The following is a 114,110-nucleotide window of genomic DNA, read 5'->3' as shown; positions in this document are numbered from 1 at the left end:
TTGCTCGAGCGCATGGGCGTGCGTTGGGGGACCGACAAGCCCACGCTGGCGCAGCGACTGGGCCTGCGGGTGGCCGAGTCCGACGGCGCCCTGCTCATCAAGCAGGTGCTGCTTGAAGGCGCCGGTCTGGAGGCCGGCCTGAGCCCGGGCGACGAAATCGTGGCCTGCAATGGATGGCGGGTGCGCAAGCTTGATGACCTGGTGCTCACCCTTGACCATGTCGAGCCGCAGCGGCTGTCGCTGCTGGTGTCTCGCGATCAGCGCATGCTGAGCTTGTCGCTGCGCTTGCCGTTGCACGACAGTGCGGCCAAGCCGGTCACGCTGGGCCCGTTGGACAAGGCGCCGGCCCGCGCGCAGGGTCTGCGTCGCGCATGGCTGGGCAGCTGAAGCGCGTCGGCCCCGTCCCGCTGACGGCGCTCGCAGCGCTGACGCTGCTGGTACTGGTTCTGCACCTGTGGCTGCTGCGCGGCGCGCAGCAGCTGCATGACGCGCTCTTGCCCGAGTTGCCGGAGCCCGATCGGCTGAAGGCGGCATTCGTGCGGGAACTCAAGCCCGCCGCGCCGCCCACGCGTGCGGCGCCCACGCCCAAGCCGGGAACGCCCAAGCCGGGAACGCTCAAGCCGGGAACGCTCAAGCCGGGTACGCCCGAGGCTCCGCCCCGCCGCTTCAACCCGGTGCTTCCGCCGGCCGCCATCGGAGACGGCGCGCCCGCACCGCTGCCACGTGACGTCGCCGCAAGCGATCCGCCACCGGTCGTGGAGGCCTTGGCTGCGCCGCCGGCGCTGGCGGTGTCGGATGCGGTCGGTGACTGGGTGCCGGGGCTGGAATGGCCGCTGTCCACCGAGCTGCGCTATCAGCTCACCGGCTTCTATCGGGGCGCGGTCTACGGTCAGGCGCGGGTGCAATGGTTGCGCGAGGCGTCGCATTACCAGGTGCACCTGGATGCGGAGATCGGTCCTTCCTTTGCGCCGTTGATGTCGCGCCGGATGAGCAGCGATGGCGAAGTCACCCCGATCGGGCTGGTGCCGCGTCGCTACGACGAGCAGACCGGCGGCCTGGCCGGCAGCAAGCGCCGCAGCACGCTGGTGTTCGAGAACAGCGGGGTGCGTCTGGTCGACGGCCGTCGTGAGCCGGTGGCGGACGGCACCCAGGATGCGGCCAGCCAGTTCGTGCAGCTCACCTGGATGTTTCTCACCGGCCGCCATGCCGCACAGCCGGGCTGGCAGGTGCCGATGTCTCTGGCGCTGCCGCAGCATGTGCACCTGTGGCGCTATGAGGTGGTGGCCCAGGAAGACGTCCAGACGCCGATGGGGCCGATTCCGGCTTGGCACATTGATTCGCGGATGGACGACACCCGCGGCGACATGCAGGCCGAGATCTGGCTGGCGCCGTCGCTGCAGTACCTGCCGGTGCGCATCCGCATCTGGCAGAACCGCGAGGGCGGCGACCCGACCCACCTGGACCTCGTGCTCAAGCAGCCGCCGCTGCAGGCGATGGCCCCGGCGACGCTGCCGGCGGGTGCGGCTTCCGGTGTGTCGGCGCCTTCCGGTGGCGCGTCGCCTTGATGCGGGTGCTGGTCGGTTCCATCCCGATCATCCCGGAACCGTGACTGAACGAGCGACCCACTGCGTCGCTCTATAGTTGCCGCCACCGATTCGCGCTTGAACGCGAACACCATTCCACCCCGGACGGCCCGCATGGCCGCCGCACAGGAGACTTCCTCATGTCCGCAGCTTCCCTGGTCGACGTCGCTTTCGAGAACATCCTGGTCGAGATCGTCGGCACTGGCGATCGCAAGACCGGTGTGATCCGACTGAATCGCCCCAAGCAACTCAATGCGCTCAGCGATCCGCTGATGGATGAGCTGGGTCGTGCGCTGCTGGCCTTTGATGCGGACGACGGCATCGGCTGCATCGTGCTGACCGGCAACGAACGGGCGTTCGCTGCGGGTGCGGACATCCCGACCATGGCGCCGCACACCTTCATGTCGGCCTTCAAGAACGGGTTGATCTCGAAGAACTGGGAAACCATCCTGCAGGTGCGCAAGCCGGTGATCGGCGCGGTGGCGGGCTTTGCGCTGGGCGGAGGCTGCGAGCTGGCGATGATGTGCGACTTCATCATCGCAGCGGATTCGGCGCGCTTTGGTCAGCCGGAGATCAAGCTGGGCGTCATTCCCGGCGCGGGCGGCACCCAGCGCCTGCCGCGCGCGGTGAGCAAGAGCAAGGCCATGGACATGCTGCTCACGGCCCGCATGATGGATGCGGCCGAGGCGGAGCGCGCCGGGCTGGTGTCCCGCGTGGTGCCGGCGGATCAGATGATGACGGAGGCGCTGGCCGCAGCCGAAACGATCAACGGGTTCAGTGGTCCGTCGACGATGCTGATCAAGGAGCTGGTCAACCTGGCCTACCAAGGGCCGTTGACCGACGGTGTGGCGGTAGAGCGCCGCTACTTCCATGCGCTGTTCGGCAGTGACGACCAGCGCGAAGGCATGGCGGCGTTTCTGGCGAAGCGGCCGGCGGTGTTTCAGCACAAGTGATCGGTGCGCCCTGCCAGACGCCCGAAGCTGGCAGTTCAGCGTGGTCCGAACGGGGCGTGGATGGCTTGTGCCGCGGTGACGATGGGGATGTCGTTGAAGTGCTTCATCGACAACAAGTCGTCATCGCCTGTGACGATGAGATCTGCTCGTGCAGCCAACGCGCAAGCCAATACCGCATCGTCATCCGCGTCGCGACACATTGGATGCGCCAACCTTCGGGCAGTGACCAGCGTGCACAGCCGCCTGTAATGCGCCACCAGTTGCGCAGGGGTCATTCCGGTGGCGGAGACATACCGAGCCAGCTTTTTCTTACCCAGCGTGGCCTCAAGCTCGTCCAGCAGCACTCGGCTGGTGAAGAGCAGAACGGCCTCTTCAACGGCTGCTTCAATCACGCGCGCGGGCGTCCCCGAGCCGATGAAGGCCGACACCAGCACATTGGTGTCGACGACCCAACGCGCGCATGAAGCCATCAGATGCCAGCGCTTCGAGCCTTGCGTTCCTGGCGCACCGCTTTGACTTCGGTATCAATCTGCTTCATCGAAAGCGGTTTTGTGTCGAGTTTCGCTCTCGTCGCTCCGGTGAGAAGGGCTTGGCCGGCTCGGCGTCGCATCGCGTCCTTGAGCATCTCACGCAAGGCTTTCGGCGTCAGCAGCCCGGCGGCCAACGCTTCGCGCGCGAGTCGGTCAGGAAGATCCAGCTTGAATTCCAAGGTCGTCATGACGGTTGCTCCTTCTAAACCCTGCAATACACGCCCCAATTATGAGCGAGGGCATTGCGTCCGAATTGGCGTCGGCATTGGTCTTCACTGACAATTTCGGACATTGACGGCACGGCATCGTTGATCCTCCCTAAAGGGTGATGCCCACCGCCACCGGCGATTGTTGACGATCCATGAACGGACCTTTGCTCGTTCCCTGGTGTTTCCCCTAGGCGGTGATCCCTACAGTTCGATCCATGGACGACGCTTGGAGTGCGGAGTCCGGTGCAACGAACCGCATAGGAAACCGCCATGAACACCCTGAACCTCACCCTGAGCAAGATCACCCTGGTTGCCGCCGCTGTGCTGTCCGCCAGCGCCGCATTCGCTGCCGAGCCGGTCGAGAAGACCCGCGAGCAAGTGATTGCCGAGCTGCAGCAAGCCCGCGTCTCCGGCGAAGTCGCCTCGCTGAGCGCCGAGCAAGCGGGCGTCGGTGGACTGAACAACGGTCTGACCGCACCGACGTCGGCGCAGATCGCTGCGAAGAAGACGCCCGAGACGGTCGCCGTCAAGAAGGGCAATGCCAGCGAGCTGGCCAACGCCAACAAGTAAATTGCCGACGCGCAGGCCGCGTGGCCGCGACACACACCGCTCAGGTGGAGGTCGGGTCAGCGACAGCGAAAAAAAGGGAGACCGCACGGTCTCCCTTTTCTTTTGCCTGGTTGGATGACGTCGCTGATGACGCAGCCAGCCGGCTGGTCGCCGCCGCTGGGGCCGGCGCCGGCGCCGGCACCGGCACCGGCGCGGCGATGCTCACTCCACCCGACGCAGCGCCGGGAACAGGATGATGTCGCGGATCGACGGGCTGTCGGTGATGAGCATCATCAGCCGGTCGATGCCGATGCCGCAGCCGCCGGTCGGCGGCATGCCGTATTCGAGCGCGCGGATGAAGTCGGCGTCGAAATACATCGCCTCTTCGTCGCCGGCATCTTTGTTGGCGACCTGCGCCTGGAAACGGGCCGCCTGGTCTTCCGCATCGTTCAGCTCGGAGAAGCCGTTGGCGTACTCCCGGCCGGTGATGAACAGCTCGAAGCGCTCGGTGATCGCCGGATTCGCATCCGAGGCACGCGCCAGCGGCGAGACCTCGACCGGGTAGTCGATGATGAAGGTCGGCTCCCAGAGTTTTTCCTCCACCACCGCTTCGAACATGCCGAATTGCAGCTCCGACAGGCCCCAGTGCTTGGGCGCTTCCTCGCCGTGCTGCTTGAGCTTGTCGCGCAGCACCGCAGCGTCGTCGGCCTCGGCGGCTGTCAGGCCGCCGTGAACGATCAGCGATTCGCGCACCGACAGGCGGGTGAAGGGCTTCTCCAGATCGACCGGCTTGTCGGCATAGGTGACCACGGCGCTGCCGGTGGCGGCCCGGGCGGCGTGGCGGATGACTTCCTCGGTGAAGGTCATCACCTCGTGATGGGTCCAGTAGGCCGCATAGAACTCCATCATCGTGAACTCGGGGTTGTGCCGGACACTGATCCCCTCGTTGCGGAAGTTGCGGTTGATCTCGAACACCCGCTCGAAACCGCCCACCACCAGCCGCTTCAGATACAGCTCCGGCGCGATGCGCAGGAACATCTCCTGGTCCAGGGCGTTGTGATGGGTGATGAACGGCTTGGCATTGGCACCGCCCGGGATCGGGTGCAGCATCGGGGTTTCGACTTCCAGGAAGCCGTTGTCCACCATGTAGCCGCGGATCGACGACACCGCCTTGGACCGCGCCACGAAGCGGGTGCGGGCCTTGTCGTCGGTGATCAGGTCCACATAGCGCTGACGGTACTTCTGTTCCTGATCCGTCATGCCGTGGAACTTGTCCGGCAGCGGACGCAGGCTCTTGGTGAGCATGCGCAGCGTGGTCACCTTGACCGACAGCTCGCCGGTGCGGGTGCGGAACAGCGTGCCCTCGGCGCCGAGGATGTCGCCCAGGTCGAAGTGCTTGAAGTCGTTGTAGACCTCTTCGCCCAGCGCGTCCTTGGACAGGAACAGCTGGATCGCGCCGGTGGCGTCATGCAGCGTGGCGAAACTGGCCTTGCCCATGATGCGCTTGAGCATCATCCGGCCCGCGACAGTTACCGCCACGGCCTGCGGTTCCAGTTCCTCATTGGTCAGCTCGCCGTACTGCTGCTGCAGCGGCAGGGCGCGGTGCTGGGGTTTGAAGTCGTTCGGGAAGGCAGCGACGCCCTTGGCCTTGGCTTTTTCGCGGATCGCGGCGAGTTTCTCGCGGCGTTCGGCAATCAGCTTGTTTTCGTCTTGCGCAGGCGCCGCGGGCGCGGCGTCGGTATGGGGGGCTTGGGGCTGGCTCATCGTGGACTCGTTAAAGCTGGGCGCGATTTTAGGGGGTTGTGCCCCTCCTGCCGCTCGCCTGTCGGACGGGCGGGCATTTCCCGGCGCAGGAACCGGCATTTGCGCTCGTAAAATCCGGCCCTTCGCCCGCCATCGCGCGCGGGCCTTTGCGAATGCCGCACCCATGCCTCAGTTCCCCATCCTGGACCGCCCGGTCCGCATCGCCCTGGTCGGCTGCGGCCGAATCTCCAAGAACCACTTCGAGGCCCTGACCCGGCACCAGGGTCGCGCCGAGCTGGTGGCCGTCTGCGACACCCGGCCCGAGTCGCTCGCCGCCGCCGTGGCCCAGACCGGCGTGGCCGGCTTCGACTCGCTGGACGCCTTGCTCGCCGGCTCCGATGCCGACCTGATCGTGCTCGGCACGCCGAGCGGCCTGCATGCCCAGCAGGCCATCACCGCCGCGCGTGCCGGCCGCCATGTGCTCAGCGAGAAGCCGATGGCGACCAAGTTCGAGGAAGGCCAGGCGATGGTCCGCGCCTGCCGCGACGCGGGCGTCAAGCTGTTCGTCGTCAAGCAGAACCGGCTCAATGCCACGGTGCAGCTGGTGAAGAAGGCGCTGGACCAGGGACGGTTCGGGCGGATCTTCATGAGCACGGTCAATGTGTTCTGGACCCGCCCGCAAAGCTATTACGACGCCGCTCGCTGGCGCGGTCGCTGGGACATGGACGGCGGCGCCTTCATGAACCAGGCCAGCCATTACGTCGATCTGCTGGACTGGCTGGTCGGACCGGTGGACAACGTGCATGCCTACACCGCCACGCTGGACCGCGACATCGAAGCCGAAGACACCGGCGTGATGAGCCTGCGCCTGCGCCATGGCGGCCTGGCCAGCATCAACGTCACGATGCTGACCTATCCGCAGAACCTGGAAGGCTCGATCACCATCCTGGGTGAGAAGGGCACGGTGAAGATTGGCGGCACGGCGGTCAACAAGATCGAGCACTGGGCCTTTGATACGCCCCATCCCGACGATGAGCTGGTGAAGAACGCGAGCTACGAGACCACCAGCGTGTATGGCTTCGGTCATGCGGCGTATTACGACAATGTGATCCAGACCTTGCGCGGTGAGGCGCAGGCGCAGGTGGACGGCTATGAAGGCCTGCGCTCGCTGGAACTGCTGGTGGCCTGCTACCGCAGCGCCCGCGACGGCCAGCGGGTCGGGCTGCCGCTGGTGTTTTAGGCCCCCCCCTACCGCCTTACGGCGGCCCCCCCAGGGGGGCGAGCAGGAGCCCGGCAGAGCCGGATCTCCGTGCTCTGCTTGAACGGCGGCCGCTCTTTGAGCGGGCCTCTTTGGTGGGATGCTCGTGGCGGGGCGCTGGTAGTGGGGTTGCTGGGGCGAGCAGGAGCCCGGCAGAGCCGGATCTCCGTGCTCCGCTGGGTTTAGGCTCCCCCCTACCGCCTGACGGCGGCCCCCAGGGGGGCGAGCAGGAGCCCGGCAGAGCCGGATCTCCGTGCTCCGCTGGGTTTAGGCTCCCCCCTACCGCCTGACGGCGGCCCCCAGGGGGCGAGCAGGAGCCCGGCAGAGCCGGATCTCCGTGCTCCGCTGGAACGGCGGCCGCGCTTTGAGCGGGCCTTTGTTGAGCGGAGGCGGATGAGTGGTGGTGATGGTGGAACTGTCGATTCGTGGGCGATGGATGAGATCAAGGAGCGGTCGGTGAGCTTTTGGAAGCATGAATCAGCGGTGGTGGACGAGGGCGCTCAGATTGGTGAGAACACCAAGGTCTGGCACTTCACCCACGTCTGCGGCGGGGCACGCATCGGATCGGATTGCTCGCTGGGGCAGGGCGTGTTCGTCGGCAACGACGTGACAATCGGCCGGAATGTGAAGATCCAGAATCAGGTGTCGGTGTACGACGCCGTGACACTGGAAGACGACGTCTTCTGCGGCCCCTCGATGGTCTTCACCAATGTCTACAACCCCCGCTCCGCAGTCCCGCGCAAGAACGAATATCGCCGCACGCTGGTGCAGCGCGGCGCGACGCTCGGCGCCAACTGCACCATCGTCTGCGGCGCCACCATCGGCCACTTCGCCTTCATCGGCGCCGGCGCCGTGGTGAAAGGCGATGTCCCGCCCTTCGCAATGATGGTCGGCGTCCCCGCCCGTCAAATCGGCTGGATGAGCCGCCATGGCGAAAAATTGCCCCTGCCCCTCCACGGCCAGGGTCGCGCCGTCTGCCCGCAAAGCGGCGATGTCTACGAATTGAATGGCCAGGCGCTGCGCCTGGTCGAGCCGGAGCCCCTGGCATGAGCCTGCCCTTCATCGATCTGCGCGCCCAGTACGCCGCCCTCAAGCCCTCCATCGATGCCCGTATCCAGCGCGTGCTCGACCACGGCCAATACATCATGGGCCCCGAGGTTCAGGAGCTCGAACAGGCCTTGGCCGCCTATGTCGGCACCCAGCATTGCATCACCGTGGCCAGCGGCACCGAGGCCCTGTTGATCGCGCTGATGACGCTGGACCTTCAGCCCGGCGACGAAGTGATCACCACGCCCTTCACCTTCGCCGCCACCGCCGAAGTGATCGTGCTGCTCGGCGGCGTGCCGGTGTTCGTCGACATCGAACCCGATACCCTCAACATCGACCCCACCCAGATCGAAGCCGCGATCACACCCCGCACCCGCGCGATCATGCCGGTCAGCCTCTACGGCCAAGTGGCAGACATGGACGCGATCAACGCCATCGCCGCCCGCCACGGCGGCCTGCCCGTGATCGAGGACGCCGCCCAGAGCTTCGGCGCGTCTTATGGCGGCACCGCCGGCACGCCCCGCGAGTCCGGCTCGGCGCCGCGCGGCAAGTCCTGCGGCTTGAGCACCTGGGGCGCGACCAGCTTCTTCCCGAGCAAGCCGCTGGGCTGTTATGGCGACGGCGGTGCGCTCTTCACCAACGACGCCGCGCTGGCCCAGGCCGCGCGAGAGATTCGGGTGCATGGGCAGAGTCAGCGTTACACCCACACCCGGGTCGGCGTGGGCGGGCGCATGGACACGCTGCAGTGCGCCATCGTGCTGGGCAAGCTGGAGCGCTTCGATTGGGAGGTGGCGCAGCGTCTGGCCATCGGCGAGCGCTATCAGCGTCTGATCGGCGATCTGCCGCTGCAGCGCCTGGCCGTGCGCGAGGACCGCGATTGCGTCTGGGCCCAGTTCACCGTTCAGGTCGATCACCGCGAGGCGGTCATCGAGTCGCTGAAGCAGGCGGGCATTCCCACCGCCGTGCATTACCCGAAGCCGCTGCATCGCCAGCCGGCCTATGAGGCCCGCAGTCGCGCCGCGACGCCGCTGCCGAATGCCGAAGCCGCCGCCCGCCGGGTAATGAGCCTGCCGATGAGCGCCGACCTGAGCGAGGCGCAGCAGGATCAGGTCGTCGCCGCGCTGCGCGTCGCGCTGACCTGAGCCGCCGGAGCCGACGCTTGATGTCGCTGTGGGGTTACAGGCTGGATGCGGTGCGGGCCCGGGTCCGCGCGCGACTGGCCGGATGGCTGGGGCTGCGCTGTGGTCGCGGCGCTCAGATTCATCCCGGCGCGCGCGTGCGTAGCGGCGCCGGCAGCGCGTTGGGCGAAGCGTCCATCCTCTATCGCCATGTGCAGATGCTGGCGACCGGCTCGGGACGCTTCACCATCGGCGCCCGCAGCCACATTGCGCCCGGCGGTTATCTGCTGATTGCCGAGCAGCAACTGGCGATTGGAAACGACGTGGCCATCGGGCCCGGCCTGATGCTGTTCTGCGAATCCAATGCGCCGACGGCGCACGGCCTGTTCCGCGAGCAGTACGAGCGCGGTGACGTGCGCATCGGCAGCAACGTGTTCATCGGCGCCCGGGTGACGGTCTTGCCAGGCAGCGTGATTGAGGATGACGTGGTCGTGGCGGCGCATGCGCTGGTGCGCGGTCATCTGGCCTCGGGCTGGGTCTATGGCGGTGTGCCGGCACGGCCGCTTCACCGGATTGATCGGACCGAGCGGACCGACCTGACCGACCGGACCGACCGGACCCAACACACCCGCAGCACCGACCGGACCGATGGCGCCAGCGCGCCGTCGTCTCACCCATGAAGGGTCATGTCGCCGGCGCACTGCGCTGGCGCGACCTGCCTTCGGCCTGGCTGCACTGGCGTCGTCGCGGCGACGCGTCCGGCGAGGACTTCCGCGCCGCGTTTGCCCGCAGCCTGGGCTTGGAGGCCGACGCCGTTCAACTGTTCGGGTCCGGCCGTGCCGCGCTGCATGCATTCGTGGCGTCGCTGCAGCTGCCTGCGGGCAGCGAGGTCCTGCTGCCGGGCTACACCTGCGTCGTCGTCCCCAATGTGTTCATGCACCTGGGCTTGGCGGTCCGCTACGTCGATATTCGTCCGGATGATTTCAATCCGACCGCGGACGACTGGTCCGCTGCCATCGGCCCGGCCACCCGGCTGGTGGTTGTGCCCCACAACTTCGGACAGGTCACCGAGGGCCTGGATGCGCTGAAACGTCGTCATCCGCAAGTGGTGTTCGTCGAGGACGCGGCGCATGCCTGGGGTGGCATCGACCGCACGGGCCGGATTGCCGGCACGCTGGGCGATGCCGCGTTCTTCAGCTTCGAATTCTCCAAGCCGCTGACCACGGGCACCGGCGGCGCGCTGGTCATCGCCGACCCTGCGCAACGGCAACGCTTCGCTGCGCATCGGCCTGTGCTGCATCGGCCTGCGGGTGGGGTGGTGCGCAGGCAGTTGCTCACGCTGGGCTGGCATCGATTGACGATGAGCCTGCCCCGTGCGGCGTTGCACCTGCTGACCGGCCTGCTGCGCATACCGTCCCGCATGCTGGGCCTGGTGGCCAAGACGCCCGACAGCGAAATCAGCGGCGACAGCCAACCCGATTACCGCGCCGGCCTGCATCCGCTCAGCGCCGCAGTGGGGTTGATGCAGGCGCGTCGATTCGAGTCGCTGTATCAGTTGCGTCGTCAGCAGACCGCGGACTATGACGACCTGTTTGTCGATCTGCCCGGATGGCAGCGGCTGACCGGCGCGACCGGCACCGGGTCGAGGCATGAGACGGACGACCAGGATCGGACGGGGATGCCGTCTCCATCGCCATCGGCACCGACACCGACACCGACGCCAGCCTCGACCTCGACCTCGACATCATCCCGCGGGAAGGTGATGTCCCAGCCGGTGCTGCTCCGCTATCCCTTGCTGTTGCCAAGCGCCGCCCTGCGCGATGCGGTGATTCGCGAGTTGGAGGCGATCGGTCTGGTCGGGGGCACCTGGTTCGACGATGTGGTGCATCCCCGTGGCAGCCATCGCTACGGCTATGCGCAGGGGCAGTGCCCGAACGGCGAGCGGGCCGCCTGCACCGTGCTCAATCTCCCGATGGGGCTGCATGCGCGGCTGTCGGCCCGTCAGCGCGCGGCGCTGCGCGCCATCGCCGAGCGTCACGGCGGGCGGTGGTCCCGGCATGGTGGAGAGGGCAGCGCATGACGGTTCGTCGCCGCTTCGCGCAGCTCGCCAGCGCCTCGATGTTGACGCAGGCGATCCCGATGCTGGTCGCGCCACTGCTGACCCGCTGGTATGGGGCGGAGGCCCTCGGCCACTGGGCGCTGTTCGTGGCCTTGTCGGCCAACCTGGCGACGATTGCCAATGCGCGCTATGAATTCGCCATCGTCATTCCCCGACGCGACGGCGAGGCCGCGCTGGTGCTGCAACTGGCGCTCTGGATCGCCCTGGGCATGGGCTTGCTGACCGCTGCGGGTGCGGGGCTGTGGCATCTCGTCATGGCCCACCATGCGACGCTGGGTGGGCGCTGGATGTCGCTGGATGCGCTCGATCCGTGGCTGCTGATGCTGGCGCCGGTCGTGGCGCTGGCCGGCATGCAGCAGGCGCTCAGCCTCTGGAACAACCGGCAAGGCCAGATTGCGGTCATTGCCCAGGCGCGGGTGCTGCAGCAGGGCGTGATGGCGGCGGCCCAGGCGGCGTCGGCCTTGGGCGGCCTGGCCACGGTGGCGGCGTTGGTGCTGTCGCAAAGCCTGGCCGCGCTGCTGGCGCCGCTGTGGCTGCTCGCGCGTGGCAGTCGATGGCAGCGTGCGACGCGGCTGGACAGTGCCGGCCAATCCTGGCACTGGCGGCATCTGCGTCGTCTGGCGTGGCGGTATCGGCAGTTCCCGCTGCTCAACAGCCCGCATGCCTTCGTCAATGCCGCCCAGGAGACCTTGGTGCTGGCGCTGATCGCGGCTTGGGCGGATGCGGCGACGGCCGGCTATTACGCACTGATGGTGCGGTTGGTGAAGGCGCCCGCCACCTTGGTGGGCGGCGCCCTGTCCGAGGCGCTGTTGGGCGAGCTGGCGCGAGACTGGCAGCGTGGCGTGGACCTCCGCCCGCGGCTGCGACGCGGCATGGCGCTGCTGGCGGCCGTGGCGCTGCCCTGCATGGTGGTGCTGATGGTGGCCGGCCCGGCATTGTTCGGCTGGCTGCTGGGCAGCGACTGGGCACGCGCCGGCGAGTACGGCCGCTGGTTGGCGCCTTACGTGGCCGCGCATTTCATCGCGGCGCCGCTGACCGTCACGCCGATGGTCACCGGTCGGCAACGCGGGGCGCTGGTCTTCAGCCTGGTCGGCAATGCGTTGTATGTACTGCCGGTGGCGCTGGTGTTGAGTTCGGGCGGGTCGCTGACGTGGGCCCTGGGGGCGATCTCCGTGCTGCTGCCCGTTTATTTCGCGGTCTATCTGGGATGGCTGGTGCGGGGTGCCGCGCCACGACCATCCGTCTCGACGACTTCTGCCATGAGGCCTGCATGAGACTGGTATTGATCGGGGACGGCGAGAGTCCCCATCTCCTCAAATGGGCGCGCGCGCTGTCCGAGCAACGGGACATCTCGCTGTGGGCCGCGTCCACACGCGGCTTCGCGCCGGCGTTCAGCTTCCTCATTCCCGAGGACCAGCGACTGGCGCTGAACACCGATCCCCAGCACGGCGGCGGCAACCTGGCCGTGCTCAAGCAACTGCCCAAACTCGGCCAATGGCTGGCGCGGGTGGATGCGGACTGGCTGCATGCCCACTATCTGACGTCGCACGGGACCCTGGCCTGGGCGGCGAGGCGCGGCTGGCGGCTGCGGGCGAAGATTGCGGGCTCGGCCTGGGGCAGCGACATCCTGGTCACGCCGGGCCAAGGCTGGGCCTATCGCTGGCTGACCACGCAGGTGCTGAAGTCCTGCGCGATCACCACCTCCGATTCGCAGCACATGGCGGAGCGCATGCGCGAGCTGGGCGCGGGCGAGGTCATGACCTTTCCCTTCGGCCTGGAGTCGATGCCCAAGCAGAACGTGCGCAAGCAGCCGTGGCTCTTCTTCAGCAACCGGGGCCTGGAACCGATCTACCAGCCCCAGCGGGTGATCGACACCTTCGCGGTCATCGCCGCCCAGCAACCGTCCGCCCGGCTGGTGATCGCGAATGACGGATCGCTGCGCCCGGCGCTGGAAGACCAGGCCCGATCGCTCGGCCTGGCCGACCGCATCGACTTCGTCGGTCGGCTCGATGCCGTCGCCCAGGGCCGCCAATATGCCCATGCGCGCTGGTTCATGAGTCTGCCGGCCAGCGATTCGGTGTCGGTCTCGGTGATCGAGGCCATGGCCCATGAATGCCTGCCCCTTCTGTCCGACCTGCCCGCCAATCACGAACTGCTGGGGACGTCCGGCAAGTCGAGGGGTGGCGATCCGGATGGGAACGTTGACGGGACATCAGCGGTCGACCCCGAAGTCGCTGCGGCCCGAGCAGGCAGCGAAAGCGGCGAGGGCGCCGATGCCGCGCCTCGTCATGGCCTGATCCTGTCGGCCGACCAGGACCTGTCGTCGCTGCCCCAACGGCTGGCGGCACTGGTGGAAGATCCCGCTCGCGCCGATGTCCTCGGCGCGGCCAACCGGGCGTGGGTCGCGAATCACGCGATGTTCGCGCCCGCGGTCAAGCGCTTCGTCGCGCGTCTGAACTCTCTATGAAGCTGCTGCTGATCAATCATTACGCCGGCTCCCCGAAGCACGGCATGGAATTCCGCCCGTTCTACCTGGCGCGCGAATGGGTGCGCGCCGGTCATCAGGCCTTGATCCTGGGGGCGTCGTTTTCCCATGTGCGAACGACCCAGCCGGAGCCCGGCTTCGCGCAGTTCCAGGGCGTCAACTACCACTTCTACGACACGCCGACCTACCAGGGCAACGGCGTGGGCCGGGTGAAGAACATCTGGTCGTTCTGCCGCCAGGTCTGGAAGGATGCAGACATCCTCTCGCGCGAGTTCGAGCCCGACGTGGTGATTGCCTCCAGCACCTATCCGATGGACATCTGGGTGGCGCGCCGGATTGCGAAGCTGTCCAAGGCCAAGCTGGTCTATGAGGTGCATGACCTCTGGCCGCTGTCGCCGATCGAGCTGTCCGGCATGTCCCCGCGGCACCCGTTCGCGATGATCTGCCAGAAGGCCGAGAACGACGCCTACCGGCACGCCGACGTGGTGGTGTCGATGCTGCCGAAGGTGCATCAGCACATGGCTGACCACGGCCTGGACCTGAAGAGGCTGCACATCGTGCCGAATGGCATCACCCTGGATGAGTGGCAAGCGCAGGGCGAGCCGCTGGATCCTGCCCTGCAGGCGCATCTGGCCACGCAGCGGGCGGCGGGGCGGACGATCGTGGGTTATGCCGGCTCGATGGGCGAGCCCAATGCGCTGGATGTGCTGCTGGACGCCGCCAAGCGCTTGAAGAATGAGCCGCTGGCGTTTGTGCTGGTGGGCGGCGGCCATCTGCGTGAGCGGCTGGAGGCCCGGGTGCGCGACGAGGGCCTGGTCCATGTCGCGATGTTCCCGGCCATCCCGAAGGCGCAGATCCCGACGCTGCTCCATGGGTTCGACATCGCCTACATCGGTTGGCAGCGCACGCCGATCTATCGCTTCGGCATCGCGCCCAACAAGCTGATGGATTACCTGATGGCGCAGCGACCGGTGCTGCATTCGGTCGAGGCCGGCAACGATCCGGTCGCCGAGGCCGGCGCGGGCCTGACGGTGCCGCCACAGGATCCGCAAGCGGTGGCGGACGGGCTCTTGGCGCTCGCCGCGCTCGACCCGGCGGAGCGTGCGGCCATGGGTCGGCGCGGCCGCGAATTCGTCATGCAGCATCACACGTATCCTGTGCTGGCACAGCGTTTCATCGACGCGGTCGCAGGATGATCGCCGCGTTCGTCCTTCCTTCCTGATCGGAGCCCCGACGCCATGACCCAGGACCGCGAACTTCAGGCCATTGCCCAGCGTTATGCGCGCCGCGAGGAGCGACTCGGTGGCCTGGAGCGCTACAGCCTGCTGCGGCCGGAGGTCTGGCAGATGCTGCATGAGCGTCAGGCGGCGACGCTGCAACTGCTGGCGCCGCGGGCGGCGCAGATGGGGCCGGTCAGCGAATGGCGGCTGACCGAGGTCGGCTGCGGTGCGGGCGGCAATCTGATGGACATGCTGCGGCTGGGGCTGCTGCCCGAGCATCTGACCGGCATCGAGCTGCTGCCTGAGCGGCTCACCGCGGCCCGCGCCGCGTTGCCGGAACAGCTGCGCCTGCTGGCCGGCGATGCCTCGCAGGCGGAGGTGGCGCCCGGCAGTCAGGATCTGGTCATGCAGTCGACGGTGTTTTCCTCCATCCTGGACGATGGCTTGCAGCAGCAGGTGGCACAGGCGATGTGGCGCTGGCTCAAACCGGGCGGGGCGGTGCTCTGGTATGACTTCATCGTCGACAATCCGCGCAACCCGGATGTGCGCGGCGTGCCGCTGCGGCGCATGAGGGCCTTGTTTCCACAGGGGCAGGCGCAGGTCCGGCGCGTCACGCTGGCGCCGCCGTTGGCGCGGGCGGTCTGCCGGTGGCATCCGGGTGCTTATCGCGTCCTGAACAGCTTTCCATTCCTGCGCAGCCATGTGCTGGCGCTGATCATCAAACCCTGAGCGAGCGACGGCGCCCGAGCGGCGCGTCAACCTGAGTCAGAGCGAACCCATGAGCGAACCTTCCCCCTTGCCCTTCCTTCCCTTCGCCCTGCCGGAAATCGGCGAGGAGGAGATCGCCGAGGTCGTCGACACCCTGCGCAGCGGCTGGGTCACCACCGGCCCGAAGGCCAAACGCTTCGAACAGGCGTTCGCTAACTACCTGGGTGAGCCGCAGATCGAATGCATCGCGGTGAACTCGGCGACTGCCGGTCTGCATCTGGCGCTGGAAGCGCTGGGCATCGGCCCCGGCGACGAGGTCATCACCACCACCCACACCTTCACGGCCACGGCTGAAGTGGTGCGCTATCTGGGTGCCGACGTGGTGCTGGTGGACATCGACCCGCAGACCCTGAACATCGCCATCGACCAGATCGAGGCCGCGATCACGCCGCGCACCAAGGCCATCATCCCGGTGCATTACGCGGGCCTGGCGGTGGACATGCTGACCCTGCTGGACATCGCGCGCAAGCACGGGCTGAAGGTGGTGGAGGATGCCGCCCATGCGCTGCCCACCACGCTGGAGAAGGAACTGATCGGCACCATGGGCAGCAATGCCACGGTGTTCAGCTTCTATGCCAACAAGACCATGACCACCGGCGAGGGCGGCATGCTGGTGACCCGGGATCCGGAGCTGGCCAAGCGGGCCCGCGTGATGCGGCTGCACGGCATCAACCGCGATGCCTTCGACCGCTTCACCGCCAAGGTGCCGAGCTGGTATTACGAGATCGTCGCGCCCGGCTTCAAGTACAACCTGACCGACATCGCTGCCGCGCTGGGCTTGCACCAGCTCAAGCGCTTGCCGGCCTTCCAGCGTCGTCGCGAGCAGATCGCCCAACGCTATCTGCAGGCGCTGGTCGATCTGCCGCTGATCCTTCCACCGGAAGCGCCGGAAGGCGACACCCACAGCTGGCACCTGTTCGTGCTGCGCCTGTCGGATGAGGCGGAGGTCACGCGGGACGAATTCATCGAACGCATGTTTGCGCTGGGCATCGGCTGCAGCGTGCATTACGTGCCGCTGCATCAGCATCCGTACTGGCGGGAGCAGTACGGCCTGACCGCCGAGCGCTTCCCGCATTCCCAACGCGCTTATGAGCGCACGGTGAGCATTCCGCTCTACACGGCGATGACCGACGAGCAAGTCGAGCGCGTCATCGATGCCGTTCGGCGTAGCCTCGGCTTTGCTTGAACGTCGTCGGGTTCTGCTGCCCTTCAACGGTTTCCTTTCGTCCTGTCTCCGCGCGATTCGCATTCATGGCCAAACGACTGTTCGACCTGCTCTGTGCCGGCATCGGCCTGCTGTTGCTCAGCCCGCTGCTGTTGCTGGTGGCCGCATGGATCAAGCTCGACTCGCCGGGTCCGGTGATGTTTCGGCAGGAGCGGGTGGGGCGCGGTGGCCGGCCCTTCTTCATCCACAAGTTCCGGACGATGCGGGTGGACGCGCCGTCCCTCGGACCGCAGATCACGGTGGGTGCCGATGCCCGCATCACCCGCAGCGGTCGGCTGCTGCGGGCGAGCAAGATCGATGAGCTGCCTCAGCTGTGGGATGTGGTGCGTGGTGCGATGAGCCTGGTCGGGCCTCGGCCGGAGGTGCCGCGGTATGTGGCGCTGTATCCGGCGGAACTGCGCGAGATCGTGTTGTCGGTTCGCCCGGGCATCACTGATCCCGCATCGTTGAGCTTTCGGAATGAGAGCGAACTGCTGGCGCAGGCGGAGGATCCGGAGCGCGAGTATGTGGAGGTCGTCATGCCGATGAAACTGCGGCTGGCGGCGGACTATGTGCGCAACGCCAGCCTGGGTGGCGACATCCGACTGATCCTGGCGACATTGGGCGCGCTCAAGGCATGAGCCGAGCGAGTCCGACAGAACAAGCGATCACGAGATTGAGCGATGGAGCCGTCGAGCGATCGAGCGATCAAGAGAGATGAAGAGTACGCGATGAACTGGTTGTCCCTTGATGCGTCGCTGACGCGGATCCGCCCCTACCGCGAAGCTTTGGCGCTGGCGCTGGACATGGCGGCGGTGGCGCTCGCATGGCAGGCGACCTATCTGTTCCGACTGGGCTTCGAGCGCTGGTTCGAGGCCCGGCCTGATTACGACCACTGGGTGATGCTGGGCATCGTGGTGCTCTACGGCCTGTTCCTCAAGCTCTTCCATGTGCCCAAGGGCATGTGGCGCTTCAGCGGTTTTGGCGAGGTGAAGCGGCTGGCGGCGGTGTGCATCATCGCCGGCCTGATTGCGGCCGTGGCGGTGCTGATGGCGCAGCTGACCAAAGTGCCGCGCGCGGTGCTGGCGCTGCATCCGGTCTTCACCTTGATGGCGCTGTCGACGATGCGCATGGGCTACCGCATGTTGTATGAGCACATGCGCAGCCGGATCAGCGGCAGCGCGCTGGAGCAGCGACGTGCGTTGGTGATGGGCGCGGGCGATGCGGGGCGCCTGCTGGTGGCGGGCATCCAGCATCAGCAGGGCTGGGTGGTGGTGGGCTATCTGGATGATGTGCGCGAGAAGCGCGGCGCGCGGGTGGCGGGCGTTCCGGTGCTGGGGACGCTGGAGGAGGCGCCGCGGTTTGCGGAGCTGCATGGCATCACCCATGTGATCGTGGCCATGCCGGCGGCGACCACGCTGGAGCGCCGCCGCGCGCTGGACCTGGCGGGGAAGACCGGGCTGCCGGTGCTGACGGTGCCGAGCAGCCAGGAGCTGCTGGCGGGCCGCGCGGTGAACCAGGTGCGGGACATCGAGCCGGAGGACTTGCTGGGGCGGGAGCCGGTGCAGCTGGATGAAGGCGGCATCAGCGAGTGCATCGGTGGCAAGACGGTGTTGATCACCGGGGCGGGGGGGTCGATTGGGTCGGAGCTGTGTCGGCAGGTGGCGCGGTATGGGCCGTCACGCCTGGTGCTGTTGGAGCTGAGCGAGTTTGCGTTGTATTCGATCGAGCAGGAGCTGGGCGAGAAGTTTCCGCACATTCCGCTGGTGCGGCTGATTGGTGATGTGAAGGACCTGCCGCATCTGAAGTTCGTCTTCGGCAAATACCAGCCGCAGATCGTCTTCCATGCCGCGGCCTACAAGCATGTACCGCTGATGGAGGAGGAGAACGCCTGGGCGGCATTGCGCAACAACACCTTGGGCACGTATCACGCGTGCCTGGCGGCGGCGGAATGCGGGGCGGAGCGGTTTGTGTTGATTTCGACCGACAAGGCGGTGAATCCGACGAACGTGATGGGAGCGACCAAGCGTGCGGCTGAGCTGGTCATCAGCCACATGGCCGGGCAGGGGCATGCGACGCGGTTCATGGCGGTGCGGTTCGGGAATGTGCTCGGGTCGAGTGGGAGCGTGATTCCGAAGTTCAAGGAGCAGATTGCGAAGGGCGGGCCGGTGACGGTGACGCATCCGGAGATCACGCGCTACTTCATGACGATTCCGGAGGCGGCGCGGTTGGTGGTGCAGGCCGGGACGATGGGAGAGAGTGGCCAGGTATTCGTGCTGGACATGGGCGAGCCGGTGAAGATCGTGGATCTGGCGAGGACGATGATTCGGATGAGTGGGAAGGACTTGCGCGATATTCCGATCGAGTTCTCCGGCCTCCGCCCGGGTGAGAAGCTCTACGAAGAGCTTCTGGGCGATGAGGACACGACGCTGCCGACGCGCATTGCCAGGTTGCGTATTGCGCTTCTTGGCGACCAGATGGCGGGGGGGGGCGACGTGCTGCAGCTGCTGGCGGAACTCGCTGCCGGGCAGTCCCGGCGCGAGGGCGCCGAAACGCGCAACCTGCTTGCTCGGCTGCCCCTGAGCTACAGCGGGCGGTCCTGAGTCAGCCCTGAGGCTTCTTCCAGACCTTTCGGTTCACGAAGTCGGTGTAGCTGATGATGATGCGAAGCACCTTGTCAGAAACATTCGCCGGTGCGTAGTCCTTGACGAGTTGCAGGAGGCGTTCGTCGCCACGGGGTTGGTCCTCGAGCACGCGCAGGCCATCCATCACACGCCCCACGTCCAGGCCAACCATCATGACCGCCGCTTCCTCGACGCCCTCTGGCCGCTCGTGGACCTCGCGCAGATTCAGGGCAGGAAAGTTCAGGATCGACGATTCTTCAGTGATGGTGCCGCTGTCCGAAAGCACCGCACGGGCACGGGTTTGGAGGTGGACGTAGTCCAGGAAACCGAACGGCTTCATGAACTGCACACGGGAATGCACTCGCAGCGCGTCGCCCAGTTGCTCCAGGCGCTTACGTGTTCGGGGATGGGTGGAGACGATCACGGGCTCGTCATAGCGCTCAGCGAGTGTGTTCAGCAACGTCAGCAGGCGCTGAAGATTCTCCGCGGAGTCGACGTTCTCCTCTCGGTGAGCGCTCACCACGAAATACTTGCCGGCACTCAAGTCCTGCCGCACCAACACGTCCGATGCCTCAATGCCATCACGGTAGAACTCGATCACCTCGCGCATCGGGCTGCCGGTGCAGATGACCTGATCAGGTGGCAGGTTCTCGCGCAGCAGGTAGTCGCGCGCGATTTGACTGTAAGTCAGGTTGATATCGGCAGTGTGGTCGACGATGCGGCGGTTGATCTCTTCTGGAACCCGGAAATCGAAGCAACGGTTGCCGGCCTCCATGTGGAAGATAGGCACTTTACGGCGCTTTGCAGCGATCGCGGCCAAGCAACTGTTGGTGTCGCCCAGGATCAGTATCGCGTCGGGGCGCGTCAGCTCGATCACTTTGTCGACGTTCATGATGACCTGCGCAATGGTCTCGGCGGCCGTGGCGCCAGCGGCTTCCAGGAAGTGGTCGGGCTTTCGGATGCCGAGGTCGCTGAAGAAGACCTCGTTCAGTTCGTAATCGTAGTTCTGGCCCGTGTGGACCAGCACATGCTCGCAGTAGTGGTCCAGCTTGTCGATCGTGCGCGACAGCCGGATGATTTCCGGCCGAGTGCCGACGACTGTCATCACCTTAAGCACGGAGCGCCTCCTGCACGATGTCCAGCTTCAACAGGACTTCCTTGACCTGAGCCACGTCCAGTCGGTGGGTGTTGTGGGAGGTGTAATCCTCAATGCGGGAGATCTCGGTTTCGCCCTGCACGAAGTACTTGTCGTAGTTGAGGTCGCGCGAATCTGCCGGGATGCGGTAGTAGCCACCCAGGTCCTCGGCGCGTGCCATTTCTTCGCGAGAGACCAGCGACTCGTACAGCTTTTCGCCGTGCCGGGTGCCGATGACCTTGATGTCGCTTTGCGACTTGACCAGTTCTCGCAGCGCTTGTGCCAGGTCACCGACGGTCGAAGCCGGCGCCTTCTGCACGAAGATATCACCCGGCCGCGCATGCTCGAAGGCATAGAGCACCAGGTCGACCGACTCCTCTAGGGACATCAGGAAGCGTGTCATTGCTGGATCGGTCACGGTCAGCGCCTTGCCCGCGCGCAATTGGTCCAGGAACAGGGGTATCACCGAGCCACGGGAGGCCATCACGTTCCCGTAGCGGGTGGCGCTCAACACCGTCTTGCCCGGATCGCACAGGCGCGACTTCGCGATCATGACCTTCTCCATCATCGCTTTGGACATACCCATGGCATTGATCGGATAAACGGCCTTGTCGGTACTGAGAACGACACAGCGGCTCACCTCGTTGGCAATCGCCGCCCGGATGACGTTCTCGGCGCCGACGATGTTGGTGCGTACCGCCTCCATCGGATAGAACTCACAGGATGGGACCTGCTTGAGCGCTGCGGCGTGGAAGACGTAATCGACACCGCGCAGGGCGTCGTGTATCGCGTCGTAGTCACGCACATCACCGATGTAGAACTTCACCTTGTCGTTCTTCAACGCGATGCGCATGTCTTCCTGCTTTTTCTCGTCGCGCGAGAAAATGCGAATCTCCGAGAAGTCAGAGTGCAAGAAGCGCTGCAGCACGGCATTGCCGAAGCTGCCCGTGCCACCAGTGATGAGGAGTGTCTTGTCTTTGAACATGGTCGGAATCGGGTCGTCGGTGAAAGCGGGGTTCAGCCGAACGCGCGCATCCGCTGCACGAGTTCGGGCCAGGCCGGCGGCTGGTAGCCGGTTGCCTCGCGGAAGCGGGAGGAGTCGAGCGAACGATCGATCACGAGGCGATCGTCCGGCGTGATCACGGTATCGCGGCCGTAAGCCTGAGCAACCAGCGTCAATAGCGCGTGCTTGTCGATGGGGGCGGCCGACACGTGGTAAAGACCGCGCAGCTCGGGGTGCGGCAGTACGTGATCGCGGATCACCCGGGCCAGTTCTACCGTCGGCAAGCCGGAGAAGATGGCGCGATTGAAGCCCTTGATAGCGCCACTTTGCGACAGGAACCAGCCAACCAGGCCATTCGCGCTGTCGAGCTCGTGGCCAATGATGGAGGTGCGCAGCGTGACGGCGTTAGGGTAGTCCACCTCGCCCATCAGCTTGCTGCGGCCGTAGAGGTCGGTCGCGTCGGGCGTGTCGCCTTCGCGGTAGTTGCCGGTCTTGCCAGAGAAGACGCAGTCGGTGCTCATGTGGACGAGCCGCGCGCCGGCCACCTCGCAAAGGCGCGCCAGCCGGTGAGGCAGCAAGGCGTTGATCGGGATCGCGGCGAGTGGATCATCCGCTTCCGCCAACTGCTTGATCAGACCGACGCAGTTGATGACGACATCCGGCCGCGAGGTGGCGAACAGGCGCGCCAAGCTGTCGGGATTGTCGACGTCGATGCCGGTGATGATGTTCGGATGGACGGGGGCGGGCAGCTTGCGCAGCAGTGCACCCGAGCGCGCCGAGCCGAACGCCCGGTAGCCGTCGCTCTCGGCGAACACGCGCAGCACGGCGTTGCCAAGCATGCCGGAGGCCCCGATCACCAGGATGTGGAGTGGAGAAGTCATGTCGAATGTCTGTCTTTTGCGTCGTTGAACGACCTGTCGCCGCGCGAGCCGGCCGCCAACAGCTGGAAGCGGGCGGCCAACTTGGTGGCTAGCGCTTCCGGCGCGAAGTGTTGCTCGTAATACCGCCTGCCGGACTCTCCCATGGCGCTTCGCGCGGCCGGCGCAAGACCATGGATTCGAAGTATGCCTTCGGCCAGCGCGGTGGCATCCTCGGCTGGTACTGCGATGCCGGCGCCTGCCTCCTCGACAACGCGGGCCCCCTCTCCGTCAAGTGAGGCAATGATCGGCCGGCCGGCGGCGAGATACGCCTGGACCTTGCTCGGCACGGTCTGCGAAAGAATCTCGCCACAGTTCAAGCTGACCAACACTGCGGCGGCTTGGTCGAGCAGGCCTGGCATCGCCTGCGGCGGAAAGCGTCCCGCCAGCATCAGGTTGCGCAGCCCGCGCCGTTCGATTTCCGCTTCCAGCCATGGGCCCCGGCTGCCGCTACCGATCATCACGATGCGGATGTCCGGAGAATGATCCGCTAGCACCGATGCGGCCTCGACGACCGTTTCCAGTGCCTGTACGGTGCCAAAGTTTCCGGCAAAGACGACGTTGAAACCGTCGGGCAGCGCGAGCGCCGGCGGCGCGCTGCCCGTAGGCGAACTGAACGCGACCTCGCCTGGATTCGGGTGGTATTCGACAGGCGTCTTGCCGGCCATCGCGCGGACCGGCGGCTCGAAGGCAAGTGACTGTACCAACAGCAGGTCGTGGCGCCGGTAGATCCAGCGCACCACCGTCGCCACGAGGGCGAGCAGGCGTGGATTGCGGACGAAGCCGGTGACCTCCAAACTCTGCGGCCACAGATCCTGCACCCAGGTCACCAGTTTCGCGCGCTTGATTTGCTTGAGCACGATTCCGGCGATGGCCTGGAGGATGGGGGAGGTGCCGTAGACGAAGACGATGTCGAACGCTTGGCCACGCAACGACCACGGGCCCAGTACCGAGGCGGCCGCCAAGAAGGAGAGGTAGTTCGCGACGAGCCGTTTGGCGCCGCCGATACCACGTGGGTAAAGCGGCACGCGGTGGATCTGATAGCCGGCCGGGTGCGTCTCGACGGTCAGTGCCGTGGCTCGATAGCCATCGAAGACACGACCCTCGGGATAGTTGGGCTGTCCGGTGAGCACGGTCACCTCGCAGCCGGCCGCCATCAGCGACTCCGCGACTTCATTGATGCGAAACGTCTCAGGCCAGAAATGCTGGCTCAGGATCAACACCCTCATGCGCGTGCTGCGGAGGCCGGTAACGACGCACGCAGAAGTTCATCCTTCTGCTCCGGCGAAGGGTAACTGATGAGTACAGCACGGTACTGGCCCTTGAAGACGAAAAAGCTGCCGGCCGACGCGCCGACGACACCGCAGCCCTTGATCAACTCGCCGATATCCTGCAGCGAACCCGCGCCGCCCAGTACCGACATCGGCAATCGGGTGACGTCACGGATCTTGCGCGCGAGGGCCAAGTCATAGCCCTTCATCTGGCCGTCGCGATCAATCGAATTGATGACCACTTCGCCGGCACCCAGGCGCTCAGCGTCCTTGGCAAGCTCCACCGGGGACTTGCCACTGTTCTTGCGCCCGTTGTGTGTCCAGACCTCTTGCTTGCCGAACAGGCTGTTTTTCACATCCAGCACAACCACCACGCTCTGGCTGCCGACTTCGGCGGCGATGCGCGAGATCAACATCGGATCTTCAACGGCGGCGGCACTCAGTGCGACCTTTTCAACGCCCAAGCCGATGATGCGCTTGGCCTGCTCGACGGTACGCACGCCTCCGCCGTAGCACAGCGGCATGCGGCACTCCGCCGCGAACTGCGCGATCAGGCGGAAGTTGGGTTCGCGGCCCTGCACGGTGGCGTCGATGTCCAGGACGATCAGCTCGTCCGCTTCCTTTTCGTTGAAGATCTTGACCGCGTTGATCGGGTCGCCCACGTATTTGGGGTCCTTGAATTTGACGGTCTTGACCAGGCCGTCGTCGTGGACCAGCAGGCAGGGAATGATGCGGGGACGCAGCATGTCAGAGCTCCGAGAAGTTTTTCAGGAGCTGGGCGCCGAAATGGTGGCTCTTCTCCGGGTGGAACTGGACGCCGTGGATATTACCGGCGCTGACGGCGCAACTGAACTCCTTGCCATACCTCGATACCGCTGCAACATGCGCTGGATCCGAGCATTCGAAGTAGAACGAGTGCAGGAAGTAGAAACGCGCGTCGGTGGTCAGATGGGTGAACAAGCGGTGGTCAGCGGCCGGATGCACATCGTTCCATCCCATGTGCGGGAGCAGCAAGTCAGGCTGGTTCAGGCCCTTGAAGCCTTTGACTTCGCCACGGATCCAGCCGAGCCCCGCCCGCGCACCCTCATCGCTTCGTTCGGCGAGCATCTGCATACCGACGCAGATGCCCAACACAGGAATCTTCTTGCCCAGCACCAGATCGTCTAGGCGAGAACGCATGCCAGAACGTTCCAATTCCTCCATGGCGTGGTCAAAGGCACCCACGCCCGGCAGGATCAGGCGTGTGGCGCCTTCCAGGTCATCTACCGTCTTCGCGAGCCCCACCGGGACGTTGAGCCGCTTGTACATGTTCTGGAAGGCCAAGATGTTCCCCAGGCCGTAATCGATGATCTTGATCATCGGATGATCGCCCGCTGAACGCCGACCGCGCGCATGACCTTGGTACCCAGGTCGATCAAACCCTGGCGGGACTTGTAATCGCGCCAGCTCTTGTTTGGGCCGTCGTGCAGGGCGCGCAGTTCCTCGACCGAGATATCGAGCTTGGTGGCGATGTACTCGAAGTCCTGCGCAATCGTGGCCTCGTCATAGGCGGGCTTGGCAATCTTCTCCAGTGCCTCGTCGCGCGACATCTGATTGGTCAGGATCAGACTGGAGAAATGGGCGCGGCGCTTGTCATAGCCGAACTTGGTCGGCTGCCAATAGCCTTCGTAGAAACGCGTAAAACGCGACTCGTAATGCTTGTGGGCGTACTTCTGCCAGCCAAACTTGTCGATTAGCAGCTGCATAGCCTCGTCCTTGATGTAAGGCACGCAGTTCAGCGGCCGCCAGACCTGCACGCCCTTGATGTAGCGGTAGTAGAGCTTGTAGGTGAAGATGTCCGACAGCGGGAAGGTCTTCAGCGGACGCTTGCCGAACCGGCTGTGAATGTCCTTGAGCTGCACGAGGTCCGAGGCGTGATAGGCCCATTCGAGCGGCTCGCGCACGCACTCGGTGGAGTAATTTCCGCCGTTGAGGATGTACTTGATCTTGTGCTTGGCCGCGAAGTTGTACAGCGAGGCGAAAAAGGCGTGGTCCTGCGGCGTGTCCAGATGGGGTACCTGTGCTTTGAAATACGCCAGTTGCAGGTCCTTCATTTCTTGCCAGTTGATCACCTCGGTGTGCAGATGCAGGCCGAGGCCTTCGACGATCCGCTCGATGTTGTGAACCGCCTGCTGCGAATTCCAGCCAGCGTCGACGTGAAAGATCAAGGGGCGCAGCCCGAATTTCTCCTTGGCTAGATAGGCCAGATAGGAGCTGTCCACGCCGCCGCTGATGCCCAGCAGCGAGTCGTACTCACGGCCCTCACCATCCTTGCGGATCTTGGCGACCATGGTGTCGATCTCGGCTTGACCACGCTCGTCCGTGTGCCAGTTCGGCAGGATGTTGTCGTGATAGTTGTTGCAGTAGTCGCACCAGCCGCGGGCATCGAAGCTGATGCCCGCATCGCTGGTGTCCATGATGCAGTTGGCGCAGATGCGGTAGTTCTGTTGTGACACGGCGGACAGTCCCTGGGAAATTCAGATGGTCGAGTAGAGGGTGCGATTGTTTTCGAGCGCGACGGGGTCGGACAGGCGTGCGGCGGCGGCCTGTCGCACGGCAGGGCGCACGGCGGCACGCGCCTCCGGCGGCTGGTCCGCGAGTTCGTCCAGCACTCGGGCGAAGGCGTCGGGGTCGGCGAGGGCAAGGTCCCAGCCGACGCCGTCGGTCGCGAGGTCGCGCCACGGGGTGTTCTGGCTGATCAGCACGCGGGTGCCGACGGCGATCGATTCCGCAATGACGTGGCCGTAATTCTCGCCGTGGGACGGGAACAGGAACACGTCGTAGCCGGCCAGGCACTGGAAGACCTCCTCGGGTGCGACGGGTCCAAGGTAGCGGGCATGGACCTGTAGGGGCAACTGCTTCAGCAGGGCGTCACATTCGGACCAGTACGCTGGGTCTTCCTGCGGGCCGATGATGTCGAAGTCGATCTCACTGCGCACGCGCTGCAGGATGCGCAGCGCGCCGTCGAGGTTCTTCTCGCGGGTCAGGCGTGATAGGAAGACGACCCGCAGTCGCGACTGCGGCGGCGATTCGGAGGCAAAGGCGGCGGCGTCGCGAATCGGCAGGTCGATGGCGGATCTCACGCGCTCGCCCGGCAGCCGCATCGCCTTCACGATGCCTTGCGCTTCGTGCGGACTCGAAGCGTGCCATCGCATGTTACGGCCGTAAAAGCCGGCCAAACGCGAGAGTTCAATGTAGAGTTTCTTCTTCGGATATTTGATGCGTAGCGGTCCTTCGACGAACTCGCCGCGCGGCGACATCACGACGCGCCGCGGCTGGATACGGCCGAGTCGCATCAGCAGCAGCAGCTTGATGGTAAAGATGGGGTCGAAGAAACTGTTCAGGTGAAGGATGTCGTGCGGTGTGCCGTTGACAAGATCGGCAAGGGCGGAAAGGCCCAGCTCGTCCGGCGCGAGGTATCGCACGTGGGAGCGACCCATCGGCACCCATTTGCCGCGGGGCAGGTCGTAGGGCTGGTCCGAGCCCAGGTCTCGATCGCGCGTGACGATGAGAAACGAAAACTCATCGCCCAGCCACTCGACCGTGTTCAGCACCGTGCGCGCGATGCCGCCGGACATGTAGCCGGGGAAATAGTTGGGGACGAAGATCAGGACGGTCTGCATGACGTGGATGGCGGCTCAGGTCGGCGCGAGCGGTTGCTGCAGCCGGGCGGCCGACGGGGTCGGTACGTTTGCGTGTCGATGCTCGCAAGCGAAGGCGATCAGCAGGAACAGGTAAACGTGGAACACCGCGCTGTCGGTAGACATCGCCTGGTTGCCGTTGGTGCCCATGTAGAAGAGGAAAGGGAAACCCGCGGACATCAGGAACAGCCCCAGGGGATCGCGGATGCGGCGCGCCTGGAGCACGCTGAAGACGTAGCTGCCGAAATACAGCGCACCGCCGACAAGGCCCAGCTTCATCAGCGTGGCGAGGAAGTCGACCTCGTAACTGAACGGGCGCTCGTCGCTGCGGATGTAAGCGGCGACGGTGCCGAAACCTCCGCCCAGAACCGGATTCTCGGCGATCTTGTCCAGCAGGGCCGGGATCTGGGCATAGCGCTCGGCCGAGGAGATGTCGTTGTCGGAGAACTCGAAACGCTGCTGTATCCAGTCGAGGTTGGCCCCGACGGCGAGTATCAGTGCCAGCAGCGAACCCAGCACCAAGCGCCGGCGGGGCCGGGGCGGCAAGGTCATCAGCAGTTTGGGCGTGACGATGAGCAGTTGTAGTGCGGTGGCGATCACCAGGGCACGGCGGCCGTCCAAAAGCAACGCGATCACGTACATCAGCGACAACATCAGTTCCCGACGTCGCTGCGTCAGTGAGAAACGGTACAGCGACAGAGCCAGACCCAGCATCATCAGGTGGGCAATGTTGGTATAGAGACCTAGCGCGCCGGAGTTGCTGTCGATCTTCCAGGACAGGCCGAGTCCCTTAAGGAAGGCGTTGACCAGCAGTAGCGAGTCGGTCTCGACCGATCCGAAGATCACGAAGAATCCGACGGCAAGAGTGACGCTGAGCACCGCGATCGCGATCGAGAGCTGATCGATCATCCTGAAGAACGACCGCTGCAGGCCGTACTGCGTGACTAGCAGGTAGAGCACCGGCAGCACGAAGATGTAGAGCAGGAAGCCGGCTGAATCGGTGACGATGTACTGGTTCGGATTGCCGTGTACGAGCGCGACGCAAGACCAGCCGACGTAGACGACCAGCAGCGCCGCCCAGATGCTGAACATGAAGGTATATGGCAGGCGCAGCCGGCGATGCAACAGGCCGACACCGGCCACTAGGGCGACCAGCGCAAATGACAGCACCAGCACCGGCGCAATGAACTGCTCCAGCAGCGGATAGAAGCCCAGTGAGCCGCAGGCCGCCAGCAACAGCAGCTTCTTCAGGTGCAGGCCGGGCGTGGATGCCGGCTGAGGCAATTCAGTGAGAACGGAGGTATGCATGAAGCAGCGATCTGAAGCGCATCTTGCGGCGCAGCGTGGCCATCGATGCCGCGACCGCGCGCAGGCGGAACTCGCCCGGGCTCGTGCTCTTGGCATCGCCGTGATAGATCACCATGCGCGGGTCGTAGACCACGCGAAGGCCGCGGCGGACGCAGTTGAAGGCGATCAGGTCCTCCTCGCCATACATGAAGATGTCCTCGTCCAGTTCGCCGAAGTCGCGCAGATAGTGTTCGGACAGGAACAAGAAGCAGCCGTGGACCATGTAGACGTCGGAGATCCCGGCTGGCGCGTCCTTGCCGGACGGATCCGATGTTCGTGTGGCACGGGGCTTGAGCATGGTGCCCAGTGCCACCGCCTTCATCGCCGTCCAGAGTTTGCCCAGATGGATGGCCGCGATGTACTGCAGCGTCAGGCGTCGCAGCATCGGGTTGTCAGAACCGGGTTCGTCGCCGCGCACATACGGGCCAACCACCGCAATACCGGCGTCGCGCGCGGCCAAGCAACGCGCAGCCAGATCGGGCGATTCGACGCGCGTGTCGCTGGTGGCGATCACGACGTTGAGGATGCCCCTCTCCCGCAGCGCGCGGATGCCGACGTTGTTGCCTGCAGAATAGCCACCATTGCGTCCCGACTGAAGCACGCTGACCCGGGCATGCCCGGCGAAATGCCGAGCAAGCACGTCGAACGCGCCATTCGGCGAGGCGTTGTCGACCACGACAACCGGTGCATCACCCTTCAAGGCGAGGATGCTGTCGACGCAACGCACCGTTTCGTCGTGGTTGACGTAGTTCAGGACGACGAAGCCAAGGTCGGAAGACATGGGTAACCGGTCAGCGGGAGGTGTGGCGGGGCGCACGCGGTGCGTCGACCACGGCCCTCAGCATCTGCAGGTAGCGCTGGCCGAACTCGACGGTCCGCCGGTGCAGGGCGATTCTAGCGGTTGCCTCGGCGGCCTCATCGACCCCGCCGGGCAGTTCGGCCCAGGCTTGGCGCAGCAGCGCGGCCAGCGCGGACGAGTCCTTCGGGTCGAAATAGGCGGCCCGGGGATGGGCCTGCTCGCGGTGCACGGCGAGGTCGGAGGCGATTAACGGCTTGCCCATGGACTTGGACTCCTCGACGCTGCTGCTCCAGCCTTCGAAGAAGGACGGATTGACCACCGCGACGCTGGCACGCATCAGGCCCTGCACGTCGGCGTAGTCGATGCTGCCTAGCAGCCGAACGTGCTGGTGCAGGTCCTGCTCGTCGCGGACGCGAAGGGCCTCTTGGGCTAGCGTATTGCCGTTCGGGTCCTTGACCCAGCCGGTGCACACCAGCGTGACGTCCAGGCCTTCGCGCTTGAGCTGGGCAACCGCTTCGAACGCGGCACGATGGTTTTTGTGAGCCCAGAACTGGTTGGGTAGGAAGAAGAAGCGCTCCGGCAGCCCGTGCTTGTCCAGCAGCGCGCGCGTCGCCTGGGGGCTGGTGGCCCCGAGGTGCAACTGGGAGACGAAGGGCAGCACATGGGTGCGGGCTGGCCGGGGCTCGCCCATCACCTGAGCAAAGTCCTTATACGCGTCTTGGCTGCTGACGACCACGGCGTCGCTGTGCTGGTGCAGCGCGCGCAGGTCGGCGCTGCGGCGCCCGACGTCGAGGCCGGGAAAGAGGTGGGGCAGATGCAGGTACTGGAAATCAGGGATCCAGGAAATCAAACGGAAGCGCGGGCTCAGTCGTTCGACCATCGAAGGGTGGGACAAGACGTCCACCCCGTGGCGGCGCAGTTCGCGCTCCACGAAGACCTGTGAGCGCAGGCCGCGATAGGCCAGCCGATGGAAGAACCAGGGCACGGTGCCCCGGGTGAGGATGTCGAGTTGCACGACTTCGGCGAGGGCCTGGAACTCCGCCAACAGCTTTGGCGTCATGTCCCTGCCAACGAACAGCGTGACGCGGACGTGGGCAGGCCTTGCGGCATGCACTGCATGCAGCAGGTTTCGGAAATAGTTCAGGCCGCCGGCGTAAGCGAGACCGAAATCAAACCAGAAGCCGACGTGGAGCGGCTTTTCGGACGATGTGGATACAGGCGTCGAGGCAGTCATGGGGCGGGTAGGTGGGCGTTGCGCGCCCAGAGGGCATAGGCGGCGAGGCCCTGGTCCAGCGTGATCGATGTGCTCCATCCTGCGGCATGCATGCGGTGGATGGCTGCGTGATAGAAGCGTGGATCGCCAGCGCGGACGGTGCCGTTGAAGCAGATCTCCGCGGAACTACCGAGCGCGAGGGCGAGCCGTTCCAATACCTCGCGCACCGTCACGCGCTCGCCGGACGCGCCGTTCACAATGTCCAGGCGGACCGGACCCGTGGGCTCGCCCCTGGCGCGCTCGGCGAGGCGCAGCATCAGCGCCGCGGCATCGTCGACGTGGATCCAGTCGCGGGTCTCCTCGCCGGTGCCGAAGAAGGTTAGCGGCGACTCGCCCGACAGCAGCCGGCCCGACGCGTCCCACAGCAACTGCTTGCGCAGGCCGGGGCCGTAGATGGAGAAGAAGCGCACCGCGACCGCCGGTTGACCGAAGCAGGTGGCATGCGCCGCGAGCAACGTCTCCACCATCTGCTTGTGGAAGCCGTAGGGTGAGACGGGGTTGGGGGCGTCCGTCTCGTGCAGCGGCCGGTCGGGCGCCGCACCGTAGACCGCCGCGCTCGACGGATACAGCACTACAGCCGTCGGCGCGTGCCGGCGCAGGTAGTCCAGCAACACCACCGTGCTGCCGACGGTGCGCTCGTAGGCATCCAGCGGCTGTTCCAGCGAGTACGGAACTGAGCCGTTGCTGGCGCAGTGGGCCACGGCGTGCAGATCCTGGCCGAGATCGGCCAGGCCGTCGAGCACCTTGGCCGTCACACCAGCATTGACCCAGCGGTCGTAGCCGGCCGCGAGGGCTTCGTCGTCGGTCCAGCGGCCATGGCCGAGGCCTACGACGCGCCAGCCCGCCACGCGGAAGCGCCTTGCGCACGCCTGGCCGAGGAAACCGGCACCGCCTGTGATGAGCACTGTCGGGGAAGGAGTGAGGGAAGTCTGCTTCATACCGGGTTCAGAGGCTGCCGAGGTCGGCGCCCAGGGCGACCCAGGGCATGTCCACCTGCGGATGCGTCGAACGCAGTCGGGCCAGGTAGGTCAAGGCGTCGGGGTTGTCGTCCATGTCGCCCGGTTGCAGCGCGTCGACGGCGATCCAGGCGCCTCGCCGGAAGCTGTAGTGCTTGATCACGCGTGCCGGGTTGCCGATGACCAAGCTGAACGGCGGCACGTCCGCCGTCAACACCGCGCCCGCGCCGATCACGCAGCCGTGGCCGATGTCGACATTCCCCAGCACCATGGCGTTTACGCCGAAGAAGCAGTTGTCCCCAACTCGGATCTCGTCCGCCGCCGTCGTACCGGTGGCGATGATTGGCGAGTTCGGCGTGTCTGCAATGTGGGTACTGCAAATGAATTTGCAACCCAGCGTGGTCAGGCAGTAGTGGCCGATCCGGATCGAGCGGCCCGAGCTCATGAAATTGTCCCGGCCGATGAAGGTGTGGTCGCCGATCGTGATCGCAAAACCGCCTGGCAAGGGATGGTTCACGTTCAACCAGCAACGTTCCGAGACGCCGCTGTTCTCGCCGATCCGAACGTGGCGGCGGCCCAGGATCTGGACGGACCAGTGCACGTGCGATCCCCGGCCCAGCGCCAACGGCCCGCGCTGGCGCCACAGGGAGATCCGTTCGCGCAGGAGGACGGGCACATGGCGTCGCACGATTCGTTTCAGGGCTTGGAGCATTTCCCCTGGCCCTCAGGCGTGAGTGACCGTGTCGCCGGTCGGCAGCTGTTTACGCAGCTGGTGCTCGTGGTTCAGCACCGCGGAGGGCGTTCCGGTCTCGAGCACGGTAAGGATCACGTCCACGTCCGGCGCAGCCAACAGGTCCGCCATCGGGCGCATGAAGAAATCATCGCTCACCGGGTTGAAATGGGTGAAGTTCCAGTTGCAGACCTGCGTCGTGTAGTAGCAGAGCAGCGCATCGCGCGCCATCGCCGGCGTGACCGTCAACTGCCCGCGGGCGGCTTGTCCCAGCAGCTCGAAGTAACGCTCGCGCGACTTGGCGGACCAGACGAATCCCAGGTCGGCGTAGTAGCTGCTCGAGGCGGTGATTGTCGGCTTTCCCAGAGCGCTGGCCTCGACGCCGAAAGTCGAGGTGTAGGCGAGCACGGCCGATGACACCGACAGCAAGTCGTAGCTGTTGAGCGGATTCGCCGCGGCGATGAAGAACAGGCGTTCGTGGTCTCCGAAGACCTGCCGCAGCAGGGCACCGTAGTCGTCCGACGTGCGGGCCAGATCGAACCGCTCGGCTGGATGCTGGCGGACGACGACCTTCGCGTCGGTGTGCTCAAGGATCCATCGCACCGACTCGACGATCCACTGGGCGCTGTCCTTGAAGACGACGTGTAGGCCCAGGGCGGCCTGGTCCCACGAGGAGTTCAAGGCGATTAGGATGGCACCTTTGTAGGGATCCAGCGGATCGGCGACACCCGAGGACTGTTGGTAGTTGAAAGAGCTGCGCCCGCTGTGGCGCTTCTCGATCTCGGCGTGCGCCAAGGTCAGCATGACTGCCTCCCGGGCCGGGGACGCCGCGTCCTGCTTCACGCGGGCAAAAGCGTCCGGGATGTCCTGCAACTGGGCCGCGATGCCGCGGGCGGCGAGCAACACCAGTCCCGCGCCAGCATCGTAGGTGGAGACACGCACGCCGCGCGCCTCCCCGGCGGCTATCCACAGGCCGCTGGTGCCGTACACGCCACCAGGCATCACGATGGCATCGAAGTCGTGTTCGCTCACGACTCGCTCGATCGCCGGGAGGGCGCGGCGCAGTTGCTTGCGCACGAGGGTTTCGTAGGCCGACCGGCCTTCGGTCAAGGTCTCACCGCGCAGCTTGTGCACGGCGTTGAGTTCGGCGAGCCGGGCGATCCGAGCGAGCGCTTCATCGGAGAGTGCTGTGCCGTCACGAAAGAAGTCCGACAAGTTGATCACCTTGTATCTCGCGGCCAGCCGTCGCATCACGCGACGGATGAAGTGGCGCACGATCGAGGCTACCCGTGGCGCGTCGCTGAACGGCAGGTCGTCATGGATGAACACGACCCGGTTGCCGCGCACGCTCAGGAGCAGACCCATCAGCACCGCATACCAAGGCACCCATGTCGTGAGCCACACGGTCACCACGAGTGCGATCGTGCGCTGCTGCGAGCCGGAAGCGAGGTGGCGCGCGTGCTGCGCCTCGGTCTGATCCACCAGTGCGTGCATGTGGCGCACGCTGTCCAACCAGCGTAGTGGATTGATGCCCAGCCATTCGCCGACGCGGTTCTTGAAGGTTTTCTTCTTGGCGGTCATGCCAAAGCTCCAGCGGAGAAGGGGGGCAGGTGGGCCGATGGGCGGTCTAATAGGTTACGCATGACTCGCTGACAACCTGCGATGGATGACAAAGAGCGTTCCGGCCAGCGCGGCCGAGAAGGCGAACTTGGCGGCCAGGAGCATCGCCAGCGGCCAGCCCTGGGCCGACAGCCAATGGGCGCCGCCGCCGATGGCGCCGAGCGCCGTCAGCGATGTCGCCATCAAGGCGAAGTCGCTTTGTCCTGTGAGCCGGCGGGCCATCCATTGGCTCACCAGCATCCGGCTGCCGAAGGCGGCGCAGGTGGCGACGGCCGCCCCCAGGATGTGATGCTCCGGGATCAGCACCAGTCCAAGGAGCATCGCCAGGATGGCGCTGAGGATGGAGACGGCGACGGAGGTCTTGGGGCGGCGGTGGTAAAGCAGCACCGTGTCCGACATCAGGGTGAAGGTGTTGCTGAAGTTGGCCACCACCAGAATGAGCAGCAGCGTCAGGCCGCCCGCGTAGCCGCGCGGGGCGACGAGGGCGAAGATCTCCTGCGCGAAGATCATCAGCGCCGCGCACACCGCTAGCATGAGTAACGCCAGGATGCGGGTGGCGCGATGGATCATGCTGGGCACCTGGTCCGCCTCGGCCCCGTAGACAGCCGGCTGCAGGGCCATGCCGAACGACGAGCAGGCGATGCCGGCCACCATCGAAAGCTGCTGTGCCAGGCCAAAGACAGCCAGTTCCTCTGCTGGCACGTGATGCTGAAGGATCAACGTACTGGCGCGGTTTAGCAGAAAGTACGCGACGTAGCCAACCAGGATGGGGACGGCGTACCTTAGCGTTTCGGCCAGCCAGGCACGCGGTAAGGCCAGCCGGAAGGACTTGCCCAACATCACCGGAAGGGCACCGGCCGACAGCATCGATCCCGCGAGCAATGCCAGCAGGATGCCGGTCAAGCCCCAATGGAAGAATCGCAGCATCAATGTGGCGACGATGGCGATCAGCGCCGCGCCGCCGACCTGCAGGGACACGACCGCGACCACGCGTCCCTGCATGCGCAACCAGATGACGCTGAGCGCGCTGAGGAAACCTAACGCTGCGATGGCTACGCTCAGCGGCAAGTAGGGTGTGATCGGGACCGCGGGCGAAAGCCCGCTCCACAGCGCCCGGCCGGCCAGTGCCAGCGCCCCGCAGGTGCCCAGCAACAGCAGTCCGAAGAAGCAGACCAGCGCGCTGATGAACTCCCGCTCCGTGCCCACCTTCCTGTGGTCGAAGTAAAGGCGACCCAATGCCGACGGGATGCCGAACTGAAGCAGGTACGTGAAGATGTCAATGTTGGCGCGGACGGCGACGAAATGACCGAACTCCGCCTGCGTCAGGCTGCGCGTGTACATCGGCAGCAGCAGGAAGCCCCCCACGGCAATGACGGCCATGTCGGCGAATCCGTACAGCGCGGCGGAGGAAAGCAGGCGGCGGGTATCCATCGTGGCGGGAAGTCTTCGAGCGTGCCGGGGCTCACTCGTGCGCGTTCAGCGCCTTGTAGCCATGCCCCTTGACCAGTTCGTCGCGTTGCGCCGTAACGAGGTCCTCACGGGTCATCTCGCGCACCAGCTCCTCGAAGCTGATTTTCGGCTCCCAGCCCAGCTGCTTCTTTGCTTTGCTGGGGTCGCCAAGCAGCGTCTCGACCTCGGCCGGCCGGAAGTAGCGCGGGTCCACCGCCACGACGACGCGTTCGCCGCCGGCCGTGTCGACCAGGTAAGCCTTCTCATCGACGCCGCTGCCTTCCCAGCGCAGCGTCATCTCCAGTTCCTTGGCCGCAGCCTTAACGAAGTCGCGCACGCTGTACTGAACACCGGTGGCGATGACGTAATCCTCGGGCGTGTCCTGCTGCAGCATCAGCCACTGCGCCTCGACGTAGTCTTTGGCGTGGCCCCAGTCACGCAGCGAGTCCATGTTGCCCAGGTACAGGCAGTTCTGCAGGCCCAGCTTGATGCGGGACAGCGCGCGGGTGATCTTGCGCGTCACGAAGGTCTCGCCGCGCAGCGGGGACTCATGGTTGAACAGGATGCCATTGCACGCGTACATGCCATATGACTCGCGGTAGTTCACCGTGATCCAGTAGCCGTAGAGCTTGGCCACGCCGTACGGGCTGCGCGGGTAGAAAGGCGTGGTCTCCTTCTGCGGTATTTCCTGCACCTGGCCGTACATCTCGGAGGTGCTGGCCTGGTAGAAGCGGGTCTTCTTCTGCAGGCCCAGCAGGCGGATCGCCTCCAGGATGCGCAGCGGACCGACGGCGTCGGAGTTGGCGGTGTACTCGGGTTCCTCGAAGCTCACGTGCACATGCGACTGTGCGGCCAGGTTGTAGATCTCGTCGGGCTGGACCTGCTGGATGATCCGGACCAGGCTGGAGGAGTCCGTCATGTCGCCGTAGTGTAGGAACAGCCGCGTGTCGGGCAGGTGCGGGTCCTGGTATAGGTGGTCGATGCGGTCGGTATTGAACAGCGAAGCGCGACGGCGGATGCCGTGGACGATATAGCCCTTGTCCAGCAGGAACTCTGCGAGGTAGGCACCGTCCTGGCCGGTGATGCCTGTGATGAGAGCGACTTTTTGATTCATGGCAGCGCGTTCGATGTAAGCGGGGAAATGAGGGCCGGACGGATTCAGCGAGCGCCGGCGGCGGGCGTGTCTGCCCAGTGCGAAGCAAGCGCCCAGTCGTCGGCAGTGTCGATGTCCAGGCTCTCGCGAGCGTCGGTCATCACGAAGGGCAGGACGCCGGGCCGCACGATGGGGCGGGCAGCGCGGGCGTCCTCGGCGGGGATCACGTAGAGCGCGCCGTTGAGCGCGTAGGCCGGCGTCAGGTCCTGCGAGCGCAGCGATAGCGGTTCCCAGCCGAGGCTGGGGCGCAGCTCGCCGTCCTGCCAGGCGAAGGTCCAGGCAGGGTGCGAGGCAGCCGGGCTGACGCTAACGACCGGATGGCGCGTCGTGCCGGCCTGGTCGGCATAGGTGCGGACCGCGCCTCGGATCGCTTTGGCGCTGCGAAAGGGGCTGGTCGGCTGCAGCAGCAGCACCGCGTCGACGGCGCCGTGCGCCTGTTCGTACCAGTCCAGCGCATGGGAGATGACGCCCGCGCTGCCGGCGGTGTCGGTAGCAAGTTCGGCCGGCCGCAGCCAGGGGACCATCGCACCGGCATCCCGGGATGCCTGGGCAATTTCGTCGTCGTCGGTGCTGACCAGCACATCGATGCATACGCCACTCTCACGTGCCGCATCGATAGACCATTGGATCAATGGGCGACCGCCCAGCATCAGCACGTTCTTTCGCGGCAGCCGCTTGCTACCGCCGCGGGCAGGCACCAGGGCCAGCAGGCGCAGCGGGTCAGCCATGGAACAGCCCTGCCACGTCGTACTGGGCGCGCTGGAAGTCCTCCATGCGACCGATGTCCAGCCAGTATTCGTGAACCGGGAACATGTTCACCGGCAGGCCTTGGGCCATTTGTTGCTGAAGCAGTGTCGGCATGTCGATCCGATGACCGCGCGTGACACCGGCGAGAACCGATGGCGACAACACGTAGATGCCCGCGTTGATGAAGTAGCGGTAGGCCGGTTTCTCGACCATCGAGATGATGCGCTGGCCATCCCCCTGAATGACGCCGTAAGGCACCCGGTGCTCATGCTCGCGCACGCACATTGTGGCGACGCCATCATGGCTGTCGTGGAAATCGAGCAGCTTGTTGAAGTCCAGGTTGGTCAGCAGATCGCCGTTCATCATGAACATCGGTTCACGGATCGCGTCGCGCGGCAGCAGGCCCAGCGCGCCGCCGGTGCCCAGCGGTTCATCCTCGTGCACGTACTGGACGTCGATGCCCCAGCGACTGCCGTCTCCGATATGGTCGCGAATCATCTCCGGCAGGTAGTGCGTCGAGATGAAGAAGCGATAGAAGCCGGCGCGCACGAAGTTCTCGATGATGATTTCGAGAATGGGCTTGTCGCCCACGTTGAGCAGCGGCTTGGGGCAGTTGTCGGTCAATGGCTGCAGCCGTGTGCCGAAGCCGCCGGCCATTAGAAATACCGCGTTGTCGCGGCGCTTGCCGTGCAGCAGGCCGTGCAAGGTCTCGATGCCGACGACCCGATTGTCGGCGTCCACCATCGGAATCTGCGAGATCTGATGGCGCTCCATCAATTGCAGCACGCGTTCCTTCGCAGAACCTGCCGGAGCGGTGCGTGGTTGCTTCGCCATCACCTCGGAGATGGGTGCGTCCAGCCCGATCTGGCGGATCAGCGCGCGGCGCACGTCACCGTCGGTGACGGTGCCAAGGATCCGTCGCTGTTCATCGACGACAACGGCTATCTGAAGCCCGCCGCGGTCGAGCACGCTGATGGCGGCCTGCAGTGGCAGCTCGGGGGCGATCAGGACGGAATCCCAGGAAGTCATGCTTGTTTCAATCCAGAGAGGGCAACCGGCCGCGGGACGCGGTCGCGGCTTGGCGATGTGGAAGGTAGGCGTCCCCGTCGGCGAGTGCCCGCGCCAGGGTGCTACCGGCGGCGACCAGGCATCCGCGGCCGACGGCGACCAGCGGCAACAGCGTGGCCGATGCACCGATAAAGGTGTCATCGCCCACGCGCACGCCGCCACACAGCACGACGCCGGGTGCCAGGTGCACGTGCTCGCCGACGTTGCCGTCATGGTCGACCGCAACGCCGGTGTTCACGATGGTGTTGCAGCCGATGCGGGTGTCGGCTTGCACAATGGCGCCGGCCATGATCTGAACGCCTTCTTCAATGCACGCCGAGGCGTCCACCATGGCGCGAGGATGGATCAACGCCGGGAAACGGTAGCCGAGGCGGTTGAGGGCACGGTAACGTTCTCCGCGCAAACGGGACCCCGGCACGATGCCAATGCCCAATGCGAGCTCGTACGCTTTGGGCGTGAACCGGGTCAGTGCGTCGTCGGCGCCGAGTACGGGCAGCCCGCGCCATTCGGTCACCCCTGCCGCATGAAGCGACGGATCACAGACGCCAGCAAGACGCCGGCCTGTGGCTGTCGCGAGCGAGGCCACGACTTTCGCGTGCCCGCCAGCCCCCAGCAATATCAGCGGAGGTGCGTCCTCAGCGAAGACATGCAGGGGCGACGCGAGCTCCATGGTCATACCACGTCGCCGTTTTGATGGTCACGGGCCGCGACGGTGCCCACCAATCCCCAGAGCGCTGTCGGCGGCAGGCCATGCCCGCTGCGTGCAGTCGATAGGTCGGTGCGGGCGAAGGTTTCACCGGCGCGGACATCGCGGGTCACGACCACCTGCTGGCGTGCCGCCTTGCGTGTGTCCCATTCGCTGGCCTGCGGGCTCTTTGCTCCGTCGCCGAGTGCCAAAGCAATTGCGCGGATCTCGCGGATCATGCGAGCCAGCTCATCAGGTTCCAGCGAGGCGCGGTGGTCCGGGCCGGGCATCGTCCGGTCGAGGGTAAAGTGTTTTTCGATCAACACAGCGCCACGTGCCACGGCGGCTACCGGGATCAGGACGCCCTCGGTGTGGTCCGAGTACCCGACCGGAAGGCCGAACGCCTTCGCCAGCGTGTCCATGGCCGCGAGATTGACCTCGTGCATCGGTGTCGGGTACTGGGAGGTGCAATGCAGGATCGTGACGCGGCCCTGCAGCGAACGGCGCCAGTCGGTACGGCTCCAGCCCTGCCAGACCTCGTCGACATGCGCCGGCTCGATGTCGACATTGAAGGCATGCGCGACGACGGCAAGGGCTTGTTCGACCTCGGAGAGGGTCGCCATGCCGGTCGACACGACCAGCGGTTTTCGCTGCCGTGCGAACTTCCACAGCAGCGGGCCGTTGGTAATTTCACCGGAGGGAACCTTGTAGAACGGCATGCCGAGCGTCTCGAGGAAATCGAGGCTGTCCGGATCGAAGGCGGTCGAAAGGAACTCGATGCCACGGGCCAGGGCGCGGTCCCTGAGTTCATAGTGCCATTCCCGTGGCAGTTCCAGCTTGCGCAGCATGTCAAGCTGGGACTCTGCGGCCTCCGTCGTCTGCTTCTGGTAGCTGGCCTTCGGGGCAGTACGGCTGGCCAACTTGTTCGCATTGAAGGTCTGAAACTTGACCGCGTTGGCCCCTGCGTCTGCCGCGCGGTCGACCAATTCACGTGCGAGTGCCAGCTCACCGTTGTGGTTCACGCCTGCTTCGGCGATGACGTAGACAGGTTTCATGGGTTGGAGACGCTCGGTGCGCCGGTGATGGGGCGGTTCACGAAAGGCTTGTCCATCGGAGAAAGCGGCACGGTCTGCAGCACATCGGCGATACGCCGGGCGGCACCGGGCTGGCCATACGGGGTGTCGCGACTCTCGGTCAGCAAACGATGCTCGTCGGTGAGCGCGTGTGCCAGGGTGGAGCGGATCGCTTCCAGGTCTTCATCGCAATGCAGGACCGACGGCGCGCGCAGTCGGCCGCGCTGGCGGTTGCCAATGTCGACTGTCGGTACTCCGATGGCGGGCGCTTCGAGCAGACCACTGGACGAATTGCCGACGACGGCGTCGACCTGCGCCATCAGACTGAGATAGCGACGCGCGCCGAGGGATTCGACCAGCGCTACTCGCCCCGGCCGTTTTGAGGCGAATCGCTCCAGCGCCTGGCGGATGCCTGAAGAACCAGGATCGGAGTTGGTGCCGGTGATTACGATGGTGCCGCCGGTCTCGTCCAGCGCCGTCAGCAGCGACTGCATCGCGCTGAGTCCGGCGTCATTGCTGAGCGTGACCGGGTGGTAGGTGACCAGGAAACTCGGCGATTGGAGTGTCAGGCCGAGGTCCCGCTCCAAGGCCTCGCGCGGGATGGCATCCAGTGCGGCAATGTTGTCCATCGCTGGCGCGCCGACCGTCCAGATGCGCGATGGCGCTTCGCCCATTTGGCGCAAGCGATCGGCATAAGGCTCAGCCGCTGGAAAGTGCAAGTAAGAGAGCTTGGTGACCGCGTGGCGGATCGATTCGTCGATGGCGCCCTCGGTCGTTTCGCCACCATGGATGTGCGCAATGGGCACTCGCGCCAGCACCGCGGCCTGCGCTGCCGCGAGTAGCTCGTAACGGTCACCGAGCAGCACCAGGACATCAGGACGTAGCTGGTCTAGCGCCTCAGCGGTTCCGATCATGGCAAGGGCGGCCGATTTGGCGGTGGCCACGGCGCTGTCGCCGTTCAACAGCATGTCCACCTCAGCATCAATCGTGAAACCGTCAGCCTCAATGTTTAGGCGCGTCAGCCCATGCTGCGTTGACAGATGGGTGCCACTGGCAATGATCTGCAACTGGAGCCCGCTCCGATCTTTGATCTCTCGCATCAACGGTTGCAGCAGACCGTATTCAGCCCGCGTGCTGGTGAAGACGGCGATACGGCGCGGTGTCATGGTGTGTCCGGCGTCACGCTGCTGGGCAGGTTCACGACGCGCGCCTCCAGCCATTCCGCGTTGTCCAAAGGACCGCGGGGCGCATTTGCAAACAGCGGCAAACGGTTCATCAGCGCCCAGATCGGACGCGTCATCACACCGGCCTCGTTCGTCGCCTTGAGTAGGGCCTCGCGCTGCTCGGGGTTGTCGCAGACGACGCCGTTGAGCCAGTAGTTGGAGCGGCAGTGCTCCGGCTCGACGATCGGTTGCAGGTCCGTGCCGGCAAAGAATGCGATGTAGCGCTCGGCCAGCGCGCGCTTGGAAGCCAGGAACGCCGGCAACTGCTCCAGCTGCGCGCAGCCCAGTGCCGCGTTCAGGTTGGGCATGCGGTAGTTATAGCCGACCTCGTCGTGGAAAAACTCGTACGGATGTGGGATCTTGGCCGTCGTGGTCAGGTGCTTGGCGCGCTTGCCGATGGCCTCGTCCGCCAGCACCATGCCGCCGCCGCCGGTGGTCATGATCTTGTTGCCGTTGAAGCTCAGCACGCCGATGCGGCCGAAGTTGCCGGTATGCCGGCCCTTGTAGTAGCTGCCCAGCGACTCCGCCGCATCTTCGACGAGCACGAGATGCCAGCGGTCGCAGACTGCGACCAGGGCGTCGAGGTCGACCGGGTGGCCGAAGGTGTGCATCGGCAGGCAGGCGCGGATGCGGCGCCCGCCGTCGCGTGTGCGGCAGACGCCGTCGTCGTCGATCCGTGCGTGCTCCTCGAGCCAGGCGCCCAACGCGCCGGGTGACAGGCCCAGCGTGTGTCGGTCGACGTCGATGAACAGCGGCTCCGCGCCGCAATATGCGATCGCATTGCAGGTCGCCACGAAGGTCAGCGACTGCGTTACCACCAAGTCGTCCCGCTCGACGCCCGCCAGCACCAGTGCGATGTGCAGCGCCGCCGTGCCGTTCATCACCGCGACCGCGCGCGGGCTGCCGGTGAAGGCGGCAGTGTCCTTCTCGAAACGGTCGACGTAGGCGCCGACGCTCGATACGAAGGTCGAGTCGATCGTGTCCACCAGCAGCTCGCGCTCGCGGCCGCGGAACACGGGCGCGTGCAGCGGGATGAACTCGTTGGTGGCGTATTGCTCGCGGACGAAACTGACGAGGCGGTCGAACATCGCGGCGGTCCTCAGACGTTGTAGATGTGGGCCTTGTACTTCGCGAGATTGGCTGGTTGCGTCATCCAGTCGATGGTGCGCTGCAGACCGTCGCGGATGTCGTGGCGCGGCTCGAAGCCGGTCAGGCCGCGGATGCGCGTGTTGTCGCACCACAGGCGGAAGACCTCAGACTTCTCCGGGCGGATGCGCTGGTCGTCGGTGATGAACTCGACGTCGCTGTTCATCAGTTCCTTGATCAGGTTCAGCGTGTCTCCGACCGAGATCTCGTAGTTGGAGCCGATGTTGACCGTCTCGCCGATCGCCTGTTCGCAACGCGCCAGCTCGAGGAAGCCGCGGCAGGTGTCGGCCACGTAGTTGAAGTCGCGCGTCGGCGTGGTGTCGCCCAGCTTGATTTGCTTCATGCCCGAGGCGATCTGGGTGATGATCGTCGGGATGACCGCACGCGCCGATTGGCGCGGGCCGTAGGTGTTGAACGGGCGCGCGATCGTCAGCGGCAGGTTGAATGCGTTGAAGTAGCTCATCGCCATCGCGTCGGCGCCGATCTTGGACGCGCTGTACGGCGACTGCGGCTGGAGCGGATGCTTCTCGTCGATGGGCACGTAGCGCGCCGTGCCGTAGACCTCGCTGGTCGAGGTGTGGATCACGCGTTGCACGCCGTTGTCCAGCGCTGCTTGGCATATGTTGAGCGTCCCCTTCACGTTGGTGTCGACGTAGCTGTCGGGCGCCACGTACGAGTAGGGGATGGCGATCAGCGCCGCCAGGTGGAACACCGCATCCTGCCCCTGAGTAACCTTGCGGCAGAAATGCGGGTCACGGACATCGCCGCTGACGATCTCCACCTGTTTGGCGCAATCGATGTCATCCAGCCAGCCCCAGTAGTTGAACGAGTTGTATTGGCTCAGGGCTTTGACTTCAAAGCCTTCCCGCACCAGCAGTTCGACAAGGTGGGAACCGATGAACCCGTCGGCGCCGGTCACAAGCACTCGCTTCATTGTGATGTTGCTTTCAATCAGGACTTTGAGTTCGGGGAAGGCGTGACGTCCGCGTCGGAGTCGCAAGGAGGTTGGCGCCGAAGTTCGTCGTGCAGTGAATCGATCGTGCGGCGCAATGCTTCAAATTCCGCTTCCTTGCGTTGAAGGAATTCCTTCGTCATGCGCGCCTTCTCAATCAAGCCAACTGGCGTGAGCAGATAGCTGTAAGCCAGCTTGTGATCGCTGCGCTCGAAATTGCGCATCTTCACAAGCCCCTTGTTAAGCAAGGCCTGCAATAGGTAGTGCGTCTTGCCTAGGCTGATGCCCAGCTGTTTGGACAGGCTTCGCTGCGAGATGTGAGGGTCTAGTTCCAGCGCGCGAAGCACCATGAGGCGCCCTTCCTCCGTGCTGGCGTCTTGCGCGTCTTCAGGCGGCTGGGTTGGTGGAATGGACATGCGTTCAGAAGTTGAACTGGTAGTTTAACACGCTTGTTCAACCGATGAACGACCCCATTCAAAACGACGACGCAGCTTCGGACAAGCGCCGAGACGACTCGGGGAGGGGCGTCAGCGAAGCGGCGTGGATCGCCACATGTGCCTGCCGGCGACATGGATGGCAAGCAAGATGAAAGCGATCAATGCCACCGCCATTGCAATCGACGCGCGCTTGGGCTTGCTCTTCCATTCAGGCACAGAAGCCTTGTCGACGACCTGGATGCTGTTGTCCTCAAGACTCTCTTCCAGCCGGGCCGCTTCAAATTGGCGCCCGATCTGTTCAAAAAGGGCTTCCTGGTATTTGAACTCGCGATATTTGCTGACGTAGTCGGGGCCCTGTGCCACATCGGTCTTCTGTTCAAGCGAACGAAGCTGGGCTCGCAGCGCATTGGCGGCCGCGATGAGTGGCGCCAGTTCGGGGGACCGGTCGGCGAGCACGCTGCGCATGCTGTTCAAGCGCACTTCAGTTGACGTCAGTTCGGCCTTGGTGCGCGCGTACTCCTCGGCGGCTGCCTTGGGCTCCGCGCGCAATGCACCTTGGCTGAATCCGGCGGCTTGGAGAGCCGATTGCGCTTCGGTCAGGCGGAGCTTGGTGCGCTCCAGTTGCTTCTCGAAGAACGCCCGCTTGCGCTGAGCTTCCGTCAGTGACATGGACGCCGTCATGGTGCGCAACTCATCGACGTACTGGTTGGCAATCTCCGCCGCTCGTTGCGGATTCGCGTCGTCCACCTCGATAACGATCAGTCCGTCCTTTTTATTGAACGAGATCCGCGATTTCGATTTCAGCATGTCGCGCGACTCGAAGCGAAAGTTTGTCTTGTACAGCTCTTGAAGCTTGAAGCGGTCAAGCAGCTTGTCGGCGACTGTCTGGCTCTGAAGCAATGACACGTACATGTCTCCGGAGCCCTTCGCTCCCCCCGCGCCAGCCAGACCTGCCAAAGACCCAAGCGATGAGTTCAACGCAGCACTCAGTGCCCCACTGCTGCCACCTTGGGGTGGCAGCAGCGAAGTGCGTGCGGTGAATTGAGGCGCCATGAGGTACGTCGCGCCCAGCGCCAGCGCCCCGACGACGATCGGTAGCAGCACCAATCGGCGCCAGTGACGCGCGAGTTCGCGCGACAGGTCGATCAAGTTGATTTCCGCGGCTGGCGCGGCGGCGTCCGAGGTGGCTCCCTGGAAGGTGGTCTGCGTCATAGCGTTCAGTTCTTGATTGTTTTCAGCGCAGCAGCACCCAGACCAAACTGATAAAGGATCTGCGTCCAGTCCTTGGCTTCCTGGATGAACGTCGTCTTGTTCAGCTCTTCCGGCACGAAGACCGTATCTCCCGGGAGCGCTTGCAGCCCGGCCATGCTGGATCCAAAGCCCAGCCAGCCGCTGCTGGATTGGCGTGCACTGATCACGCTGCCATTAGCGCGCAGCACGAAGATGCTTCCCGAATCGGCGCCCCGTGTTGGGCCGCCTGCCAACTTTAGTGCGTCGTCCACCGAGCTGCCCTCGCGCAGCAGATAGCTTCCACCGTTGAAAACACTGCCGAAGACGCCCACGGTGTTGGGACGTGCCGGAATCAGCAGCCGGTCACCGTCCTCCACGGTAAGCGCCGGAAGCTCCCGTGCATCTGCTTCGAGCTGCAGCACGATCCGTCCGGTGGGGCGCACTGCGCGCAGCCGTTCGATCAGCCGCGTCGCGCCAGACGCTCGTTGTGCAGAGGCCGCAGCCTCGTCCGCCGTCGTGGCGCGCTGTGTGGAGGTGTTCTTGGTGAACTCCGTCTCCAGGTCTCGCAAGGCTCGGTCGTAGTTTTCCTGCTGCGACAGGCGTACGCTCTCACGAGAGAAATCGGTGCCGAAGATGTAGGCGTGAGGCGTCAGGCCACCCGCCGCCAGGATGGCGTCCGTCAGTGTGCTGCTGGGCGCCAGCACATATTCGCCGGGCCTCGCCACCTCACCCTCCACCCGCACGCGCTTGTACTGCTTGTACTGCGGCAACTGCGCATTCACGCTGCTGAACACCCGCATCACATCGCCGTTGCCCACGGCGACCTTGAGCTGCTGCGGCAATTGCAGTTGCACCACACGGCGATCCGTCCGATCGCTCAGGCGTTCGATGGACAGGCGGCTGGTGTCTGCCACCGCGTTGAAGCCACCAGCCATGGCGAGCACATCTTCGACCGTCTCACCGGGCTTGAGTTCAGCAATCGTCTGCTTGTTGACGCTGCCCAGAATCGCCACTTGAGGCCCGATCGGACCAATATGGATCACGTCCTCGGCCTGTAGTGGCCGATCGCTCATCTTGTCGCCCTTGAGCAGCAGGTCGTAGGCATCGAACTGCGCCACCACCTGACCGTTGCGCCGCAGTTCGATCTGGCGGAAGCTGCCAGCTGCCGAAGGCCCTCCTGCTCGGATCAGGCCATTTACGATCGTCGCCAGGCTGCTGACGTTGTACGCGCCCGGCTTCTGGGTGAATCCGGTGACATAGATGCGGATCGTCCGCAGCTTGCCCATCGAGGTGCTTACCTGGAAGTTCTTGAACACCTGCGCCGTACGGGCACGGACCACGTCGTTCAGGTCGCCGTACCGAATGCCCGCCACCATGACCGGGCCGACGCGCGGAATGGTGACTCGGCCGCCGCGGTCCACGGTCATGCGCAGGTCCGCATCCACCGAACCCCACAACGTGACCTGCAATTCGTCACCGATGCCGATCAAGTAGTCGGCCGGCACTTGGCGAGGCCCCTCCGCGCCACTCATGGCCGCGTTCTGGGTATCGTCCAGCATCAGATCGGCGCCAAGCCGGCGCACGGCATTGTCAGGATTGATGTACTTGGTCGACAGCCCGCCATCCGCGGTCACCCCGCCAGGGTTGGTGCTGGCGTCTCGCCTAGCCTGCTCCTGTTCGCCCAACTTCACCAGGTCGACGCCCAGCAGCTTGTTGACGTAGATCTCAAACTCGCCAGGGATGTACTTGGCAGGCTTGGAGAGTCCGGTCTGGCTCGTGGCGCGGCTGTCGGCGTTCTGGGCGTCGCTGATCGATCGACTGGCGCTGTTGAGTCGGACCACGCCGCCGACGTCGCTGGCGCCGGTATTGGTCCCGTAGTAAGCGGAGGTGTCCGATGTATCTGCCGCCCAGGCCGAAGCGGCGAGCAGTGCGGCAGCCAGCGCGGTCAGCGCCTGACGCGCCACGGAGGTCTTTCGTTTCGGAGCCAAAAGAGGGGCGCGTCGGCCGCTGATATCCATGCGTGATCTCATCTAGGGATGGATGGTCTGCCGCCCGCGGGGGATGCCCGCGCCGAACGGCAAGCGGTGCATTCTAAGAGCACCGATGTGGCGCCAAAACCGCCTTTGCCTGAAGCGGCCTCGTTACACTGCCGCCCATGTTGTATCTGTTGATCCCATTTGCAGTGGCGGCAGTGGTGACCCTGTACGTGGTGCATTCCTCAACCAGGCACGGGCACTTCTCGGCCGATCACGATCTGTCCGGGCCGCAAAAGTTCCACTCGCGCCCGGTTCCGCGCATCGGTGGCGTGGGGATCTTCGTCGGCTTGTTGGGCATGGTGCTGACCGCGTTCGCCATGGGCCATCCGGGCGCCCGGCTGGGCGGGCTGCTGCTGCTGTGCGGCTTGCCTGCCTTCGCCGCCGGCCTCATCGAGGACCTGACCAAGAAGGTCTCGCCGGCCAAGCGGCTGCTCGCCACAGCAGTGTCCGCCGCCCTTGGCGTCTGGGTGATGGGGGCGGTGATCACCCGCACCGACATCCCCGGCCTGGACCTGGTGGTCGCGACCACAGTCGGTGCCACGCTGGCCACGGTCTTCACCGTGGCGGGAGTGGCCAATTCGGTCAACATCATCGACGGCTTCAATGGCTTGTCCTCGATGTGCGTGAGCCTGATGCTGCTGGCATTTGCCTATGTGGCCTATCAGGTGGGCGACACCGAACTTGCGCTGTGGTCGCTGGCCGGCGTGGGGGCCATCCTGGGATTCTTCGTCTGGAACTTCCCGGCGGGGATGATTTTTCTGGGCGATGGCGGCGCCTATTTCATGGGCTTCTATCTGGCGGAGATCGGCATTTTGCTGATCTCGCGTCACGCCCAGGTCTCGCCGCTGTTCGCCTTGATGGTCTGCATCTATCCGGTGTTCGAGACCCTGTTTTCAATCTATCGCCGACGCGTGCTCCGTGATGCGTCCCCCGGCGCGCCGGACGGGATCCATCTCCATTCACTGATCTATCGGCGCCTGATGCGCTGGGCGATTGGCGCACGCGACGCGCGTGTGATGACGCGCCGCAATTCGATGACAGCGCCATATCTGTGGACCTTGTGCATCTCGTCGCTCGCGCCCGCGCTGCTGTTCTGGGACTCGACGCCCATGATCCTCGGCTGCATGCTGTTGTTCGGCGTGGCCTACGTGGCGTTGTACTGGCGCATCGTTCGGTTCCGCACGCCGAAGTGGATGGTGTTCCGGGGCGACGCGGGCAAGCTACCAGCCAGAAAACCGCACGCTTGAGGCGATTGCGCCTCTGGCGAGCCCGGCGGCGCGCGCATCGCTGCGCACCTTCCTCACGTCCGATTCGGGTTCAACACCGATCGGGTCGAGTTTTGATTTGTGACTGATTTCGGCGCGATTTAGTGTCGAACTGCAGCTGTTTTCGGGGCTTACCCGAGGATTTTCGGGTCATGGGGGATAATCCGGCCCATGACAGAAACCACCCCGACGCCAAGCCCCCGTTTCGACACGTTGCCGCTGGACCCCAAGCTCTTGCGTGCCGTGGCCGATCAGGGCTACGCGACGATGACGCCCATCCAGGCCAAGGCGATTCCGATCGTCCTGGAGGGCCGTGACGTGATGGGTGCCGCCCAGACCGGCACCGGCAAGACTGCCGCCTTCTCGATTCCGCTGCTGCAGCGCATGCTCAAGCATGAGAACGCGAGCATGTCCCCCGCCCGCCATCCGGTGCGTGCGTTGGTCCTGGCCCCCACCCGTGAGCTGGCCGACCAGGTCGCCAACAACGTCAAGGCCTATGCCAAGCACACGCAGCTGCGTGTGGCCTGCGTGTTCGGTGGCATCGACATGAAGCCGCAGACCCTGCAGCTCAAGGGCGGTGTCGAGGTGCTGATCGCCACGCCGGGCCGTCTGCTGGATCACATCGAAGCCAAGAACGCGGTGCTCAACCATGTCGAGTACGTGGTGCTGGACGAGGCCGACCGCATGCTGGACATCGGTTTCCTGCCCGATCTGCAGCGCATCCTCAGCTATCTGCCCAAGACGCGTCAGACCTTGCTGTTCTCCGCGACGTTCTCGCCCGAGATCAAGCGCCTGGCCGGCAGCTATCTGCAAGAGCCCGAGTTGGTGGAGGTGGCGCGTCCGAATGCCACGGCGTCCACTGTCGAGCAGCGCTTCTTCAGCGTCAGTGATGACGACAAGCGTGCCGCCGTGCTGCAACTGATCCGTCAACGTGCGATCACCCAGTCGATCGTGTTCGTGAACTCCAAGCTGGGTGCGGCTCGCCTCGCACGCTCGTTCGAGCGTGACGGTCTGAAGACCGCGGCCCTGCATGGTGACAAGTCGCAGGACGAGCGCCTGAAGTCTCTGGAAGCCTTCAAGCGCGGCGAGGTGGAACTGCTGGTGGCGACCGATGTCGCGGCTCGCGGTCTGGACATTGCGGATCTGCCAGCAGTGTTCAACTTCGATGTGCCGTTCAATGCGGAAGACTATGTGCACCGCATCGGCCGTACCGGCCGCGCGGGCGCCTCCGGTCTGGCCTTCACGCTGGTCACCAAGGCCGATGCGCGACTGGTGGGTGAAATCGAGAAGCTGATCAAGCGCAAGCTGGATCTGGAGCCGATCGAGCTGGACGATTCCCGCAGCCGTCGTTTTGATCGTGGTGGTGACCGTGGCGACCGTGTGGATCGCCCGGAGCGGGGCAGTGATGAGCCGCGCGAGGAACGTCCCCGTCGCGTGCGTGAAGACCGTCGCGATGAGGCCTACAGCGTGAGCGCGCCGGTGCCGGCACCGCGTCCGCAGCGCGGCGCAGCCTACGACCCGCTGTTCGACAAGCCCTATGAGGCCAGTGAACGTGCCGAGCCGCCGTCGTGGGAGAAGTCCCTGCCGGCCAGTGCGGCCAATGCGGCGCGCGGCTTGTCCAGCAACATCAAGCCGAAGAAGAAGATCGCCGCCCTGTTCGGTGCGAAGAAGCCGGCGATCGTCGCCAGCAGCAGCGAAACCTGATTGGCACGGACCGCTGGGCGCCGGGGCCACGTGGCCCAGCGTCCTGCAGTCTCAGATGTGAAGATTCATTGTGAGGGCCGGATCGTCGATAGGCGATCCGGCCTTTGTCTTTGGGCGACAGGAGCGCCCTCCTGTCGAGAGCGACGGTCCTTTCTGTCTTACTGGCCTGGCGGGGAGCGCTTGCCGGATCGATCGGCTGGGAGAGGCGCGGGTTCTGCGGCGCAACGGGATGCGCTCACCCGTCGGCGCCCGGCACTCGAGCGAATCGGCCAGGTCCGCTGCGGTCTCAGCGCATGCCAAGGATCGCGAACACGGCGGGCACCTTGTCCGGGACGGCGCGTCCCGCTTTGCGCCATTGCGCCACGGTGGCGGTGTGCGTCACGGCGTCCGACAGGCTGAGCCCGCAGCTCACGGACAACTGGGTGCCCGGCTTGAGCTGTGTCAGCAGCGCTTGCAGCAGGGCGCCGTTCCGATAGGGCGTCTCGATCATCAGCTGGGTCTGCTGTTCGCGCGTCGAGTGGGCTTCCAGTTCCTTGATTCGTGCCTGGCGCGCGGCGCTGTCCACCGGGAGGTAGCCGACGAAGGCGAAGCTCTGACCATTCAGTCCGCTGGCTGCGACCGCCATCAGCAGGGCGCTGGGGCCGACCAACGGCACGACGGTGATGCCGGCTGCATGCGCAGCGGCCACGAGTTGCGCCCCTGGATCGGCGACGGCGGGCATGCCCGCCTCCGAGATCAGGCCCAGATCCTGGCCGTTCAGGGCAGGATCCAGCAAGGCGATCCAGGCGTGGTTGTCGGAGGCCGACGGCGCACGGCCCTTCGGTGGGCGGGGCAGCTCGATGATCTGTTGCTGCTGCAAGGGCGCCGCCAGCGGATGCAGTGCGCCGACACGCTTGAGAAACGCGCGCGTGGTCTTGGCGTTTTCCGCAGCCCAGTGGGTGATCGAGGCGGCACGCGTCAGGACGGCCTCAGGCAGCAGTTCGCGCAAGTCGACCTCCTGACCGTCAATGCCGAAATCCAGCGTGTTGGGAACGAGATAGAGGCGACCGAGGCTCACGAGACGGCTCCAGGATGCGGGATGCCCTCCGACGGCTGTGGGCCATGGGAAGGCGAGAGGGCAGGCGGCAGGGCAGGGATGGTCAGGCCGGCTTGGCGCAGCAGTCTTGCGGTGCGGATCAGCGGCAGGCCGATGAGTGCGGTCGGGTCGTCCGACTCAATGGCGTCCAGCAGCGCGATGCCCAGGCCTTCGGCCTTGGCGCTGCCGGCGCAGTCGTACGGCTGCTCGGCGCGCAGATAGTGCTCGATCTCGGTATCGTCCAGCGTCCGAAATTGAACGCGGACTTGTGCTGTCTCCTCAGCGACGAAGCCGGTTTCCAGGCAGACGACCGCCAGGGCCGTGTGAAACACCACGGTGCGTCCGCTCATCGCCCGCAGTTGCTGGACGGCACGTTCGTGGCTGCCGGGCTTGCCCAGCGCCTGGCCGTCGAGATCGGCGACCTGATCGGAGCCGATCACCAGTGCGTCCGGGTGGAGCAGCGAGACCGCGCGGGCTTTGGCCAGCGCGAGTCGGCGGGCGAGGGTGGACGGTGACTCGCCGGCGAGCGGGGTTTCATCAACGCCTGGAGATACGGTGTCAAACGGCAGGCGAAGCCGCTCCAGCAGTTCGCGTCGGTAGGGTGAGGTGGAGCCCAGAACCAGCGGGCGCGGCCGTGCATCGGGGGAATCGTGCGCAATCATGAGGCGGATTCTCCCATCGTGGTCGCGGTCGAAGCGCTGTCGTTGGCGAGCCGCTCGTACACTTCGGGGCTATGAAGCCGCGTTCCTTTGACCCCCTCAAACTCGATATCGGGGCCTTTGCCCGCGAATCCCAGCAACTGGCCGGCGAATGGCCGGCTGCCAGCCTGCCGCGCTTGTCGGACTCTGCTGCCCCGGAGTCGGCGGTGGCCGATTGGCCCGTCGTGCGCTGGTCGGCCCAAGGTGAAATTCGTACGCCCAAGGGTGGCGAAGCCCAGGTTTGGCTGCAGTTGAACGCCGAGGCCCAGGTGTCGCTGACCTGCCAGCGCTGCCTCAAGCCGGTGCGTGAGGATCTGGCGGTCTCCCGCTGGTTCCGTTTCGTGCGGGACGAAGATCAAGCTGCCGAGCTTGATATGGACAGCGATGACGATGTGCTGTCCCTGGTTCGCCATCTGAATCTTCGTGATCTGATTGAAGATGAGCTGCTGCTAGCCTTGCCGGTGGTGCCCCGTCACGAGGTCTGTCCTGAGCCGTTGCCGCATGCGAATGCGGACGAAGAGGAATTGGTGGTGGAAGAAGAGCGCCCGAATCCGTTCGCCGCACTGGCAGCGCTCAAGAAGGGAACCGGTGGTAAAGCCTGAAAGGGCTGTGCTACACTCGCGGGCTTTCCCGGTTCAGTCCGGGCCGAGGCATCGGTAGCAGTGGCAGAGCAAGTGGCCAAAACCAGCTGATTCGTGCGGTTTCGTGCGGGTTGAGTTGAATGAGGTCAGCGTGGTGGTTTCACCCGTAGCGGTCAGACCGTCGCTGCACAGCTCGAGCCACCTCGAGAGCCCGAGCAAGCCTCACATCAGCCGAAGCCTTTAGGAGAAACATCATGGCCGTTCAGCAAAACAAGAAGTCGCCTTCCAAGCGTGGCATGCACCGTTCGCACAATGCCCTGGTCACCCCGGGCATCGCGGTCGAGCCGACCACCGGTGAAGTGCATCTGCGTCACCACATCAGCCCCAACGGCTTCTATCGTGGCCGCAAGGTGCTGAAGACCAAGGCTGACGCCGCCTGATCGATCGATCAAGTCGGCTCTCATGGCGCTCAGCGCCATGGCCTGGTGTCCAGTCGAATGAAAAAGCCCGGTTCAGCGCCTTGCGTTGCCGGGCTTTTGTGCTGGGCGCTCGATCTTCATCAGTGGCGCTGTCGGTCTGTCATGGCGCACGTCATTCGCCCCGTCGGCGGGTCCGTCAATCGGCCCGCGGGTGGCGCGCGCTGCGACATATCCCGAGAATGACGATCACTGCCCATGGTTCGATCGGGCTGGTTCTCCCTGCGGCTCGGGTGCGCACCCTTGCCCCCTTTCCGGCGCTCGCGTAACGTGCGCCCCTTGTTTGCGATCCGCGTCGCCCGGCATGGCGCTTTCGGTGTCGTGCACGGTTCTTGCACGCGCTGCTGATCCTGTTTCTTTTCTGGTCTCGATGTCTGACACCCACCCCTCAAGTCCTTCGTTGTCTGCCGCGCCGTTGCGCCTGGCGGTGGATTGCATGGGGGGCGACCATGGCCCCGCCGTGACGCTGCCGGCCTGCCGGGCGTTTCTGGCGGCGCATCCTTCGGTGGAGTTGCTGCTGGTCGGGCGGCCCGAGGCGCTCGCTGCGGCCGCTGGTTGGCCGCGCTGCCACATCGTGGCAGCCAGCGAGGTGGTCACCATGGACGATCCGATCGAAGTGGCCCTTCGCCGCAAGAAGGATTCGTCGATGCGGGTGGCCATCAACCAGCTCAAGGCGGGCAAGGATGGCTCGCCGGCTCAGGCCCAGGCCTGCGTGTCCGCCGGCAATACCGGGGCGCTGATGGCGGTGGCCAAGTACCTGCTCAAGACGCTGGACGGGATCGATCGCCCCGCCATCGCGACCGTCATGCCCAATCAACTGGGCGGCTTCACGACCGTGCTCGATCTGGGTGCCAATGTCGATTGCGGCCCGGAGCACCTGTTGCAGTTCGCCGTGATGGGCAGTGCGCTGGTGTCTGCCGTTGACGGCAAGGACGAGCCCAGCGTCGGTCTGCTCAACATCGGCGAGGAAATGATCAAGGGCAACGAGACCATCAAGCGCGCCGGCGAGCTGCTGCGCGAGGCGGCGGCCCATGATCAGTTGAACTTCCACGGCAATGTGGAGGGCAACGACATCTTCAAGGGCACGACCGACATCGTCGTATGCGATGGCTTCGTCGGCAATGTGGCCCTGAAGACGGCCGAAGGCTTGGCGAGCATGATCTCCAGCTTCATCAAGACCGAGTTCACCCGCACCTGGTGGACCAAGCTGATCGCACTGCTGGCGATGCCGGTGCTTCAGCGATTCAAGCACCGTGTCGATCACCGGCGCTTCAACGGCGCGGCCTTGCTTGGTCTGCGCGGTCTGGTCTTCAAGAGTCACGGTTCGGCAGATGCCTTCGCTTTCGAGCAGGCCCTGAACAGGGCGTATGATGCGGCCCGAAACCGGCTGCTCGACCGGGTCCATGATCGCATCGTCGCGACGCTGCAGGCGCTTCCGTCTGCCAATGAGGAGGGCGGCGACGTTGGAGACACGGCGGCCACAACCGCCCACGCTGCATGACCACTGCTTTCCCTCGCTACGCTCGCATTCTCGGTACGGGCAGCCACCTTCCCGCCAATCGCGTCACCAATGCCGACCTCGCTGAACGCTTGGCGCGCGACGGCATCGAAACCTCGCATGAGTGGATCGTCGAACGGACCGGCATTCATGCCCGTCACTTCGCCGACCCCGATGTCGCCGCCAGCGATCTGGCCCTGCCCGCCGCGCGCGCCGCACTGGACGCAGCCGGCGTTTCTGCGCAAGAGATCGATCTGATCATCGTCGCCACGTCCACACCGGACATGGTCTTCCCCTCGGTCGCCTGCTTGTTGCAGAACAAGCTCGGTATCCAGGGCTGTGCGGCGTTCGACGTGCAGGCGGTCTGCTCCGGCTTCGTTTATGCGCTGACCGTCGCTGATGCCATGATCAAGAGCGGCGGCGCCACCAAGGCGCTGGTCATCGGCGCCGAAGTCTTCTCGCGCATCCTCGACTTCAAGGATCGCACCACCTGCGTGCTGTTCGGCGATGGTGCCGGCGCGGTCGTCCTGGGTGCCAGCGAGACGCCCGGCATCCTGGCCAGTGAGCTGCATGCGGACGGCCGCCATGTCGACATTCTCTGCACTCCGGGTACCGTGTCCGGTGGCCAGGTGTTGGGTCATCCGTTGCTGAAGATGGATGGACAGGCGGTGTTCAAGCTGGCCGTGGGTGTGCTGGAAAAGGTCGCCCGCTCCGTCCTGGAAAAGGCCGGACGCAGCGATGCGGACATCGACTGGTTGATTCCGCACCAGGCCAACATCCGCATCATGCAGGGCACGGCCAAGAAGTTGAAGATGTCTCCCGACAAGCTGATCGTGACCGTGGACGAGCACGGCAACACCTCAGCGGCGTCGATCCCCCTGGCTTTGGATGTCGCGGTGCGCGCCGGCAAGATCAAGCGCGGCGATACGGTGATGCTGGAAGGTGTCGGCGGCGGTTTCACCTGGGGCGCCGTGCTGCTGGATTTCTGATCGCCTGACCGAAGTGGCCCGACAGTCGGCGCACATCGCCGTCGTCGCGGCGCCATCCTCGTCTTTGTAGGCGCCTCTCCTGGCTGCGTCTGATCGCGCAGGGAGCGGGTGCCGTCTCAACGGATCCTGATCCTGACCCCGTTTCAGTTCGAACATCATGAGCAAGAGCTTTGCATTCGTCTTTCCCGGCCAAGGGTCGCAATCGGTGGGCATGCTGGACGCCTGGGGAGATCATCCCGAGGTGGTGGGCACGCTGGCTGAAGCCTCGGCCGCGCTGGGCGAGGACGTGGGTGCGCTGATCAAGCAAGGTCCGAAGGAACAGCTCGACCTGACCACGAACACGCAACCGGTCATGTTGACGGCCGGCATCGCCTGCTATCGCGCCTGGATCGCCGAGACCGGCCTGGTGCCCGCGGTCGCCGCCGGACATTCGCTGGGTGAGTACACGGCGCTGGTGGCCTCGGGGGCGCTCAGCCTGACCGATGCGCTGCCGCTGGTGCGCTTGCGTGCCCAGGCGATGCAGGAGGCCGTGCCGGTGGGTGTCGGCGCGATGTCCGCCATCCTGGGCCTGGAGGCCGCGGTGGTGCGTGAGGTCTGCGCTCAGGTGGCTGTGGCCAGCGGCGAAGTGGTCGAAGCCGTCAATTTCAACGATCCCAGGCAGACCGTCATCGCGGGCAGCAAGGCGGGCGTGGAGCAGGCGATGGAGGCCCTCAAGGCCGCGGGCGCCAAGCGCGCGCTGCCGCTGCCGGTCTCCGCGCCGTTCCATTCCAGTCTGATGAAGCCCGCAGCCGAGCGCCTGCGCGAGAAGCTGGCGACTGTCGATTTCAAGGTGCCGGCCTTCCCGGTCATCAACAACATCGACGTGGCCATCACTGAGGGTGCCGATGCACTGCGCGATGCGCTGTATCGCCAGGCCTTCGGCCCGGTACGCTGGGTTGAAGTGGTGCAGGCGATCAAGGCCCGCGGCCTGACGACGGTCATCGAATGCGGTCCTGGCAAGGTGCTCGCGGGCATGGCCAAGCGCATTGACGGCGAGATCGTCAGCACCACGGTGTTCGATCCGGCCTCGCTGGCTGATGCCAAGACCCTGTTGAGCTGAGGAATTCGAGATGAGTGAGAACAAGCAAGTCGCTTTGGTGACCGGCGCCAGTCGCGGCATCGGTCGTGCCATCGCCCTGACGCTGGCCCAGAAGGGCTTCGTCGTGATCGGCACGGCGACCAGTGAAGCGGGTGCCCAGGCGATCACCGAGGTGCTGCAGCCGCACGGTGGCCGCGGCGCAGTGGTGAATGTCAACGACGGCGCGGCCGTGGAGGCCCTGATCGATGCGATCGTCAAGCAGGACGGCGGCCTTCAGGTGCTGGTCAACAATGCCGGCATCACGCGCGACATGCTGTCGATGCGGATGAAGGACGAGGACTGGGATGCGGTGCTGGACACCAATCTCAAGGCGGTGTTCCGTGCCAGCCGCGCGGTGATGCGGACGATGATGAAGCAGCGCTACGGCCGCATCATCAGCATCACGTCGGTGGTGGGCGCATCCGGCAATGCCGGTCAGGCCAACTATGCGGCCGCCAAGGCTGGTGTGGCAGGCATGACGCGTGCCCTGGCTCGTGAGCTGGGCAGCCGCTCGATCACCGTGAACTGTGTGGCCCCCGGTTTCATCGCCACCGACATGACGGAAGTCCTGCCCGAGGCCCAGAAGACCGCGCTGCTGGCGCAGATTCCGCTGGGTCGACTCGGTGATCCGGCCGAGATCGCGCATGCGGTGGCCTTCCTGGCGTCGCCTGAGGCCGGCTACATCACCGGCACCGAGTTGCATGTCAATGGCGGCATGTTCATGAGTTGATCGTTCTCGCCCGGTGCGGTGGCAGCGCAGACGGCCGCCACCGACTGATCGAGAAAGATGCGGACCCTGTAGTACCTCATCGTGGCGCGTTCGCCTTGCGGCGGACATGCCCACCGGATTCACCCGGCCGGTGTAGGGCTGATAGAGTGCGAGCGCGTTCAGGTTCCCCGCAGGAACATGGCGTCTCGGGACGCGCGAACTAGAGGCGCCGCTCTAAGGCCTTAGAATCCCGGGTTGTTCTAGCAATCCCCTCCTGGAGGAGTCATGAGCGATATCGAAGCACGTGTCAAGAAAATCATCGCCGAGCAACTCGGCGTGCCCGAAGCCGATGTGACCAATGAGAAGGCCTTCGTGGCCGACCTGGGCGCCGATTCTCTGGACACCGTGGAACTGGTGATGGCCCTCGAAGACGAGTTCGGCATCGAAATCCCGGACGAAGAAGCCGAAAAGATCACCACCGTCCAGCTGGCGATCGACTACGCGGTCAAGCACCAGAAGGCCTGATCGGCCTGTCTGACGCTGTCAGTTCCCGCAGTACCACTTCAATCATTGAGCATGAGCCGTCGTCGCGTCGTCGTCACCGGTCTTGGCCTGATCAGTCCCGTGGGTAACACGGTTGAGCAGGGCTGGGCCAACATCGTGGCCGGTCAATCCGGCATTGACACCATCACCCGATTCGATGCCAGCAACCTGGCATGCCATTTCGCGGGTGAGGTGAAGGGCTTCAAGGTGGATGACTACATCCCCGCCAAAGAAGCGCGACACATGGACACCTTCATCCATTACGGATTGGCGGCGTCCCTGCAGGCGGTGCGTGACTCCGGACTGCCCACCGGCGATGCGCTCAGCCCGGAGCTGGCCGAGCGCATCGGCGTGCTGGTCGGTTCCGGCATCGGCGGCCTGCCCATGATTGAAGAGACCCATGCGGAGCTGACCGCCCGCGGGCCGCGTCGGATCTCTCCGTTCTTCGTGCCGGCCTCGATCATCAACATGATCTCCGGCCATGTCTCGATCCAGTGCGGCTTCAAGGGCCCGAACCTGGCCATCGTGACGGCATGCACCACCGGTCTGCACAGCATTGGCCAAGCCAGCCGCATGATCGAAGCCGGTGATGCGGATGTGATGGTGGCCGGCGGCTCCGAGTCCACGGTCTCGCCGCTGGGCGTCGGCGGTTTCGCCGCAGCCCGTGCGCTGTCCACCCGCAATGACGATCCCAAGACCGCCTCCCGTCCCTGGGACAAGGATCGCGACGGTTTTGTCCTGGGCGAGGGCGCCGGCGTGCTGGTGCTCGAAGAATACGAACACGCCAAGAAGCGCGGCGCGAAGATCTATGCCGAGCTGGTCGGCTTCGGCATGAGCGCCGACGCCTTCCACATGACCGCTCCGGACGTGGATGGCCCGACCCGTTCCATGCGCAACGCGCTGCGCAACGCGGGTCTCAATCCCGATCAGATCCAGTACATGAACGCCCACGGCACCTCGACGCCGCTGGGTGATGCCAACGAGACCAATGCCATCAAGCAGGCCTTCGGCGACTACGCCAAGAACGGCCTGGTGGTCTCGTCGACCAAGTCCATGACGGGCCACCTGCTTGGTGGTGCCGGTGGCATTGAATCGGTGTTCACCGTCATGGCGCTGCATCAGCAGATCGCGCCGCCGACGATCAACATCTTCAACCAAGATCCCGCCTGCGATCTGGACTACTGCGCCAACGAGGCGCGGAAGATGCCGATCGAGTACGCCGCGAAGAACAACTTCGGTTTCGGCGGCACGAATGGCACGCTGATCTTCAAGCGGGTCTGATCGGGCTGTCCCCGGTTGCGACGCCTGCACTGCGCGTTCGACCATGACCGACGACCCGTCCGCTCGAGCCACCGCCTCAGGTGGCGCCGAGGGCCGCGACGGGTCGACCGATCTCCATGCATTGATCTCACGCCGGGCTGTGTCCCGGCGTTTTTCATGCGCGCCTGAACACCGCTGGCGCCGCCTGGTGATCGGCCTGGTGGGTTTCAGCGCTGGCACCGCCGCGCTGGCGTTGCTTCAGCATCTCCTGCCGATGACCGGTGCCCTCGGTGCGAGTGTGCTGATCGGACTTGCTGCCGTCATCGCCGCCCGGTGTCGTCTACAGAGCCGCGCTCAGATCCTGCGCTGGGATGGCGTGCAATGGTGGTGGCAGCAGGATGCGCCGCTGGGCGCAACTGCCGATACTGATGTCGCTGCCACTCACGATGGTGACGCCCTCGTTGACGCCCCGGTCGGCGCCCATGCGCAACCCGCGGCAGGCTCGCGGCTTGCCAATCAGGCCATCGTGCCGGTGGTGCCGATCGTGCTGGTGGACGTCGAACATTGGATGCTGCTTCGCCTCACCCCGGTCGAGGCGTCCTGGCGATTCTGGCGCCATCGTCATCTGGCCGTGTCCCGCCGAAGCGCGGGTGCGGCCTGGCCGTTACTCCGCATTCACCTCTTCATGGCATGAGCTTGGCGATTTCCGTGCATGATGTGAGCCCTGTTTTCCTGCTATTCCCGACACGAGTGTCCATGCCCCACACCCTCCGCCGACTCGTCCTGGCGCTTGGCAGCGTCGCAGCTTTGAGCGCACCGTTGCTGGCCGCCGCTCAGAACCCGCCGGCCGCGCCGGCCGCTCCAGTCACGCCAGCTGTGTCGGCGGCGCCGGTGCCTGAACTGGCCCGCGCCTTGCCGGACTTCAGTGCCCTGGTGGAACTGGCGGGACCGGCGGTGGTGAACATCCGCACCTCGGAACGCATCAAGCCCGGCGCCAATGCGCAGCTCGATGAGCAGATGCGCGAGTTCCTGCGCCGGTTCGGCATCCCGGTGCCGCCGCAGCGCAAGGGCAATCCGGCGCCGTCGCCTTCCCCCGCACCCGACGATGACGACGGCGACGACGAGTCGCCGCAGCGCCGCGGTCTGGGATCAGGCTTCGTGATCGGTGCGGATGGCTATGTGATGACCAATGCGCATGTCGTCGACGAGGCCGACGAGGTGATGGTCACCCTGACAGACAAGCGCGAGTTCAAGGCCAAGGTCGTCGGACTGGACCGTCGCACCGATGTCGCGGTCCTGAAGATCGAGGCCACCGGCCTGCCGATGCTGCGCATGGGCGATGTGACCCGGCTCAAGGTCGGCGAGTGGGTGATGGCGATCGGCTCGCCGTTCGGCTTCGACAACACGGTGACGGCCGGCATCGTCAGCGCCAAGGCACGTGACACCGGCGACCTGCTGCCGCTGATCCAGACCGATGTGGCCATCAATCCCGGCAACTCGGGTGGCCCGTTGCTGAACCTGCGTGGCGAGGTGGTGGGCATCAACTCGCAGATCTACAGCCAGTCCGGCGGCTTCATGGGCATTTCGTTCGCGATTCCCATCGACGAAGCCATGCGGGTGGCGGATCAGCTGCGCAGCAACGGGCGTGTGACCCGCGGCATGCTGGGCGTCTATCCCGATGACCTGAGCAAGGAAGTCGCGGAAGCGATCGGCCTGGGCAAGGCCCAGGGTGCGCTGGTGACCCGCATCACGGCGGGCGGGCCGGGGGAGAAGGCCGGGCTCGAGCTCGGTGACGTCATCACCCGGTTCGATGGCAAGACCGTCGAGAAGGCGGTGGACCTTCGTCGTCTGGCAGCCGGCACCGCGCCCGGCAGCAAGGTCAAGCTGCAGGTCTTCCGTCGCGGCGCCACCAAGGAGCTGACGGCGACCCTGGAAGCGCTGCCGGATGACCGCGCCGCCGCCACGCCGGAACCGGAAGCGCCAGCCACCGGCGGCGCGCAGGCCTGGGGTCTGGCGGTGAGTGAGCTGACCGATGCGCAGCGCAAGGAGCTCAAGCTCCCCGGCGGCCTCAAGATCGAGTCGGTGGATGGTCCTGCCGCACGCGCCGGATTGCGTCCTGGCGACCTGATCCTCTCGGTCAACAACACCGAGATCAAGACGCTGAAGCAGTTCCAGGCGCTGCTGGCCAAGGTCGAGAAGGGCAAGCCGCTGCAGATGCTCGTCCGCCGTGCCGACGCGGTGACCTACGTCCTGCTGAAGCCCGGTAAGGGCTGACGCGACCCCGGCAGGCGGGCCGCTGGCCTCAACCTACCGACGGGCTGGGGCTTTCCACGATGCGGAAAGCCACCGCCTGGAGCGGGTCATCCGTCCCCTCTATGCGTCGGTTGGTGCTCGCTAACGCCTGTGACCAATGACAAGGATTCATGCTTCGCTCCGCTACAATCGCACCGCCTCTGGCTGCGTTTGTAGCGATCTTGACGGTGAATCCTGGCTCCCTCCTGATGGGTCGGCGCCATCCACAGGATGTCCTCAGCTTTTTGTGGATAACCTGTGGATGAAGTTCCTGTTGGCGAAGGGCAACGCCCGCGAAGCTCGCATCCATGCGGTTTCCAGGGCAGGCCTTTTGGCTACAATGAAAGCCCAACAAGCAGTTGCCATAAGTTTTGTTGGAAGGCGCGTCACCGTTTCGACGTGCCTTTTTTTTATGTCCAGCGCGCTCCCCGCCAGGGGGCGCATCGCCGTGCACAGGGACCCCGACATCGCCGTTCAAATCGCGGCTGGGTCGATGTAGCCTTCAGCCCTGCGGCCCCCGACTGAGTCCATGAACCACATCCGCAATTTCTCCATCATTGCCCACATCGATCACGGCAAGAGCACGCTCGCTGACCGGATCATCCAACGCTGCGGGGGACTGTCGGACCGCGAGATGGAAGCGCAGGTGCTGGACTCGATGGACATCGAGCGCGAACGCGGCATCACCATCAAGGCCCAGACCGCCGCCCTGCAATACAAGGCGCGGGACGGCCAGATCTACAACCTCAACCTCATCGACACCCCCGGACACGTCGACTTCTCTTATGAAGTCAGCCGGTCCTTGTCCGCTTGTGAAGGCGCGCTGCTGGTGGTGGACGCCAGCCAGGGCGTTGAGGCGCAGACCGTTGCCAACTGCTATACCGCGCTGGAGCTGGGCGTGGAGGTCGTGCCGGTCCTGAACAAGATGGACCTGCCGCAGGCCAACCCGGAAGGTGCCAAGGAGGAGATCGAAGACGTCATCGGCATCGACGCTGCCGACGCGATCCCGTGCTCGGCCAAGACTGGCATGGGCGTGGACGACATCCTCGAGGCGGTGATCGCCCGCATGCCGCCGCCCAAGGGCGTGGTCGAGGCCCCGCTGCGCGCCATGATCATCGACTCCTGGTTCGACAACTATGTCGGCGTTGTGATGCTGGTGCGGGTGGTCGACGGCACGCTCAAGAAGAACGAGCGCATCCGCATGATGGCGACCAACGCCATCTATCCGGCCGAGCACCTGGGTGTGTTCACCCCCAAATCCGAGAACCGCGACCAACTGAACGCGGGCGAGGTCGGCTTTATCATCGCCGGCATCAAGGAACTGGCAGCGGCCAAGGTGGGTGACACCATCACCCTGGAAAAGAAGCTGCCGAACAACCTGGGCCCGGCGGCCGAGGCGCTGCCCGGCTTCAAGGAAATCCAGCCCCAGGTCTTCGCCGGTCTCTATCCGACCGAGGCCAGCGAATACGACCAGCTCCGCGATGCGCTGGAGAAGCTCAAGCTCAACGACGCCTCGCTGCGCTTCGAGCCGGAAGTGTCCCAGGCGCTGGGCTTCGGCTTCCGCTGCGGTTTCCTGGGCCTGCTGCACATGGAGATCGTGCAGGAGCGGCTGGAGCGTGAATTCGACCAGGACCTGATCACCACCGCCCCGAGCGTGGTGTACGAGGTGCAACTCGGTGACGGCGAAGTGATCGAGGTGGAAAACCCGTCCAAGATGCCCGAGCAGAGCAAGATCGGCGAGATCCGTGAGCCGATCGTCACCGTCCACCTGTACATGCCGCAAGAGTATGTCGGCCCGGTGATGACGCTGGCCAACCAGAAGCGCGGCGTGCAGCTCAACATGGCCTATCACGGCCGTCAGGTCATGCTGACCTACGAGATTCCGCTGGCCGAGATCGTGCTGGACTTCTTCGACAAGCTGAAATCGGTGTCCCGCGGCTATGCGTCGATGGACTACGAATTCAAGGAATACCGCGCGTCCGACGTCGTCAAGGTCGACATGCTGATCAACGGCGACCGCATCGATGCGCTCTCGCTGATCGTGCACCGGTCGCAATCGCAATACCGCGGACGCCAGGTGGCGGCCAAGATGCGGGAGATCATCCCGCGCCAGATGTACGACGTGGCGATCCAGGCCGCGATCGGCGCCAACATCATCTCGCGGGAGAACATCAAGGCCCTGCGCAAGAACGTGCTGGCAAAATGCTACGGCGGTGACATCAGTCGCAAACGCAAGCTGCTCGAAAAGCAGAAGGCGGGCAAGAAGCGCATGAAACAAATCGGTTCGGTGGAGGTGCCTCAAGAAGCCTTCCTGGCCATCCTACAAGTCGAAGAATGAAAGCGATGAGTGCACTGACCGGGCTGCTGTATGCCGCCCTGATCGCCTACCTGGGCGGCTGGTACACCGGCTACTGGAACGGCAATTTCTCGCTCCTGCTGCTGATCCTGACCACGGTCACGCTCGGCTACTGGGTGGCCGAACGGTTCCACTTCCAGCCCGCGCGCCGCCGCGCGGCGGCGCGCCTGACGGAGGCCGACACCCAACGTCGCGCCTCGTTGGCGGCCCAGGGCATCGACCGGGTGGACGGAGACGTCGAAGGTGCCCGACAGGAAGTCCTGCGTCAGCCCTGGTGGCTGGACTGGACCGCCGGCCTGTTCCCGGTGATCCTGATCGTCTTCCTGCTGCGGTCCTTCCTGTTCGAGCCGTTCAAGATCCCGTCCGGCTCGATGGTCCCGACGCTGCTCATCGGCGACCTGATCCTGGTCAACAAGTTTCACTACGGCGTCCGCCTGCCGGTGATCAACAAGAAGATCATCAGCAACCATGACGTCCAGCGTGGCGACGTGGTGGTGTTCCGCTACCCACAGAACCCCAGCATCGACTACATCAAGCGCGCTGTCGGCTTGCCGGGCGACGAGATCCGCTACAGCAACCAGCGCCTGTATGTGAACGGCAAGGAAATCGAGACCCAGTCCCTGGGCGATTTCTTCGACGAGGATCCGAATTCGATGCGCTTCCGCCCCCGCTTCACCGAGAAGCTCGGCCCGGTGGAGCATGAGATCCTGGTCGACCCCGCACCGCGCGAGGCCATCCGCAAGATCTACGACTTCCCGTATTCGGACCAATGCACCTACACGCTGGACGGCGTGACCTGCAAGGTGCCGGCCGGCCATTACTTCATGATGGGCGACAACCGCGACAACTCGCAGGATTCCCGCTACTGGGGTTTCGTGCCGGACGAGAACATCGTCGGCCGAGCCTTCGTCGTGTGGATGAATTTCGGCAACATCAAGCGTGTCGGCAGCATCCGCTGAGGATGGCCGTCGGCTGACGTCTCAAGCACCTTCATCGATCAACAGTCCCGATCAGTCGATCACCAACAAGGACAGGGAGAAACTCGCAATGCGCAGCGCTCGCAACCATCAACGTGGCATCAGTCTGCTGGGCCTGCTGTTCTGGGCCGTGATCCTCGGCTTCCTGGCGATCGTGGGCATGCGTGTCACGCCGACGGTGATGGAGTACTACACCATCCAGCAGGCGATCAACCGCATCGCCAAGAGCGGCCCCAGCACCGTGGCGGAAGCGCGTTCGGCATTCAGCCGGACCAAGGACGTCGAGTTCTCGATCGTCAGCATCCAGCCGCAGGATCTGGTCATCACCAAAAATGAAGAAAAGGTGAAGATCAGCTTTGCTTATGACAAGGAAGTCTCCCTGTTCGGCCCGGTCTCGCTGCTGATCAAGTACAAAGGCGAGTCCAACTGACACCCAACATGAACCCGCAAGCGCTCGATGCACTTCAGCAACGTCTGGGCTACCGCTTCTCGCAAGCGGCGCTGCTTCAGCGCGCGCTGACGCACCGCAGCTTCGGTCAGCAGCACAACGAGCGCCTCGAGTTCCTCGGCGACGCGGTGCTGAACCTGACCGTCTCGACGCTGCTGTTCGACCGCTTCATGGGCTCTGACGAGGGTGATCTCACCCGCATCCGCGCTCATCTGGTACGCGAGGACAGCCTGCACAAGCTGGCGCTTCAACTGCAGATGCCCGAGGCGCTGCGGATGAGCGAAGGCGAGGCCCGCGGTGGCGGCGCTCAGCGTCCGTCCATCCTGGCCGACGCGCTGGAAGCGGTGATCGGCGCTGCATTTCTCGACGGCGGCTACGACGCCGCCCGCACCATCGTGCAACGGCTGCTGGGCGACCTGATCGCCGGCAGCGGCATCGACAACTGGGCCAAGGACGCCAAGACCGCCCTGCAGGAATGGCTGCAGGCGCGTCGGCTGCCGGTGCCGGCCTACCGCATTGTTGAAACTCGCGGTCAGGCGCACGCCCAGACATTTACCGTCGAATGCCAGGTCGCATCATTGAACCTGGCCAAGAATGGCGACGGCCGCTCCCGACGCATCGCGGAGCAGGAAGCGGCGCGGCAGGTCCTTGACGAGCTGCTCGCCGGCGACAAGCCCGGGACCGGCTTGCGCGACTGATAAGGCAATTCCCATGAATGCAAAAAAACGCGGCGGCTCATCTTCGGATGCGGCTGCAGCTCAACAACTCCCGTCTGATGGCGTGACCGATGAGACGCCCCAGGCGTCTGCGGGCGCTGCAGCCGTTCAAGAGGGCGATGTCGACCACGACGACCTGCAGCCGGTTCAACGGGCCCAAGGCGATGAGTCCGACGACGACACTGCTGAGGTGGAAGGCGAGGATGACGGCGATGACGGCGATGACGTCGACGACCACGGCGACGGGGAGGACGCCCTCGATGACGACGCTTCCGCCGTGCGCGGCGGTGTCGGTGCGCCCCCGGTCTTCGACGGCGATACCCGCTGCGGCCTGATCGCGATCGTCGGGCGGCCCAACGTCGGCAAGTCGACGCTGCTGAATGCGCTGGTGGGCCAGAAGGTGTCCATCACCTCGCGCAAGGCGCAGACCACGCGGCACCGCATCACCGGCGTGCGCACGGTGGACGAGACCCAGTTCGTGTTCGTCGACACCCCGGGCTTCCAGACCCGTCACAGCTCGGCGCTGAACCGCAACCTGAACCGCACGGTGCAGGGCGTGCTGGCCGATGTGGACCTGGTGCTGTTCGTCGTCGAGGCGGGCCGCTTCGGCCTGGATGACGCCAAGGTGCTGTCGCTGCTGCCGCAGGACAAGCCGGTGGTGCTCATCGCCAACAAGCTGGATGCGGTCAATCGCCGTGCCGAGCTGATGCCGTGGCTCAAGAGCATGCAGGAGCGTCGCAATTTCAGCGAATTCGTGCCGCTGTCGGCGCAGAAGAATTCGGACGTCCAGCGGCTGTTCCAGATCCTCAAGCCCTACCTGCCCGAGCAGGAATGGTTCTACGACCAGGAAGCGCTGACCGACCGCAGCGAGAAGTTCCTGGCCAGCGAGATGATCCGCGAGAAGCTCTTCCGGCTGACCGGTGATGAGTTGCCGTATGCCGCCACCGTCGTCATCGACCGCTGGGAAGAAGAGGGCAACCTGCGCCGCATCGCCGCCACCATCGTCGTGGAGCGTGAGGCCCAGAAGGGCATGATCATCGGCCAGGGCGGTGAACGCCTGAAGCGGATCGGCTCCGAAGCCCGCCAGGAGCTGGAAACGCTGATGGACGCCAAGGTCTTCCTTGAGCTGTGGGTGAAGGTCCGCTCCGGCTGGGCGGATTCGGAAGAGCATCTGCGGTCCTACGGCTACGAATGAAGCCCAAGGGGATGCCGCGCCCGGTGGACGCGGCCCTCCGCGCTTCTCCGTTTCCGTGTTCGTGTCCGTTTCGGTTGATCTTGGGACGAGGGATGATTCCGTTGAGAGGCCATGGCCACACGCGCTAAGCCGCCTGCGACCCAGGCGGCTTTTGTCCTTCATCACTACGACTGGAGCGAGACCAGCCTCGTGCTGGATCTGTTCACCCGCGATCAGGGCCGGCTGTCGGTGGTCGCCAAAGGGGCGAAGCGGCCGTACTCCCAGCTGCGTTCGGTGCTGCTGCCGTTCCTGCGGCTGCAGGTCACGCTGAGCAAGCCGTCGAAAATGAATGAGGACGGTGCCGCCGAGGTCCAGACCCTGCGCGGCGCGGAATGGGTCGGCGGGCAGACGCTGCCCGGCGGGGCTGCGCTGTTCAGTGGCTATTACGTCAACGAGCTGCTGCTGAAGTTCCTGCCGCGTCAGGATGCGCAACCCGCGCTCTTCGACACCTACGCCGAGCTGCTCCCGCAGCTCAATGCGGTGGACACCGCTCAGGCCGCGCTCCGTGCCTTCGAACTGCGGCTGTTGTCCGAATGCGGTCTGCTGCCCGATCTCAGCGTGCTGGCCACCACACAAGCGCCCCTGGAGCCGGAGCGTCCCTACATGATTTCGGCCGAGTCCGGCGTGATCGTGCCCAACCATGACGCGCCCCAACTTCAGGGTCAGGCGCTGATCCAGTTGCAGGCCGCCCTGATGCACGGCAGCTCGGCGGCCTTGCAACAGGCCTGCGAAGCGGCGGGCGCTTCGATGAAGCCGCTGCTACGTGGTCTGCTTCACTATCATCTGGGGCATCGTCCGCTGCGCACGCGCCAGGTCTTGCTGGACGTGCAGAAGCTGCTCACCTGAGGTTAGCCCCGCCCATGAATCCCCTCATCGCTCCCGAAGGCGCTCGCCATGACGCGCGCTGCGCGCTGTCCGTCAATGTGAACAAGGTGGCGCTGCTGCGCAATACGCGACACCTGGGCATTCCCAGCGTGATCCGCGCCGCACAGCTGTGCCTGGAGGCCGGTGCGCAGGGCATCACTGTGCATCCGCGCCCGGATGCGCGCCACATCCGCGCCGACGATGTGCGCGAGCTGGCCACACTGATGAAAGCCTGGCCGCAAGCCGAATACAACATCGAAGGCAATCCGACGCAGAACCTGATGGACTTCATCCGCGAGGTCCGTCCGCATCAGGCCACCTTCGTGCCCGACAGCGAGGATCAATTCACCTCCGACCACGGCTGGCAACTGCCGGCCGACGCCGAGCGGCTGCGTCCGATGATCGCCGAGTGCAAATCCCTGGGCGTGCGGGTCAGTCTGTTCATGGATCCGTTGCCGGAGGCGATGGCGCATGTCGCCGCGCTGGGCGCCGATCGCATCGAGCTCTACACCGAGCGCTGGGCCAGCGCCTACGGCACACCGAAGGAGGACGAGGTGCTCGCCACCTTCACCGCGACCGCCCGCGCCGCGCTGGCGCAGGGCTTGGCGATCAATGCCGGTCACGACCTCAACCGGGACAACCTCACCCGCTTCCTGCGCGAGGTGCCGGGCGTGGCGGAAGTGTCCATCGGCCATGCGCTCATCGCCGACGCACTGGAGCTCGGCTATGCCGAGACCGTGCGCGACTATCAGCGCTGCATCCAGCGCGCCTACGCGGGATGAGCTCGATCCGTCGCGCTGTGGCGGCAGACCTGCCGCGCATCGCGGCACTGGCGCGTTGGGTCTGGCTGGACACCTATGCCTCGCACGGCGTGACCGCTGCGTTCGCCGCCTATGTGGAGGACGCCTTCCGACCCGAGACGCTCGCCCGGGCGCTCGCCCAAGATCCGATGTGGGTCATCGAGGGGCCGCCGGACGTCGTCCCGCCCAAACCGGGCGCGCGGACCGATGTCAAGCCGAATCCTCGCTCGCGGGACGACGACATCAAGGCGGCCGGGTTGCCGGCTGCGCAGGCGCTGGCCCCGGCACCCGACTTGCCGCTGCAGGCCTGGGCCGCGCTGGACAGCCACACCGAGCCGGGCCGGGTCGAGCTGACCCGGCTCTATGTCGCCCCGACCTGCCAGGGGCTCGGCTTCGGCGCTGCTCTGTTGCGGCATGCCCGTCAGGCGCATTCAACGCGATCCTTGTGGCTGTCCGCCTGGGAGGGCAACGCGAGGGCGCTGACCTTCTATCGCCGCGAAGGCGCCACCCAGTTGGGTGAGACTTGGTTCGAACTGGATGGCCGCCGGCACCGCAACGAGGTGCTGGGCTGGCCGCCGCTGGAGACAACAACATGATCTATGGCATTGGCACCGACATCTGCGACATCCGACGCATCCGCGAGACCTTCGAGCGTCGGGGCGAGCGCTTTGCCGAGAAGGTGCTCGGCCCGCATGAGATCGAGGTCTTCCGCGAGCGCTTCGCCCGCGTGCCGGCGCGGGGCATCGCCTATCTCGCCACCCGGTTCTCGGCCAAGGAAGCGTTCTCGAAGGCGATCGGCATGGGCATGCGCATGCCGATGACCTGGCGCGCTTGCGAGATCGTCAAGGCGCCCAGCGGCAAGCCCGGCATCCAACTGCATGGCGCGCTCGCCGAATGGTTCGATGCCAAGCGCCTGAGCGCCCATGTCACCGTCTCCGACGAAAGCGAGTACGCCGCCGCCTTCGTCGTGATTGAAACCCGCGACTGAAGACACCATGGCCGCCGCCGCCGGCCCTGCCGTCTTCCGCCACTGATGACCCGCCGCGACCCGTGTCGCTGGCACCCTCGGACTCTTCTGGATTGAGACTTTGCTGATGGACACCCTGCACGCTCCCGTCATCCTCGACATCGCCGGCACCTCGCTCACCGCCGACGATCGCCGCCGACTGGCCCATCCGCTGACCGGCGGCCTGATTCTGTTTGCCCGTCACTTCGAGCACCGCGCTCAGCTCACCGCCCTGTGTGCCGAGGCCAAGTCGATTCGTCCCGATCTGCTCATTGCGGTGGATCAGGAGGGCGGCCGCGTCCAACGCTTCCGCACTGATGGCTTCACTGCGCTGCCGGCCATGCGCACCCTGGGCGAGCTGTGGATGGAGGATGCGATGCGCGCCGTCCAGGCCGCCACCGCGACCGGCATGGTGCTGGCGCTCGAGCTGCGGGCCTGCGGTGTGGACTTCAGCTTCGCGCCCGTGCTGGATCTGGATCACGCTGAAGACGCGCCTGGTGCTGCAAACGGGGGTGGCACCGCCTCGGCGCACTCGCGCAGCGCGGTGATCGGCTCACGCAGCTTCCATCGCGATCCTCGGGTGGTCAGCCTGCTGGGCCAGAGCCTGATCCAAGGGCTTGCGCTCGCGGGCATGGGCAGCTGCGGCAAGCACTTCCCGGGACACGGCTATGTCAGCGCCGATTCGCATGTCGACGTGCCTGTGGACACCCGCAGCCTGAAGGCGATCCTGGCGGAGGATGCGCGTCCGTTCGAATGGTTGAGCCTCAGCCTGTCGGCGGTCATGCCGGCGCATGTGGTTTATCGCAAGGTGGACAGCCGCCCCGCCGGCTTCAGCCGCCGCTGGCTGCAGGACATCCTGCGCGAACGCCTGGGCTTCGCCGGCGCCGTCTTCAGTGACGACCTGGGCATGGCGGGCGCGCGGGTCATCGAGGGCCGTCCAGTGGGTTTCACCGAAGCCGCCCTCGCGGCCCTGGATGCCGGCTGCGACCTGGTGCTGCTCTGCAACCAGAGCCTGGAGGACAACGGCCGCGCCATCGATGAGCTGTTGGACGGCCTCACCGCCGCCCAGGCCCGCGGCGACTGGACGCCCGCCATCGACAGCGAAGCCCGCCGCGCCGCGCTGGTGCCGCAATCGGCCCCGCTGACCTGGGACGAACTGATGCTGGCGCCGCGCTATCTGGAGGCGCTGGCCCGCCTGCCCTGAATCCGGCGATCCCACCGACATGACGAATCTGCCAGGCCAACATCCTCCTGCCGCCCCTTGCGCTCCTGACGCCTCGATGCCGAACGCGTCGGCAGAGCAGGGCGGGGATTCGTCACCCGCGGACCCGACTGCGGTCTCCGTGGCCACCTTCGACCGGCATGCCGGCCGCTATGCCGACAAGTACTTCGGTCTGACGGACTACGAGCCCACCTATGCCTTGCTCCTGCCGCATCTGCCGGCAGGCGGCCGATTTCTGGACATCGCCTGCGGACCAGGCAATGTGAGCGCCTTCGTGGCGCATCATCGGCCGGATGTGCGCATCGTCGGCGTCGATCTATCGCCCGCCATGGTGCGCGAGGCCCGATTGCGGGTGCCCGGTGCCGAGTTTCTGGTGGCCGACTGTCGACGGCTGCAGGACCTGGCGCAGCGGATGGAGCAAGACCGTCGGCAGCACGGCGTCGCCGCCGCAGCCGGACCTGACCGTGACCGTGACCTTCCCTTCGACGCTGCGGCTTTCAGCTTCGGACTGAGCTACCTCGACGATGACGGTGCGCAGGCGTTCTTCCAAGGGCTGCGCACGCGGCTGGTGCCCCGCGGCGTGCTGTTGCTGACGTCGATCACCGGTCAGCGCGACGAGCAACGCCTCGACACCGCCGCCAATGGCGATCAGATGTTCACGGCGTGGCGCACGCCGGCGCGCATCGTCGCCATGGTGGCCGATGCGGGATTCGAGGTGCTGGATCAGCGCGCGCTGCCCAGCCCGGCCAACGCCTCGGTGGCGACCCTCGATCTGGCGTTGCTGACCGCTCGTCGCTGACGTGCGAGGGCCGCCATCGCGCGGCGATTCACCCATGCACAATCCCGCCCCGCAAGCGCGTCGGAGCGGTGGACGGCTGCATCCAAGAAGAAGCCAAGAAGAAGCCAAGAAGAACAACAGAAGTACGGAACATCCGCCGCGGCAGCCTTGCCGCGATCGTCAAGCACATCTGGGAGGACGGGCGTCATGGACAGCTCGCTTTGGAGGCCGATTGTTCAATGGATCATTTGGGCGATCGTGATGGCGCTGGTGCTGGTGTGGGTGCGGCACAGCCGTGCCGCCGCCAACAAGCTCGGAGACAGCCGCGCGCCCGGCCGCATGGTGTTGCCGACGACGATGCTGATCCTCGGCATTGTGGGCGTGGTGCTGTTCACCGGCTGCATCGTCGCGGCCTCCGTGTCGGCGCGCCGGGATGCCGCTGCCACCGCCGCCTTGCCGATCTTCGTCGCCCTGGCGCTGCTGTCGTTGTGGGCGCTGCTGGAATGCCTGCTGGACCGCCATGAGGTGTCGGACCAGGGCCTGACCTACCGTCGAACGGTGCGCGCCAACGGCCACGCCGCCTGGTCGGACGTCCAGCAGGTCGTGTACTCCGACTTCATGAAGTGGTGGGTCGTGCGGCTGCGCAATGGCGAGTCGATCCACATCAGCGCCTTGCACACCGGGCAGGCGGAATTTGCACGGCAGGTGCTTCAGCATGCCGACGATGCGGTGACCGATCCGCACACGGCCGAACTGCTGGCCGACGCCTGCGATGGACGCCTGCCTCAGTTGGGTTTCTGAGCCGCGCGGCGGACCTCAATCGCGGGTGGCGCCGCCCGATGCCGACCCACCGGCGGCGGCCGCCATCTTGGCGTACCAGCTGGATTTGCCGGTCTTGTTGACCTGATACCAGGCGTCCAGCACCTCGTCCTCATAGACGCCGAGCCGCTGGAAGATCGCCTGGGCAAACTCCAGCGCGGACATGCCGCCGGCGGTGATCAGGCCGCTTTCGTCGACCACCGGTTCATCCACATAGTGTTCACCGCCCGCATAGCCGGTGCCGTTGAGATAACTGGCGGCGTTGCTGGTGTGTCGCCGTTGGTCCAGGATACCCAAGCGCGCCAGGCCGGCAGTGGCGCCACAGATCGCGGCGACCTGGCCGCCGTGATCCAGGATGTCCTTGGCCTTGCCGGCGGCTTCCAGATGCTCGCCCTGATCCCAACCCGGGCCGCCGGGCAGGATCAGCATCGAGGTGTCGTCCGGGAACAGCGTGGAGAGCCGCTGATCCGGCAGCACCGCCAGTCCGCCCATGGACCGCACCAGGCTGGCCCCCGCAGCCGCGACCGTGCGGACCTGCCAGGTGCCCGGCTCGCGCTGGAACTCGGGGTTGTTGATGCCCGCCACAGCGAAGGCGGCCTCCCAGTCGGCAAAGCCGTCGAAGAGGTACAGATGAACGGTGCGGAGTTCGGTGCTCATGCCCGCCTGAGCGGCAAAGCCCGTGCCTGACAGGCAGGCGAGCGAAAAAATTCGGCCGACCTGCGACACTCGCCGCGCATGAATCCCGCGTCCCCCTCGCTACCGTCGCCTCCGACCATCGACACGCGTTCGACGACGGATCCCCATCCGCCTGCGCCTCGGCTGCATGCGCCGCCGCTGATCTTGGAACCGTTGACCGCCGACCAGGCCGAGCCGATGTTCGAGGTGCTCAGCGAGCGATCGCTGTATGCCTATCTCGATGACGAACCGCCGGCCTCGGTGGCGGCGTTGCGCGAGGTCTATCGGCGTCGCGAACGGGGCCGCTCGCCCGATGGCAGCGAGCTGTGGTTCAACTGGTTGCTGACGCTGCCGGATGCCGGATGGGTCGGCTTTGTGCAGGCGTCGATGACGGATCCGCAGTCCTGCTGGATCGGCTACCTGCTCAGCAGCGCGGTCCAGGGTCGCGGGCATGCCACGCGGGCCGTCGCCCGGATGGTGGCGCACCTGCGGTCGCACCATGGCGCCGAGCGCCTGCTGGCCAGCGTGGAGCGGGCCAATCGTCCGTCCATCGCGCTGCTGGAGCGGCTGGAGTTTTCGCTCGCATCGCCTGAAGAACACGCGATGCATGGGCTCGGTCCGACCGAGCAGCTCTACGTCCGCTTCCTGGCGCGCTGAACGGGATCAGTCCTCACCCTGCAGCCGCAACAGCAGGGCGCCGAGGCTGGCCAGCGCCGCCAGGGCGGTGACGGCCACCCAGCCCCATTCGGCCAGCAGCAGGCTGCCCAGCGCCGCCCCGCTGGCCATGCCGATGAACATCCCGGTGAAGAGCAAGGCGTTCAGCCGGCTGCGCGCCGCCGGATCCAGGCTGTAGACGATGGTCTGATGGGCGACCAACGTGGCCTGCACCCCGAAGTCGAAGGTCACGGCCAGCACGACCAGCAGCACGATCGCGGGGCCACGATCCAGCCAGGGCGTGATCGACATGACGGCAAACGACAGCGCGGTGAGCAAGGCCCCCAGGCGGGTGACGACACCCGGACCGCGACGATCCGCAATCCGTCCTGCCAGCGGCGCGGCCAGCGCGCCGGCCGCCCCCGCCAGTCCGAAGGCGCCCGACACCGCGCTGCCCAGGCCGAAGCGCTGATGCAGCATCACCGCCAGCGTCGACCAAAAGGCGCTGAAGGCCACGGCCAGCAGGCCTTGCGCCAGCGCGGCGCGGCGCAGTGCGGGTTGTTCCTTCCACAGCCGGCCCAGCGAGCCCAGCAGGGCCGTATAGGTGGTGGGCGCCATCGGCGGGGAGGCGGGCAGCCAGCGCCAGCTCGCCAGACCCGCGATCGACAGGGCCAGCGCCGCCAGGCCATAGACCCAGCGCCAGCCGAACAGGTCGGCGATCACGCCGCTCATCACCCGCGACAGCAGGATGCCCAGCAGCAGCCCGGTCATCACCTGGCCGACGATGCGGCCGCGATGTGCCGGCGGGCTGAGCGTGGCCGCCATCGGCACGACGTCCTGAGCCAAGGTGGCGGTGAGTCCCAGCAAGGCGCTGGCCACCAGGAACGACGCCAGCCCAGGCGCAAAGCCGTTGAGCAGGAGCGTGATCACCAGCAGCACGAACTTGGTCAGGATCACCCGCCGACGGTCGAAGCGATCCCCCAGCGGGGTCAGCAGCAGGATGCCCGCGGCATAACCGAGCTGGGTCAGCATCGGTACCGCGCCGATGTGGCCGGTCGACGCATGCAGGTCCTCGGCCAACGGTGCCAGGATCGGCTGGCTGTAATAGAGCGAGGCCGCACCCAGGCCGGCCGACGCGGCCATCAGCACGATCAGCGAAGAGGACGGTGCTGCGGCTGCGGGATGCTTCTGCGTGGGGGGCGGGGCCGCGCCGAGGCGTTCGGCGGCTGTGCGGGCGGGGTCGGAAGGGAAGGGAAGCGCGGACATGGCCACTCCTGAAATCAGATGACTCGTTGGTGGCCGGCAGCGGAGGGGTCATCCCTCCGGGTGCCGGCGGCGGCACCGCCCTGGACGACGATGCGCATGGGAGGGGATTCTTCGGGTTTCCCCGAGGTTCGGGAACCGGCCTGACATGCACATCGGCCATACGTTTCGCGTATACCCTCGGCGCATGAATGACCTGCTTCGAGACGGTGGCCAGGACCGCTTCGCCTTGCTCCAGACCTTTCTCCGTGTGGCGGAGGCGGGCAGCTTCTCCGCGGCCGCCGTGCAATTGGGAACGACGCAGCCCACCGTCAGCCGACGGGTGCAGATGCTGGAGGCCTTGCTGGGCGCGCGCCTGGTCGAACGCTCCACCCGCGGACTGCGCCTGACCGAGGAAGGCGAGCGCTGTGCCGCCCAGGCGCGGGACCTGCTGGACCGTTGGGAATCGCTGGCGGAGGACGTCGGCGACAAGGGCGAATCGCTCAGCGGCACGTTGCGCCTGCGGGTGCCGCATGCCTTCGGACAGAGTCAGCTCATGGATCCGCTGACCACCTTCATGCGGCGGCATCCGCGTGTGACGGTGGAATGGTCGCTGCAGGATCAGGTGCCGGACTTCAGCCGGGAGGCGGTGGATTGCTCGCTGGTGGTGGGCCATGTCGACCAGCCGAACCTGGTCGCGGTGCAACTGGCGGAGGTCCCGCGCGTGCTGGTGGCCTCGCCGGAGATCGCCGCCGCACTGCCGGAGGGTTTCACCGCGAGGGTCGAGGAACCAGCGCCAGCGGCAGCCCCTGCCAGGGCGCTGGCAAGGGTAACGTCAAGAAGGCCGGCGGGTGGCCTGCGGGGGACGACGAGGTCGCCAGCGGTGGCGTCGGCACCATCCGCAGAGGCCGTGGTTGCTGCGCTGCGTGCCGCGCCTTGGCTGGCGCTGACGACCTTCTACCGGGACGAGATCGAGCTCCGTCCGCAAGCCGGTGGCGAGTCGGTCTGCGTGCCGATCCATCCTCGCTTCGGCACGGACAGCCTGTTCGCCCTGATCGAGGCGACCCGTCGCGGCCTGGGGATGGCGCTGATCTCGCAATGGGCGGTGATGGAAGACCAGTCGCAGGGCCGGCTGGTGCGCGTGCTGCCGAACTGGTGTGCCACGCCGTTGCCGATCTCGCTGGTCTACCCGTCGCGTCGACTTCAGCCAGCGCGGTTGCGAGCCTTCGTGGCGCTGATGCGGCAGGTCGTGCCCACCATGCCGGGCATGCGCCAGGCTCGACGGCACTGATCGGCGGGCTGACCGGTGCGCGAGAAACAGTTGCTCACGCTTTCGCCTTGAATCCGACGGCCACCTACGAATTTGAGTGAATGACGTCGGTCCTTCAGCGGCCTAGAGTCAGCGCCATGGACATCGACATCTACCGCTCATTGATGAACGCGGGCGTGGCCGAGCCTGATGCGCACCAGGCGGCCGGGGCGATTCGTCAGGACATCGACCGGCGCTTTGCGCTGCACCAGACCGCCGGACACTCCGCCTTCGCGACCAAGGTCGACCTTGCGCACCTGCGCACCGATGTGACGGCGGAAATCGCTGAGTTGCGCGCGGAGGTGCATGGTGTGCGCGCCGAAGTGTCCGGGCTGCGCGCGGACGTCGGACAACGCATGGGGGAGATGCAGTCTCAGTTCAGCCAGCAGATGAGCGAGGTGCATCAACGCATCAGTCATCTGGAGGCGGAATCCAGCCGCGGCATGAGCCAACTGGAGGCGGGAACCGCTCAGCGCCTGGCCGACATGCAGCGATGGCTGGTGGCGACCATCGTCGGCGCCGCCGCGCTGGTGGGCGCCTTCGTCAGGCTCACGCAGTGAGCGCCTGCAGGTGCGGCATGCAGGCGGGGCGTGGAGAGAGCAGGCTTCGCCAGCGCCCAGCGCCCGGTGCCCGGTGCCCGGTGCCCAACGAGCCTAGCAAGAGCCGAGCGGGAGCCGAGAAAGCGCCGAGCAAGAGCCGCACGCCCCACCATGCCGCACGTGTCGCTCGATTGGCAGGTGGGCGTCGTCTGCGGCCTCACGACCGATAGTTGTCCTGCATCCGATAACCGCGCGCATACAGCGCGAACAGCAGCGCGGCCACCAAGGCGAATCCGGCGAAGAAGAACATCTGGAAGGCGGTCACGCTGGTGCCGGTCGATTGGATGTAGTGGGTCACCGACTCGCCCTTCACGCTTGCATTGGCCATCAGCACCCACAGGTTGCCGATGGTCACCGACAGATTCCAGAAACTGGTGATCACGCCTTTCATCGCCAGCGGTGCCTGGCTGTAGGCAAATTCCAGCCCGGTGGCCGACACCAGCACCTCGCCCAGCGTCAGCAGCGCATAAGGCAGGATCTGCCAAGTGATGGCCACCTCATGGCCGCCGTCGAGCCACAGCTGCAGCCCGCCGACGACGATCCAGGCCAGCCCGGAGAACGCGATCCCCGCGCCCATGCGTCGCAGCGCGGTGACGCGCAGGCCCAGACGGGCCAGCAGCGGATACAACACCAGGTTGTTCAGCGGAATCAGCAGCATCACCAGGGCCGGATTCAGCGCCTGCATCATCGAGGACTTGAACCATTCCGGCTTGGCCATCTGGTCGGCCTGCAGCACCCAGGTGGAGGCCTTCTGGTCAAACAGCGACCAGAAGGGCGTGACCAGCGCAAACAGCACCAGCAGGCGCAGCACGGTGCGCACGCCTTCCACCGCGTCGTCCGGATGCGGCCCACGGGCGCGCTCCAACTGCATCCAGGCACCCGCGCCGCCAAAACCCATCACCAGAACCAACGCGGTGCAGAACGCAATCACGAAGCCCCATTGCGGCGACATGGCCAGCGCGCCGATGGCGAGCAAGCCACCGATCACGGCCACCACCAACCCGGGACGACCTTGGCCTTCGCCACGGCTGGTCAACGCGGTGCGCACCACCTTCAGGAAACTGTGCGGGTCATGCTTGGCCGTCGGCGCGATGCGAACGTACTTGCGGCGCCCGCTCCAGAACACCGCAGTGGCGATGAACATCAGCACGCCTGGAATGCCGAAGGCCACGCTCGCACCGAAGCGATCCAGGAAGATCGGCATCAGCAGCGAGGCGAAGAACGAGCCGAAGTTGATGATCCAGTAGAACGCGTCGAAAACCTTCTGCGCGAGTGACCGGTTGGACTTGTCGAACTGATCGCCGATAAAGGAGCTCACCAGCGGCTTGATGCCGCCGGAGCCCAGTGCGATCAGGAACAGGCCGGTGTAGAAGCCTTGGATGTTGTTCTCGAAGATCGCCAGGCACGCGTGGCCGGCGCAGTACACCAGGCTGAGCCACAGGATGGTGTGGTACTTGCCGAAGAAGCGATCCGACAGCCAGCCGCCCAGCAGCGGGAAGAAGTACACCCCGATCACGAAGGTGTGGAAGATCTCCTTGGCCTCACCCTTGCGCAGCGGCTCCGGAATCGACAGCAGCAGGCTGGTCATCAGGAACACCGTCAGGATGTTGCGCATGCCGTAGAAGCTGAAGCGCTCGCAACCTTCGTTGGCGATGATGTAGGGAATCTGCGGCGGCAGCGTGGGCGCGGCAGCGTGGCCGGACGCGCTCTGCGGCGCTGCGGCGGTGGGAACGTGGCTCAAGGAAGGGTCTCCGTCTCGAAGGTCGAGGGCCTGGATCCAGGGGTGAGGATCCCCGGCGCTCGCCAGCGTTCATCGGCGCGGGGTGCGGTTTCGACACCCCACAAAGAAACAGCCGCCGGGCGTGTGGCCGCGGCGGCTGGCGCGGACGGGAAGCGCCGGTCGGCGCTCCCGTCGGATCAGGCTTCGAAAGGCAGCTTGATCTGGTTCAGGTCCTTGCGGGTCTCCACCAGCACCAGCGGACCGTCATCGCTGACGACCACCGGCGCGGGCTCGCGGCCCAGGGGCGCGGGCGCCGGCTCAGCAGCGATCGCAGCCTGCACGGCGGCGATCTTGTCGGCATCGCTGTTGACCCAGACCAGGCCCGCACCTTCGGCCACTGCATTCAGGTCGCCGATCGGCAACTCGAAGCGCGGCACCGCGGCGGGAGCCGGAGCCTGAGCAACAGGTGCCGGTGCCGGTGCCGGCGAGGCTGCGGCAGCGGTCACCACGGCCTGCTCAGCCACCGGTGCGACGGCCACAGGGGCCACCGCCACAGGTGCCGACGGGGCCGGTGCAGCGACCGGCACCGACGCTTCCGCGCCGAGTTCCAGCTGCTGCGGCGAGTCCTGCGACTCGGCGCCTTCGGTGCCCGCCAGCTCGCCTTCACGGCGGTCGCGGCGATAACGGTCGCGACCCCGGCGACGACGTCCACCCTGGCCTTCGGCGTCTTCACCGACTGGCGCTTCCTGGCCGTCTGCGGCAACGCCTTCGTTCAGGGCGCTGTCGGTTGCTACGGCGCCGTCGGCGGACACGCCGGCATCGGCCGACAGCTCCTGGCCTTCGACTGCACCTTCCGCACCCTCGGCGCCACGATCGCGGCCACCACGGCGACGGCGACGGCGGCCCTGACGCTCTTCACCCGTTTCCAGGTTCAGCGCGAGACCGTCCGGCAGCGTGTCGGCGAAGGCGGTGGGCGATTCAGCGTGCGCGGCTTGGGAAAGATCCGCTGCTTCCGCGCCGGCGACCGGCAGCAGTTGCTCCTGCGTGGCCACGACGCCGTTGGCATCGGTACGTGCCGGGCGATCGCCGCGCTCCTCACGACGACGACGGCCTTCGCCGCGGTCGCTGCGCTCACCGCGTTCGGCACGGTCGCCACGCTCCGGGCGCTGCTCGCCGCGGGCCTCGGGACGTGCGTCCGCGGCCAGTTCGGGCTTGTCGGCGCGTGCTTCATTGCGACGGCCACGGTCACCGCGTTCGCTGCGGTCACCCCGCTCGGCACGGTCACCCCGTTCCGGACGATCACCGCGCTCGCCACGTTCGGTGCGCTCACCGCGATCCGTCCGCTCGCCACGGGCCTGGGCGCCGTCCTGTGCCGGCTTGCCTTCGCCGCGCGGCTTGCCGTCGCGGGCCTTCTGCTCGCCACGATCGCCCCGCTCGGCGCGGTCACCACGCTCGCCACGTTCACCGCGTTCACCGCGTTCGCCACGGCGGTTGCGGTCGCCACGGTCACCCCGGCCGCTGCGTTCACCGCGTTCGCCGCGGTCCTTGCGGGCCGGCTCGGCGGTCTTGGCTTCGGGTTCGGGCGTGGGTGCCGGGGCGGGCGCACCACCGAACACCTTCTTGATCCAGCCGAAGAAGCCACCACCCGCGTCGACCGGTGCGGCCGGCGTGGGTGCGGGAGCGGCTGCCACCGGCTCGGCGGCCTTGACCGGCGCGACGGCGGGGGCCGGCATCGGCGCGGGTTGCTCGGGCAGGATGCCCTTGATCACCGGCTCTTGCTTGTTCTTCTTCTCGGCGCCGCGGCGGGTGATGCCCACCTCGTCCTGCGGCTCTTCGATCATGGTGTAGCTGGCCTGCAGGTTTTCCAGGCGCGGGTCGTCATGGCGCAGGCGCTCGAGCTTGTAGTTCGGCGTCTCGAGGTGCTTGTTGGGCACCAGCAGCACGGTCACGCGCTGCTTGAGTTCGATCTTGGTGATCTCGGTGCGCTTCTCGTTGAGCAGGAAGCTGGTGACTTCCACCGGCACCTGCACATGCACGGCGGCGGTGTTGTCCTTCATGGACTCTTCCTGGACCATGCGCAGGATCTGCAGCGCGGAGGATTCCGTGTCGCGGATGTGGCCGGTGCCGTTGCAGCGCGGGCAGGTGATGTGGCTGCCTTCGCTCAGCGCCGGGCGCAGGCGCTGGCGGCTCAATTCGAGCAGGCCGAACTTGCTGATGGAGCTGAACTGCACGCGGGCACGGTCCTGGCGCAGCGCATCGCGCAGCCGCTGTTCGACCTCGCGGCGGTTCTTGGACTCCTCCATGTCGATGAAGTCCACCACGATCAGGCCGCCCAGATCGCGCAGGCGCATCTGGCGGGCGATCTCGTCGGCCGCTTCCAGGTTGGTGCGGGTGGCGGTTTCCTCGATGTCGCCGCCGCGGGTGGCGCGGGCGGAGTTGACGTCCACCGAGACCAGCGCCTCGGTGTGGTCGATCACGATGGCGCCGCCGGACGGCAGGTTCACCGTGCGGCTGAAGGCGGTCTCGATCTGGTGTTCGATCTGGAAGCGGCTGAACAGCGGCGCGTCGTCGCGGTAGCGCTTGACCTTGTGAGCCGTCTCCGGCATCACATGGGTCATGAACTGCTGGGCCTGCTCGAAGATGTCGTCGGTATCGATCAGGATTTCGCCGATGTCGGCGGTGAAGTAGTCGCGGATCGCGCGGATCACCAGCGACGACTCCTGATAGATCAGGAACGCACCCTTGCTGCCCTGGGTCGCCTCATCGATGGCGGTCCACAGCTTGAGCATGTAGTTCAGGTCCCACTGCAGCTCGGCGGCGCTGCGGCCGATGCCGGCGGTGCGGGCGATCAGCGACATGCCCTTCGGGTATTCGAGCTGGTCCAGGGCGTCCTTGAGCTCTTCCCGATCCTCGCCCTCGATGCGGCGCGAGACGCCGCCGCCGCGCGGATTGTTGGGCATCAGCACCAGGTAGCGGCCGGCCAGCGAGACGAAGGTGGTCAGGGCCGCGCCCTTGTTGCCGCGCTCTTCCTTTTCCACCTGGACCAGCAGTTCCTGGCCTTCCTTGATCACGTCCTGGATCTTGGCGGAGCGCACATCGGCGCCTTCGCGGAAGTACTGGCGGGAGATTTCCTTGAACGGGAGGAAGCCGTGGCGGTCCTCGCCGTAGTCCACGAAACAGGCTTCGAGCGACGGCTCGACGCGCGTCACGACCGCCTTGTAGATGTTGCCCTTGCGCTGTTCGCGGCCTTCGATTTCAGTCTCGAAGTCCATCAGCTTCTGGCCATCGACGATGGCCAGGCGACGCTCTTCCTGCTGCGTCGCATTGATCAGCATGCGTTTCATCAGTTCTCCTCCGCGTCCGGACCCGAGTCGCGGACGCATACATCAGAACCGCCGCCGGAAAGGGACCGGCGGGCGATTCGACCGATGCACGAGAAACGCGAGAGAACCGTGGAAGGAATCGCCCTGGACTGCAAGCAACGGACCGATCGTCCGTTCAGCGCTGCAGCGTTGGCGCGTGCGTCGCAGGCCCCGATCCGGATGTTCCGGCCCGCAAGCGCGATGTCGAGGAATTCGACACCGCGGCCCGCCCACGGCCGGAGCCTGACGTCCGGGTCTTACCGGGACGGGCTCGCAAGCGGCGGGGGGTGAGGGGGACTGGGGGAATCATCCGGACTGAATGCCTGGGCGCTGACGCCAGCCCGCCGATTCGACATCGGCGCTCTGGCGTCGTGAAACCTTGTTGTTCTGCCTGCGCCGCCATTTCAAGCGGTGGCGCAGACATGGTTCTGACGACGTTGCTCTTCCATCCGGTGACCTCGACTGCCGCCTCACTTGGGGAGGAGACCCGACCCGGTCCATCGGATGTTGCACTACCTAAAAGTGGTGAGCAGCCTACTAACAATTGCTACTTACCGCCACGTCGTTGTCGACGTTCCAGGCTTCTGGCCCGGGTAAAATGAGAAAAATCAAATACTTACAACGCGAACGTGGCAAGCAGCATTATAGGGGCTAAAGCCCGCCGGGCCGCCCCAGGGACTGCCCGGGGTACCGGCACTGGCAAGCGCACTCGAAACGGCGCGGTCATGGTGCGCGGTGCTTCCACGACCGTCGCCAAGCCATCCCCGGTAAAGGCTGAAGCGGTTGCTGCGCAGAAGACTGCAACGAAAACCGCAACTGCAACCAAAACTGCGGCTGCGGCTGCGGCGAAGCCTGCACTTGCCAACCCGATGCCGGCGGCACCGATCGCGACAGCGGCCAGCGCCGCGCCGGCCCAGGTTCGCCAGTTGACCGTCGACGAAGGCTCGGACGGCCAGCGGCTGGACAACTTCCTCACCCGCGAACTCAAGGGCGCGCCCAAGACGTTGATCTACCGGATCATCCGGTCCGGCGAAGTGCGCATCAACAAGGGCCGCTGCGCCGCCGACTCCCGGCTGGCGACCGGCGACATCGTCCGGGTGCCGCCGTTGCGGTTGTCGGAGAAGCCAGCGGATCCGTCGGTGCCCGCTCGCGAGTTCCCGATCGTCTTCGAGGACGACCATCTCATCGTCGTCGACAAGCCCGCCGGTGTCGCCGTGCACGGCGGCTCGGGCGTGAGCTTCGGTGTGATTGAACAGCTGCGTCGCGCCCGGCCGCAGGCCAAGTTCCTGGAGCTGGTGCATCGCCTGGACAAGGAAACCTCCGGCCTGTTGATGATCGCCAAGAAGCGCAGCGCCTTGACCCATCTGCAGGATCAGCTCCGCGAACGCGAGACCGGCAAGACCTACGCCGCGCTGGTGGCGGGCAGTTGGACGGCCAGCCGCAAGGTGGTCGATGTGCCGTTGCTGAAGTTCATCGGCAGCGACGGCGAGCGCTGGGTGCGCGCGGTGACCGACTCGAACGATTCCCACGCGGACCAGGCCAAGCGCTCGATCAGCCTGGTGCGGATCGCGGAAGCGCTGCCGGGCTACAGTTTGCTGGATGTGACGATCAAGACCGGCCGCACCCATCAGATCCGGGTTCACCTGTCCCATGAGGGGCATCCGATCGTCGGCGATCCGAAGTACGGTGATTTCGAGGCCAACCGCGCCCTGGCGCGCGGCGCCCTGCGCTTTGACCGGATGTTCCTGCATGCGCGTCAACTGCGCTTCAACCATCCCGCCACCGGCGACACCTTGACCCTGCACGCACCGTTGCCCGACGACTGTGAGAAGCTGCTGGCCGCGCTGCGCCGAGGGGCACGCTGACATCCGCCTCGCCTCCCGCCGCGGAACGGCAGTGTGCCGCTGATCGCTGATCGTTCCGTGCCCCTCGCTTTCTGCGGCCTTTGCGGGCCGCTCCCACCGCCCACCCACCTATGCCGCAACGTTTCGACCTGATCGTGTTCGACTGGGATGGCACCCTGTTCGACTCCACTGCGCTGATCGTCAACAGCATGCAGGCCGCCGCCGTGGACCTGGGCCTGGAAGCGCCCAGCCGCGAGCGCGCCAGCTATGTGATCGGCATGGGACTGATCGAAGCGCTGGCGTATGCCATGCCCGGTTTGCCGCAGGAACGGTATCCGGAGCTGGGCCAGCGGTATCGCCACCACTACTTCGCCTCCGCGCATGAGGTCACCCTGTTCGAGGGCGTGCCTGCGATGCTGCTGTCGCTGAAGGCGCGCCATCACTGGCTGGCGGTGGCCACCGGCAAGAGCCGCCGGGGCCTGGACGAGGCTCTGGCCGCCGTGGACATGACCACGCTGTTCGACGGCACTCGCACCGCCGATGAAACCGCCGGCAAGCCCAATCCGCAGATGCTGCTGGAGCTGATGCGCGAGTTCGGTGCCGAGCCGTCCCGCACCTTGATGATCGGCGACACCACACACGACCTGCAGTTGGCCCGCAATGCGGGCTGCCCCGCCATCGCCGTCACCTACGGCGCCCATGAACACGGTCCGCTGCTCGCGTTTGAACCGCTGCTGGTCGCCCATGACGTGGCGACGCTGCAGACCTGGCTGCTCGACCACGCCTGAGCCGGTGAACCCCTCCTCATGAGCACCGATCGAGACACCCCCCACCTCCCCGACACGCCGGCGCAGCCGCTCTGCGCCTCGGACGCGCTGATCGAGCGCGGCCGCGCGCACACCTTCGATGTGCTGCATTTCCGCCAGCCCGCCAGCGCCTTCGCGCTGCGGTTCGACGGCCAGGTGGTGGGCTACCTCAACCGCTGCACCCATGTGCCGACCGAGATGGACTGGCAGGAGGGCGAGTTCCTGGACGGCGACAAGCGCTACATCATCTGTTCCATCCACGGCGCGGTCTACCACCCGCTGGATGGCCGCTGCGTGACCGGCATGTGCGGGCGATTCGGCCTGACCAAGCTGGACGTTCGTGAGCGTGACGGACAGGTGTATTGGTATCCTTCCCGCGACACCCGTCCCGCCTTCGAGGACTGAATGACCCAAGACCAACACCCGTTCCCGCCACCGATTCCCGACGCCACACGCCGCCCGGAAGACATGTTTGATGCCGCGTCGGCCCCGCCGCCCGCCGCTGCGCCTGCGCGCCCGTACGACGCGGTGATCGAGCAGTTCGCCCATGACTATCTGCGCGACCGCCGCAGCGAGCGTCGCTGGCGGACCTTCTTCCGCCTGATCTGGGTGGGCCTGTTCGTGCTGCTGGTCTGGGGCCTGGTCTCGCAGCGTCATCACACCGCCACCACCACCGGCCCTCATACCGCCTTGGTGGAAGTGCGCGGCGAAATCGCGGCCGACACCGAGGCCAGTGCCGAGCTCATCGTCTCCGCCCTCAAGGCGGCGTTCGAGGACCCGAACAGCGCCGCGGTGGTGCTGCGCGTCAACTCCCCCGGCGGCAGCCCGGTGCAGGCGGGCATCGTCAATGACGAGCTCAAGCGGCTCAAGGCGCTGCACGGCAAGAAGGTCTATGTGGTGGTGGAGGAGATCTGCGCCTCCGGGGCCTACTACATCGCCGCCGGTGCCGATGAGATCTATGTCGACAAGGCCTCGATCGTCGGCAGCATCGGTGTGCTGATGGACGGCTTCGGCTTCACCGAGCTGATGAAGAAGGTCGGCGTCGAGCGCCGCCTGATGACCGCCGGTGAGAACAAGGGCATGCTCGATCCCTTCTCGCCGGTGACGCCCAAGCAGCAGGCCTATGCGCAGGCGATGCTGGATCAGATCCATCAGCAGTTCATCGCCGTGGTGCGCGAGGGCCGCGGCAAGCGCCTGAAGGAATCGCCGGAGATGTTCTCCGGATTGTTCTGGAATGGCGAGCAGGCGGTGGAGATGGGTCTGGCCGACGGCACCGGCAACCTGGACTTTGTCGCCCGCGAGGTGATCAAGGCCGAAGAGGTGGTCGACTACACCCCGCGCGACAACGTGGCGGAACGTCTGGCCAAGCGCTTCGGCGCCGCCATGGGCGCCGGGGCGATCAAGGCGATGCGCGAGATCGGCCACCTCCGCTGAGCCGGCGGCGTCACCCGACGCCAACGATCTGGGGCCCTGCCGTGATGGCAGGGCCCTTTTTCGTGGGCGTGTGCGCCGCAGCGACAATCCGCCACCGACCCAGCCATCGTTCGCCAGGCCTGTTCCCGTTGATCACCCGAATCCAGGATCGTCCTCATGAACCTTGCTCCGCTCCGCTTCCCGTTGTTGCCGGTCTTCGCCTTCGCCTGCGCGTGGGCGTTGTGGCTGTCTGGCTGTGCATCGCCGATGTCCGCGGCGTCGCCGACGCTGGCCGTGCCTGCTGCAGCGTCCACCGATTCCGCCAAGCCATCGACACCGGCTTCACCATCGCCTTCATCGCCTTCATCGGCTGCTTCTCGCTCATCCGCGACCTTCGTCCTGCTCGGCGAGCTTCACGACAACCCTGATCATCACCGTGCCCGCGCGGCGCAACTGCGTCAGTGGGTGGCGCAAGAGCCGCGGACCGTGGTGGTCTTCGAGCAGATCGGTCGAGCGCAGGATGCAGCGGTCGCGCAAGTGCGGCGTGCGCAACCGAATGACCTCGAGGCCGCGCTGCAGGCGGCCCAGTTCGATCGCAAGGCCTGGGGATGGCCGCTGCATCAGCCTTTGTTCGAGGCCGTGATCCAGTCCGGCGCCGAACTGCGTGGCGGCAACCTCGATCGTGATCAGGTGCGGCGCATCGTGCGCGAGGGCGATGGCGCCTGGCCGGCCGACCTGCTGGCGCTGCGTGCCCGCACGCCCTGGACCGAGGCCCAGCAGCAGGTGCTGCGAAAGGACATTCAGGAGGGCCACTGCGGTGTAATGCCCGAAGCCATGCTGCCAGGCATGGTGCAGGCCCAGCGGGCGCGGGACGCCGCGATGGCGCAGGCGATGCTCACGGCCCAGGCCCAAGGCGCGAAGCGGGTGGTGCTGATCGCGGGCAACGGCCATGTGCGCCGCGATGTCGCGGTGCCGGTCTATCTGCAGGCCGCCGGGGTGCCCGCCACGGACATCGATGCCGTTGGCTACCTGGAGGCCGGCGGACCGGAAGCGGCGGGCGGCTATGACCGGGTCGAACGCGCCGTCGCGCCACCACGTGAGGACCCCTGCGCCGCGTTCAAGCGCTGATTGGCAGAGCGCCCGGTGCACTGACGGCCGAGGCTGGCCGACGTTCGTCGCCCGTCGGTGCGCTTCGGGCTGCCGGGGTCAGGCCAGCACGACGTCCACGCCGCGGCGGCGCAGCTCGGCCACGATCGCGGGATCGGCCTCGCTGTCGGTGATCAGCAGGTCCAGTTGCTCCACCGGCGCAATCACCGACAGGTTGCGCTTGAGCAGCTTGGAGGCATCGGCCACCGCGATCACCTGACGCGCGATCTTCATCATCTGCGCATTCAATTGCGCTTCCAGCAGATGCGGCGTCATCAGGCCGATCTCCGGATCCAGGCTGTCGACCCCCAGGAAGAGGCGGTCGGCATACAGGCTCTGCAGCGCCGTCACGGCTTGCGGACCGGAGAGCGAATACGAGTTGGTCCGCAGCAGACCGCCGGGCATGATCACATGCACATTGGGCACCGTGGCGAGCAGCACCGCGATGTTCAGCGCATTGGTGATCACATTGAGTGACTGCAGCCGCAGGCCGCGGATCTGCTTGGCGATTTCTTCGGTGGTGCTGCCAGAGTCCAGCAGGATGGTCTCGCCATCGCGGATCAGCCGGGCGGCCTCGGTGGCAATCCGCACCTTCTGCTCGTGATGCAGCTTCTGCTTCACGCTGATCGGCACTTCTTCGGTGTCGCGATGGGCCAGCGCGCCGCCGTGGGTGCGCAGCAGCGCGCCGCTGGAGGCCAGCGCATTGAGGTCGCTGCGGATGGTCACCACGGAAATGCCGAAGCGTTCCGCCAGCTCATCCACGGTGACGCGGCCCTGCGTCTGGACCTGCTCGCGGATCAGCCGTCGGCGCTCGTCGATCAGGAGCGAGGCCTCGTGCTTGTCGGCGGAAGGGCTGGTGGCAGTCGTGGCGCTCATGGTGGGCAGATCGTCAGATCGTCAGGTCAGCAGAGGGGAGGCCGGCGTCGGGTGCGTCAATCGTCCCAGGCGCCATCGGCGAATGGAACTTTCGAATCATATCGAGTCGACAGCGCCCCACGCACGACCGGGCGCCTGCCGGATCAATCGCTTTCGAGTGACGACAGATCGATCGCGTGACCGGACCACCGCGCCGCCGCCATCGCCGCCCCCAGTTCCGGGCCGAAACGCGGCGTCTGGAGTTCGGCGGCGGGCAGCCGGCGGGCGAGGGCGGCCCGCAGCGGGCTCGTCAGGCGCTCTCCGGTTTCGAACAGACCGCCACTGTAGGAGACAGGCACCGTGGCTTGCGCCGGAATCGTCAGCTGCGACGCCACGCCGGCCGCGAGTGCGGCCAGTTCATCGGCCGCGCGGATGATCAGGGCGTTGGCCTGATCGTCGCCCTCGGCGGCGGCGGCCGTCACCAGGCGTGCCAGTTGAGCCAGTCGGCTGCGTGCGGCCTCGCCATTCACATGGGCGCAGAGGTCCAGGTCGTGCTCGAGCTGGAAGTGGCTGCGCACCAGCGCCAGCAGCGGTCCCGGTGCTGCACGTCCGTCAGCCATGCGCGAGAACAGGGCCAGCCCTTCGCGCGCCAGCCAATAGGCCGAACCTTCGTCGCCGAAGACTTCGCCCCAGCCGCCGCAGCGCGCGCCGCGTCCGGCCCATTCCCCATAGGCAATGGATCCGGTGCCGGCCACCAGGCTGATGCCGTCGGCGCCGGCCAGCGATCCCGCCCAACTGCAGATCATGTCGTTGCCGATGCGGCTGCGGGGCAGCAGGTCCGCCAGCAGTGCGTCGAATGCGGGCAGCAGCCGGCTGTCTTCGCCATGGGCGGGCAGGCCGGCGAAAGTCGCGGTCACCTGATCGGTGCGCAGTCCCGCCTGTCGCAGCGTGGCGGTGACGCCATCGCGCAGCAGCGCGCGCAGGGCGTCGAAGCCGATCTCCAGGTAGTAGCTGGTGGGCGCGAGATGATGGGCCAGCCGCTGCCCTGATGCGTCCAGCAGCAGGAAAGAGGTCTTGGTGCCACCACCGTCAATGCCGAGGAACACGCCGCTCATGCTCAAGCCTGGGATGGGTCGAGGGGATGGATGATGACGCCGCTCACCACACGGGTGACGGTGCCGGAGGCGCTCGGATTGTCCGGCGTGATGCCGAGCCGCAGCGAGGCCAGCAGCGCCAGGCACTGACCGAAGACCAGCGCGACCGGCGCCAGGCCCAGGTCGGAGGCCGACGGGGGGAGCGTGAGCGTCACGTCGTCGTTGCCAAGCTCCGCCGCTTCATCGGCGCCTGCGGGGGAGGCGGTGCCCAGGGCGACCACCCGTGCGCGGCCCTCCCGACGCAGTTCTCGCAGCAGGTCCAGGTCATAGCGGCGGGTGTAGCGGTCGTTGGACAGCAGGATCAGCACCAGCGTGCGGTCGTTCAGCACCGTTTTCGGACCATGGCGGAATCCCAGCGGCGAGTCCGCCAGCGCGACCAACTGGCCATCGGTCAGCTCCAGGATTTTCAGGGCGGCCTCGCGGGCCAGGCCTTGCAAGCCGTTGCTGCCCAGCACCACCACGCGCTCGAAGGGCTGGGCGGCGAGGGTGGTCAGCCGGTCGCCCTGCGTGGCCAGCAGTTGCTCGGCGGCGGCGCCCAGCGCGCTCACCGGCGGCAGGGGCAGGTTGAAGGCCCAGGCGGCGGCCAGCAGCATGCCGGTGAAGCTGGAGGTCATCGCAAAGGCGCGGTCATGGGTCTCGTCCGGCAGCAGCAGGACATGGGCACGCGGCTGTCCGCTCAGCCGGCGATTGAGCGTGCCCTCCTGTGCGCAGGTGACGACCAGGTGATGGCAGTTCCCCACCACCTGATCCGCCAGTTCGACCGCCGCCAGGCTCTCGGGACTGTTGCCCGAGCGGGCGAAGGACACCAGCAGCGTCGGCACGCCCGGGGGCAGGCATTGCGCGGGGTTGGAGACGATGTCGGTGGTGGCCACCGCTTCCACCCGCAGGCCACGGCCGTCCGCGCGCGCACCCAGTTGCTGCAGCAGGGCCGGGGCCAGGCATTGCCCGATGAAGGCCGAGCTGCCCGCGCCGGTGAGCACGATGCGCAGGTCCGGCAGGGCCAGCAGCGGCGCCAGGAAGGCGTCCAGCGCCGGACGATCCCGCTGCACCAGGGCATGAACCGCCGCCCAGACGGCGGGCTGCTGGGCGATCTCGCGGGCGGTGTGGGGCGCGCCGCGACGGTCCAGGTCGGAAGGGTCGAGGTGGAGCAAAGTCATCGTGTCGGTCGTCTGAAAGGTGGGGCCGAGCGCTGGGGCAGGCGCAGGGGAGCGATCGGTCGGGCGTCGTGAAAAGTGTGGCGTCGGGGGTGGGGTCGTGCTGGGTGCAGGGCAGGGTCGAGGTCGGGCGTTGCGGTGTTGATGTCGACTTCGATGTCGATGTCGATGTCGATGTCGATGGCCCGCGCTCAGCCGCGCTCAGGCCGAGCACGCCTCCAGATAGGGGCGCAGCGATTGGGCGGTGCCGTCGCGCAGCAGCTCGACGGGGCGGTTGCGCAGTCGGCCGTCGCGGATGGCGTCGTACTGGCGCGGCAGGTACTGACTCAGCAGGGTCAGTGGCGGCGGGGAGCTCTCCAGTCGGTTCAGCAGCGTGGCGCAGGCACGCTGGACCGTCGGATGGGCCCAGTAATAGCGGATGCGGTCGCTCAGGCTGTAGGCCAGGTCCACGTCCAGCCGCTGGGCATCCTGGTAGTACGGACGCCAGTGCTCGGGCTCGGCGCGCATCACGCCCAGCACGGTTTCCACCAGGCCGTCGCCATGGCTGCGGCGCTGGCCCAGCCAGTCGCGCTCCACGGCGGCCAGCGCCCACAGCGTTTCGCGCAGCGCGAAGGTCACGCCGGGGCCGACCTTGAGGATGGCGAAATGGTCTCGCGCCAATTGGGCGAGGCGCTCCGGCGTCTGGTAGTCGGTCGAGTGGGCCTCGAACACCAGGCGCGGCTCCGATTCGATGAACGCGCTCAAGGCGCGCGCCTTCTCGGGCCGGTAGTCGATGACCTTGTGATGATCGAATTCCACCCCCGGCTGCACCACCATCGCGATCACCCGGGTCCAGGCATCGTCCAGTCCGGCTTGGGCAAAGCCCTCGCGGTGCAGCGCCAGTGTGTGGCTGGCGGCCTCGGGCGAGGTGACGGCGAGTTCGTCGAGATCTTCATGGGCGCCGCCCGGCACGGGTACCTCGGTGCCGATCACATAGACCGGCGGCTCGCCGCGGTCCGGCATCTCGGCCCAGGCGCGTTCGGCTGCACGGCACAGGCGCACCGCGCGTGCGGCGATCTCGGGCTCGGGCAGGGGCACCGGGTCGTCCGCGCAAGACATCGAGCAATCCAGATGGATCTTGCGGAAGCCCGCCTGCACATACTGCGCCACCATCACTTCGGCCTTGGCCATCGCGACCTCCGCCGATTGCTTTCGCCAGGCATTGGGACCGAGATGGTCGCCGCCCAGGATCAGCGCGTCCGGTGACAGGCCTTCGTTAGCCGCAATGCCGAGCACGAAGCGGCGGAAGTCTGCCGGTGTCATGCCGGTGTAGCCGCCGTCCTGATTGACCTGGTTGGAGGTGGCCTCGATGAGCGCGGGGCGGCCCTGGGCGACGCATTCGCGCAGCGTCGCGGCGATCACGACCGGATGGGCCGAGCAGACCGAGGGAATACCGACCGCCGTGGCGCCGGTGGGCGCCTGCTTGTGTCGGCGCACGAGTTCGAGCATGAGTTTCAAGCGGGCTCCTTGTCGGCGGCATTGGCGCCGGCGGATGAATCTGAGGAGGCGGCCGGGCCGCCTTCCGGTTGAAGGGCCAGCAGCAGGGCGGCGAGCAGCGCCAGCCCCACGCCGACCAGCTTGGTGCCGCTGGGGGTGGCGCCGCTCAGTGCCATCGACAGCAGCGCCGTCAGCAAGGGCGCACCGGCGTTCACCATCGGCGACACCACCAGCGCCTTGCCGTAACGGAACGCATAGACCAGCGTCAGTGCACCGATGGCGTTGAGCACCTGGATCACGGCCGCCAAGCCCGGGCCGTCCCATCCCCAGGGGATCGGGCGGCTGAAGTCGGTCATCCACAGCGCCACCGGCACGCACAGCAGGGCGCTCAGGGTCATGTAGAAGAAGATGCTTTCGGCACTGGCCGCGTTGTTGGCGGTCTTCAGGAAATAGGCCTGCAGGCCCCAGGCCAGCATCACCACCAGCGCGAGCACGAACCACAGGCCCAGCGGTTGACCCTGCTGGCCGGTCTGGAAGTCGAACAAGGGCAGCGAGCACAGCGCCAGCACGATGCCGGCCACGCCCAGCCGACCGGTCCGCTCACGCAGCAGGCCGAAGGACAGGGCGATGGTCACCGCCGGCGACAGCGACACGATCGGAAAGATCAGATAGGCCGGACCGGACTCGACCGCCCGGAACAGCAGCATCTGCCCGCCCGCGCCCAGCAGTCCCACTGCCAGACCGAGCCCCACCGCGCGCGGATCGCGCTGCAGCTTCCACCCCGCACGCGCCAGCACCAGCAGCGCCGGCGGGATCATGGTCAGCGCCCACACGACGTAGATCAGCGTGTCGGGAAAGCCGCGCTCCGAAGAGAAGCCGGTCAGGGCGCCCCAGGCACCCCAGAACAGGGTGGTGACCAGTGCATAGGTCAGCCAATGTCGTTGCATGGTTGAAGCTTTCGGGAGAGGTCGTTAGGCTCGATTGAGCTTTCGTACGAAAGAATAGGTCAGCCCAATCAGAAACACAACGGAAGTTTGGCCCGGGCTGCCAGGAATCCGGCGATTTCCAGGGAAAACCCCAGCAAGCCGATTCGATGCACCTGCGTGGGAAATCGAAAGCGCGTCTTCACAAAAGATGTTGCCTTTCGTAGAGGCTGTCATCGAAAGTTAAAACGTTGGTAAAAACCATATGCGAAATCATTCGAAAGGAATCGTAGACTTTCGGCAAGCCGGCAGGTCCAAGCACGCCGGCAGTGCGCGCCTCCCGAGCTGTCCTTCGGCGCGTCTTTCCTTGAATGGCCTCCCCCCGGCTGCCTGACGCGGCTGCCAAGACAACGAAGGAATCCTGAGATGAGTGCTCGACTGCATTCGCCGCAGACGCGGTTTGCCCTCCGACCCCTGGCCGCCGCGATGCTGGCGGCCCTGGGTTGGCTGGCCGTGGCGGCCCCGGCCCTGGCGCAGGACGCGCCGAAGACAGACGCTGCGCAGGCCGAGACCCAGGCAGCCAAGGACGCGAAGGACGGCAAAGAGATCAAGAAGGACGCCGACCAGACCCTGGATCGCGTCGAGATCAGCGGCACCCGCGCCAGCCTGCAGCGTTCGTTAAACCTCAAGCGCAATGCGGCGGCGGTGCAGGACAGCATCAGCGCGACCGAGCTGGGACGCTTTCCCGACGACAACGTGGCGGACTCGCTCAGCCACATCACCGGCGTGTCGATCTCCCGCACCGCGGGCGGCGAGGGGCAGAAGGTCAGCGTGCGCGGACTGGGTCCCGAATACACCCTGACCACCTTCAACGGCCGCATCCTGGCCACCGATGGCGAAGGCCGCGATTTCGCGTTCGACGTGCTGCCGTCCGACATCATCAACGGCGCCGATGTGGTCAAGTCCGCGCAGGCCTCGGTGATGGAAGGCGCGATCGGCGGCCTGGTGAACCTGCGTTCGGCCAGCCCCTTCGATCAGCCGGGCCAGCATGGCCTGCTGCGGGTCGAGGGTGACCGCAACACCATGTCCAAGCTCAACGGCGGGAAGATCTCCGGCACCTACAGCAACACCTTCGGCAAGGAACTGGGCGTGCTGGTGGGCGTGGTCTATGCCGACCGCAAGGTGCGCACCGACACGGCCGGCAATGACGGCGGCTGGACCCGCAATCCGATCTCGGATCCCGCGGCCAACTGGACCGGCAATGCCTGGGGCGGCAACATCGATCCCAACGGCAACGGCGTCCTGGATCCGGATGAAGAGGGCCTGATCGGTCCGGGTCAGTTCCGTGTCGGCTCGATCATGGAGCAGAAGAAGCGCCTGGCGCTGTCGGGCAAGGTCGAATGGCGGCCCAGCGACAGCGTCAAGGTGGTGGTCGACGGCATCAAGACCCGGCTGGACTCGCCGCAGGTCGGTTACCAGCAATCGTTCTACACCCTGTTCGCGCCGGGTCGCTGGTCCGACATCAAGGTGCAGAACGGCGTCGTGACCGGCTTCACCATGAACAGCGCCGATCCGGAACAGCAACTGAATCCGGAGCTGCTGAACCTGACGACCCACCGCGTCGTGGACAGCGCGCTGTACGGCGCCAATGTCGAGTGGAAGGCCACCGAGACGCTGAGCTTCAACGGAGACCTCTACCAGTCGAGCTCCAAGCGCCATTCCGGCGGGCAGGACACCTACACCGTCCTGCGGATGAACCAGCCCAATGTGACCTCGGTGCAGTTGACCGGCTCGCAGGTGCCCAACATCTCCACCACCTTCGCCGACGGCCGCGACCTGATCAGCGGTCTGGCCAACGGCCTGTTCGGACCGAAGGACTTCAACACCCATTACCTGGGCCTGAGCGGTGACAACATCGACGACAAGATCCGCGGCATCACCCTGAACGGGGCCTGGACCGTCGATCGCTTCCATGTCGACACCCTGCGCTTCGGCGTCAGCACCACGCGCCGCGACAAGAACCGCGACCTGGTCGACAACGCGATCAACGGCGGAGAGAACTACTACTCCGGCACCAATGCAATCAACGTGGGAACGCTGGGCGGCAATGTGCTGGACCAGCACCTGAGCCTGCCCAACTTCATGAGCGGGGTCAGCGGCAGCTTTCCGCGCAGCTTCCTGGGTTTCGACGTGCCCAACTACCTGGCGGCCTTGCAGGCCTACAACGGCAAGCCGCGTCCGGACGGTGGCACCTACGACTTCAGCCAGGCCGGCCCGGTCTGGAATCCGCTGCAGAGCTATCGCGTGCGGGAGAAGACCACCTCCGCCTTCGTCCAGGCCGATCTCTCCGGCGATCAGTGGAATGCCGATGTGGGCGTCCGCCTGGTCCGCACCAAGACCACCGCCAAGGCCTGGGATGCCAAGATCGCCAGCCTGACCGAGAACGGTCCGTTCAACTACACCGCCGTCTATGCGGACCCGACCGAGATCGTCCAGGACGCGAGCTACACCTACGGTCTGCCGTCGGCCAACTTCGTCTGGCACTTCAACGACAAGCTGCAGCTGCGCCTGGGCGCGGCCAAGACCATGGCCCGGCCGTCGGTGGAGCAACTCGCACCCACCAGCACCACCGCCAGCGTGGCCTGGGGCGACTTCACCCAGGTCTACGGCGGCAACGCGGATCTGAAACCCTACAGCGCCAAGCAATACGACGCCTCGCTGGAGTGGTACTACGCCCGCAACTCGGCGCTGACCTTCGCGGTGTTCCAGAAGAACATCAAGAACCAGATCACCACCAGCTGGGAAACCGGCGTGGACATCGGCGTGCCCGGCCATCTGTTCAATGTGATGAAGCCGATCAACGGCGACACCGCCCGGGTGCGCGGCATGGAGATCGGCTTCCAGCACCTGTGGGACAACGGCTTCGGCGTGCGTGCCCAGTACACCCGCAACAATTCCAAGAGCGTGGTGGCGGGCGTGGAAGGGCCGCTGGCGGGCATCGCGCCGGCGACCTCCTCGCTGGGTCTGCTGTATGAGAAGGGCCCGTGGAGCCTCAGCGCCACGGCCGACCACACCGATGAATTCGTCTCCGCGATCAATGTCATCGGACCGGGCTTCCATGAGCGCGCCAAGGCCATCACCTGGCTCACTGCCCAGGCCTCCTACGAGGTCAATGAGTGGTTGAAGATCAGCATCGAAGGTCGCAACCTCACCGATGCCAAGCAGGAATACACCCTGGGCAACGGCGCGATCACCCTGCCCAACGGCTACAACCGTTGGGGCCGTGCCTTCATGCTCGGCGCCAGCCTGAAGTTCTGAGCCTCACCCGCGTGGCGATCCGTCGCCACGCGAGGCGCCGTCGCGCCCCTGGCGACGGCTGTGTGCGCATCACGCTGTAGTACCTCCCCGCGGCAGCGGCGCTTCCCTTGTTTTTTCAACCGCGGCGCTGCCGCATGTTCATCAAGGAGGACCCATGAAGCGAGTTTCTACAAAGTGGATTCAACTCGGCGCATCCGTGCTGCTGGGATTGACGATGGCCACCGCCCAGGCGCAGACCTGGTGGAAGCCGGGTGTGAACACCACCTGGCAATGGCAACTCACCGGCACGGTCAACACCAGCTACAACGTCGATGTCTACGACGTGGACCTGTTCGACACCCCCACCCAGACCATCGCCCAGCTCAAGGCCGCCGGCCGCAAGGTGGTGTGCTATTTCTCCGCCGGCAGTTCGGAGAATTGGCGCAGCGACTTCAACCGCTTCCAGGCGGCCGACATGGGCAACGCGCTGGACGGCTGGGACGGCGAACGATGGCTGGACACCCGCTCGGTCAATGTGCGCTCGATCATGCTGAGCCGCCTGGATCTGGCGGTGTCCAAGGGCTGCGATGGGGTCGAGCCCGACAACGTCGACGGCTATTCCAACAGCACCGGCTTTTCGCTCACCTCGGCCACCCAGCTCGACTACAACAAGTACCTGGCCAATGCCGCGCATGGTCGCGGTCTGGCGATCGCGCTGAAGAACGATGTCGACCAGTTGTCCGCGCTGGAGCCGTATTTCGACATGGCGGTGAACGAGCAATGCAACCAGTACGCCGAATGCGGTGGCTACTCGGTGTTCACCAGCAAGGGCAAGCCGGTGTTCAACGCCGAGTACGCCAGCAAGTACCGCAAGAACACCAGCGGTGCGCGCGACAAGCTGTGTGCGGCCATGGCCACCGCCAAGATCCGCACCCTGGTGCTGGCGCTGGATCTGGATGATTCCTACCGCTTCAGCTGCTTCTGATTGAAGCGCTGGGCCCCCACCGATGTCCTCGGCGCGGACATCGATGGGGGCCGGTGCTGACCTTCCCCTTCTTCCCCGCAGTTCCGCGTGCCGATGAGGCTGCGCCCACAAGGTCCCGACGATGAGACATCCCGCAAGCACCGCCGCCCTGGCGACCCTCTTCACTGCGATGGCCGGTGCCGCCTCGCTGGCGGTGGCGGCGGATGCCGCCCCGGCGTCCCGCAGCGCGGCATCGCAGCCCCCGGCAGCGGCGGCCTCGGTGTCCTCGTCCAACGCTGGCGCCGCCGCCACCGCCAAGACGTCCGCAGCAACGACCAAGCCGCGCAAGGCCTCCGCCTCCTACACGATGGCGGACTTCGCGCGCGTGCCCAAGGTCGATGCCCACGTCCATCTGCACAACCCCGATCCGGTCTTCCTTGCCGGCGCCCACAAGCTGGGTTTTCGGCTGTTGACGATCAATGTCGACTATCCGGACTTCCCGCCGCTGGACGACCAGCAGCGCGTCGCGATCGCGCTGCGCCAGGCCCGTCCCGCCGACCTGGCCTGGGCCACCAGCTTCTCGAGCGACACCTCCGACCAGCCCGGCTGGCTGGACGCCACCCAGCGCCGCATCGATGACGGGCTTCGCGCCGGCGCCGTCGGCGTCAAGGTCTGGAAGAACATCGGCATGAGCCTGCGCAAGCCGGACGGCTCGCTGGTGATGATCGATGACGAGCGCTTCGCGCCGCTGTTCGACCACCTCGCCCAGCGCGGCATTCCGTTGCTGGGTCATCAGGGCGAGCCGCACAACTGCTGGCTGCCGCTGGACCAGATGACAGTCAACAACGACCGGGAATACTTCGCCGCCCATCCGCAGTACCACATGGCCCTGCATCCGGAGATGCCCAGCTGGGAGACCCAGATGGCTGCTCGCGACCGCATGGTGGCGGCGCATCCGACGCTGCGCTTCGTCGGCATGCACATGGCCTCGCTGGAGCGCAATGTGGATGAGCTGGCGGCGTTTCTCGATCGCTTCCCGAAGGCGGTGGTCGACCTGGCCGCCCGCATCGGGCAGCTGCAATCGCAGAGCCAGCACGACCGCGCCAAGGTGCGTGCCTTCATGATCAAGTACCAGGACCGCCTGCTGTACGGCACCGATCTGTCGCAGACGCCGGAGCAATCCGGCCAGGCGCTGCTGCGCGAGGTGACCCCGATCTGGCGGCAACATTGGCGCTACTTCAACACCGAGGAGACCTTCAAGGTGGCCGATCTCGATCAACCGGTGCAGGGCCTAGGCCTGCCGCGCGATGTCGTCGACAAGCTCTATCACCTGAATGCCGAGCGGACCTTCCCGACGGCCTGGAAGGCGCCCCGATGACCGCCCGCCGCGCATTCCTCCAGTGGCTGGGCGCCGCCCCGGTGGCGGGCCTCGCCCCGCGTCTGGCGCTGACGGCGTCGGCGGGCGCCGCCGCGTCGGCGCGGGCGGCCGATGTCGGACGCGGTCACGTGCGACTGCAGGATGACCAACTGTCGGTGCAGTTCGACGATCAAATGCGCAGTCGCCTGGTGCGCCTCGGCGGACCACGGCCGCAGCCGCTGACGGACTTCGACGCGGGTGAACAGCTTCTCCTGGCGCAGGGCAAGCCGGCGCCGCGTTTCCGACTCGCCTCGGCCACGCCCAGCAGCGGTGCCACACCGTTCGGTGCGGGCCAGCGTCTGGCGCTCACCGGACGCAGCGCGGACGGGTTGGAGAAGTCAGTCACCGTGACCTTGCTGGATGAGCATCCCGGCGTGGCCCTGCTGGAGGTCGCCTTCGCCAATCGCTCCGATCGGGCGGTCGAGCTGCAGGGCTGGACCGTCGGCGCGCATCGCCTGCTGCCCGCGCCGCGTCATGCGGGGGGCTGGTGGACCTATTCCGGCGCCACCCATCAGGACCGGCGTGACTGGATGCAGCCGGTCCAGCGCGGCTTCGAGCAGCGCAACTTCATGGGCATGAACGCGTCGGACTACGGCGGCGGCACGCCGCTGGTCGATGTCTGGCGACGCGACCTGGGCGTGGCGATCGGCCATCTGGACAAGCTGCCGCGGCTGGTGGCCCTGCCGGTCAAGGCGGTGGGCGATCAAGTGGAGCTGGCATTGCGCAGCGATGAGCCTCAGACGCTGGCGCCCGGGGCGAGCCTCTCGCTGCCGCTGGCGTTCATCGCGGTGCATGAGGGCGATTGCTTCGTGCCGCTGGATCGCTATCGGCGCTTGATGAACGCCCAGGGCCTGGCGGCCCCGGAGCCGCCTCGCAGCGCCCATGACTCGGTCTGGTGCGCCTGGGGCTATGAGCGCGACTTCTCGCTGCAGCGGGTGCGGGACACCCTGCCGAAGGCGCAGGAACTGGGTCTCAAATGGGCGGTGCTGGACGACGGCTGGCAGCGCCTGACGGGCGACTGGCACAACATTGACCTGGCCAAGTTCCCGCGCGGCGAAGCCGACATGAAGGACCTGGTGGCCGACATCCATGCCCGCGGCATGAAGGCGCGTCTGTGGATTGCGCCGCTGGCGGTGGCGCCGGGCAGCGACGAGCTGCATGACCACACCGATCTGCTGCTACTGGACAAGGACGGTGCGGTGCAGATGGTCTCGTGGTGGAACTGCTTCTACCTGTGCCCCGCGCATGAAGAGACCCAGCAGCGCATCGCGGCGCTGTTCAAGAAGATCATCGGCGACTGGGGTTTCGACGGTCTGAAGATCGACGGCCAGCATCTCAACGGCGTCGCGCCCTGCTTCAACCCGAAGCACAAGCATGCCCGTCCCGAGGAGTCGGTCGAGCACATGGCCGATTTCTATCGCGCGATGTTCGAGTCCGCCCATGCGGCCAATCCGGAGGCGGTGGTGGAGGTCTGCCCGTGCGGCACCAGCTATGCCTTCCACAACATGCCGTGGATCGACCAGGCGCCGGCCTCCGATCCGCTGTCGAGCTGGCAGGTGCGCCACAAGGGCAAGGCGCTCAAGGCGCAGATGGGGCGGTGGTCGGCTTACGCGGGCGATCACGTCGAGCTCTCCACCGGCGGGAAGGACTTTGCCTCTGCCGTCGGCGTGGGCGGGGTGGTGTCGACCAAGTTCACCTGGCCGGAAGATCCCAAGCCCAAGGACTCCTTCCTGCTGACGCCGGAGCTGGAGCCGCACTGGCGCCGCTGGATCGCTGCGCACAATGCCAAGGGCCTGTCGGATGGCACCTACCGTGGCGAGCTCTACGACATCGCCTTCGACAAGCCCGAGACGCATGTGGTGGAGAAGAACGGCGTGATGCACTACGCCTTCTATGCGCCGAGTTGGGACGGCCCGGTCACCTTGCGCGGCCTCGGTCCAGGCACCTGGCGGCTGCGCGACTACGTCAACGGCGTGGACCTGGGACGCGTGGACGCGGCCCGGCCCACGGTCGCGCTGCGCTTCAAGGAGCACCTGTTGATCGAGGCGGTGCTGGAAGGCACCGCCGAGCGCCCGCTGGCGCGTGCCACGCGTGTGCCGGCACGGCTGATCGGTCGCGACGGCTTCCCGCTGGCGTCGGCGTGGGAAGAGGCGCCCGCGAGTTTCTTTGCCCATGACTGGCGCGGCCAGCCGCTGACGGGCACCCAGTCCACACGGGTGCAGATGCTGCATGCCGATGGGGTGCTGCATCTGCGCTTCAACAGCCGCTACAACGCTCTCACCACCCATGAGCGCGAAGGATCGTCCACCGCGATCTGGCCGCTGTGGGAGCGGGATGTGGTGGAGGTGTTCATCCAGTCCCCTGACGATGCGGGCACCGATCGCTACCGCGAGATCGAGGTCGCACCGAACGGGCTGGTGATGGACATCGACATCCGGGGCTCGCAGCGTCAGCGCCTGGTCGGTGCCAGCAAGGCCAGAACCACGGTCGACGCGCAGCACCGGATGTGGACAGCGGAGCTGTCGGTGCCGCTGCCGGCGGCCGCGTCGACGCGGGCCGCCACTCGGCGTGGGGGCGTGCTGGAGGGATGGCGCATCAACCTGTTCCGCATCGAAGGCAGCGGGGCGCAGCGACAGTACTCGGCCTGGAGTCCCACCGGAACGCCCACGGCCGACTTCCATGTGCCGCAGGCGTTCGGGCAGTTGCGGTTGGAGGGCTGAGCCGTCGCTGTTGCCGGCTCAGGTCGTTAAGAGGCCGCTGACTGCGAGCCCAGGAAAGTGCAGGGGAGGTGCACCGGGTGCGCCTCTCACGTTTGCCGCGCTTGGGGGGCGAGTCCCATTCATCTGGACCGCTGCGAAAGATGGATGTCTCAAGCGCCTGCGGGCGCCTTCTTCGCCGCCCCGGTGCCCGCCTTCTTCATCGGCACCGGCTCCGGCAGGTCCTTGGCGGCCAGCATGCGGGCCTGGACGACGAGCTGGTTGTGGGCGTCCAGGAACGCGGCCGCGATGACCTTGCCCTCGTTGCTGTTGGACCAGCCCGCGCCTGCGGCGCCGCCCAGCTTGCCCAGCACCAGGCCGCCCATGCCCAGATCGGTGACGCGCACCGAGCCGGTGGCGGCGGCGACCTGCTCGGTCGTTTCGTTGTCCGTCAGCAGCAGTGCCACCTGCGCTTCCTTGAGCTTGATGTGCTCGGCCGCACCGACAAACTTGTTGAGCACCGGAATCATGCCGAGGATGCCGCCGACCTGTCGGCCCGCATCCTGCTCGCTGAAGGTCAGGCTGGGCACCAGCGTGTATTGCGCCTCGTAGCCCTTGCCCTTGTGCACCGTGCTGCCTTCCTGGCGCAACACACCCGCGTCCTTGAGCTCCTGCTCGCGGATCGTCGCCTTCAGGCCGGAGTTGCGGTCCACGACGCGGAAGCAGCCGCTTTGCTGCGCCAGCAGGCGCACCAGCGGCAGCGGCGTGTTCGGCAGGCCGTTTGCACCGCTGACCGAATAACCGTTGGGGTTCTCCACCAACGCCAGCGTGGCCACCGGGGCATCGCACTTCATCAGGTCGCGGTTGGCCTTGCTCGCACCCGCCGGTCCGGCCGAACCGGTGATCTCGGAGCTGCCTTCACCCAGCGTGGCTCCCTGCTTGCCGCAACCCGCCAGCGCCGCCGCACAGGCGAGCAGCAGCAAGCCGCGTGAGAACGCCGCCGCAGCGTGCGAGAGATGCGGCGCGTCGCCGCGCTGATGAAGACTGCTGATCGCGCTCATGCCGTACTCCTGGCCCGAAGTGGCGTCGCTGCGGCGCTCTGTGTCGCCTGCCCGATGCACCACCGTCATTCGCCGTTGGGGTTGAAACCGGTCGGACGTTAGCGCATGGCCTCGCGGCTGCGAGCCCCACTGATGGGTGGTCTGTCGCCGATTCCCGGCAGGCTGCGATTGTTTACATCTGAATGCTTGACGGATGGCGGTGACGTGGCACGCCTCATCGAGGATGCGCAGGGCTGCCTCGGACCGCCAGCGACGCGCTGGATCCTGCGTCCTGTGTCATTTGTCCTGCGCCACGTGCCCTCCGTGACGGAGGCGCAGCACATCAGCTCATCCCTCTGAAGGACCCCAGCATGGCTTCCGGCGCGGTGCACCGTCCAAGGGATACTGCGCCCCGATCGCAGTCGGCTGTTGACCTGTCGATCCACAACAAGATTGGCTTCAGGGATTCATGATGATTGCGCTTCTTCGCGCCCCGTGGCGGCGCCTGCGCCAGCGTGGCGCCGGCATGGTCGCCTCGCTGTTGCTCGCGCCGGCTGCCTATGCCTTCGAGGTGCTGCCAGCCTCGGAGGGCGAGCCGCGGATCCTCATCGACGGCCGCCTGGATGAGGCGATCTGGACCCGCGCGCCAGTGCATGACCAGTTTGCCCAGCTTCAGCCGCGCGCCAATGCCGCGTATCCCGAAGCCCTCCGCACCGAGGTGCGCCTGGTGGCGGATGGTCAGTCGCTGATCGTCGGCATCCGGGCCTGGTCCGCCCAGCCGCCTCATGTGCGGCTTTCCCGGCGAGATGCGGTCCAGCGCGATCAGGACATGATCGGGCTGTGGATCGACACCGGGGGGCGCGGCGAATCCGCGATGTTCGTCAAGGCCAGCCTGGCCGGCGTGGTGACCGACGGGCTGTACCGCGCCTCGGACGATGAGGAGGACCTCGGGCCCGACTTTCCGGTGGAGGTCTCCACCCAGCGCCTGTCCGACGGCTACAGCATGGAGATCCGCTGGCCGCTGGCCGCGCTGCGGTATCCCTACCAGATGGCCGCACCGTGGCGCCTCGTCGTGGCGCGGGCGGTGCCGGGCGCAGATGACTTGCTGCTGGTCAGCGGCGCGGCCGACAACGAGGCGCTGGACTTCCTTCACGCCAGCACGCCAGTCAACGGCCTGGAGCCGGTGTTGAGTCGGCATCGGGACCGACAGGAGGGCCAGGTCACCGTGGAATGGACCGGTCGCTCGGTGCGGGAAGGCGGACAGGACCGCCGCGACGGCAGCCTCGGTCTGGAGGGCTGGTGGCGGCCGCGCGCCGATTGGCTGGTGAACGCCACCCTGAATCCGGACTTCGCGCAGGTGGACGTGGATGCGCCGCAGACCAGCGGCAATCGCGCCGTGGCCTTGGCACTGCCCGAGAAGCGCCGCTACTTCCTGGAGAGCGCCGATGTCCTGGGCCTGCCGCTGCAGGCCTTCTACTCCCGCACGATTGCCGATCCGCGCTGGGGCCTGCGGTCCACCTGGCGGGGCGCGAGTGCCGATGCCAGCCTGCTTCTGTCGGAGGACCGGGCCGGCGCAGTCGTCACCCGCGGCCGCCCGTGGGGCACCGACGAGTGGACGCTGGATGCGCCCAGCGTCTCCCAGTTGCTGCGCGCCCGGGTGCAGTCGGGCGAGGACGCAGGCCGATTGACGCAAGGCGTGCTGGTCGCGCGGCGCAGCCTGGATGCGCATCGCTACAACCAGTTGGTCGGCGCCGACGGCCTGTGGCGGAGCAGCGATGACGACCGCCATCTGAAGGTTCAATGGAACGCGCTGATCAGCGAGCACACGCTGAACGTCGATGACGACGGCCGAACCCTGCGCCAGGCGGCGCGCGCGCAGCGCGATCTGCAGGTCGCCACCAAGCTGCTGTACAGCGATGAGCAGTGGCTCAACGCGATGGAGGCCAGCGTGGTGGGCCCGGACTTTGTGAACCTGTTGGGCTTCGTCGACCAAGCAGGCCTGTGGAAGGTCAGCGGAGAACTGAACCGGCGCATGGGCGAGCGCAGCCTGCCGATCGGAGAGGGCCTGACGCTGCATCAGACGGAGCTGCATGTCAGTGCCGCCGAGCTGCGCAGCCTGCGTGATCGCGCACGCGACGAGCCCGGTGGCGAGGTGATCCGGCGGGAACTGCGGCTGGGCGTCTGGGCCCAGGGGGATCGGCGGACCGATGGCTGGCTGCAGTTCGGTGCGGACCGCCAGCGGGCGCGCAGCGGCGGGCGCCTGCATGCGACGCCGGCCTGGCACGGCGGATTCGAATCGACGCCGGTGCCCTGGATGCCTCGCCTCACGGGCGAAGGCAGTTGGGGCCGTCAACTGGACAGCGAGTTCGATCGGGTCGGGCGCGGCGGCTGGTGGTCGCTTCAGGCGAGCAGCCGTTGGGCGCTGCCGGGGGACCGCAGCCTGGAGATCGATCCGGTGCTCACCGGCGTGACCATCGACGCGCAAGGGCCGTATCCGTCGCTGGATGAGCGCGGGGTGCGGCTGCTGTCCCTGCTGCATCTGAATGCCAATGAAAGCATCCGGCTGATCCTCCAGGACGAGCGAAGCCGCCGCGGCATGGCGACGGGGATCGCGCCCACCCTGGACCGCAAGCGCCATCGGTCGCTGATGTGGAAGAAGCGCTTCGGCGGGCGCTACCAGGCCGCGCTGGGCGCGCAAAGGGACGAGTCCTCCCGCCAGGCGACCCGCAGCGAAGTCTTTCTCAAGTTGCAGGTGGCATTCGACGGACATTGAGCGGGAGGCTGCTGAAGTTCGTTCCCGCGGCCCGGCCGAGCGCCGTAGGAAAGGACGGTATCGAGGGCCGTATTGCGGGTGGTATGGGGCCGCATGGCGGAACGAGGCAGGGCCTTGTTGAGTGCCCAGGTGGGCGCGGAGGCTCGGACGAGGCGCTGCGGAGAGGGCGACATTCGAGGCGTCCGTCACGGTGTGCCGGTGGCCGAACGTGGCGCCAATTCCGCGTTTTTGGGCGTTGGTCCAATTGCAGCGGACAATCGCGTATGACCCGTACCGATCTTCCCGGCGCCGCCGAGCCGACGCCCGCGCCGTCCGTGACCAGCGCCTCTTCCTTCGCCACCCTGCCGTTGCCGCCCACGATGCTGGCCAATCTGGAGCAACTGGGCTATTTATCGATGACGCCCATCCAGGCCGCCAGCCTGCCGCTCACCCTGGCGGGACGGGATCTCATCGCGCAGGCCAAGACCGGCAGCGGCAAGACCGCCGCCTTCACCCTGCCGCTGCTGGCCAATCTGAATCCCCGTCGCTTTGCGGTGCAGGCGCTGGTGCTGTGCCCGACCCGCGAGCTGGCCGACCAGGTCACCCAGGAGATCCGCCGGCTGGCCCGCGCCGAAGACAACATCAAGACGCTGACGCTCTGCGGCGGTGCACCGATCCGCAACCAACTGGCGAGCCTGGCTCACGGGGCCCACATCGTGGTGGGCACACCGGGCCGCATCCTGGACCATCTCTCACGCGGCACCCTGGACCTGCAGGCCTTGAACACGCTGGTGCTGGATGAGGCGGATCGCATGCTCGACATGGGTTTCGCCGAAGACATCGCCCAGGTGGTCCAGGCGTGTCCGAAGGCGCGTCAGACCTTGCTGTTCTCGGCCACCTATCCGGAGGGCGTGGCTTCGCTCGCCTCGCGCTTCATGCGTGATCCGAAGGAAGTGACGCTCACCGAGCGCCATGCCGCCAACAAGATCCGCCAGCGCTTCTATGAGGTGGAGGAAAGCCAGCGGCTGCATGCCGTCGGTCTGCTGCTGAATCATTTCCGGCCCGCCAGCACGCTGGCCTTCTGCAACACCAAGCAGCAATGCCGTGACCTGGTGGCGGTGCTGCAGGCGCAGGGCATCGTGGCCCTGGAACTGCACGGCGACCTGGATCAGCGCGACCGCGACCAGGTGCTGGTGCAATTTGCCAATCGCAGCTGCAGCGTGCTGGTGGCGACCGATGTGGCCGCACGCGGGCTGGACATTGCGCAGCTGGAGGCGGTCATCAATGTGGACATCACGCCCGATGCCGAGGTGCACACCCACCGAGTCGGTCGCACCGGACGTGCCGATGGCGAGGGCTGGGCCTTCAGCCTGGCCAGCATGGATGAGATGGGCCGGGTCGGCCGCATCGACCAGATGCAGGGCAGCGCCAGCGTCTGGCATCCGTTGAGCGAATTGACCGTGCCGGCCGGCGCCGAGCCGCTGCGTCCGCCGATGGTGACGCTGCAGATACTGGGCGGGCGCAAGGAAAAGATCCGTCCGGGCGATGTGCTGGGCGCGTTGACCAAGGACCTCGGCTTCGAGGGCAGCCAGATCGGCAAGATCAATGTGAATGAGTTCTCGACCTATGTCGCCATCGAGCGCAGCGTCGCGGACCAGGCCCTGCGGGGGCTGAACGCCGGCAAGGTGAAGGGCAAGTCGGTGAAAGTGAGGTTGCTTTGAACACCTTCGCCTCCCTGGGCCTGTCGGCCCCTTTTGTCCGCGCGGCCGAAGAACTGGGCTATGTCGAGCCCACACCGATCCAGGTTGCGGCCATTCCCGCCGCACTGACCGGGCGCGATCTGTTGGCCTCGGCGCAGACCGGCTCGGGCAAGACGGCGGCATTTGCGTTCGCCGTGCTGCAACAGATCGACGCCCGTGTGCGGCCCGCCCTGCGCCGCACCCAGGCGCTGGTGCTGGTGCCGACGCGCGAGCTGGCGGCGCAGGTCGGTGAATCGCTGCGGCAGATCGGTCAGTTCCTGCAGGAGCCGGTGAAGGTCTCGGTGCTGTTTGGCGGTGTGTCGATCAATCCGCAGATGATGGCCTTGCGCGGCGGCGCCGAGGTGGTGGTCGCCACGCCGGGCCGGCTGTTGGACGTGGTCGCGCAGAACGCGCTGAAGTTGTCCGATGTCAGTTGCCTGGTGCTGGACGAGGCGGACCGCATGCTCGATGGCGGTTTCGCCGACGAGGTGACGCGGGTGCTGGCCTTGCTGCCGTCGCGTCGGCAGAACCTGCTGTTCTCCGCCACCTTCCCGGAGGCGGTCCGGGCCTTGACCGCCGAGCTGCTGCGGGACCCGGTCCGGGTCGAGATCGTGCAGGAGCCGACGGTCCAGGGAAAGATCGAAGAGCGCGCGATCGAGGTGGATGCGGCGCGTCGCACGCCGCTGCTGCGTCATCTGATCGGTCAGGGGGGGTGGACGCGGGTGCTGGTGTTCGTCGCCACCCGCTATGCCTGCGACCATGTGGCGGACAAGCTGCGCAAGGCCGGCCTGGAGGCGGCCGCCTTCCATGGCGACGCCAGCCAGGGCGCGCGGACGCGGATGCTGGCCGACTTCAAGGCAGGCAAGCTGCGGGTGCTGGTGGCCACCGATCTGGGCGGGCGCGGCATCGACATCGCGCAATTGCCGGTGGTGGTGAACTACGACCTGCCGCGTTCGGCGGTGGACTATGTGCATCGCATCGGACGCACCGCACGTGCCGGGGCGGATGGCTTGGCGGTGAGCTTCATTCCCGCGGCCGCGGAGGCGCATTTTCGGCTGATCGAAAAGCGCGAGGGTCGACGCGTGGCGCGTGAGCGCATTGCGGGCTTCGAGCCCACCGAGACCGTGACGCCGGACACCGCCGCCGGCGGCATCAAGGGCCGCCGACCTAGCAAGAAGGACAAGCTGAGAGCAGCTGCGGCGCGAGGCGAGTAGGTCGGGGCTGGACCGTGAGGATTCGCGGTCGCCTCACCGGGGCATCAGCGGCGCACCACGAGCGCATCATGAGCGTGGACGCGTGGACGCGTGGACGCGTGGACGCGTGGGCGGCCTGGGCGGCGTGGGGGCGACCCGCAGCGGTCCGTGACGGGGTGGCGGTATGCTCGGTGCCGCCCGTCATCCGTCGGGGATCCAGCCTCAGGAGCACGCATGTTTGACCACGTCAAGTTTGGTGTCAGCAACTACGCCGCGAGCCGGGCGTTCTATGTGAAGGCGCTGGCGCCTCTGGGCGTGGCGGTGGTGTCGGAGGGCGTGCCGTCCTACGGCATCGAACTGTGCGGCGAGGGCGAGCCCTCGCTGTGCCTCTTCGAGACCCAGGAAAAGCCTGCTCACCTGCATGTGGCCTTCTCCGCCAAGCGGCGTGAGTCGGTGGATGAGTTCTATCGCGCTGCGCTGGAGGCCGGCGGCAAGGACAACGGGCCGCCCGGACTTCGGACGAAGTACCACGCCAACTATTACGCCGCGTTCGTCATCGATCCGGATGGGCACAACATTGAAGCGGTGTGCCATCGGCCGGAGGCGTGAGCGACACGCCAGGGGGCGTCCGCGCCGATGCGGGGTGGCCGGTCGCCATGAGGCTCTTTCCAAGGGACCGAACGAGGGTTGAAGGGGTGGGGGGATGAAGGACAGCGACCGCGCGTTGGTGGCGCGCTCATCGAATTTCACCATCCGCTTGCTGACGTCGGAGGCGAAGTGGGAAGGTGGGTTGGACGCCACCCACGCGGTGCACCGGACCGTGCTGCGCCCGCTGCTGGCGATGGCCGACGGATGCTGGGCCTACGGCATCGACAAGGACGGTCCGCTCTGGAAGCGTTCCGCAGACATTCTTCAGCCCGACCGCGGCAAGTTCCGGATCGATCTGTCGTGCGATCCTGTCAGCGGCAGGGAGTCCCTTTGGAACGCCAGTGGCGGCAAGCGCGGCACCATCGTGATCACGGTGCCGGTCGAGCGATTTGACGGTGCGGCGCTGTTTCCGCATTGCCTGGAGGCCTGGGTGTTCGATAACCCCCGTGCGGGCCACACACCCGGCGCGCTCAGCTTCACGAGCAAGCGGCTTGCCGAGGGCCGTCATGTCATCGTCTGCCTGCCGCGCAACAACGGCATTGAGTGGGCGGAGGTGTTCGCTCCGCAGCCGCTCGTGTTCGATTTGTACGCTGAGGCGCTCGCTGCCACGGCATCCGCCGCGCGCGGACTGGCGGGATCGGTCGCAGGCTGAGCGATCGCTGACGCGCAGTGCGGTGGCACCGCACGCCGAGTCGGATCGCCGTGATACCTTCGGTCGCATGAGTACGAATTTTTCCGACGACGAGGTCACCATCATTCAGGAGCCGCGGCTGTGGCGTGATGAGCGCTGGACGGCGCAGGTGATCAAGAACGAAGACGACGAGGGCTGGGCCGTGGCCATGACCCTGGTCGGCGAGTCCGAGCCTGCGCTGGTGGGCCCCTGGACCATGGGGCGCGACAAGAAGAACCCCAAGCCGCTGGATGCAGCCGCCTTTCACACGCTGGTGAAGACGGCCTCCGAAGTGCTGCGTCGCCATGAGCAGCAACTGCACGCGAAGCTGCACAAGAGCGTCAAGGTGGACACGCCGGCCGGGCGCATCCAGGTGCTGTTGGACATCGTCCCGGACGAGGACAACCCCTACGCCACGCTGAGCGCGCGCAACGAGCAGGGCGAGACCCTCGCCCAGGTGCGTGTGGCAGCCAGCTTCCGGTTGACCGACACCAGCGCGGCCGCGTGGGTGGAAGGCGAGTTTCAGCAGCCGCCCAGGTGATCGCGCGGGCCCGATTTCATTGGCCGATCGTCTCCTCGTAGAATCGCGCCCGGCCGCCGGCAGCAGGATTCGCTGAGCGGCCTCCCCACAGTCCAAGGTGCCTGGCCGCGATGCGGTCGGGTTAAACGGGAAACAGGTGCGCGTCCCACGACGCAAAGCCTGTGCTGCCCCCGCAACGGTCAGCGGTTGAAAGCGTGCTCAAGTCGGCTTCTATGCCGACAGCCACTGTGCCCCTCGGGCATGGGAAGGCGAGTGCGCCCTGTCGGATTGCCCTTGGCAGCCCGCAGACGCCGCGAGCCCGGATACCGGCCTTCGACTGCCTCGGAAGCCGCGGGGTGCGGCGCGCCGTCGACGCTGCGCGCTCGCGTGGTTTCGCCTGCGCGTGTCATTCCATCGGCTTCCTCCACCGAACAGGCCTGCGGGGACGCAGGCCGATGGAGAGCTTCGAATGACCCGCCCATCCCCTGTCACCCTGCCAGAGCGCCACCCCCTGCGAACGACCCATGGCCTGCGATGCAGTGCCGCCGCCGCGTTGCTGTGGTGCAGCGCGGGCGCCTGGGCCGCGCCCGACATCGTCGAGCCCGCCGCTGACGTGGTGGCCGCACCCGAACGAAAACTCGATGCGGTCGAAGTCCACGGCCGCCACTATGACAACGGCGTCGGCAGCACCGATGCCGCGTCGCAGGGCCGCATCCGCGCCGAGCTGCTCAAGAGCCGGCCTGCGTTGCGTCCTGGCGAGGTGCTGGAATTCGTGCCCGGCCTCATCGTGACCCAGCACAGCGGTGACGGCAAAGCCAACCAGTACTTCCTGCGCGGCTTCAATCTGGACCATGGCACTGACTTCGCCACCACGCTCGACGGCGTGCCGGTGAACATCCCCAGCAATGCGCATGGACAGGGGTACGCCGACCTGAACTTCCTGATCCCGGAGCTGGTTGATCGCATCGATTACCGCAAAGGGCCCTACTTCGCGCCCAACGGCAACTTTGCCGCGGCCGGCTCCGCCGACATGGTTTACCGGCGGGCCCTGGATGCGCCTTTTGTGGCGGTGACCCTGGGTGAGGGCGCTTATCGCCGTGGCGTGGTGGCCGGTTCCACCGAGCTCAGCGGCAGCCTGCAATTGCTGGGCGCCGCTGAGCTGATGCGCAACGATGGCCCTTGGTCGGTTCCCGAAGGCCTGGACCGTCGCAACCTGCTGCTGACCCTGTCGAACACCCGAGGCGTGGACCGCTGGCAACTCAGCCTGATCGACTACCGTGCCCACTGGACCTCGACCGACCAGGTGCCGCAGCGATTGATCGACGCCGGCACCTGGCAGGGGAGGCCCTTCGACCGCTTTGATGCGATCGACCCCACCGACGGAGGCCGCACCCGGCGCACCAGTCTGTCGGGCGAGTGGTCCCGCGATGTGGATGGCGCGCACAGCCGCGTCGCCGCCTACGCGATGGCCTATGAGCTCTCCCTGTTCTCCAATTTCACCTACGCCATGGAACGGCCGGTCACCGGCGACCAGTTCTCGCAGCGAGACGACCGCAAGGTTTATGGACTCTCCGCCAGCCACGCGCGGGAGCACAGCATTGGCGAGTTGCCTGCGCGCAGCGAAGTCGGCCTGCAGGTGCGCCAGGACCGCGCCGACGTCGGCCTTTTCCAGACCCAGCAGCGCGCCGTCATCGAGACCACGCGCGACGACCGGATCCGCGAAACGCTGCTGAGTCTTTATGGACAGACCAGCGTCGAACTCGCACCGTGGGCCCGCACCGTCGTCGGCGTGCGTGCCGACCAGGGGCGCTTCCATGTCACCCACATCGCGGGCAACGGCGATTCAGGGCGTGCCCGGCAAACGCTGGCGTCGCCCAAGTTCTCGCTGGTGCTCGGGCCTTGGGCACGCACGGAGCTGTTCCTGAACGCCGGCCGCGGCTTTCACAGCAATGACGCGCGGGGTGTCACCGCGGCCGTGGATCCTGCGCCGGGCCTGGTCAAGGCCAAGGGCTATGAGCTGGGCCTGCGCAGCGAATGGCTGCCCGGCCTGCAGAGCTCGCTGGCCTTGTGGAAGCTGGATTTCGATTCGGAGCTGGTTTATGTGGGCGATGCCGGTGCCACCGAGGCCAATCGGCCCAGCAAACGCCGCGGCATCGAATGGAACAACCGCTATGTGCCGCTGCCATGGCTGCTGGTGGATGCCGACTTCGCCTGGACCCACGCGCGCTTTGCCGACGCCGACCCGGCCGGCAACCGCATCCCCAACGCGGTGGACAAGGTCGCCTCGGTCGGCGTGACCTTGCGCGACCTCGGTCCCTGGTCCGCAGGCATCAACTGGCGCTACCTCGGCAGCGGCGCGCTGATCGAGGACAACAGCGAGCGCTCCCATTCGTCGCTGACCGCCAACCTGCGGGTGAGCCGTCGCTTCGGTCCGAAGACCGAGCTGACGCTGGATGTCTTCAATCTGTTCGACCGCAAGGTCAACGACATCGAGTACCTCTATGAATCGCAGCTGCCGGGAGAGGCCACGCCGGTGATGGATCGCCACCTGCATCCCGCCGAGCCGCGCACGCTGCGGGTGACGCTGCGACGCAGCTTCTGATCGAGGTCGCATCGGCATCGGACGTCGGCCCCCGGGCTGGCGTCCGCCTGCGATCCGGGGTGCGTTGACGCCATCCACGCGATGACGACGTGCGACTGTGAGCGGTTCGCCTGAGGACCGCTGCGCCGCCGGGCAGCGCAGCGTCAGAACTGGTAGGTGGCCGTCACCGATACGTTGCGCCCCTGGCCGGGCGTGATCCATCGCGACACATGCAAATGACTGGATACGTCATAGGCCTTGTCGAACAGATTGCGCAGGGCCAGTTGCAGCGCCAAGGATTGAGCACCTTCCAGTGACGCGGTCCAGCTCTGAATCAGGTCGACGCGCGCATAGCCCGGCAGCACGGTGGTGTTGGCCTCATCGGCAAAGCGGCGGCTCTGCACAGCCACATTGGCCGCCGTCTTCCACCCTTGGCCCCAGTCGTACTGTCCCCACACATTCACCGCATGCCGCGCCACATTCGGCACCCGCTTGCCGCCATAGACGGCGTTGTCGCCGTAGGTCGCCTCCGTGTAGGCATAGGTGAGGCTGGTGTTCAAGCGTCCGCTCAGGCGGCCGCTCAGCGAGGCCTCGACACCTTGCGACCGCGCATCGCCGGCCAGGTTGAAATCAAAGTTGCTGGGCGTGCTCGTGTCCGAGGAAATCATGTGGTTCTGCGCCAGCCGGTACACGGCCACGTCGGAACTGAGCCGGCCGTCCTGCCATTGCGACTTCCAGCCCAGCTCCGCCTGTTCCGACCGTCGGCTTGGCAGCGACTGATTCGTGGACGAGGCCACCTGATTGGGCGCGGTGCCGGTCGACAGATGGGCGTAGACGCTGTCCGACGCGCCGAGTCGTCGCAATACCGCAATCTTCGGCGACCAGCGGGACTCCTCCACCGGCATCACGGTGGCCGCGCCGTATCTGAAGTGCTGTCGGTCCAGGCGCACACCGGCCACCACCGACCAATCCCCCAGGTCCACCTGGTCCTGGAGCGAGGCGCCGAAGGCATACAGGTTCTGCGTCGTCAGCGAGCGGGCCAGCGACCCTGGGTTGGCGGGCGCCGTGACGAGGCCGTAGACAGGATTGAAGACGTTGATGTTCGGGCTGGTCGATGCAGGGACCGACAGCGCGGGCTGGTCCAGGAATTCCTCGTAATAGTCCAGGCCGACATAGAACTGGTGGCGCAGGCCAGCGAGGGTCTGATCGCGGGTCAGCGAGGTGGTCGCCGAATCGATGCGGCGTGTGGTGCCCGGCTCCCAGGCGGACACCCGCGCCCAGGTGCCCGCCGGCTGATTGGCCAGCGGCGAGCCATTCAGCAGGTTCTTGATGGAGGTGGAATCGGCTTCCAGGTGCGTCAGCTTTGCCGTCAGGCGGGTGCGAGCATCCAATGCGACGTCGCCGTGCAGGTCGACGATGCGGTTGCGGGTCGTCGAGTCACCGAAGGGCTCGCCGAACTGTCGGTCTCGAGGCACGGCCACCGGGCGGCCATTG

The 114,110-nt window shown here is 66.2% G+C and carries 101 protein-coding genes and 1 riboswitch (2 of these 102 running past the window's edge); of the genes, 59 read left to right on the top strand and 42 right to left on the bottom strand.

The window, feature by feature from the left end:
• From N4261_RS22150 to N4261_RS22140, 3 genes are all read left to right on the top strand, one after another.
• Nucleotides 1–387 carry the final stretch of a M61 family metallopeptidase gene (locus N4261_RS22150; RefSeq protein WP_261757414.1) on the top strand. The gene continues 1,389 nt to the left of window position 1, outside the view, so only the last 387 of its 1,776 coding nucleotides appear in the window; its start codon lies beyond the left edge, outside the window; the stop codon is at nt 385–387.
• Nucleotides 372–1,565, top strand: coding sequence for a DUF3108 domain-containing protein (locus N4261_RS22145; protein ID WP_261757413.1), 1,194 nt, complete (start codon nt 372–374; stop codon nt 1,563–1,565). The genes N4261_RS22150 and N4261_RS22145 overlap by 16 nt, the downstream gene beginning before the upstream one ends.
• Nucleotides 1,566–1,723: 158 nt before the next feature.
• On the top strand, nt 1,724–2,536 hold the full coding sequence (locus tag N4261_RS22140; RefSeq protein ID WP_261757412.1) for an enoyl-CoA hydratase: 813 nt from the start codon (nt 1,724–1,726) through the stop codon (nt 2,534–2,536).
• A 35-nt stretch (nt 2,537–2,571) separates the two neighbouring features.
• On the opposite strand, the gene N4261_RS22135 is transcribed toward N4261_RS22140, so the two are convergent.
• Both N4261_RS22135 and N4261_RS22130 read right to left on the bottom strand, forming a co-directional pair.
• Nucleotides 2,572–3,006 carry a putative toxin-antitoxin system toxin component, PIN family gene (locus tag N4261_RS22135; RefSeq protein ID WP_261757411.1) on the bottom strand — a complete coding sequence of 145 codons (435 nt, stop codon included), beginning with the start codon at nt 3,004–3,006 and terminating at the stop codon, nt 2,572–2,574.
• A complete protein-coding gene (locus N4261_RS22130; protein ID WP_261757410.1) occupies nt 3,006–3,254 on the bottom strand; it encodes a hypothetical protein in 249 nt (82 codons plus the stop codon). Before N4261_RS22130 ends, N4261_RS22135 begins: the two co-directional genes overlap by 1 nt.
• Before the next feature lie 291 nt (nt 3,255–3,545).
• Here N4261_RS22130 and N4261_RS22125 point away from each other — a divergent pair, with 291 nt between their 5' ends.
• Nucleotides 3,546–3,845, top strand: coding sequence for a DUF4148 domain-containing protein (locus N4261_RS22125; protein WP_261757409.1), 300 nt, complete (start codon nt 3,546–3,548; stop codon nt 3,843–3,845).
• A 201-nt stretch (nt 3,846–4,046) separates the two neighbouring features.
• Here the strand turns inward: N4261_RS22125 and lysS are convergent, their stop codons facing one another.
• The gene (gene lysS, locus N4261_RS22120; RefSeq protein WP_261757408.1) at nt 4,047–5,588 is read right to left on the bottom strand and encodes a lysine--tRNA ligase; all 1,542 of its coding nucleotides are present in this window, start codon (nt 5,586–5,588) and stop codon (nt 4,047–4,049) included.
• A gap of 163 nt (nt 5,589–5,751) precedes the next feature.
• On the opposite strand from lysS, the gene N4261_RS22115 reads away from it, so the two are divergent.
• The 12 genes from N4261_RS22115 to N4261_RS22060 all read left to right on the top strand — a co-directional run bounded on the left by N4261_RS22115 (nt 5,752) and on the right by N4261_RS22060 (nt 19,389).
• Nucleotides 5,752–6,807 (top strand): Gfo/Idh/MocA family protein, encoded by a 1,056-nt coding sequence (locus N4261_RS22115; protein WP_261757407.1) that lies wholly within the window; start codon nt 5,752–5,754, stop codon nt 6,805–6,807.
• 450 nt (nt 6,808–7,257) lie between these two features.
• Nucleotides 7,258–7,875 (top strand): acyltransferase, encoded by a 618-nt coding sequence (locus N4261_RS22110; protein ID WP_261757406.1) that lies wholly within the window; start codon nt 7,258–7,260, stop codon nt 7,873–7,875.
• 2 nt (nt 7,876–7,877) lie between these two features.
• A complete protein-coding gene (locus tag N4261_RS22105) occupies nt 7,878–9,014 on the top strand; it encodes a DegT/DnrJ/EryC1/StrS family aminotransferase (RefSeq protein WP_261760815.1) in 1,137 nt (378 codons plus the stop codon).
• Nucleotides 9,015–9,034: 20 nt separating this feature from the next.
• Nucleotides 9,035–9,670, top strand: coding sequence for an acyltransferase (locus tag N4261_RS22100; protein WP_261757405.1), 636 nt, complete (start codon nt 9,035–9,037; stop codon nt 9,668–9,670).
• Nucleotides 9,667–11,070 carry a DegT/DnrJ/EryC1/StrS family aminotransferase gene (locus tag N4261_RS22095; RefSeq protein WP_261757404.1) on the top strand — a complete coding sequence of 468 codons (1,404 nt, stop codon included), beginning with the start codon at nt 9,667–9,669 and terminating at the stop codon, nt 11,068–11,070. Before N4261_RS22100 ends, N4261_RS22095 begins: the two co-directional genes overlap by 4 nt.
• On the top strand, nt 11,067–12,383 hold the full coding sequence (locus N4261_RS22090) for a lipopolysaccharide biosynthesis protein (protein ID WP_261757403.1): 1,317 nt from the start codon (nt 11,067–11,069) through the stop codon (nt 12,381–12,383). The genes N4261_RS22095 and N4261_RS22090 overlap by 4 nt, the downstream gene beginning before the upstream one ends.
• Nucleotides 12,380–13,576, top strand: a complete 1,197-nt coding sequence (locus N4261_RS22085; protein WP_261757402.1) for a glycosyltransferase — start codon at nt 12,380–12,382, stop codon at nt 13,574–13,576. Before N4261_RS22090 ends, N4261_RS22085 begins: the two co-directional genes overlap by 4 nt.
• Nucleotides 13,573–14,790 (top strand): glycosyltransferase family 4 protein, encoded by a 1,218-nt coding sequence (locus N4261_RS22080; protein ID WP_261757401.1) that lies wholly within the window; start codon nt 13,573–13,575, stop codon nt 14,788–14,790. Before N4261_RS22085 ends, N4261_RS22080 begins: the two co-directional genes overlap by 4 nt.
• 42 nt (nt 14,791–14,832) lie before the next feature.
• Complete coding sequence (locus N4261_RS22075) at nt 14,833–15,543, top strand: class I SAM-dependent methyltransferase (RefSeq protein ID WP_261757400.1); 711 nt, start codon at nt 14,833–14,835, stop codon at nt 15,541–15,543.
• A 49-nt stretch (nt 15,544–15,592) separates the two neighbouring features.
• A complete protein-coding gene (locus N4261_RS22070; protein WP_261757399.1) occupies nt 15,593–16,768 on the top strand; it encodes a DegT/DnrJ/EryC1/StrS family aminotransferase in 1,176 nt (391 codons plus the stop codon).
• A 65-nt stretch (nt 16,769–16,833) separates the two neighbouring features.
• On the top strand, nt 16,834–17,427 hold the full coding sequence (locus N4261_RS22065; RefSeq protein ID WP_261757398.1) for a sugar transferase: 594 nt from the start codon (nt 16,834–16,836) through the stop codon (nt 17,425–17,427).
• Nucleotides 17,428–17,517: 90 nt separating this feature from the next.
• Nucleotides 17,518–19,389 (top strand): polysaccharide biosynthesis protein, encoded by a 1,872-nt coding sequence (locus N4261_RS22060; protein WP_261757397.1) that lies wholly within the window; start codon nt 17,518–17,520, stop codon nt 19,387–19,389.
• Between the two features lies 1 nt (nt 19,390).
• On the opposite strand, the gene wecB is transcribed toward N4261_RS22060, so the two are convergent.
• The 26 genes from wecB to N4261_RS21930 form a co-directional block, all read right to left on the bottom strand.
• Complete coding sequence (wecB, locus tag N4261_RS22055; RefSeq protein WP_261760814.1) at nt 19,391–20,515, bottom strand: non-hydrolyzing UDP-N-acetylglucosamine 2-epimerase; 1,125 nt, start codon at nt 20,513–20,515, stop codon at nt 19,391–19,393.
• Between the two features lie 4 nt (nt 20,516–20,519).
• Entirely contained in the window at nt 20,520–21,530 is a 1,011-nt protein-coding gene (locus tag N4261_RS22050) for a polysaccharide biosynthesis protein (protein ID WP_261757396.1), read from the bottom strand.
• 32 nt (nt 21,531–21,562) lie between these two features.
• The gene (locus tag N4261_RS22045) at nt 21,563–22,429 is read right to left on the bottom strand and encodes a dTDP-4-dehydrorhamnose reductase family protein (RefSeq protein WP_261757395.1); all 867 of its coding nucleotides are present in this window, start codon (nt 22,427–22,429) and stop codon (nt 21,563–21,565) included.
• Complete coding sequence (locus tag N4261_RS22040; RefSeq protein WP_261757394.1) at nt 22,426–23,694, bottom strand: glycosyltransferase family 4 protein; 1,269 nt, start codon at nt 23,692–23,694, stop codon at nt 22,426–22,428. Before N4261_RS22040 ends, N4261_RS22045 begins: the two co-directional genes overlap by 4 nt.
• Entirely contained in the window at nt 23,691–24,482 is a 792-nt protein-coding gene (locus N4261_RS22035; protein WP_261757393.1) for an AglZ/HisF2 family acetamidino modification protein, read from the bottom strand. Before N4261_RS22035 ends, N4261_RS22040 begins: the two co-directional genes overlap by 4 nt.
• Nucleotide 24,483: 1 nt before the next feature.
• Complete coding sequence (gene hisH, locus N4261_RS22030) at nt 24,484–25,095, bottom strand: imidazole glycerol phosphate synthase subunit HisH (RefSeq protein WP_261757392.1); 612 nt, start codon at nt 25,093–25,095, stop codon at nt 24,484–24,486.
• Nucleotides 25,092–26,231, bottom strand: coding sequence for an N-acetyl sugar amidotransferase (locus N4261_RS22025; RefSeq protein ID WP_261757390.1), 1,140 nt, complete (start codon nt 26,229–26,231; stop codon nt 25,092–25,094). The genes hisH and N4261_RS22025 overlap by 4 nt, the downstream gene beginning before the upstream one ends.
• 21 nt (nt 26,232–26,252) lie before the next feature.
• Nucleotides 26,253–27,398 carry a glycosyltransferase family 4 protein gene (locus N4261_RS22020; protein WP_261757389.1) on the bottom strand — a complete coding sequence of 382 codons (1,146 nt, stop codon included), beginning with the start codon at nt 27,396–27,398 and terminating at the stop codon, nt 26,253–26,255.
• Between the two features lie 15 nt (nt 27,399–27,413).
• A complete protein-coding gene (locus N4261_RS22015; RefSeq protein WP_261757388.1) occupies nt 27,414–28,724 on the bottom strand; it encodes an O-antigen ligase family protein in 1,311 nt (436 codons plus the stop codon).
• Nucleotides 28,702–29,580, bottom strand: a complete 879-nt coding sequence (locus N4261_RS22010; RefSeq protein WP_261757387.1) for a glycosyltransferase — start codon at nt 29,578–29,580, stop codon at nt 28,702–28,704. Before N4261_RS22010 ends, N4261_RS22015 begins: the two co-directional genes overlap by 23 nt.
• Nucleotides 29,555–30,874 carry a glycosyltransferase family 4 protein gene (locus N4261_RS22005; protein WP_261757386.1) on the bottom strand — a complete coding sequence of 440 codons (1,320 nt, stop codon included), beginning with the start codon at nt 30,872–30,874 and terminating at the stop codon, nt 29,555–29,557. The genes N4261_RS22010 and N4261_RS22005 overlap by 26 nt, the downstream gene beginning before the upstream one ends.
• Entirely contained in the window at nt 30,793–31,773 is a 981-nt protein-coding gene (locus N4261_RS22000; protein WP_261757385.1) for an NAD-dependent epimerase/dehydratase family protein, read from the bottom strand. Before N4261_RS22000 ends, N4261_RS22005 begins: the two co-directional genes overlap by 82 nt.
• A 7-nt stretch (nt 31,774–31,780) precedes the next feature.
• On the bottom strand, nt 31,781–32,503 hold the full coding sequence (locus tag N4261_RS26105; protein WP_290428837.1) for an acyltransferase: 723 nt from the start codon (nt 32,501–32,503) through the stop codon (nt 31,781–31,783).
• A 12-nt stretch (nt 32,504–32,515) separates the two neighbouring features.
• Complete coding sequence (locus tag N4261_RS21990; protein ID WP_261757384.1) at nt 32,516–34,102, bottom strand: capsular polysaccharide export protein, LipB/KpsS family; 1,587 nt, start codon at nt 34,100–34,102, stop codon at nt 32,516–32,518.
• 54 nt (nt 34,103–34,156) lie between these two features.
• A complete protein-coding gene (locus N4261_RS21985) occupies nt 34,157–35,572 on the bottom strand; it encodes a lipopolysaccharide biosynthesis protein (RefSeq protein ID WP_261757383.1) in 1,416 nt (471 codons plus the stop codon).
• 31 nt (nt 35,573–35,603) lie between these two features.
• On the bottom strand, nt 35,604–36,704 hold the full coding sequence (gene gmd / locus N4261_RS21980) for a GDP-mannose 4,6-dehydratase (protein WP_261757382.1): 1,101 nt from the start codon (nt 36,702–36,704) through the stop codon (nt 35,604–35,606).
• A 44-nt stretch (nt 36,705–36,748) separates the two neighbouring features.
• Nucleotides 36,749–37,471, bottom strand: a complete 723-nt coding sequence (locus N4261_RS21975) for an acylneuraminate cytidylyltransferase family protein (RefSeq protein WP_261757381.1) — start codon at nt 37,469–37,471, stop codon at nt 36,749–36,751.
• On the bottom strand, nt 37,464–38,519 hold the full coding sequence (locus N4261_RS21970) for a nucleotidyltransferase family protein (RefSeq protein WP_261757379.1): 1,056 nt from the start codon (nt 38,517–38,519) through the stop codon (nt 37,464–37,466). Before N4261_RS21970 ends, N4261_RS21975 begins: the two co-directional genes overlap by 8 nt.
• Nucleotides 38,520–38,526: 7 nt before the next feature.
• Complete coding sequence (locus N4261_RS21965; protein ID WP_261757378.1) at nt 38,527–39,234, bottom strand: acetyltransferase; 708 nt, start codon at nt 39,232–39,234, stop codon at nt 38,527–38,529.
• Nucleotides 39,231–40,298, bottom strand: a complete 1,068-nt coding sequence (gene neuB, locus N4261_RS21960) for an N-acetylneuraminate synthase (protein ID WP_261757377.1) — start codon at nt 40,296–40,298, stop codon at nt 39,231–39,233. Before neuB ends, N4261_RS21965 begins: the two co-directional genes overlap by 4 nt.
• Nucleotides 40,295–41,482, bottom strand: coding sequence for a UDP-N-acetylglucosamine 2-epimerase (gene neuC, locus N4261_RS21955; RefSeq protein ID WP_261757376.1), 1,188 nt, complete (start codon nt 41,480–41,482; stop codon nt 40,295–40,297). The genes neuB and neuC overlap by 4 nt, the downstream gene beginning before the upstream one ends.
• Nucleotides 41,479–42,627, bottom strand: a complete 1,149-nt coding sequence (locus N4261_RS21950) for a LegC family aminotransferase (protein ID WP_261757375.1) — start codon at nt 42,625–42,627, stop codon at nt 41,479–41,481. Before N4261_RS21950 ends, neuC begins: the two co-directional genes overlap by 4 nt.
• Before the next feature lie 11 nt (nt 42,628–42,638).
• Complete coding sequence (locus N4261_RS21945; RefSeq protein ID WP_261757374.1) at nt 42,639–43,619, bottom strand: NAD-dependent 4,6-dehydratase LegB; 981 nt, start codon at nt 43,617–43,619, stop codon at nt 42,639–42,641.
• A 17-nt stretch (nt 43,620–43,636) separates the two neighbouring features.
• Nucleotides 43,637–44,053, bottom strand: a complete 417-nt coding sequence (locus tag N4261_RS21940) for a MarR family EPS-associated transcriptional regulator (RefSeq protein WP_261757373.1) — start codon at nt 44,051–44,053, stop codon at nt 43,637–43,639.
• A gap of 111 nt (nt 44,054–44,164) precedes the next feature.
• The gene (locus tag N4261_RS21935; protein ID WP_261757372.1) at nt 44,165–45,286 is read right to left on the bottom strand and encodes a Wzz/FepE/Etk N-terminal domain-containing protein; all 1,122 of its coding nucleotides are present in this window, start codon (nt 45,284–45,286) and stop codon (nt 44,165–44,167) included.
• Between the two features lie 5 nt (nt 45,287–45,291).
• Nucleotides 45,292–47,292: an SLBB domain-containing protein gene (locus tag N4261_RS21930; protein ID WP_261757371.1), complete on the bottom strand. Its 2,001-nt coding sequence runs from the start codon at nt 47,290–47,292 to the stop codon at nt 45,292–45,294.
• A gap of 167 nt (nt 47,293–47,459) precedes the next feature.
• Here N4261_RS21930 and N4261_RS21925 point away from each other — a divergent pair, with 167 nt between their 5' ends.
• Nucleotides 47,460–48,587, top strand: coding sequence for an MraY family glycosyltransferase (locus tag N4261_RS21925; protein WP_261757370.1), 1,128 nt, complete (start codon nt 47,460–47,462; stop codon nt 48,585–48,587).
• Between the two features lie 189 nt (nt 48,588–48,776).
• On the top strand, nt 48,777–50,309 hold the full coding sequence (locus N4261_RS21920; protein WP_261757369.1) for a DEAD/DEAH box helicase: 1,533 nt from the start codon (nt 48,777–48,779) through the stop codon (nt 50,307–50,309).
• A gap of 286 nt (nt 50,310–50,595) precedes the next feature.
• Here the strand turns inward: N4261_RS21920 and N4261_RS21915 are convergent, their stop codons facing one another.
• Complete coding sequence (locus N4261_RS21915; protein WP_261757368.1) at nt 50,596–51,366, bottom strand: SAM-dependent methyltransferase; 771 nt, start codon at nt 51,364–51,366, stop codon at nt 50,596–50,598.
• Nucleotides 51,363–52,046: a Maf family nucleotide pyrophosphatase gene (locus N4261_RS21910; protein ID WP_261757367.1), complete on the bottom strand. Its 684-nt coding sequence runs from the start codon at nt 52,044–52,046 to the stop codon at nt 51,363–51,365. Before N4261_RS21910 ends, N4261_RS21915 begins: the two co-directional genes overlap by 4 nt.
• A 71-nt stretch (nt 52,047–52,117) precedes the next feature.
• Here N4261_RS21910 and N4261_RS21905 point away from each other — a divergent pair, with 71 nt between their 5' ends.
• The 22 genes from N4261_RS21905 to N4261_RS21800 all read left to right on the top strand — a co-directional run bounded on the left by N4261_RS21905 (nt 52,118) and on the right by N4261_RS21800 (nt 72,749).
• Entirely contained in the window at nt 52,118–52,684 is a 567-nt protein-coding gene (locus tag N4261_RS21905) for a YceD family protein (RefSeq protein WP_261757366.1), read from the top strand.
• Between the two features lie 233 nt (nt 52,685–52,917).
• Nucleotides 52,918–53,103 (top strand): 50S ribosomal protein L32, encoded by a 186-nt coding sequence (gene rpmF / locus N4261_RS21900; protein WP_261757365.1) that lies wholly within the window; start codon nt 52,918–52,920, stop codon nt 53,101–53,103.
• A 406-nt stretch (nt 53,104–53,509) separates the two neighbouring features.
• A complete protein-coding gene (gene plsX / locus N4261_RS21895; RefSeq protein WP_261760813.1) occupies nt 53,510–54,640 on the top strand; it encodes a phosphate acyltransferase PlsX in 1,131 nt (376 codons plus the stop codon).
• Nucleotides 54,637–55,626 (top strand): beta-ketoacyl-ACP synthase III, encoded by a 990-nt coding sequence (locus N4261_RS21890; protein ID WP_261757364.1) that lies wholly within the window; start codon nt 54,637–54,639, stop codon nt 55,624–55,626. Before plsX ends, N4261_RS21890 begins: the two co-directional genes overlap by 4 nt.
• A 157-nt stretch (nt 55,627–55,783) precedes the next feature.
• Complete coding sequence (gene fabD, locus N4261_RS21885) at nt 55,784–56,725, top strand: ACP S-malonyltransferase (protein WP_261757363.1); 942 nt, start codon at nt 55,784–55,786, stop codon at nt 56,723–56,725.
• Between the two features lie 10 nt (nt 56,726–56,735).
• Nucleotides 56,736–57,473 (top strand): 3-oxoacyl-ACP reductase FabG, encoded by a 738-nt coding sequence (fabG, locus tag N4261_RS21880; protein ID WP_261757362.1) that lies wholly within the window; start codon nt 56,736–56,738, stop codon nt 57,471–57,473.
• Between the two features lie 264 nt (nt 57,474–57,737).
• Nucleotides 57,738–57,977, top strand: coding sequence for an acyl carrier protein (gene acpP / locus N4261_RS21875; protein ID WP_058936430.1), 240 nt, complete (start codon nt 57,738–57,740; stop codon nt 57,975–57,977).
• A 51-nt stretch (nt 57,978–58,028) separates the two neighbouring features.
• A complete protein-coding gene (gene fabF / locus N4261_RS21870) occupies nt 58,029–59,276 on the top strand; it encodes a beta-ketoacyl-ACP synthase II (RefSeq protein WP_261757361.1) in 1,248 nt (415 codons plus the stop codon).
• A 43-nt stretch (nt 59,277–59,319) separates the two neighbouring features.
• Nucleotides 59,320–59,949 (top strand): hypothetical protein, encoded by a 630-nt coding sequence (locus N4261_RS21865; RefSeq protein ID WP_261757360.1) that lies wholly within the window; start codon nt 59,320–59,322, stop codon nt 59,947–59,949.
• A gap of 62 nt (nt 59,950–60,011) precedes the next feature.
• Nucleotides 60,012–61,529, top strand: a complete 1,518-nt coding sequence (locus tag N4261_RS21860) for a DegQ family serine endoprotease (RefSeq protein WP_261757359.1) — start codon at nt 60,012–60,014, stop codon at nt 61,527–61,529.
• 547 nt (nt 61,530–62,076) lie between these two features.
• Nucleotides 62,077–63,885, top strand: coding sequence for a translation elongation factor 4 (gene lepA, locus N4261_RS21855; protein ID WP_261757357.1), 1,809 nt, complete (start codon nt 62,077–62,079; stop codon nt 63,883–63,885).
• Nucleotides 63,882–64,862: a signal peptidase I gene (lepB, locus tag N4261_RS21850; RefSeq protein WP_261757356.1), complete on the top strand. Its 981-nt coding sequence runs from the start codon at nt 63,882–63,884 to the stop codon at nt 64,860–64,862. Before lepA ends, lepB begins: the two co-directional genes overlap by 4 nt.
• A gap of 88 nt (nt 64,863–64,950) precedes the next feature.
• Nucleotides 64,951–65,310 carry a DUF4845 domain-containing protein gene (locus N4261_RS21845; protein ID WP_261757355.1) on the top strand — a complete coding sequence of 120 codons (360 nt, stop codon included), beginning with the start codon at nt 64,951–64,953 and terminating at the stop codon, nt 65,308–65,310.
• Nucleotides 65,311–65,318: 8 nt separating this feature from the next.
• Nucleotides 65,319–66,026 carry a ribonuclease III gene (rnc, locus tag N4261_RS21840; protein ID WP_261757354.1) on the top strand — a complete coding sequence of 236 codons (708 nt, stop codon included), beginning with the start codon at nt 65,319–65,321 and terminating at the stop codon, nt 66,024–66,026.
• Nucleotides 66,027–66,321: 295 nt separating this feature from the next.
• Nucleotides 66,322–67,239: a GTPase Era gene (era, locus tag N4261_RS21835; protein ID WP_261760811.1), complete on the top strand. Its 918-nt coding sequence runs from the start codon at nt 66,322–66,324 to the stop codon at nt 67,237–67,239.
• Between the two features lie 111 nt (nt 67,240–67,350).
• Entirely contained in the window at nt 67,351–68,124 is a 774-nt protein-coding gene (recO, locus tag N4261_RS21830; RefSeq protein WP_261757353.1) for a DNA repair protein RecO, read from the top strand.
• A 14-nt stretch (nt 68,125–68,138) separates the two neighbouring features.
• Entirely contained in the window at nt 68,139–68,924 is a 786-nt protein-coding gene (locus N4261_RS21825) for a pyridoxine 5'-phosphate synthase (protein WP_261757352.1), read from the top strand.
• On the top strand, nt 68,921–69,538 hold the full coding sequence (locus N4261_RS21820; RefSeq protein ID WP_261757351.1) for a GNAT family N-acetyltransferase: 618 nt from the start codon (nt 68,921–68,923) through the stop codon (nt 69,536–69,538). The genes N4261_RS21825 and N4261_RS21820 overlap by 4 nt, the downstream gene beginning before the upstream one ends.
• Complete coding sequence (acpS, locus tag N4261_RS21815; RefSeq protein ID WP_261757350.1) at nt 69,535–69,930, top strand: holo-ACP synthase; 396 nt, start codon at nt 69,535–69,537, stop codon at nt 69,928–69,930. The genes N4261_RS21820 and acpS overlap by 4 nt, the downstream gene beginning before the upstream one ends.
• A gap of 106 nt (nt 69,931–70,036) precedes the next feature.
• Complete coding sequence (nagZ, locus tag N4261_RS21810; protein ID WP_261757349.1) at nt 70,037–71,152, top strand: beta-N-acetylhexosaminidase; 1,116 nt, start codon at nt 70,037–70,039, stop codon at nt 71,150–71,152.
• Nucleotides 71,153–71,291: 139 nt separating this feature from the next.
• Nucleotides 71,292–71,969, top strand: a complete 678-nt coding sequence (locus N4261_RS21805; RefSeq protein ID WP_261757348.1) for a class I SAM-dependent methyltransferase — start codon at nt 71,292–71,294, stop codon at nt 71,967–71,969.
• 186 nt (nt 71,970–72,155) lie between these two features.
• Nucleotides 72,156–72,749 carry a hypothetical protein gene (locus N4261_RS21800; protein WP_261757347.1) on the top strand — a complete coding sequence of 198 codons (594 nt, stop codon included), beginning with the start codon at nt 72,156–72,158 and terminating at the stop codon, nt 72,747–72,749.
• Between the two features lie 15 nt (nt 72,750–72,764).
• Here the strand turns inward: N4261_RS21800 and N4261_RS21795 are convergent, their stop codons facing one another.
• A complete protein-coding gene (locus N4261_RS21795; protein ID WP_261757346.1) occupies nt 72,765–73,424 on the bottom strand; it encodes a DJ-1/PfpI family protein in 660 nt (219 codons plus the stop codon).
• A 78-nt stretch (nt 73,425–73,502) separates the two neighbouring features.
• Between N4261_RS21795 and N4261_RS21790 the strand changes: the two genes are divergently transcribed.
• The gene (locus N4261_RS21790; protein WP_261757345.1) at nt 73,503–74,099 is read left to right on the top strand and encodes a GNAT family N-acetyltransferase; all 597 of its coding nucleotides are present in this window, start codon (nt 73,503–73,505) and stop codon (nt 74,097–74,099) included.
• A 6-nt stretch (nt 74,100–74,105) separates the two neighbouring features.
• Here the strand turns inward: N4261_RS21790 and N4261_RS21785 are convergent, their stop codons facing one another.
• Nucleotides 74,106–75,362, bottom strand: coding sequence for an MFS transporter (locus N4261_RS21785; protein WP_435531966.1), 1,257 nt, complete (start codon nt 75,360–75,362; stop codon nt 74,106–74,108).
• Nucleotides 75,363–75,546: 184 nt separating this feature from the next.
• Here N4261_RS21785 and N4261_RS21780 point away from each other — a divergent pair, with 184 nt between their 5' ends.
• Nucleotides 75,547–76,629, top strand: coding sequence for a LysR family transcriptional regulator (locus tag N4261_RS21780; RefSeq protein ID WP_261757344.1), 1,083 nt, complete (start codon nt 75,547–75,549; stop codon nt 76,627–76,629).
• 80 nt (nt 76,630–76,709) lie between these two features.
• Entirely contained in the window at nt 76,710–77,207 is a 498-nt protein-coding gene (locus tag N4261_RS21775; protein ID WP_261757343.1) for a CCDC90 family protein, read from the top strand.
• A 196-nt stretch (nt 77,208–77,403) separates the two neighbouring features.
• Here N4261_RS21775 and N4261_RS21770 read toward each other — a convergent pair whose 3' ends face one another.
• Together N4261_RS21770 and N4261_RS21765 are read right to left on the bottom strand one after the other, a co-directional pair.
• Nucleotides 77,404–78,924: a POT-type proton-dependent oligopeptide transporter gene (locus N4261_RS21770; RefSeq protein ID WP_261760809.1), complete on the bottom strand. Its 1,521-nt coding sequence runs from the start codon at nt 78,922–78,924 to the stop codon at nt 77,404–77,406.
• Nucleotides 78,925–79,163: 239 nt separating this feature from the next.
• Nucleotides 79,164–82,310 (bottom strand): Rne/Rng family ribonuclease, encoded by a 3,147-nt coding sequence (locus tag N4261_RS21765; protein WP_261757342.1) that lies wholly within the window; start codon nt 82,308–82,310, stop codon nt 79,164–79,166.
• 887 nt (nt 82,311–83,197) lie between these two features.
• Here N4261_RS21765 and N4261_RS21760 point away from each other — a divergent pair.
• From N4261_RS21760 to N4261_RS21740, 5 genes are all read left to right on the top strand, one after another.
• Nucleotides 83,198–84,193 carry an RluA family pseudouridine synthase gene (locus tag N4261_RS21760; protein WP_261757341.1) on the top strand — a complete coding sequence of 332 codons (996 nt, stop codon included), beginning with the start codon at nt 83,198–83,200 and terminating at the stop codon, nt 84,191–84,193.
• A 110-nt stretch (nt 84,194–84,303) separates the two neighbouring features.
• Complete coding sequence (locus N4261_RS21755) at nt 84,304–84,960, top strand: HAD family hydrolase (protein ID WP_261757340.1); 657 nt, start codon at nt 84,304–84,306, stop codon at nt 84,958–84,960.
• Nucleotides 84,961–84,978: 18 nt separating this feature from the next.
• Entirely contained in the window at nt 84,979–85,383 is a 405-nt protein-coding gene (locus N4261_RS21750) for a Rieske (2Fe-2S) protein (protein ID WP_261757339.1), read from the top strand.
• The gene (locus tag N4261_RS21745; protein WP_435531965.1) at nt 85,384–86,412 is read left to right on the top strand and encodes a S49 family peptidase; all 1,029 of its coding nucleotides are present in this window, start codon (nt 85,384–85,386) and stop codon (nt 86,410–86,412) included.
• Between the two features lie 156 nt (nt 86,413–86,568).
• Complete coding sequence (locus N4261_RS21740) at nt 86,569–87,519, top strand: ChaN family lipoprotein (protein ID WP_261757338.1); 951 nt, start codon at nt 86,569–86,571, stop codon at nt 87,517–87,519.
• Nucleotides 87,520–87,597: 78 nt separating this feature from the next.
• Here the strand turns inward: N4261_RS21740 and N4261_RS21735 are convergent, their stop codons facing one another.
• From N4261_RS21735 to N4261_RS21715, 5 genes are all read right to left on the bottom strand, one after another.
• Nucleotides 87,598–88,413: a DeoR/GlpR family DNA-binding transcription regulator gene (locus N4261_RS21735; RefSeq protein ID WP_261757337.1), complete on the bottom strand. Its 816-nt coding sequence runs from the start codon at nt 88,411–88,413 to the stop codon at nt 87,598–87,600.
• 143 nt (nt 88,414–88,556) lie between these two features.
• Nucleotides 88,557–89,507, bottom strand: coding sequence for an N-acetylglucosamine kinase (locus N4261_RS21730; RefSeq protein ID WP_261757336.1), 951 nt, complete (start codon nt 89,505–89,507; stop codon nt 88,557–88,559).
• Between the two features lie 2 nt (nt 89,508–89,509).
• A complete protein-coding gene (locus N4261_RS21725) occupies nt 89,510–90,703 on the bottom strand; it encodes an AgaS family sugar isomerase (protein WP_261757335.1) in 1,194 nt (397 codons plus the stop codon).
• 198 nt (nt 90,704–90,901) lie between these two features.
• Entirely contained in the window at nt 90,902–92,188 is a 1,287-nt protein-coding gene (locus N4261_RS21720) for a D-tagatose-bisphosphate aldolase, class II, non-catalytic subunit (protein WP_261760807.1), read from the bottom strand.
• A 5-nt stretch (nt 92,189–92,193) separates the two neighbouring features.
• Nucleotides 92,194–93,123 (bottom strand): DMT family transporter, encoded by a 930-nt coding sequence (locus N4261_RS21715; RefSeq protein ID WP_261757334.1) that lies wholly within the window; start codon nt 93,121–93,123, stop codon nt 92,194–92,196.
• A gap of 402 nt (nt 93,124–93,525) precedes the next feature.
• Between N4261_RS21715 and N4261_RS21710 the strand changes: the two genes are divergently transcribed.
• The 4 genes from N4261_RS21710 to N4261_RS21695 all read left to right on the top strand — a co-directional run bounded on the left by N4261_RS21710 (nt 93,526) and on the right by N4261_RS21695 (nt 101,497).
• Nucleotides 93,526–96,417 (top strand): TonB-dependent receptor, encoded by a 2,892-nt coding sequence (locus tag N4261_RS21710; protein ID WP_261757333.1) that lies wholly within the window; start codon nt 93,526–93,528, stop codon nt 96,415–96,417.
• Nucleotides 96,418–96,571: 154 nt separating this feature from the next.
• Nucleotides 96,572–97,381, top strand: a complete 810-nt coding sequence (locus tag N4261_RS21705) for an endo alpha-1,4 polygalactosaminidase (RefSeq protein WP_435531964.1) — start codon at nt 96,572–96,574, stop codon at nt 97,379–97,381.
• A 121-nt stretch (nt 97,382–97,502) separates the two neighbouring features.
• On the top strand, nt 97,503–98,738 hold the full coding sequence (locus tag N4261_RS21700) for an amidohydrolase family protein (RefSeq protein ID WP_261757332.1): 1,236 nt from the start codon (nt 97,503–97,505) through the stop codon (nt 98,736–98,738).
• Nucleotides 98,735–101,497: an alpha-galactosidase gene (locus N4261_RS21695; protein WP_261757331.1), complete on the top strand. Its 2,763-nt coding sequence runs from the start codon at nt 98,735–98,737 to the stop codon at nt 101,495–101,497. Before N4261_RS21700 ends, N4261_RS21695 begins: the two co-directional genes overlap by 4 nt.
• Nucleotides 101,498–101,646: 149 nt before the next feature.
• Here N4261_RS21695 and N4261_RS21690 read toward each other — a convergent pair whose 3' ends face one another.
• Nucleotides 101,647–102,534, bottom strand: coding sequence for a CsgG/HfaB family protein (locus N4261_RS21690; protein WP_261757330.1), 888 nt, complete (start codon nt 102,532–102,534; stop codon nt 101,647–101,649).
• Nucleotides 102,535–102,985: 451 nt separating this feature from the next.
• Between N4261_RS21690 and N4261_RS21685 the strand changes: the two genes are divergently transcribed.
• The 7 genes from N4261_RS21685 (at nt 102,986) to N4261_RS21655 (ending at nt 112,637) form a co-directional block, all read left to right on the top strand.
• A complete protein-coding gene (locus tag N4261_RS21685) occupies nt 102,986–105,286 on the top strand; it encodes a DOMON domain-containing protein (protein ID WP_261757329.1) in 2,301 nt (766 codons plus the stop codon).
• Between the two features lie 359 nt (nt 105,287–105,645).
• A complete protein-coding gene (gene dbpA / locus N4261_RS21680; RefSeq protein ID WP_261760805.1) occupies nt 105,646–106,986 on the top strand; it encodes an ATP-dependent RNA helicase DbpA in 1,341 nt (446 codons plus the stop codon).
• A complete protein-coding gene (locus tag N4261_RS21675; RefSeq protein ID WP_261757328.1) occupies nt 106,983–108,218 on the top strand; it encodes a DEAD/DEAH box helicase in 1,236 nt (411 codons plus the stop codon). Before dbpA ends, N4261_RS21675 begins: the two co-directional genes overlap by 4 nt.
• 213 nt (nt 108,219–108,431) lie before the next feature.
• On the top strand, nt 108,432–108,806 hold the full coding sequence (locus tag N4261_RS21670; RefSeq protein WP_261757327.1) for a VOC family protein: 375 nt from the start codon (nt 108,432–108,434) through the stop codon (nt 108,804–108,806).
• Nucleotides 108,807–108,900: 94 nt separating this feature from the next.
• Entirely contained in the window at nt 108,901–109,497 is a 597-nt protein-coding gene (locus tag N4261_RS21665; protein WP_261757326.1) for a hypothetical protein, read from the top strand.
• Nucleotides 109,498–109,564: 67 nt separating this feature from the next.
• On the top strand, nt 109,565–110,056 hold the full coding sequence (locus tag N4261_RS21660) for a hypothetical protein (RefSeq protein WP_261757325.1): 492 nt from the start codon (nt 109,565–109,567) through the stop codon (nt 110,054–110,056).
• Nucleotides 110,057–110,134: 78 nt separating this feature from the next.
• A riboswitch (cobalamin riboswitch) is annotated at nt 110,135–110,384 on the top strand.
• A 120-nt stretch (nt 110,385–110,504) separates the two neighbouring features.
• Complete coding sequence (locus N4261_RS21655) at nt 110,505–112,637, top strand: TonB-dependent receptor (protein ID WP_261757324.1); 2,133 nt, start codon at nt 110,505–110,507, stop codon at nt 112,635–112,637.
• A 143-nt stretch (nt 112,638–112,780) separates the two neighbouring features.
• Here N4261_RS21655 and N4261_RS21650 read toward each other — a convergent pair whose 3' ends face one another.
• Nucleotides 112,781–114,110, bottom strand: the 3' portion of a protein-coding gene (locus N4261_RS21650; protein ID WP_261757323.1) for a TonB-dependent receptor. It continues 770 nt past the right edge of the window; the window shows 1,330 of its 2,100 coding nt (coding positions 771–2,100); its start codon lies beyond the right edge, outside the window — the gene reads right to left on this strand; it ends in the stop codon at nt 112,781–112,783.

The organism is Roseateles amylovorans (assembly GCF_025398155.2).
Taxonomy (GTDB): Bacteria; Pseudomonadota; Gammaproteobacteria; order Burkholderiales; family Burkholderiaceae_C; genus Roseateles; species Roseateles amylovorans.
The sequence above is the reverse complement of the archived record's forward strand: the minus strand, read 5'-3'. Positions and strand labels throughout refer to the sequence as shown.

What these genes read in the sequence shown, in the direction of transcription:
- N4261_RS21865 (WP_261757360.1), top strand. Translation starts at nt 59,320, where the DNA reads ATGACCGACGACCCGTCCGCTCGAGCCACCGCCTCAGGTGGCGCCGAG.
- N4261_RS21705 (WP_435531964.1), top strand. Translation starts at nt 96,572, where the DNA reads ATGAAGCGAGTTTCTACAAAGTGGATTCAACTCGGCGCATCCGTGCTG.
- N4261_RS21660 (WP_261757325.1), top strand. Translation starts at nt 109,565, where the DNA reads ATGAGTACGAATTTTTCCGACGACGAGGTCACCATCATTCAGGAGCCG.
- N4261_RS21765 (WP_261757342.1), bottom strand. Translation starts at nt 82,310, where the DNA reads ATGAAACGCATGCTGATCAATGCGACGCAGCAGGAAGAGCGTCGCCTG.
- N4261_RS21735 (WP_261757337.1), bottom strand. Translation starts at nt 88,413, where the DNA reads ATGAGCGCCACGACTGCCACCAGCCCTTCCGCCGACAAGCACGAGGCC.
- N4261_RS22040 (WP_261757394.1), bottom strand. Translation starts at nt 23,694, where the DNA reads ATGAGGGTGTTGATCCTGAGCCAGCATTTCTGGCCTGAGACGTTTCGC.
- N4261_RS22140 (WP_261757412.1), top strand. Translation starts at nt 1,724, where the DNA reads ATGTCCGCAGCTTCCCTGGTCGACGTCGCTTTCGAGAACATCCTGGTC.
- N4261_RS21665 (WP_261757326.1), top strand. Translation starts at nt 108,901, where the DNA reads ATGAAGGACAGCGACCGCGCGTTGGTGGCGCGCTCATCGAATTTCACC.
- N4261_RS22015 (WP_261757388.1), bottom strand. Translation starts at nt 28,724, where the DNA reads ATGCATACCTCCGTTCTCACTGAATTGCCTCAGCCGGCATCCACGCCC.
- dbpA (WP_261760805.1), top strand. Translation starts at nt 105,646, where the DNA reads ATGCTGGCCAATCTGGAGCAACTGGGCTATTTATCGATGACGCCCATC.
- N4261_RS22020 (WP_261757389.1), bottom strand. Translation starts at nt 27,398, where the DNA reads ATGCAGACCGTCCTGATCTTCGTCCCCAACTATTTCCCCGGCTACATG.
- N4261_RS21740 (WP_261757338.1), top strand. Translation starts at nt 86,569, where the DNA reads ATGAACCTTGCTCCGCTCCGCTTCCCGTTGTTGCCGGTCTTCGCCTTC.
- rnc (WP_261757354.1), top strand. Translation starts at nt 65,319, where the DNA reads ATGAACCCGCAAGCGCTCGATGCACTTCAGCAACGTCTGGGCTACCGC.
- N4261_RS22115 (WP_261757407.1), top strand. Translation starts at nt 5,752, where the DNA reads ATGCCTCAGTTCCCCATCCTGGACCGCCCGGTCCGCATCGCCCTGGTC.
- gmd (WP_261757382.1), bottom strand. Translation starts at nt 36,704, where the DNA reads ATGAATCAAAAAGTCGCTCTCATCACAGGCATCACCGGCCAGGACGGT.
- N4261_RS22070 (WP_261757399.1), top strand. Translation starts at nt 15,593, where the DNA reads ATGAGCGAACCTTCCCCCTTGCCCTTCCTTCCCTTCGCCCTGCCGGAA.
- fabD (WP_261757363.1), top strand. Translation starts at nt 55,784, where the DNA reads ATGAGCAAGAGCTTTGCATTCGTCTTTCCCGGCCAAGGGTCGCAATCG.
- N4261_RS21845 (WP_261757355.1), top strand. Translation starts at nt 64,951, where the DNA reads ATGCGCAGCGCTCGCAACCATCAACGTGGCATCAGTCTGCTGGGCCTG.
- N4261_RS21700 (WP_261757332.1), top strand. Translation starts at nt 97,503, where the DNA reads ATGAGACATCCCGCAAGCACCGCCGCCCTGGCGACCCTCTTCACTGCG.
- N4261_RS22100 (WP_261757405.1), top strand. Translation starts at nt 9,035, where the DNA reads ATGTCGCTGTGGGGTTACAGGCTGGATGCGGTGCGGGCCCGGGTCCGC.
- N4261_RS22000 (WP_261757385.1), bottom strand. Translation starts at nt 31,773, where the DNA reads ATGAAGCAGACTTCCCTCACTCCTTCCCCGACAGTGCTCATCACAGGC.
- N4261_RS21910 (WP_261757367.1), bottom strand. Translation starts at nt 52,046, where the DNA reads ATGATTGCGCACGATTCCCCCGATGCACGGCCGCGCCCGCTGGTTCTG.
- N4261_RS22080 (WP_261757401.1), top strand. Translation starts at nt 13,573, where the DNA reads ATGAAGCTGCTGCTGATCAATCATTACGCCGGCTCCCCGAAGCACGGC.
- N4261_RS22060 (WP_261757397.1), top strand. Translation starts at nt 17,518, where the DNA reads ATGAACTGGTTGTCCCTTGATGCGTCGCTGACGCGGATCCGCCCCTAC.
- N4261_RS21785 (WP_435531966.1), bottom strand. Translation starts at nt 75,362, where the DNA reads ATGTCCGCGCTTCCCTTCCCTTCCGACCCCGCCCGCACAGCCGCCGAA.
- N4261_RS21670 (WP_261757327.1), top strand. Translation starts at nt 108,432, where the DNA reads ATGTTTGACCACGTCAAGTTTGGTGTCAGCAACTACGCCGCGAGCCGG.
- N4261_RS21925 (WP_261757370.1), top strand. Translation starts at nt 47,460, where the DNA reads ATGTTGTATCTGTTGATCCCATTTGCAGTGGCGGCAGTGGTGACCCTG.
- N4261_RS22045 (WP_261757395.1), bottom strand. Translation starts at nt 22,429, where the DNA reads ATGACTTCTCCACTCCACATCCTGGTGATCGGGGCCTCCGGCATGCTT.
- N4261_RS21800 (WP_261757347.1), top strand. Translation starts at nt 72,156, where the DNA reads ATGGACAGCTCGCTTTGGAGGCCGATTGTTCAATGGATCATTTGGGCG.
- N4261_RS21755 (WP_261757340.1), top strand. Translation starts at nt 84,304, where the DNA reads ATGCCGCAACGTTTCGACCTGATCGTGTTCGACTGGGATGGCACCCTG.
- N4261_RS22075 (WP_261757400.1), top strand. Translation starts at nt 14,833, where the DNA reads ATGACCCAGGACCGCGAACTTCAGGCCATTGCCCAGCGTTATGCGCGC.
- N4261_RS21730 (WP_261757336.1), bottom strand. Translation starts at nt 89,507, where the DNA reads ATGAGCGGCGTGTTCCTCGGCATTGACGGTGGTGGCACCAAGACCTCT.
- N4261_RS21685 (WP_261757329.1), top strand. Translation starts at nt 102,986, where the DNA reads ATGATTGCGCTTCTTCGCGCCCCGTGGCGGCGCCTGCGCCAGCGTGGC.
- N4261_RS22085 (WP_261757402.1), top strand. Translation starts at nt 12,380, where the DNA reads ATGAGACTGGTATTGATCGGGGACGGCGAGAGTCCCCATCTCCTCAAA.
- N4261_RS21905 (WP_261757366.1), top strand. Translation starts at nt 52,118, where the DNA reads ATGAAGCCGCGTTCCTTTGACCCCCTCAAACTCGATATCGGGGCCTTT.
- N4261_RS21725 (WP_261757335.1), bottom strand. Translation starts at nt 90,703, where the DNA reads ATGACTTTGCTCCACCTCGACCCTTCCGACCTGGACCGTCGCGGCGCG.
- N4261_RS21990 (WP_261757384.1), bottom strand. Translation starts at nt 34,102, where the DNA reads ATGACCGCCAAGAAGAAAACCTTCAAGAACCGCGTCGGCGAATGGCTG.
- neuB (WP_261757377.1), bottom strand. Translation starts at nt 40,298, where the DNA reads ATGAAACCTGTCTACGTCATCGCCGAAGCAGGCGTGAACCACAACGGT.
- N4261_RS21775 (WP_261757343.1), top strand. Translation starts at nt 76,710, where the DNA reads ATGACGTCGGTCCTTCAGCGGCCTAGAGTCAGCGCCATGGACATCGAC.
- N4261_RS21790 (WP_261757345.1), top strand. Translation starts at nt 73,503, where the DNA reads ATGAATCCCGCGTCCCCCTCGCTACCGTCGCCTCCGACCATCGACACG.
- wecB (WP_261760814.1), bottom strand. Translation starts at nt 20,515, where the DNA reads ATGACAGTCGTCGGCACTCGGCCGGAAATCATCCGGCTGTCGCGCACG.
- fabG (WP_261757362.1), top strand. Translation starts at nt 56,736, where the DNA reads ATGAGTGAGAACAAGCAAGTCGCTTTGGTGACCGGCGCCAGTCGCGGC.
- N4261_RS21920 (WP_261757369.1), top strand. Translation starts at nt 48,777, where the DNA reads ATGACAGAAACCACCCCGACGCCAAGCCCCCGTTTCGACACGTTGCCG.
- N4261_RS21760 (WP_261757341.1), top strand. Translation starts at nt 83,198, where the DNA reads ATGCCGGCGGCACCGATCGCGACAGCGGCCAGCGCCGCGCCGGCCCAG.
- N4261_RS21860 (WP_261757359.1), top strand. Translation starts at nt 60,012, where the DNA reads ATGCCCCACACCCTCCGCCGACTCGTCCTGGCGCTTGGCAGCGTCGCA.
- acpS (WP_261757350.1), top strand. Translation starts at nt 69,535, where the DNA reads ATGATCTATGGCATTGGCACCGACATCTGCGACATCCGACGCATCCGC.
- N4261_RS21780 (WP_261757344.1), top strand. Translation starts at nt 75,547, where the DNA reads ATGAATGACCTGCTTCGAGACGGTGGCCAGGACCGCTTCGCCTTGCTC.
- N4261_RS21720 (WP_261760807.1), bottom strand. Translation starts at nt 92,188, where the DNA reads ATGCTCGAACTCGTGCGCCGACACAAGCAGGCGCCCACCGGCGCCACG.
- N4261_RS21985 (WP_261757383.1), bottom strand. Translation starts at nt 35,572, where the DNA reads ATGGATACCCGCCGCCTGCTTTCCTCCGCCGCGCTGTACGGATTCGCC.
- N4261_RS22130 (WP_261757410.1), bottom strand. Translation starts at nt 3,254, where the DNA reads ATGACGACCTTGGAATTCAAGCTGGATCTTCCTGACCGACTCGCGCGC.
- N4261_RS21975 (WP_261757381.1), bottom strand. Translation starts at nt 37,471, where the DNA reads ATGGCTGACCCGCTGCGCCTGCTGGCCCTGGTGCCTGCCCGCGGCGGT.
- N4261_RS21965 (WP_261757378.1), bottom strand. Translation starts at nt 39,234, where the DNA reads ATGACCATGGAGCTCGCGTCGCCCCTGCATGTCTTCGCTGAGGACGCA.
- N4261_RS21825 (WP_261757352.1), top strand. Translation starts at nt 68,139, where the DNA reads ATGAATCCCCTCATCGCTCCCGAAGGCGCTCGCCATGACGCGCGCTGC.
- N4261_RS22145 (WP_261757413.1), top strand. Translation starts at nt 372, where the DNA reads ATGGCTGGGCAGCTGAAGCGCGTCGGCCCCGTCCCGCTGACGGCGCTC.
- N4261_RS21715 (WP_261757334.1), bottom strand. Translation starts at nt 93,123, where the DNA reads ATGCAACGACATTGGCTGACCTATGCACTGGTCACCACCCTGTTCTGG.
- neuC (WP_261757376.1), bottom strand. Translation starts at nt 41,482, where the DNA reads ATGACACCGCGCCGTATCGCCGTCTTCACCAGCACGCGGGCTGAATAC.
- N4261_RS22005 (WP_261757386.1), bottom strand. Translation starts at nt 30,874, where the DNA reads ATGGAGCACATCGATCACGCTGGACCAGGGCCTCGCCGCCTATGCCCT.
- N4261_RS21950 (WP_261757375.1), bottom strand. Translation starts at nt 42,627, where the DNA reads ATGTTCGACCGCCTCGTCAGTTTCGTCCGCGAGCAATACGCCACCAAC.
- recO (WP_261757353.1), top strand. Translation starts at nt 67,351, where the DNA reads ATGGCCACACGCGCTAAGCCGCCTGCGACCCAGGCGGCTTTTGTCCTT.
- N4261_RS22110 (WP_261757406.1), top strand. Translation starts at nt 7,258, where the DNA reads ATGGATGAGATCAAGGAGCGGTCGGTGAGCTTTTGGAAGCATGAATCA.
- hisH (WP_261757392.1), bottom strand. Translation starts at nt 25,095, where the DNA reads ATGATCAAGATCATCGATTACGGCCTGGGGAACATCTTGGCCTTCCAG.
- N4261_RS22050 (WP_261757396.1), bottom strand. Translation starts at nt 21,530, where the DNA reads ATGTTCAAAGACAAGACACTCCTCATCACTGGTGGCACGGGCAGCTTC.
- nagZ (WP_261757349.1), top strand. Translation starts at nt 70,037, where the DNA reads ATGGACACCCTGCACGCTCCCGTCATCCTCGACATCGCCGGCACCTCG.
- N4261_RS21655 (WP_261757324.1), top strand. Translation starts at nt 110,505, where the DNA reads ATGACCCGCCCATCCCCTGTCACCCTGCCAGAGCGCCACCCCCTGCGA.
- acpP (WP_058936430.1), top strand. Translation starts at nt 57,738, where the DNA reads ATGAGCGATATCGAAGCACGTGTCAAGAAAATCATCGCCGAGCAACTC.
- N4261_RS21970 (WP_261757379.1), bottom strand. Translation starts at nt 38,519, where the DNA reads ATGACTTCCTGGGATTCCGTCCTGATCGCCCCCGAGCTGCCACTGCAG.
- fabF (WP_261757361.1), top strand. Translation starts at nt 58,029, where the DNA reads ATGAGCCGTCGTCGCGTCGTCGTCACCGGTCTTGGCCTGATCAGTCCC.
- lepA (WP_261757357.1), top strand. Translation starts at nt 62,077, where the DNA reads ATGAACCACATCCGCAATTTCTCCATCATTGCCCACATCGATCACGGC.
- N4261_RS22125 (WP_261757409.1), top strand. Translation starts at nt 3,546, where the DNA reads ATGAACACCCTGAACCTCACCCTGAGCAAGATCACCCTGGTTGCCGCC.
- N4261_RS21750 (WP_261757339.1), top strand. Translation starts at nt 84,979, where the DNA reads ATGAGCACCGATCGAGACACCCCCCACCTCCCCGACACGCCGGCGCAG.
- N4261_RS21690 (WP_261757330.1), bottom strand. Translation starts at nt 102,534, where the DNA reads ATGAGCGCGATCAGCAGTCTTCATCAGCGCGGCGACGCGCCGCATCTC.
- N4261_RS21710 (WP_261757333.1), top strand. Translation starts at nt 93,526, where the DNA reads ATGAGTGCTCGACTGCATTCGCCGCAGACGCGGTTTGCCCTCCGACCC.
- N4261_RS22135 (WP_261757411.1), bottom strand. Translation starts at nt 3,006, where the DNA reads ATGGCTTCATGCGCGCGTTGGGTCGTCGACACCAATGTGCTGGTGTCG.
- lepB (WP_261757356.1), top strand. Translation starts at nt 63,882, where the DNA reads ATGAAAGCGATGAGTGCACTGACCGGGCTGCTGTATGCCGCCCTGATC.
- N4261_RS22035 (WP_261757393.1), bottom strand. Translation starts at nt 24,482, where the DNA reads ATGCTGCGTCCCCGCATCATTCCCTGCCTGCTGGTCCACGACGACGGC.
- N4261_RS22095 (WP_261757404.1), top strand. Translation starts at nt 9,667, where the DNA reads ATGAAGGGTCATGTCGCCGGCGCACTGCGCTGGCGCGACCTGCCTTCG.
- N4261_RS21945 (WP_261757374.1), bottom strand. Translation starts at nt 43,619, where the DNA reads ATGAAGCGAGTGCTTGTGACCGGCGCCGACGGGTTCATCGGTTCCCAC.
- plsX (WP_261760813.1), top strand. Translation starts at nt 53,510, where the DNA reads ATGTCTGACACCCACCCCTCAAGTCCTTCGTTGTCTGCCGCGCCGTTG.
- N4261_RS26105 (WP_290428837.1), bottom strand. Translation starts at nt 32,503, where the DNA reads ATGCTCCAAGCCCTGAAACGAATCGTGCGACGCCATGTGCCCGTCCTC.
- N4261_RS21695 (WP_261757331.1), top strand. Translation starts at nt 98,735, where the DNA reads ATGACCGCCCGCCGCGCATTCCTCCAGTGGCTGGGCGCCGCCCCGGTG.
- rpmF (WP_261757365.1), top strand. Translation starts at nt 52,918, where the DNA reads ATGGCCGTTCAGCAAAACAAGAAGTCGCCTTCCAAGCGTGGCATGCAC.
- N4261_RS21935 (WP_261757372.1), bottom strand. Translation starts at nt 45,286, where the DNA reads ATGACGCAGACCACCTTCCAGGGAGCCACCTCGGACGCCGCCGCGCCA.
- N4261_RS22065 (WP_261757398.1), top strand. Translation starts at nt 16,834, where the DNA reads ATGGCCAAACGACTGTTCGACCTGCTCTGTGCCGGCATCGGCCTGCTG.
- N4261_RS22090 (WP_261757403.1), top strand. Translation starts at nt 11,067, where the DNA reads ATGACGGTTCGTCGCCGCTTCGCGCAGCTCGCCAGCGCCTCGATGTTG.
- N4261_RS21795 (WP_261757346.1), bottom strand. Translation starts at nt 73,424, where the DNA reads ATGAGCACCGAACTCCGCACCGTTCATCTGTACCTCTTCGACGGCTTT.
- N4261_RS21820 (WP_261757351.1), top strand. Translation starts at nt 68,921, where the DNA reads ATGAGCTCGATCCGTCGCGCTGTGGCGGCAGACCTGCCGCGCATCGCG.
- N4261_RS21745 (WP_435531965.1), top strand. Translation starts at nt 85,384, where the DNA reads ATGACCCAAGACCAACACCCGTTCCCGCCACCGATTCCCGACGCCACA.
- N4261_RS21890 (WP_261757364.1), top strand. Translation starts at nt 54,637, where the DNA reads ATGACCACTGCTTTCCCTCGCTACGCTCGCATTCTCGGTACGGGCAGC.
- lysS (WP_261757408.1), bottom strand. Translation starts at nt 5,588, where the DNA reads ATGAGCCAGCCCCAAGCCCCCCATACCGACGCCGCGCCCGCGGCGCCT.
- N4261_RS21940 (WP_261757373.1), bottom strand. Translation starts at nt 44,053, where the DNA reads ATGTCCATTCCACCAACCCAGCCGCCTGAAGACGCGCAAGACGCCAGC.